Annotated in this window: 111 protein-coding genes and 1 pseudogene (1 of these 112 only partly in view); 48 read left to right on the plus strand and 64 right to left on the minus strand. The window is 62.5% G+C overall.

Annotated elements, in window-relative coordinates:
* Positions 1–203: 203 nt before the first annotated feature.
* The 3 genes from BMY84_RS30560 to hemE form a co-directional block, all read right to left on the minus strand.
* A complete protein-coding gene (locus tag BMY84_RS30560; RefSeq protein ID WP_256215353.1) occupies positions 204–332 on the minus strand; it encodes a hypothetical protein in 129 nt (42 codons plus the stop codon).
* A 236-nt stretch (positions 333–568) separates the two neighbouring features.
* Positions 569–1009, minus strand: a complete 441-nt coding sequence (locus tag BMY84_RS21720; protein WP_093086535.1) for a CopD family protein — start codon at positions 1007–1009, stop codon at positions 569–571.
* Positions 1009–2079 (minus strand): uroporphyrinogen decarboxylase, encoded by a 1071-nt coding sequence (gene hemE, locus BMY84_RS21725; RefSeq protein WP_093086537.1) that lies wholly within the window; start codon positions 2077–2079, stop codon positions 1009–1011. Before hemE ends, BMY84_RS21720 begins: the two co-directional genes overlap by 1 nt.
* Before the next feature lie 290 nt (positions 2080–2369).
* On the opposite strand from hemE, the gene BMY84_RS21730 reads away from it, so the two are divergent.
* The 12 genes from BMY84_RS21730 (at position 2370) to BMY84_RS21785 (ending at position 9912) form a co-directional block, all read left to right on the plus strand.
* Positions 2370–3197: a pyruvate, water dikinase regulatory protein gene (locus BMY84_RS21730; protein WP_093017718.1), complete on the plus strand. Its 828-nt coding sequence runs from the start codon at positions 2370–2372 to the stop codon at positions 3195–3197.
* A complete protein-coding gene (locus tag BMY84_RS21735; RefSeq protein ID WP_093086538.1) occupies positions 3194–3799 on the plus strand; it encodes a Maf family protein in 606 nt (201 codons plus the stop codon). Before BMY84_RS21730 ends, BMY84_RS21735 begins: the two co-directional genes overlap by 4 nt.
* The gene (gene aroE, locus BMY84_RS21740) at positions 3796–4623 is read left to right on the plus strand and encodes a shikimate dehydrogenase (protein ID WP_093086540.1); all 828 of its coding nucleotides are present in this window, start codon (positions 3796–3798) and stop codon (positions 4621–4623) included. Before BMY84_RS21735 ends, aroE begins: the two co-directional genes overlap by 4 nt.
* Before the next feature lie 9 nt (positions 4624–4632).
* Positions 4633–5229, plus strand: coding sequence for a dephospho-CoA kinase (coaE, locus tag BMY84_RS21745; protein ID WP_093086541.1), 597 nt, complete (start codon positions 4633–4635; stop codon positions 5227–5229).
* 32 nt (positions 5230–5261) lie between these two features.
* Positions 5262–5954, plus strand: coding sequence for a DNA polymerase III subunit epsilon (dnaQ, locus tag BMY84_RS21750; protein ID WP_093086543.1), 693 nt, complete (start codon positions 5262–5264; stop codon positions 5952–5954).
* A 75-nt stretch (positions 5955–6029) separates the two neighbouring features.
* On the plus strand, positions 6030–6626 hold the full coding sequence (gene hpf / locus BMY84_RS21755) for a ribosome hibernation-promoting factor, HPF/YfiA family (protein ID WP_093086544.1): 597 nt from the start codon (positions 6030–6032) through the stop codon (positions 6624–6626).
* 159 nt (positions 6627–6785) lie between these two features.
* Entirely contained in the window at positions 6786–7253 is a 468-nt protein-coding gene (locus BMY84_RS21760; protein WP_093086673.1) for a PTS sugar transporter subunit IIA, read from the plus strand.
* A complete protein-coding gene (locus BMY84_RS21765; RefSeq protein ID WP_093086546.1) occupies positions 7213–7734 on the plus strand; it encodes a PaaI family thioesterase in 522 nt (173 codons plus the stop codon). The genes BMY84_RS21760 and BMY84_RS21765 overlap by 41 nt, the downstream gene beginning before the upstream one ends.
* A 19-nt stretch (positions 7735–7753) precedes the next feature.
* Complete coding sequence (locus BMY84_RS21770; protein ID WP_371262437.1) at positions 7754–8065, plus strand: DUF1491 family protein; 312 nt, start codon at positions 7754–7756, stop codon at positions 8063–8065.
* A gap of 178 nt (positions 8066–8243) precedes the next feature.
* On the plus strand, positions 8244–8909 hold the full coding sequence (locus tag BMY84_RS21775; protein ID WP_093086549.1) for a cell wall hydrolase: 666 nt from the start codon (positions 8244–8246) through the stop codon (positions 8907–8909).
* Between the two features lie 101 nt (positions 8910–9010).
* Positions 9011–9505 (plus strand): MmcB family DNA repair protein, encoded by a 495-nt coding sequence (locus BMY84_RS21780; protein ID WP_093086551.1) that lies wholly within the window; start codon positions 9011–9013, stop codon positions 9503–9505.
* Positions 9502–9912: a hypothetical protein gene (locus tag BMY84_RS21785; protein WP_143075128.1), complete on the plus strand. Its 411-nt coding sequence runs from the start codon at positions 9502–9504 to the stop codon at positions 9910–9912. The genes BMY84_RS21780 and BMY84_RS21785 overlap by 4 nt, the downstream gene beginning before the upstream one ends.
* A gap of 85 nt (positions 9913–9997) precedes the next feature.
* Here BMY84_RS21785 and BMY84_RS21790 read toward each other — a convergent pair whose 3' ends face one another.
* Positions 9998–10609, minus strand: a complete 612-nt coding sequence (locus BMY84_RS21790; RefSeq protein ID WP_256215354.1) for an ankyrin repeat domain-containing protein — start codon at positions 10607–10609, stop codon at positions 9998–10000.
* 41 nt (positions 10610–10650) lie between these two features.
* Here BMY84_RS21790 and BMY84_RS21795 point away from each other — a divergent pair, with 41 nt between their 5' ends.
* The 4 genes from BMY84_RS21795 to BMY84_RS21810 are packed head-to-tail and all read left to right on the plus strand — an operon-like array spanning position 10651 to position 12703.
* The gene (locus BMY84_RS21795) at positions 10651–11319 is read left to right on the plus strand and encodes an SCO family protein (protein ID WP_177204119.1); all 669 of its coding nucleotides are present in this window, start codon (positions 10651–10653) and stop codon (positions 11317–11319) included.
* Positions 11307–11744 (plus strand): YcgN family cysteine cluster protein, encoded by a 438-nt coding sequence (locus BMY84_RS21800; RefSeq protein WP_093017746.1) that lies wholly within the window; start codon positions 11307–11309, stop codon positions 11742–11744. Before BMY84_RS21795 ends, BMY84_RS21800 begins: the two co-directional genes overlap by 13 nt.
* On the plus strand, positions 11701–12435 hold the full coding sequence (locus BMY84_RS21805; protein WP_177204120.1) for a M48 family metallopeptidase: 735 nt from the start codon (positions 11701–11703) through the stop codon (positions 12433–12435). The genes BMY84_RS21800 and BMY84_RS21805 overlap by 44 nt, the downstream gene beginning before the upstream one ends.
* A 4-nt stretch (positions 12436–12439) precedes the next feature.
* Positions 12440–12703, plus strand: a complete 264-nt coding sequence (locus tag BMY84_RS21810) for a hypothetical protein (protein ID WP_093086676.1) — start codon at positions 12440–12442, stop codon at positions 12701–12703.
* Between the two features lie 56 nt (positions 12704–12759).
* On the opposite strand, the gene BMY84_RS21815 is transcribed toward BMY84_RS21810, so the two are convergent.
* Complete coding sequence (locus BMY84_RS21815; RefSeq protein ID WP_256215355.1) at positions 12760–13023, minus strand: helix-turn-helix domain-containing protein; 264 nt, start codon at positions 13021–13023, stop codon at positions 12760–12762.
* 55 nt (positions 13024–13078) lie between these two features.
* Entirely contained in the window at positions 13079–13903 is an 825-nt protein-coding gene (locus BMY84_RS21820; RefSeq protein WP_093086556.1) for an oxygen-dependent tRNA uridine(34) hydroxylase TrhO, read from the minus strand.
* Positions 13904–13968: 65 nt separating this feature from the next.
* Between BMY84_RS21820 and pdeM the strand changes: the two genes are divergently transcribed.
* On the plus strand, positions 13969–14628 hold the full coding sequence (gene pdeM / locus BMY84_RS21825; protein ID WP_093086558.1) for a ligase-associated DNA damage response endonuclease PdeM: 660 nt from the start codon (positions 13969–13971) through the stop codon (positions 14626–14628).
* A gap of 186 nt (positions 14629–14814) precedes the next feature.
* The gene (locus BMY84_RS21830) at positions 14815–17616 is read left to right on the plus strand and encodes a TonB-dependent receptor (RefSeq protein ID WP_093086559.1); all 2802 of its coding nucleotides are present in this window, start codon (positions 14815–14817) and stop codon (positions 17614–17616) included.
* Here the strand turns inward: BMY84_RS21830 and BMY84_RS21835 are convergent.
* Positions 17594–18328, minus strand: coding sequence for a YggS family pyridoxal phosphate-dependent enzyme (locus tag BMY84_RS21835; RefSeq protein WP_093086561.1), 735 nt, complete (start codon positions 18326–18328; stop codon positions 17594–17596). The two genes, BMY84_RS21830 and BMY84_RS21835, sit on opposite strands and share 23 nt — an antisense overlap.
* Before the next feature lie 23 nt (positions 18329–18351).
* Here BMY84_RS21835 and BMY84_RS21840 point away from each other — a divergent pair, with 23 nt between their 5' ends.
* Positions 18352–18900: a thiamine phosphate synthase gene (locus BMY84_RS21840; RefSeq protein WP_093086563.1), complete on the plus strand. Its 549-nt coding sequence runs from the start codon at positions 18352–18354 to the stop codon at positions 18898–18900.
* A gap of 46 nt (positions 18901–18946) precedes the next feature.
* Here the strand turns inward: BMY84_RS21840 and BMY84_RS21845 are convergent, their stop codons facing one another.
* Positions 18947–19621 (minus strand): HAD family hydrolase, encoded by a 675-nt coding sequence (locus tag BMY84_RS21845; protein ID WP_093086564.1) that lies wholly within the window; start codon positions 19619–19621, stop codon positions 18947–18949.
* 98 nt (positions 19622–19719) lie between these two features.
* On the opposite strand from BMY84_RS21845, the gene BMY84_RS21850 reads away from it, so the two are divergent.
* Genes BMY84_RS21850 through BMY84_RS21865 form a run of 4 tightly spaced genes read left to right on the plus strand, consistent with a single transcriptional unit; the run spans position 19720 to position 23296 of the window.
* Positions 19720–20829 carry an ABC transporter permease gene (locus BMY84_RS21850; RefSeq protein WP_093086566.1) on the plus strand — a complete coding sequence of 370 codons (1110 nt, stop codon included), beginning with the start codon at positions 19720–19722 and terminating at the stop codon, positions 20827–20829.
* The gene (locus BMY84_RS21855) at positions 20829–21701 is read left to right on the plus strand and encodes an ABC transporter ATP-binding protein (RefSeq protein ID WP_093086568.1); all 873 of its coding nucleotides are present in this window, start codon (positions 20829–20831) and stop codon (positions 21699–21701) included. The genes BMY84_RS21850 and BMY84_RS21855 overlap by 1 nt, the downstream gene beginning before the upstream one ends.
* 3 nt (positions 21702–21704) lie before the next feature.
* Positions 21705–22667 (plus strand): MlaD family protein, encoded by a 963-nt coding sequence (locus BMY84_RS21860; protein WP_093086569.1) that lies wholly within the window; start codon positions 21705–21707, stop codon positions 22665–22667.
* Between the two features lie 17 nt (positions 22668–22684).
* A complete protein-coding gene (locus BMY84_RS21865; RefSeq protein WP_093086679.1) occupies positions 22685–23296 on the plus strand; it encodes an ABC-type transport auxiliary lipoprotein family protein in 612 nt (203 codons plus the stop codon).
* A 59-nt stretch (positions 23297–23355) separates the two neighbouring features.
* Here BMY84_RS21865 and pepN read toward each other — a convergent pair whose 3' ends face one another.
* The 7 genes from pepN to BMY84_RS21900 form a co-directional block, all read right to left on the minus strand.
* Positions 23356–25956 (minus strand): aminopeptidase N, encoded by a 2601-nt coding sequence (gene pepN / locus BMY84_RS21870; protein ID WP_093086571.1) that lies wholly within the window; start codon positions 25954–25956, stop codon positions 23356–23358.
* Positions 25957–26078: 122 nt separating this feature from the next.
* Positions 26079–27011: a ParB/RepB/Spo0J family partition protein gene (locus BMY84_RS21875; protein WP_093086573.1), complete on the minus strand. Its 933-nt coding sequence runs from the start codon at positions 27009–27011 to the stop codon at positions 26079–26081.
* A complete protein-coding gene (locus tag BMY84_RS21880; protein ID WP_093017772.1) occupies positions 27008–27790 on the minus strand; it encodes a ParA family protein in 783 nt (260 codons plus the stop codon). Before BMY84_RS21880 ends, BMY84_RS21875 begins: the two co-directional genes overlap by 4 nt.
* On the minus strand, positions 27787–28431 hold the full coding sequence (rsmG, locus tag BMY84_RS21885) for a 16S rRNA (guanine(527)-N(7))-methyltransferase RsmG (RefSeq protein WP_093086574.1): 645 nt from the start codon (positions 28429–28431) through the stop codon (positions 27787–27789). The genes BMY84_RS21880 and rsmG overlap by 4 nt, the downstream gene beginning before the upstream one ends.
* The gene (gene mnmG / locus BMY84_RS21890; protein WP_093086576.1) at positions 28428–30278 is read right to left on the minus strand and encodes a tRNA uridine-5-carboxymethylaminomethyl(34) synthesis enzyme MnmG; all 1851 of its coding nucleotides are present in this window, start codon (positions 30276–30278) and stop codon (positions 28428–28430) included. Before mnmG ends, rsmG begins: the two co-directional genes overlap by 4 nt.
* 58 nt (positions 30279–30336) lie before the next feature.
* A complete protein-coding gene (gene mnmE / locus BMY84_RS21895; protein WP_093086578.1) occupies positions 30337–31629 on the minus strand; it encodes a tRNA uridine-5-carboxymethylaminomethyl(34) synthesis GTPase MnmE in 1293 nt (430 codons plus the stop codon).
* A 5-nt stretch (positions 31630–31634) separates the two neighbouring features.
* The gene (locus BMY84_RS21900; protein WP_093086580.1) at positions 31635–31889 is read right to left on the minus strand and encodes a DUF6489 family protein; all 255 of its coding nucleotides are present in this window, start codon (positions 31887–31889) and stop codon (positions 31635–31637) included.
* A gap of 153 nt (positions 31890–32042) precedes the next feature.
* On the opposite strand from BMY84_RS21900, the gene BMY84_RS21905 reads away from it, so the two are divergent.
* The 3 genes from BMY84_RS21905 (at position 32043) to BMY84_RS21915 (ending at position 34798) form a co-directional block, all read left to right on the plus strand.
* Complete coding sequence (locus BMY84_RS21905; protein ID WP_093086581.1) at positions 32043–32744, plus strand: dienelactone hydrolase family protein; 702 nt, start codon at positions 32043–32045, stop codon at positions 32742–32744.
* A complete protein-coding gene (locus BMY84_RS21910) occupies positions 32744–33715 on the plus strand; it encodes a quinone oxidoreductase family protein (RefSeq protein ID WP_256215356.1) in 972 nt (323 codons plus the stop codon). The genes BMY84_RS21905 and BMY84_RS21910 overlap by 1 nt, the downstream gene beginning before the upstream one ends.
* 63 nt (positions 33716–33778) lie before the next feature.
* Positions 33779–34798, plus strand: a complete 1020-nt coding sequence (locus BMY84_RS21915) for a phytanoyl-CoA dioxygenase family protein (protein WP_093086583.1) — start codon at positions 33779–33781, stop codon at positions 34796–34798.
* 7 nt (positions 34799–34805) lie between these two features.
* On the opposite strand, the gene BMY84_RS21920 is transcribed toward BMY84_RS21915, so the two are convergent.
* Both BMY84_RS21920 and rho read right to left on the minus strand, forming a co-directional pair.
* Positions 34806–35528, minus strand: a complete 723-nt coding sequence (locus BMY84_RS21920; protein ID WP_093086584.1) for a YjbE family putative metal transport protein — start codon at positions 35526–35528, stop codon at positions 34806–34808.
* Positions 35529–35637: 109 nt separating this feature from the next.
* Entirely contained in the window at positions 35638–36894 is a 1257-nt protein-coding gene (gene rho, locus BMY84_RS21925) for a transcription termination factor Rho (RefSeq protein WP_093017786.1), read from the minus strand.
* A 267-nt stretch (positions 36895–37161) separates the two neighbouring features.
* On the opposite strand from rho, the gene BMY84_RS21930 reads away from it, so the two are divergent.
* Positions 37162–38139: an aspartyl protease family protein gene (locus tag BMY84_RS21930; protein WP_093086586.1), complete on the plus strand. Its 978-nt coding sequence runs from the start codon at positions 37162–37164 to the stop codon at positions 38137–38139.
* A gap of 42 nt (positions 38140–38181) precedes the next feature.
* On the opposite strand, the gene BMY84_RS21935 is transcribed toward BMY84_RS21930, so the two are convergent.
* The 6 genes from BMY84_RS21935 to BMY84_RS21960 form a co-directional block, all read right to left on the minus strand.
* Complete coding sequence (locus tag BMY84_RS21935; protein ID WP_093086587.1) at positions 38182–40275, minus strand: transglycosylase domain-containing protein; 2094 nt, start codon at positions 40273–40275, stop codon at positions 38182–38184.
* A gap of 181 nt (positions 40276–40456) precedes the next feature.
* Positions 40457–40861, minus strand: a complete 405-nt coding sequence (gene msrB / locus BMY84_RS21940) for a peptide-methionine (R)-S-oxide reductase MsrB (RefSeq protein ID WP_093086589.1) — start codon at positions 40859–40861, stop codon at positions 40457–40459.
* 31 nt (positions 40862–40892) lie between these two features.
* A complete protein-coding gene (gene holA / locus BMY84_RS21945; protein ID WP_093086590.1) occupies positions 40893–41921 on the minus strand; it encodes a DNA polymerase III subunit delta in 1029 nt (342 codons plus the stop codon).
* A complete protein-coding gene (lptE, locus tag BMY84_RS21950) occupies positions 41918–42418 on the minus strand; it encodes an LPS assembly lipoprotein LptE (RefSeq protein ID WP_093086592.1) in 501 nt (166 codons plus the stop codon). The genes holA and lptE overlap by 4 nt, the downstream gene beginning before the upstream one ends.
* An 82-nt stretch (positions 42419–42500) precedes the next feature.
* The gene (gene leuS / locus BMY84_RS21955; RefSeq protein ID WP_093086593.1) at positions 42501–45029 is read right to left on the minus strand and encodes a leucine--tRNA ligase; all 2529 of its coding nucleotides are present in this window, start codon (positions 45027–45029) and stop codon (positions 42501–42503) included.
* 100 nt (positions 45030–45129) lie between these two features.
* Positions 45130–45576: a DUF3576 domain-containing protein gene (locus BMY84_RS21960; protein ID WP_093017802.1), complete on the minus strand. Its 447-nt coding sequence runs from the start codon at positions 45574–45576 to the stop codon at positions 45130–45132.
* A 231-nt stretch (positions 45577–45807) separates the two neighbouring features.
* Between BMY84_RS21960 and BMY84_RS21965 the strand changes: the two genes are divergently transcribed.
* Positions 45808–46533, plus strand: a complete 726-nt coding sequence (locus BMY84_RS21965) for a hypothetical protein (protein WP_093086595.1) — start codon at positions 45808–45810, stop codon at positions 46531–46533.
* 60 nt (positions 46534–46593) lie between these two features.
* On the opposite strand, the gene BMY84_RS21970 is transcribed toward BMY84_RS21965, so the two are convergent.
* From BMY84_RS21970 to BMY84_RS21980, 3 genes are all read right to left on the minus strand, one after another.
* Positions 46594–47529, minus strand: coding sequence for a 2-hydroxyacid dehydrogenase (locus tag BMY84_RS21970; protein ID WP_093086596.1), 936 nt, complete (start codon positions 47527–47529; stop codon positions 46594–46596).
* Entirely contained in the window at positions 47526–48866 is a 1341-nt protein-coding gene (locus tag BMY84_RS21975) for a cystathionine gamma-synthase family protein (RefSeq protein ID WP_093086598.1), read from the minus strand. The genes BMY84_RS21970 and BMY84_RS21975 overlap by 4 nt, the downstream gene beginning before the upstream one ends.
* Positions 48867–49009: 143 nt before the next feature.
* On the minus strand, positions 49010–49222 hold the full coding sequence (locus tag BMY84_RS21980) for a hypothetical protein (protein ID WP_093086599.1): 213 nt from the start codon (positions 49220–49222) through the stop codon (positions 49010–49012).
* A 156-nt stretch (positions 49223–49378) separates the two neighbouring features.
* Here BMY84_RS21980 and BMY84_RS21985 point away from each other — a divergent pair, with 156 nt between their 5' ends.
* Complete coding sequence (locus BMY84_RS21985; protein WP_093086601.1) at positions 49379–51790, plus strand: ligase-associated DNA damage response DEXH box helicase; 2412 nt, start codon at positions 49379–49381, stop codon at positions 51788–51790.
* A gap of 3 nt (positions 51791–51793) precedes the next feature.
* Here the strand turns inward: BMY84_RS21985 and BMY84_RS21990 are convergent, their stop codons facing one another.
* From BMY84_RS21990 to BMY84_RS22055, 14 genes are all read right to left on the minus strand, one after another.
* Positions 51794–52528 (minus strand): DJ-1/PfpI family protein, encoded by a 735-nt coding sequence (locus BMY84_RS21990; protein WP_093086602.1) that lies wholly within the window; start codon positions 52526–52528, stop codon positions 51794–51796.
* A 41-nt stretch (positions 52529–52569) separates the two neighbouring features.
* Positions 52570–53076: a hypothetical protein gene (locus BMY84_RS21995; RefSeq protein ID WP_093086604.1), complete on the minus strand. Its 507-nt coding sequence runs from the start codon at positions 53074–53076 to the stop codon at positions 52570–52572.
* Complete coding sequence (locus BMY84_RS22000; RefSeq protein ID WP_093086683.1) at positions 53073–53636, minus strand: DNA-3-methyladenine glycosylase I; 564 nt, start codon at positions 53634–53636, stop codon at positions 53073–53075. Before BMY84_RS22000 ends, BMY84_RS21995 begins: the two co-directional genes overlap by 4 nt.
* 158 nt (positions 53637–53794) lie before the next feature.
* Positions 53795–54508: a YoaK family protein gene (locus BMY84_RS22005; RefSeq protein ID WP_093086605.1), complete on the minus strand. Its 714-nt coding sequence runs from the start codon at positions 54506–54508 to the stop codon at positions 53795–53797.
* Positions 54509–54525: 17 nt separating this feature from the next.
* Positions 54526–55902: an alginate export family protein gene (locus tag BMY84_RS22010; RefSeq protein ID WP_093086607.1), complete on the minus strand. Its 1377-nt coding sequence runs from the start codon at positions 55900–55902 to the stop codon at positions 54526–54528.
* The gene (locus BMY84_RS22015; protein ID WP_093086608.1) at positions 55895–56323 is read right to left on the minus strand and encodes a DoxX family protein; all 429 of its coding nucleotides are present in this window, start codon (positions 56321–56323) and stop codon (positions 55895–55897) included. Before BMY84_RS22015 ends, BMY84_RS22010 begins: the two co-directional genes overlap by 8 nt.
* A 1-nt stretch (position 56324) precedes the next feature.
* The gene (locus BMY84_RS22020) at positions 56325–57224 is read right to left on the minus strand and encodes a VOC family protein (protein WP_093086610.1); all 900 of its coding nucleotides are present in this window, start codon (positions 57222–57224) and stop codon (positions 56325–56327) included.
* A 146-nt stretch (positions 57225–57370) separates the two neighbouring features.
* Positions 57371–59215 (minus strand): amidohydrolase, encoded by a 1845-nt coding sequence (locus BMY84_RS22025; protein ID WP_093086684.1) that lies wholly within the window; start codon positions 59213–59215, stop codon positions 57371–57373.
* Between the two features lie 92 nt (positions 59216–59307).
* A complete protein-coding gene (locus BMY84_RS22030; RefSeq protein ID WP_093086611.1) occupies positions 59308–59556 on the minus strand; it encodes a XapX domain-containing protein in 249 nt (82 codons plus the stop codon).
* 36 nt (positions 59557–59592) lie between these two features.
* Entirely contained in the window at positions 59593–60429 is an 837-nt protein-coding gene (locus tag BMY84_RS22035) for an alpha/beta fold hydrolase (protein ID WP_093086613.1), read from the minus strand.
* An 80-nt stretch (positions 60430–60509) separates the two neighbouring features.
* Entirely contained in the window at positions 60510–61169 is a 660-nt protein-coding gene (locus BMY84_RS22040; RefSeq protein WP_093086614.1) for a hydrolase, read from the minus strand.
* 273 nt (positions 61170–61442) lie between these two features.
* Positions 61443–62159 carry a response regulator gene (locus BMY84_RS22045; RefSeq protein ID WP_371262438.1) on the minus strand — a complete coding sequence of 239 codons (717 nt, stop codon included), beginning with the start codon at positions 62157–62159 and terminating at the stop codon, positions 61443–61445.
* 6 nt (positions 62160–62165) lie between these two features.
* Positions 62166–62756 (minus strand): M17 family peptidase N-terminal domain-containing protein, encoded by a 591-nt coding sequence (locus tag BMY84_RS22050; RefSeq protein WP_256215357.1) that lies wholly within the window; start codon positions 62754–62756, stop codon positions 62166–62168.
* A 150-nt stretch (positions 62757–62906) separates the two neighbouring features.
* Complete coding sequence (locus tag BMY84_RS22055) at positions 62907–63836, minus strand: LysR family transcriptional regulator (protein WP_093086616.1); 930 nt, start codon at positions 63834–63836, stop codon at positions 62907–62909.
* A gap of 122 nt (positions 63837–63958) precedes the next feature.
* Between BMY84_RS22055 and BMY84_RS22060 the strand changes: the two genes are divergently transcribed.
* The 3 genes from BMY84_RS22060 to BMY84_RS30570 all read left to right on the plus strand — a co-directional run bounded on the left by BMY84_RS22060 (position 63959) and on the right by BMY84_RS30570 (position 67023).
* Positions 63959–64657, plus strand: a complete 699-nt coding sequence (locus BMY84_RS22060; protein WP_093086689.1) for a pirin family protein — start codon at positions 63959–63961, stop codon at positions 64655–64657.
* Positions 64658–65077: 420 nt separating this feature from the next.
* Entirely contained in the window at positions 65078–66004 is a 927-nt protein-coding gene (locus BMY84_RS30565) for a TonB-dependent siderophore receptor (RefSeq protein WP_256215358.1), read from the plus strand.
* Positions 65902–67023 (plus strand): TonB-dependent siderophore receptor, encoded by a 1122-nt coding sequence (locus BMY84_RS30570; protein WP_256215365.1) that lies wholly within the window; start codon positions 65902–65904, stop codon positions 67021–67023. The genes BMY84_RS30565 and BMY84_RS30570 overlap by 103 nt, the downstream gene beginning before the upstream one ends.
* A gap of 635 nt (positions 67024–67658) precedes the next feature.
* On the opposite strand, the gene BMY84_RS22070 is transcribed toward BMY84_RS30570, so the two are convergent.
* The 5 genes from BMY84_RS22070 to BMY84_RS22090 all read right to left on the minus strand — a co-directional run bounded on the left by BMY84_RS22070 (position 67659) and on the right by BMY84_RS22090 (position 75334).
* Positions 67659–68966 carry a GGDEF domain-containing protein gene (locus tag BMY84_RS22070; protein WP_177204121.1) on the minus strand — a complete coding sequence of 436 codons (1308 nt, stop codon included), beginning with the start codon at positions 68964–68966 and terminating at the stop codon, positions 67659–67661.
* Between the two features lie 369 nt (positions 68967–69335).
* Positions 69336–72518, minus strand: coding sequence for an efflux RND transporter permease subunit (locus tag BMY84_RS22075; RefSeq protein ID WP_093086619.1), 3183 nt, complete (start codon positions 72516–72518; stop codon positions 69336–69338).
* 3 nt (positions 72519–72521) lie between these two features.
* The gene (locus BMY84_RS22080; protein ID WP_093086620.1) at positions 72522–73658 is read right to left on the minus strand and encodes an efflux RND transporter periplasmic adaptor subunit; all 1137 of its coding nucleotides are present in this window, start codon (positions 73656–73658) and stop codon (positions 72522–72524) included.
* Positions 73659–73671: 13 nt separating this feature from the next.
* Entirely contained in the window at positions 73672–74946 is a 1275-nt protein-coding gene (locus tag BMY84_RS22085; RefSeq protein WP_093086622.1) for a TolC family protein, read from the minus strand.
* A 58-nt stretch (positions 74947–75004) separates the two neighbouring features.
* Positions 75005–75334: a hypothetical protein gene (locus BMY84_RS22090; RefSeq protein WP_093086623.1), complete on the minus strand. Its 330-nt coding sequence runs from the start codon at positions 75332–75334 to the stop codon at positions 75005–75007.
* A gap of 360 nt (positions 75335–75694) precedes the next feature.
* Here BMY84_RS22090 and BMY84_RS22095 point away from each other — a divergent pair, with 360 nt between their 5' ends.
* Positions 75695–77425 (plus strand): SLC13 family permease, encoded by a 1731-nt coding sequence (locus BMY84_RS22095; protein ID WP_093086625.1) that lies wholly within the window; start codon positions 75695–75697, stop codon positions 77423–77425.
* 534 nt (positions 77426–77959) lie between these two features.
* Here BMY84_RS22095 and BMY84_RS22100 read toward each other — a convergent pair.
* The 7 genes from BMY84_RS22100 to hmgA form a co-directional block, all read right to left on the minus strand.
* A complete protein-coding gene (locus BMY84_RS22100) occupies positions 77960–78958 on the minus strand; it encodes an acrylyl-CoA reductase (NADPH) (RefSeq protein ID WP_093086626.1) in 999 nt (332 codons plus the stop codon).
* A gap of 7 nt (positions 78959–78965) precedes the next feature.
* On the minus strand, positions 78966–79604 hold the full coding sequence (locus BMY84_RS22105) for an acrylate utilization transcriptional regulator AcuR (RefSeq protein ID WP_256215359.1): 639 nt from the start codon (positions 79602–79604) through the stop codon (positions 78966–78968).
* A 162-nt stretch (positions 79605–79766) separates the two neighbouring features.
* Entirely contained in the window at positions 79767–80075 is a 309-nt protein-coding gene (locus BMY84_RS22110; RefSeq protein WP_093086629.1) for a nuclear transport factor 2 family protein, read from the minus strand.
* A gap of 32 nt (positions 80076–80107) precedes the next feature.
* On the minus strand, positions 80108–81484 hold the full coding sequence (locus BMY84_RS22115) for a carbohydrate porin (protein ID WP_093086631.1): 1377 nt from the start codon (positions 81482–81484) through the stop codon (positions 80108–80110).
* 116 nt (positions 81485–81600) lie between these two features.
* On the minus strand, positions 81601–82233 hold the full coding sequence (gene maiA / locus BMY84_RS22120) for a maleylacetoacetate isomerase (protein WP_093086690.1): 633 nt from the start codon (positions 82231–82233) through the stop codon (positions 81601–81603).
* Positions 82233–83549, minus strand: a complete 1317-nt coding sequence (gene fahA, locus BMY84_RS22125) for a fumarylacetoacetase (RefSeq protein ID WP_093086633.1) — start codon at positions 83547–83549, stop codon at positions 82233–82235. The genes maiA and fahA overlap by 1 nt, the downstream gene beginning before the upstream one ends.
* Positions 83546–84832 carry a homogentisate 1,2-dioxygenase gene (gene hmgA / locus BMY84_RS22130; RefSeq protein WP_256215360.1) on the minus strand — a complete coding sequence of 429 codons (1287 nt, stop codon included), beginning with the start codon at positions 84830–84832 and terminating at the stop codon, positions 83546–83548. The genes fahA and hmgA overlap by 4 nt, the downstream gene beginning before the upstream one ends.
* 339 nt (positions 84833–85171) lie before the next feature.
* Between hmgA and BMY84_RS22135 the strand changes: the two genes are divergently transcribed.
* The 3 genes from BMY84_RS22135 (at position 85172) to BMY84_RS22145 (ending at position 89634) form a co-directional block, all read left to right on the plus strand.
* Positions 85172–86158: an EthD domain-containing protein gene (locus BMY84_RS22135; RefSeq protein ID WP_093086694.1), complete on the plus strand. Its 987-nt coding sequence runs from the start codon at positions 85172–85174 to the stop codon at positions 86156–86158.
* 41 nt (positions 86159–86199) lie between these two features.
* Positions 86200–87924, plus strand: coding sequence for a ubiquinone-dependent pyruvate dehydrogenase (gene poxB, locus BMY84_RS22140; protein ID WP_093086634.1), 1725 nt, complete (start codon positions 86200–86202; stop codon positions 87922–87924).
* Between the two features lie 81 nt (positions 87925–88005).
* Entirely contained in the window at positions 88006–89634 is a 1629-nt protein-coding gene (locus BMY84_RS22145; RefSeq protein WP_093086636.1) for an NAD-dependent malic enzyme, read from the plus strand.
* A 53-nt stretch (positions 89635–89687) separates the two neighbouring features.
* Here the strand turns inward: BMY84_RS22145 and BMY84_RS22150 are convergent, their stop codons facing one another.
* Positions 89688–90542 carry a LysR family transcriptional regulator gene (locus BMY84_RS22150; RefSeq protein WP_093086638.1) on the minus strand — a complete coding sequence of 285 codons (855 nt, stop codon included), beginning with the start codon at positions 90540–90542 and terminating at the stop codon, positions 89688–89690.
* A gap of 92 nt (positions 90543–90634) precedes the next feature.
* Between BMY84_RS22150 and BMY84_RS22155 the strand changes: the two genes are divergently transcribed.
* From BMY84_RS22155 to BMY84_RS22175, 5 genes are all read left to right on the plus strand, one after another.
* On the plus strand, positions 90635–91729 hold the full coding sequence (locus tag BMY84_RS22155; RefSeq protein WP_256215361.1) for an aldo/keto reductase: 1095 nt from the start codon (positions 90635–90637) through the stop codon (positions 91727–91729).
* Between the two features lie 411 nt (positions 91730–92140).
* Positions 92141–93235, plus strand: a complete 1095-nt coding sequence (locus BMY84_RS22160; protein WP_218147003.1) for a TIGR03571 family LLM class oxidoreductase — start codon at positions 92141–92143, stop codon at positions 93233–93235.
* A gap of 17 nt (positions 93236–93252) precedes the next feature.
* On the plus strand, positions 93253–94212 hold the full coding sequence (locus tag BMY84_RS22165) for an MBL fold metallo-hydrolase (RefSeq protein WP_093086640.1): 960 nt from the start codon (positions 93253–93255) through the stop codon (positions 94210–94212).
* Between the two features lie 148 nt (positions 94213–94360).
* Positions 94361–95647: a spinster family MFS transporter gene (locus BMY84_RS22170; RefSeq protein ID WP_093086641.1), complete on the plus strand. Its 1287-nt coding sequence runs from the start codon at positions 94361–94363 to the stop codon at positions 95645–95647.
* Between the two features lie 51 nt (positions 95648–95698).
* Positions 95699–96682, plus strand: coding sequence for a LysR family transcriptional regulator (locus BMY84_RS22175; protein ID WP_218147004.1), 984 nt, complete (start codon positions 95699–95701; stop codon positions 96680–96682).
* Positions 96683–96791: 109 nt separating this feature from the next.
* Here the strand turns inward: BMY84_RS22175 and BMY84_RS22180 are convergent, their stop codons facing one another.
* Positions 96792–97724: a LysR family transcriptional regulator gene (locus BMY84_RS22180; RefSeq protein ID WP_093086644.1), complete on the minus strand. Its 933-nt coding sequence runs from the start codon at positions 97722–97724 to the stop codon at positions 96792–96794.
* A gap of 124 nt (positions 97725–97848) precedes the next feature.
* Between BMY84_RS22180 and BMY84_RS22185 the strand changes: the two genes are divergently transcribed.
* The 4 genes from BMY84_RS22185 to BMY84_RS22200 all read left to right on the plus strand — a co-directional run bounded on the left by BMY84_RS22185 (position 97849) and on the right by BMY84_RS22200 (position 101411).
* Positions 97849–99048, plus strand: coding sequence for an MFS transporter (locus BMY84_RS22185; protein WP_093086646.1), 1200 nt, complete (start codon positions 97849–97851; stop codon positions 99046–99048).
* 48 nt (positions 99049–99096) lie between these two features.
* The gene (locus BMY84_RS22190) at positions 99097–99495 is read left to right on the plus strand and encodes a DoxX family protein (RefSeq protein ID WP_218147005.1); all 399 of its coding nucleotides are present in this window, start codon (positions 99097–99099) and stop codon (positions 99493–99495) included.
* A gap of 99 nt (positions 99496–99594) precedes the next feature.
* Positions 99595–100725, plus strand: coding sequence for an alkene reductase (locus BMY84_RS22195; RefSeq protein WP_093086649.1), 1131 nt, complete (start codon positions 99595–99597; stop codon positions 100723–100725).
* A gap of 218 nt (positions 100726–100943) precedes the next feature.
* Positions 100944–101411, plus strand: coding sequence for a nuclear transport factor 2 family protein (locus BMY84_RS22200; protein WP_093086651.1), 468 nt, complete (start codon positions 100944–100946; stop codon positions 101409–101411).
* Here the strand turns inward: BMY84_RS22200 and BMY84_RS22205 are convergent.
* A pseudogene (locus BMY84_RS22205) lies at positions 101366–101557 on the minus strand (transposase); the annotation flags it as partial. The gene BMY84_RS22200 and the pseudogene BMY84_RS22205 sit on opposite strands and share 46 nt — an antisense overlap.
* 108 nt (positions 101558–101665) lie before the next feature.
* The gene (locus BMY84_RS22210) at positions 101666–102376 is read right to left on the minus strand and encodes a TetR/AcrR family transcriptional regulator (protein WP_256215362.1); all 711 of its coding nucleotides are present in this window, start codon (positions 102374–102376) and stop codon (positions 101666–101668) included.
* A 317-nt stretch (positions 102377–102693) separates the two neighbouring features.
* On the opposite strand from BMY84_RS22210, the gene BMY84_RS22215 reads away from it, so the two are divergent.
* Entirely contained in the window at positions 102694–103833 is a 1140-nt protein-coding gene (locus tag BMY84_RS22215) for an LLM class flavin-dependent oxidoreductase (RefSeq protein ID WP_093086652.1), read from the plus strand.
* Between the two features lie 48 nt (positions 103834–103881).
* Here the strand turns inward: BMY84_RS22215 and BMY84_RS22220 are convergent, their stop codons facing one another.
* From BMY84_RS22220 to BMY84_RS22235, 4 genes are read right to left on the minus strand one after another with little or no spacing between them, the layout of a single operon-like run.
* Entirely contained in the window at positions 103882–104475 is a 594-nt protein-coding gene (locus BMY84_RS22220) for a TetR/AcrR family transcriptional regulator (RefSeq protein WP_093086654.1), read from the minus strand.
* Positions 104476–104531: 56 nt separating this feature from the next.
* On the minus strand, positions 104532–105467 hold the full coding sequence (locus BMY84_RS22225; RefSeq protein WP_093086655.1) for an SMP-30/gluconolactonase/LRE family protein: 936 nt from the start codon (positions 105465–105467) through the stop codon (positions 104532–104534).
* Between the two features lie 19 nt (positions 105468–105486).
* A complete protein-coding gene (locus tag BMY84_RS22230) occupies positions 105487–106344 on the minus strand; it encodes a crotonase/enoyl-CoA hydratase family protein (RefSeq protein WP_256215363.1) in 858 nt (285 codons plus the stop codon).
* A gap of 52 nt (positions 106345–106396) precedes the next feature.
* Positions 106397–107509, minus strand: coding sequence for an LLM class flavin-dependent oxidoreductase (locus BMY84_RS22235; protein ID WP_093086657.1), 1113 nt, complete (start codon positions 107507–107509; stop codon positions 106397–106399).
* A gap of 291 nt (positions 107510–107800) precedes the next feature.
* Between BMY84_RS22235 and BMY84_RS22240 the strand changes: the two genes are divergently transcribed.
* Together BMY84_RS22240 and ribB are read left to right on the plus strand one after the other, a co-directional pair.
* Complete coding sequence (locus BMY84_RS22240; protein ID WP_093086658.1) at positions 107801–109486, plus strand: class I adenylate-forming enzyme family protein; 1686 nt, start codon at positions 107801–107803, stop codon at positions 109484–109486.
* 31 nt (positions 109487–109517) lie between these two features.
* Positions 109518–110654 (plus strand): 3,4-dihydroxy-2-butanone-4-phosphate synthase, encoded by a 1137-nt coding sequence (gene ribB / locus BMY84_RS22245; protein WP_093086660.1) that lies wholly within the window; start codon positions 109518–109520, stop codon positions 110652–110654.
* 55 nt (positions 110655–110709) lie between these two features.
* Here ribB and BMY84_RS22250 read toward each other — a convergent pair whose 3' ends face one another.
* The 4 genes in view from BMY84_RS22250 to BMY84_RS22265 are tightly spaced (at most 35 nt apart) and all read right to left on the minus strand, a layout consistent with a single transcriptional unit that may run on beyond the window.
* On the minus strand, positions 110710–111027 hold the full coding sequence (locus tag BMY84_RS22250) for a 2Fe-2S iron-sulfur cluster-binding protein (RefSeq protein ID WP_093086661.1): 318 nt from the start codon (positions 111025–111027) through the stop codon (positions 110710–110712).
* A 35-nt stretch (positions 111028–111062) separates the two neighbouring features.
* Positions 111063–111554 carry a flavin reductase family protein gene (locus BMY84_RS22255; RefSeq protein ID WP_093086663.1) on the minus strand — a complete coding sequence of 164 codons (492 nt, stop codon included), beginning with the start codon at positions 111552–111554 and terminating at the stop codon, positions 111063–111065.
* A gap of 7 nt (positions 111555–111561) precedes the next feature.
* On the minus strand, positions 111562–112815 hold the full coding sequence (locus tag BMY84_RS22260) for a cytochrome P450 (RefSeq protein WP_093086664.1): 1254 nt from the start codon (positions 112813–112815) through the stop codon (positions 111562–111564).
* Between the two features lie 12 nt (positions 112816–112827).
* Positions 112828–113493: the 3' portion of a zinc-binding dehydrogenase gene (locus tag BMY84_RS22265; protein ID WP_093086703.1), read on the minus strand. It continues 417 nt past the right edge of the window; the window shows 666 of its 1083 coding nt (coding positions 418–1083); its start codon lies beyond the right edge, outside the window; it ends in the stop codon at positions 112828–112830.

The following is a 113493-nucleotide window of genomic DNA, read 5'->3' on the forward strand; positions in this document are numbered from 1 at the left end:
CCATCGGCAATATCTGCGACCTCTACACCCCAGACGAATGCCGAAACTTCCTCAAAGCCGCTGGATATGCGTCCGATTAAAGGCTCGATGCTCTAAGTAAATCATATATCGAAGGAGCCATGCTTCGATACGGGGCTTCGACTTCGCTCAGCCCCTACTCAGCACGAACGGTTCATGTTCGATTTGAGTCAGGTCAGACTGAGTCAGGTAAATCGCTTTGCGATAATGCAGCTGGCGACGACTAGGCCGGTGATCGCCCAGCCCTCCCAGGTGCGGGGGCTGTAGCCCCAGCCGATACGCTTTGGACCGAACCAGAGACGGGGAGGATTCATGAGACGATGCTCCGGGGCTGACGCTTAACTTCGCATATTTCCCGCAGATTTTGACATTTTATTGCGCGGCACTGATCCTATTCGCGCCTCTGCGGGATGATCACCGATATAGCATGAAGGGCCGGGAATAGGATAGGAATCTCCCTTGGCCATAAACCTGTCGTCATTGCGAGCGGAGCGAAGCAATCCAAGGGCACACCGTGGATTGCTTCGCTCCGCTCGCAATGACGATGAGCTTAAAAAGGCTTCACGATCACGGCGATGACGATCACCGCCGCGGCGACACCGGGAATCTCGTTCAGCATCCGCAACTGCCGGTCACCCAGCGGACGCTCTCCACGCGCCAGCTTCTTCGCATAACTGGCTATCCAGCCATGATAGCCTGACAGGCCCAGCACGAAGAGCAGTTTCAGGTGGAACCAGCCGAAATGCCAGGCGCCGATTTCCACCATCAGCATCAGGCCGAAGACCCAGACGAGGATCAGCGAGGGGTTGAGGATGATCTTGAGCAGCCGCCCTTCCCGCTCGATCCAGCGCTTGTCCTCCGGCGATCCGGGCACGGTCTCCTGATGATAGACGAAGAAGCGCGGCATCATGAACAGCCCCGCCATCAGGAAGATGACGAAGATGACATGGGCGGCCTTCACCCAGAGATAGGCGGCACCAAGATAGGCCATCAGGCGAGCACTCCTTCCTTTCGGACATAGCTAATGAGTGCTTCGACATGTGCAATGGGTGTGTCGGGCAATATGCCATGACCAAGATTGAAGATATGCGGGCGATCGGCAAAGGCGGCGCGGATGTTGTCGACCGCCTCCTCCACCGCACGGCCGCCAGCGATGAGGGCCAGCGGATCGAGATTGCCCTGCACCGGCATACCAGCGGGCAGCGCCTGATTGGCCCAGTGCGGATCGATCGTTTCATCGACACCGACGGCATCGACGCCGGTCTGCGCCGCATAATCGGCCAGCTTCGCGCCTGCGCCCTTGGGGAAGCCGATGATAGGGATGGTTGGGTGCAGCACCTTCAGCCGGGCGACGATGCGCTTGTTGGGCTCGATCACCCAGCGCTGGAACTGGAGCGGCGACAGGCTGCCCGCCCAGCTGTCGAACAATTGCACGGCCTCGACGCCGGCCTCGATCTGGCCGCTGAGGTAAATGACGGTTGCTTCGACGATGGCGTCGATCAGGACGGCGAAGCGTTCCGGCTCGTTATAGGCCATGCGACGAGCCAGCCCATGATCCTTGCTGCCCTGCCCCGCCACCATATAGGTCGAAATGGTCCAGGGGCTGCCTGCAAAGCCCAGGAAGGTGACGTCGGGGCCTAGGGCCGCCTTCACCTGCCGCACCGTCTCGTAGACCGCATCGAAGCGGCTGAAATCGGGTGTCAGCGCCGACAGGTCGGTTTCGCTGAGGATGGGAGCGAGACGCGGGCCTTCGCCAGCCTCGAACCAGAGATCCTGCCCCATGGCGTAGGGGACGATAAGAATGTCGGAAAAGAGGATCGCGCCGTCGAAGCCGAAGCGCCGGATCGGTTGGAGAGTCACTTCTGCCGCGGCTGGACTGTCATAGACGAGTTCGAGAAAGCCGCCCTTTTCCGCCCGCAGCGCCCGATATTCGGGGAGATAGCGGCCGGCCTGGCGCATCAACCAGATTGGCGGTGAGTGGGGCGGCACGGCGGGACGATCCCCTTTCAGAACGGCGAGGAGCGGTTTCTCGATCGGACTCGCCGGGGCGTCTTCGCGCATCACATTCTCTCTTATTATTTAGATTCAAAGATAGGGGGAGATAGTAGGTCCGTTGGCAGCGGGGTTTATGCGCTGTGCCCGCTTTTGCCAACAACTTGACTCAGGAGAGTCACGGAGGGGCATGGCGAGTCATCGACTCTATCCCCGTTATCCACAGGCTGTTGATGGAATTCCGGGCCTGTTGGGGGCTTGTGGATAAGATTCCGGTCAGTGGGGACGGGAGAAAGGCGGGATTCTATCCCCAGATTCATCCCTTGATTTATCCACAGGCACCCCACAGAGATATGTCCATGGCGCGCATCCACCTTCATCTCCTGTCGGACTCCACCGGTGAAACGCTGGAGAATATCGCCAAGGCGGCGATCGGCCTGTTCGAAAATGTCGAGGCGATCCGCCATTTCTGGCCAATGGTGCGGTCCGACGTGCATCTGGACCGGATCATGGAGGAGATCAGCGCCAATCCGGGGCTGGTGCTGTTCACTCTGACCAATCATGTGCTGCGCCGGCGGCTGGAGACGCGCTGTCGCGCGCTGGGCCTGCCGCATGTCGCGGCGCTGGATAGCGTGGCGGACGCGCTGTCGAATATATTGGGGCAGGAGACGCGGACCCGGCCGGGGCGCAAGCATATCCTGGACGAGGCCTATTTCGCCCGGATCGAGGCGATCCAGTTCACCATCGCCCATGATGATGGCGTGGGGCATGAAAATTGGGAGGAGGCCGACATCGTGCTGGCGGGTGTGTCGCGTGCGTCCAAGACGCCGACGTCGATCTATCTCGCCAATCGCGGCTACAAGACCGCCAACATCCCGCTGGTGCCGGAATCGCCGCCGCCGCGCAGCCTTTATGGGCTGAAGCATCCGATGGTCGTGGGCCTGACGGTCAGCCCCGAACGGCTGATCCAGATCCGCCGCAACCGGTTGCTGTCGTTGAATCAGGCGCCAGAGACAGCCTATGTCGACAATGACAAGGTGCAGGAGGAACTGGCCTTTGCCCGGCGCATGTTCGCCGACAATGGCTGGCCGGTGATCGATATGACGCGCCGGTCGATCGAGGAGGCCGCCGCCGCCATCATCAACCTGTTCAATGACCGCGAACTGGCCGAAGGGGCGCCGCTATGATCGTTCTGGCTTCGCAGAGCGCGAGCCGCCGGGCCTTGCTGGCCGCCGCGCAGGTGCCGTTCGAGGCGCTGTCGCCCGGCGTGGACGAGGAGGCGGCCAAGGAGGCGCTGCGCGCCGACGGGCTGGATGCGCGGGCGCTGGCCGATGCGCTGGCGGAATTGAAGGCGCTCAAGGTGTCGCGCCGGGTGCCGGGCGGGCTGGTGTTGGGATGCGACCAGACTCTGAGTATCGGGGATGGCGAAGAACGGGGCGAGATGATCGACAAGGCGGTCGATCGGGCGGATGCGGAACGCATCCTGCGTCTGCTGTCGGGCCGGGTGCATCATCTGCACAGCGCGGCGGTCGTGGCGCTGAATGGTGAGGCGATCTGGCGCCATGTCGAGCGGGTGCGGATGACGGTGCGGCCGCTGTCCGACGCCTTCATCGCCTCCTATCTCGACGCCGACTGGGAGGAATTGCGCTGGTGCGTGGGTTGCTACCGGATCGAGGGACCAGGGGTACAGATTTTCAGCAAGGTCGAGGGCAGCCAGTTCGCGATTCAAGGCCTGCCGCTGCTGCCTTTGCTTGACTTTCTGCGCGTGCGGGGCGTTTTGGCGGCATGACCGACAAGCTGCCCTATGCCGAAGTGATCGGCGACCCTATTGCGCACAGCAAATCGCCGCTGATCCATAATTTCTGGCTGAACGCGCTGGATATCGAGGCGGAATATAAGAAGACCCATGTGACGCCGCAGGGGCTGGCCGCCTATTTCCTGATGCGGCGGGCCGATCCCGACTGGTTGGGCTGCAATGTCACCATTCCGCACAAGATAGCGGTGATGGACTATGTCGACGATCCGGGAGGGGTGCGCGAACGGATCGGCGCGGTGAACACCATCGCCAGCGAGACGGGCGGGCCTCTGATCGGCACGAATACCGATGCGGGCGGGTTCCTCCAGCCGCTGTTGCGCGACAAGTGGAAGGGACAGAGCGCCGTCATCGTCGGGGCCGGTGGCGCGGCGCGGGCGATATTGTTCGCGCTGACCAGCCTGGGCGTGCCGAATATCACGGTCATGGCGCGCGATCCGGCCAAGGGGCAGGCGCTGCTCGACCGGGCTGGGGTCAAGGGGCAGGCGATCGGCATAAGCGACGCGCTGCCGAAGGCGGACCTGCTGGTCAATGCGACGTCGCTCGGCATGGTGGGCCAGCCGCTGCTGGAACTGGATCTGGCGCCGCTGGCCGATTGCGCGACGGTCTATGACATCGTCTATGCGCCGCTGGAGACGGGATTGCTCAAGGCGGCGAGCGCGCGGGGTCTCAAGACGCTGGATGGCCTCGAAATGCTGATCGGGCAGGCGGCGCTGGCGTTCGATATCTTCTTCGACGCGGAAGCGCCGCGCGACCTGGACGAGGAATTGCGCGCGTTGCTGCTCGCTGCGGACTACTGAGGGCGGCTGATGAAGGTCTACGGCCTGACAGGGTCGATCGGCATGGGCAAGTCGGCGGTGGCGGCGATGTTCCGCAAGGCCGGCGTGCCGCTGTTCGACGCGGACGCCGAGGTGCATCGGCTGCAGGGGCCGGGCGGCGCTTTGCTCCCGGCGATCGAGGCGCGCTTTCCCGGCACGACGGGCCCCAAGGGTGTCGATCGGGCGAAGCTGGGCGCGGCGGTGTTTGGTCATCCGGGCGAGCGCAGGGCGCTGGAGGCGATCGTCCATCCGGCGGTGCGGGAGTCGCGCAGGCGATTCCTGCAACGTCATCGGTCCCGGCCGTTCGTGATTTTGGACATTCCCCTGCTGTTTGAGGGGAAGGGGCAGAGACGCGGGCTGGCGGGCATCATCGTGGTCAGCGCGCCGGCGTGGAAACAGCGCCGCCGAGTCCTGGCGCGGCCGGGAATGAGCGCCAAAAAATTCCGCCAGATTGTCCATCTGCAAACAGCCGATGCTGAAAAACGCGCGCGGGCCGACTATATCATCCAGACGGGTACGACATTTGCCGCAACCCGCGCACAGGTCAGGCGTCTGGTCGCTTGCCTTGGACGCAAGACAGGCAGATAAGGGTTGGCCCATAGAGTCGAATGAAGAGGGCGATGCGAGAAGTCATTTTCGATACCGAAACGACAGGATTCGATCCTGTATCGGGCGACCGGCTGGTCGAGATCGGCTGCATCGAACTCGTCAATCGCGTACCCAGCGGCCGGACCTTCCACGCTTATTATAATCCGCAGCGCGACATGCCGACGGCCGCCTTCAATGTGCATGGCCTGTCGGAGGAGTTTCTGCGCGACAAGCCGCTCTTTTCGAGCGGCGCGGCAGAGCTGCTCGCATTTCTGGAGGACAGCCCGCTGGTCGCGCATAATGCGCGCTTCGACTTCGGCTTCCTCAATCACGAACTCAAATTGTGTGGCCTGCCCGACGTGTCGATGGATCGGATGATCGACACCGTCGCCATCGCCCGCACGCTGCATCCCGGCGCCAAACATAGTCTGGACGCGCTCTGCACCCGCTACGGCATCGACCGCAGTCATCGCGTCAAGCATGGCGCACTGCTCGACGCTGAATTGCTGGCGCAACTCTATATCGAACTGACCGGTGGCCGTCAGATCGGCCTGGGTCTGGCACAGGAGGAAGCAAAAGAGATCGTCAGGGTGGAACTGACGGAAAATCCCGTGGTTCGCCCTGTTCGTCCCGCGCGCGTCTTTACGGCGAGCGCGGCGGAACTGGAACGGCATGCAGCGTTCGTCGCGACGCTGAAAGAGCCGCTCTGGTTGCAGGAGGCATAGACCGCAACTGGCCTATGCCCTCCACGCCCACCGGGCCGCTTTCCTGGCGGCCTGGCAAGAATAAGGAGAAGGCATATGGATATTCGTGTTTCCGGGCATCAGGTCGAAACGGGCGAAGCGCTCAAGCAGCATGTCTACGACCGTTTGGAGGCTGTGGCCGAGAAATATTTCTCTCGCACGATTTCCGCCCAGGTGACCTTTCGCAAGGCACCGCATGGAGCCTTTCATTGCGACATCGTCTGTCATGTGATGACGGGACTGATCCTGAAGGGCGCGGGCGAGGCGCAGGAAGCGCATCCCGCCTTCGATCAGGCATCCGACCGCATCGAAAAGCAGCTTCGCCGCTATATGCGCCGGTTGAAGGATCGCAGCGTCCAGGCCGCCGCTGCCGAGGCGCAGCGCGCCAATGGCTATAGTGTCGATGATATAGATGGCGCGGGCTACACCATTTTTGCCGCAAATGCCGATGAAGAGGAAGAACCGGCCGACGCGCCCCTGATCGTTGCGGAAACCCGGGTCGACATTCCGCAGGCGAGCGTATCCGACGCGGTAATGATGCTGGACCTGCGCAATACCAACGCGCTGTTGTTCATGAATGCCGGTACGTCCGCCTATAATATGGTCTATCGTCGACATGACGGGACCATTGGTTGGGTAGAACCGCGCGCCTGATGCGTTGAATTGTGGAGGGGCTGTCCTGTAGGGCACCCCTTGCTGGCCCGGCCCCTTGCCTTGACCTGTGGTTGCAGGCGGCTTATGGGGCCGGGCTTTCATTGTCCGAGCACAAGCGCGATGACTTGGCCTGCGCGGCTCGGCCGTTTCGGATACACCATGGTTAATCTCAACGACATCGTTTCGCCCGACGCTCTGGCGACGGGGCTAGCGGCGAACGGCAAGAAGGCGCTGTTCCAGAAGATCGCTGCCCTCGCCGCCTGCGCCTATGATCTGGAAGCCGACGAAGTGGGCGACGCGCTGTTCGAGCGCGAGCGACTGGGATCGACCGGTTTCGGCGGCGGTGTCGCCATTCCCCATGCGAAGATTCCGGGTCTGGACAAGATGTGCGGTGTCGTCGTGCTGCTCGATCCAGCGGTGCCGTTCGATGCGGTGGACGAGGCGCCGGTCGATATCGTCTTTGCCCTGCTGTCGCCGGTCGACAGCGGCGCCGAGCATCTGAAGACTCTGGCGCGCGTGTCCCGCTATCTGCGTGACGACAATAATGTGGCGCGGTTGCGTGGTGCGAAGTCGACCGAGGCGCTGCATGCGCTGCTGGCTGGCGGCGGGGCGCGTGACGCAGCCTGACGGCCCCGGTGGCCCCGATAGCCGTGGCCCGGACAGCCCCAGTGGCGAAGCCGCGCATTTCCGCGCGCTCGAACAGCTTTATCGTTCCGCGCCGATCAACCGGTTGTTCCGGTCGGATCTGACGATCCCGGAAGCGGGACGATCAATCATCGATTTCGATGTCGATGAGAATCAGTTTCACGCCGCCGGGGCGGTGCATGGCACCGTCTATTTCAAGATGCTGGATGATGCGGCCTTCTATGCCGCCAACAGCCTGGTCAGCGATCGTTTCCTGCTGACGACCGCCTTCAACCTGCTCTTCACCCGGCCGATCGGGCCGGGGCGTATTCGTGCCGAAGGCCGCTGGATCAGCGGCAAGCGCCGCGTCTTCGTGGCGGAGGCGAGCCTTATCGATTCCGATGGTGAGGAAGTCGGGCGCGGGACCGGTACTTTCATGCGGTCGCAATTCGCGCTGTCTTCGCTGCCCGGCTATGGCGGCTGACGCCCGGCTGACCAGTGCGATGCTGGTCGGTGCCCTGCGGCGGCGGGTCGCGGCTGCCGGTGGATTTGCCACGATCCTGATCAAAGGGGACGAGATCAGCGGCGTAATATTGGTTCAGACGATGGACCGGGGCGTGGAATCGGGACTTTTTGAAAGGGTGGCGAACCTTCAGGGCGGTTATGCGTTGATGCGCTGTGGACCCACCCCAGAGGAGGGTTCTGAGGCGCTAGATCACTATATAGCGCGTCGCCGCAGGTCGGACCCCGACCTGTGGATAATCGAACTCGACATCCCGGAAGCGGAACGGTTCGCCGCTGAAACGATCTGCTGATCGTTGACTCATCGTTTCGACCCGGGCAAAGGCGCCCAACGCCAACGCGCAGGTTGCCACATTCGCCCAAGGGGGCGGGCGCGGTAAACACGCAGACGGGGGGCGGCCGGTCGTCGCGGTGAATATGGGTTAAAAAGAGACGACGCCCCGGCCAAGAACCGCATGTTTTTGAGCTATAATGAGTTTTCGTCTGAAAGCTGCGATCGCCGCAGCCTTTGCCTTGTCAGCCGCAGCAGCGATGACGGCTTCCGACATGTCGATCGCAAGTGAAGCGATCTCGTCGGCTTCTACCCTTCCTGCCGCGCTTTCCGTAGCGCCGATGGCTGGCTCTCAGGCCGCTGTCATCTATGCCACGCCGCGCGAAGTTTCGCAGCCGCTGGCCTCCGCCCCCAAGGGCGATACCGTGATTTCTCCCGATTCCGATGTGCAGGCAACCAGCCTCGCTGCTCTGGTCGACGCCCAAGGCGCGCCCGAGGAGCTGGACGGCGACATGAAGTGCCTGGCCGGAGCGGTCTATTTCGAATCCAAGGGCGAAAGCCTGGAAGGCCAGCTGGCCGTTGCCCGTGTGATCATCAACCGCGCCAAGTCCGGCCGTTTCGCCGACAGCCTGTGTGGCGTCGTCTATCAGCCGAGCCAGTTCAGCTTCGTGCGCGGCCATGCCATGCCCCCCATTCGTGAGGAAAGCCGCAGCTGGCGTGAAGCGGTTGCGATCGCCCAGATCGCCACCGACGACAGCTGGGACAGCCTGGCCGAAGGCGCGCTGTTCTTCCACGCTCGCCGCGTCGCGCCGGGCTGGGGTAAGGCCAAGCTGGCGTCGATCGACAATCATATTTTCTATCGCTGATTTGGTCCCGCGCGCTGCGCGCCTGGCGTGAATCATGAAGGCCGGTTCGGATGTCCGAATCGGCCTTTTCTTTTGTTCCTGACTTGTTCTAATGTCGGCGTATGAACGACATGTCTGCCCAAAGCTGTACGCCCCTGACGGACGGGACAGCGCTTGCCGTGGCGCGGGGCACGCTGCGCCTTTTCTTCCGCCATGACATGAGCGGCATATTGGAAGTGCCGCTGCCCAATGGCCGGCGGGCCGATATCATGGCGATCGACAGCGCCGGGCGGCTGACCATCGTCGAGATCAAATGCAGCAAGGCCGATTTGCTGGGCGACATGAAATGGCCCGATTATTTCGACTATTGCGACCGCTATTTCTGGGCGGTGCCGGCCGGGTTCGACATCAGCCTGTTCGACAGCGAGGCGCTGTGGCCGACCCGCACTGGCCTGATCGTGGCGGACCAATATGATGCCGAACTGGTCCGCCCTGCCCCGGTCGAGCCGCTGGCGGCGGCGCGGCGCAAGGCGGAGACGCTGCGCTTCGCCCGGCGTGCGGCCCGGCGATTGACGGCGCTGAGCGATCCGGACCATGCTGCGGAGCTGGGCTGGTGACGGGTAGAGGCGCGATGCGGTCGCATCTGGAATTTCGATCGGGCGCGTTGCGCGACGGGCCGAAGGTGCAGCCCGGCGGTGAGATGCTGGCGCGATTGCTGGCGGCGGGGCTACCTTCGCACGGCTATCGGATTAAGAAGACCGTTGCGGAGGATTGGGGCTGGTGCGTGATGATTGCGCATGACCGCTTTCCGCTCTGGATCGGCTGTGGCGCCTATCTCGAATATCCCGACGGGCATCTCTGTTTCATTGAGCCATCGAAACCGCGACTCTGGCGCTGGTTTCGTCCGGTTGACACCAGCGAGACGGTGGAGCGGCTGGCTGGTGCGCTGGAGGCCTGTGTCCGGCAGAGCGGCGTGGCGCATCATCTGCGCTGGTGGAGTGAGGAGGAAGTGCGGGCGGGGTGATCGAGCCCGCAGACGTGGCGCGTTTACCCCTCCACCACTCGCTTCGCGAGCGGTCCCCCTCCCCTTTCAGGGGCGGATTTATTCTTTAAAATACCGGTCCCTGAACCGGGCCGTTGGGTTTGGTCGCGGGCTTTGCGGCGTCCAGCGCCTCGACCAGGCCGGGGGTGCGGCCGTCGCGTTCGGCATAATCCTTGGCGGACATGCCGGCGATGGTGTCGCGCTTGTCGGGATTGGCGCCCTGCGCCACCAGCAGGCGGACGAGGCCGACGTCGCGCAACTGTACCGCGCGGATCAGCGGGGTTTCGCCGCTGCCATTCACCTTGTCCACCTGCGCATTATAGGTGAGCAGCGTGCGCGCGCCTTCCTCGAACCGGCCCTGTACGGCATCCATCAGCGGCGTGTTGCCATCATTGTCGGTCAGATTGGGGTTGGCGCCCTTTGACAGCAGGAAGGCCAGCCAGCTTGCATCGCGGCGCGCGACGATGATGTGCAGCGCATTTTCGCCGGTGGACAGGTCGCGGCTGTTGATGACGGTGGAGCCGGGTTTCTGGAGCAGATCGGTGACTTTCTGCCCGTCCTTGTCCTTCACCGCCTTCAGGAAATTATAATTATCCGAGAATTGCGCCTGCGCAGCGGACGGCACGAGCAGCGCGAGCGCCATGGAGCCGAGGATCGTGGAAAGGAACTTGGTCTTCATCTGGGCGCCCCGTTGCATTGCAAAACATGTCCTAGCAGGGCATGGCTGGCCATGCCATGAACAAAGACGCCGTCGCCTCCGCTCTGCCTTATCTGGTCCTGCCTCTTCTGGCCCTGCTGGCTGCCTGCAATATGGGGTCTGGAGGCAATGCATCAAGCGGGGATAGCGAACCGGGCGAACTGGTCGGCGCGCGGATCGGTGCGCCCTTCACCCTGACCAATCAGGATGGCAAGCCGACGAAATGGGACGATTATAAGGGCCAGTATCGCCTCGTCTATTTCGGCTATACCTATTGCCCGGATGTGTGCCCGGTCGACCTGCAACGGATCATGCAGGCATTTTCCAAATTCGAGAAGGAAAAGCCCGCCCTCGCCGCGAAGGTGCAGCCGATGCTGATCAGCGTCGACCCGGAACGCGATACGCCCGCCGTGCTGAAAACCTATGTCGCGGCCTTCCATCCGCGCCTGATCGGGCTGACCGGTACGAAGGCGCAGATCGCGAAGGTCGCCAAGGATTTCGTGGTGATCTATAATCCCGAGCAATCGGCGGGTTCGACCGACTATCTGGTCAGCCATAGCCGGACGCCCTATCTGTTCGACCGGGACGGTAAGCCGGTGGCGCTGGTGCCGGTGGATGATCCCGGTACGCCGGATGTGGATGAGGGCGCGCCGGACAAGGTGCTGGCTTTCTTTGAAAAATGGATCAAGTGACGCATTTCTGGGAAAAACCCCTCGACAAGCTCGATCGTGCCGAGTGGGAAGCACTGTGCGACGGGTGCGGCAAATGCTGTCTGCACAAGGCCGAGGATGAGGATACGGGGCGTATCTATCCTACCAATGTCGCCTGCCGCCTGCTCGACCGGCAGAGCGGGCAATGCTGCAATTACAAGGACCGGCGCAAATTCGTGCCCGATTGCGTGCGGCTGACGCCGGCCAAGGTGAAGCAGATAAGCTGGCTGCCGCGCACCTGCGCCTATCGCCTGCGCGAGGAAGGGCTGCCGCTGCCGGCATGGCATTATCTGGTCTGCGGCGACCGGGAAGCGGTACATCGCGCCGGGGAGTCGGTGCGTGGCTGGACCGTGGCGGAAGCGGATGCGGGCGACTGGGAAAATCATCTTGTCGACCGGGAACTGTGACGCAGCGATCCTGATCGACGGCGTGGCGATGCCGGTGCGGGTGCGCCGGTCGGCACGGGCGCGGGCCTATCGGCTGACGATCGACAGTGTACGGGGCGAATTGCGCCTGTCGCTGCCGATGCGGGCGAATCTGAAGAAGGCGCTGGGCTGGGCGCAGGACCATGAAGGCTGGGTGCGGGCGCAGATGGCCAAGCAGCCGACCATAACTCCACTGGAGCATGGCGCGTTGTTTCCGCTGGAGGGGCGTGAGGTGACGATCCATTGGGTCGAGGGCGCGACGCGCACGATAAGGCTGGAGGGAGACCGGCTGATGCTGGGCGGTGCCGCGGAATCGGTGGGCGCGCGGGTGCAGCGCTGGCTGATCAGTCGGGCACGCGCGGTGCTGGAGACGGAGAGTCACGAACTGGCGCGTGAACATGGGCTGATCGTCGCGTCGGTGGGCGTGGGCGACACGCGCAGCCGCTGGGGCAGTTGCGCTTCGTCCGGGGCGATCCGCTACAGCTGGCGCCTGATCCTGGCCCCGCCGGAGGTGCGCAGGGCGACGGTGGCGCATGAACTGGCCCATCTGCTGCATATGGACCATAGCCCTGCCTTTCACGCCGCGCATCGCCGCATCCATGGCGCCGACCCCCGCCCCGCGCGCGAATGGCTGCGCGTTCATGGCGCGGGCCTGCACCGCTACCGGGGATAAGGCGATGGCGCGCGGCAGGAAACGCTATCTGGTGGCCACCATGCCCGATGGCTATGTGAAGCGGATCGGCCCGACGGCGGACCCGCTGACCCATTATTGGCGGATCGTCGCCGTGCTGGAAAATGGCAAGACCGAGGTCTTCTGGGGCCATACGCGGTCGCTGGCCGAAGCGAAGAAGCTGAAGGGGCCAGCCGTGGATGGCGCGAAGATGCGGGGGTGGAAAAGCTATCAGTTCGAGATTGCGGAACTGGTGGAAGAGCCGGTTTGAGCCGTTCGCTTAGCTGTCCTCCAGTCCCGGCGGTCCGCCATCGTCACTGACCGCCCTTATGATGGATCGGTCGGTGACCCTTGCAAAATGGCCGCAATCTGTTCCTCAGCCTTGGTCGCTTCGGCGATGAGCAGGCGCAATGCCTTGGCGGTATCTTCCAGCAGCCCGTCGCCAATAGGACGCTCGCCATTGATGAAGCGGCGGATGGCCCGTTCGTCTATGCCGAGGCGTCGCGAGAAAGTCGTGGTCCCGCCAAAGAGCTGAACATAATAGGCAAAATGCTCATGGCGCTCGTCAGTTGAAATTGGCCGGGTCATCATTTTCTCTTTTCTGTTCGCTGTCAGTGGTCATGAACTATCGCGCGCTTACGGCGTATTAGCCCCGATGCGGCCAGGCGCCGCTTTCGTCGCCGGGACAGTCATGGTCGGCGCCTTGCGGATGGGGCAGGCCGCAGGTGCGGCAGGTGATATAGTCGCCGGGCTTGAGGCCGTGGCCCACCGTCACCCGCTCGTCAAAGACATAGCATTCGCCCTGCCAGCGGCTGTCGGCTTCCGGCATTTCCTCCAGATAGCGCAATATGCCGCCCTTGAGATGATAGACATCGTCAAAGCCGCGCGCCTTCACCAGTGCGGTGGACTTTTCACAGCGTATGCCGCCGGTGCAGAACATCGCGATCTTCGGGCTGCGGCCCTGCGTCTTGAGGTCGGCGGCGAAGGCGTCGAACCAGTCGGGGAAATCGCGGAAGGCGCGGGTCGCGGGATCGATCGCATTTTCGAAGGTGCCGCAGGCGACTTCATAGGCGTTGCGCGTGTCGATCAGGATCGTGTCGGGATCGGCGATCAGCGCGTTCCATTCCGCCGGGTCGAGATGGGTGCCCGCCTGATTGGCCGGGTCGAGATCGCCCGCGCCCAGAGTCACGATTTCGGCCTTCACCTTCACCTTCATCCGGGCGAAGGGCGCTTGCGTAGCCTGCGCATATTTGACGTCCGTGTCCGCGCAGCCGGGCAGCGCGCGGATATGGGCGATCAGGGCCGTAATGGCATCCGCATCGCCCGCGACCGTGCCGTTTATCCCCTCCCCCGCGATGATCAGCGTGCCGCAGGTGCCAAAATTGGCGCAGACGGTCTTAAGATCGGCGGCGATCGCCTGCGGATCGGCGAAACGGGTGAAATGATAAAGGGCGGCTACGGTGTAGGACATGGCGGCCCCTATAGGCGCTGCGCGCGCCTCTTGAAAGCCGGGGCGTAGAGGCGCATAGCCGGGCCATGGTTCCCCTTTCGTTCGCAGGTCATGCGTTTCTGGCGCTGCCGGAGGCCGCGCTTTTCTGGCCCGATCAGCATGCGCTGCTGGTGGCGGACCTGCATTTCGAGAAAGCGAGCTGGTATGCCCGGTTCGGCCAGTTCCTGCCCCCGCATGATAGTCAGGCGACGCTGGACGTGATCGAGGCGCTGGTGGCGCGCACCGGGGCGCGGGCGGTCTGGTCGCTGGGGGATAGTTTCCATGATGCCGATGGCGCCGCGCGGCTGGACCCGAAGGCCCGCGACCGGCTGACTGCCCTTACGGAAAGGCTGGACTGGACCTGGATTACCGGCAATCATGACGTCGGGGTTGCGGCCATGCCCGGTGGACGGCGCGTGGCGGAGGCGGAACTGGGGGGCATCTGGTTGCGGCATGAAGCCGATCCGGAGGACAAGCGGCCGGAGATTTCGGGCCATTTCCATCCCAAGCTGCGCCTGTCGCTGCGCGGACGGCATGTGTCGCGGCGTTGCTTTGTGGGATCGGCGACCAAGCTGATCTTGCCGGCGCTGGGCGCGCTGACGGGGGGACTGGATGCGGGTCATGGGGAGATTCGCCGCGCGGTGGGGCCGGGTGCGGCTGCGTTGGTGCCGGTCGCGGACCGGTTGCTGCGCTTTCCCTTATCGTAAAGGGACGCTACGGAAATCAGACGCGCATTTGTTGCTATATAGCAACATAGGGCGAATGCGCGCTTCCGCACCTGCGGAAAAATCCCCCGAAATCTGCCGAGTCTTGCCAACATCGCGCTGTGGCAGCATAATCACCCTCATCCCGACGCGGCGGAAAGTCGTGCGGGCCAGGAGAGGATTGCCATCATGACAGCCAAGAGTCCCTTGCTGACGTCCGTAGGCGCGTTGGCGCTGTGCCTGTTTGCCCCCGCCGCCCTGGCGCAGGAGGATGCTGCACCGCAGGCCGCCGCCGATCAGGGTGACGCCCAGATTATCGTCACCGCCACCCGGCGTGCCAGCCCCCTGTCCGACGTGCCGATCGCGGTGTCGGCGGTGGGTGCGCAGGCGATGCTCAATAGCGGCGCGAGCGACATCCGCACGCTGAACCAGCTTGCCCCGTCCCTGCTCGTGTCCTCCACCGGGTCCGAAGCCAATGCCTCCGCCCGTATCCGGGGCATCGGCACGGTGGGCGACAATCCGGGTCTGGAAAGCTCCGTCGCGGTATTCATCGACGGCGTCTATCGATCGCGCACCGGCGCGGGACTCAACGAACTGGGCGAGATCGAACGGGTGGAGGTGCTGCGCGGGCCGCAGGGCACTTTGTTCGGCCGCAATGCCTCCGCCGGTCTGATCAACATCATCAGCAAGGCGCCAGAGAACACGTTCAATGCCAAGGGTGAGATCAGCTATGGCAATTATGATTATTGGCGGCTGTCTGGCCGTGTCACCGGGCCGGTGGCGGATGGCATCGCCCTGTCGCTGGACGGGGTGTGGAGCAAGCGCGACGGATTCTACAAGCTGGTCGACGGCAGCGGTGCGAAAGTAGGCGATACCAACGACCGCAACCGCTATTTCCTGCGCGGACAGGCGCTGATCGAGCCGAATGACGCGCTGTCGATCCGGCTGATCGGCGATTATACCAATCGCGACGAAAGCTGCTGCGGCGCGGCCTATATCGAGACGCGCGAACGGCTGCCGGTTGCGGGCGGCGGTTATGGCACGGCACCGTTCAACCGGATCGCCGCGATCCTGGCGGGGCAAGGCAGCGTCATCGCCGCCAATCCCTATGACCGGGAACTCAGCATCACGCCGGGCCGGGACTATGTCAGCAAGCTGCGCGACTGGGGCCTGTCGGGCGAGATCAATTATGATTTCGGGGGCGCCAAGCTGACCAGCATCACTGCCTATCGCGACTATAAATCCCGCGACTATGGCGATTATGACTATAATGCCGCCGACCTTCTCTATCGCGACCCCAACACCTATCGCCAGTTCAAGACCTTCACGCAGGAATTGCGGTTGCAGGGATCGGCCTTCGCCGACAAGCTCGACTGGCTGGTGGGCGGCTATTACGCCAATGAACGGCTGACCTTGCAGGATAATATCCGCTTCGGCGCCGATTATGGCCGGTTCGCCGCCTGTCGCCTGATGGCGGGCGCGGGTGCCACCAGCAACTTCACGGCGGCGCAACTGGCGGCCTGTGGCAGTGGCCTTGCCACGTCTGCGCTGATCAACGGAACGCAGGCGCAATTGAATGCCGGGTTGACCGCCGCGCTGATCGCGCGCGGCTTGCCGGCGGCGACCGCAGCGGCGCAGGCCGGGGCGATTTCCACCGGCCTTGGCAACGGGCTGCGCGCACTGGCGGCGATTCCGTCAGGCACGGGTGACGTGGCGTCGCTCTATCGGCAGAAGAGCGAGAATTGGGCGATCTTCACCCATAATATCGTCCATATCACCAACCGGCTCGATCTGACTCTGGGCCTGCGCTACACCCATGAAAGCAAGCGCTTCTCGTCCGACTTCAACAATAATAACGCGACCTGCGCGGCGTTGCAGTCGTCGGCCCTGCCATCGCTGGCGACCAATGCGGCGCTGGGCAGCGCGGCGGCGCTGGCGGGCGGCATCCTGACGCTGGGATGTCTGGGCAATGGATCGACCAGTCTGAATGCGCTGAACCTGAACGACAAGATCAGCGACGGGGAATTTTCGGGGACGGCGGTGCTGTCCTGGAAGCCGATCGACGACCTGCTGCTCTATGGCAGCTATAGCAAGGGCTATAAGGCGGGCGGCTATAATCTGGATCGCTTCCAGCTGGGATCGACCGGGCTGAATGCCATCCCTGCCGTGTTCGCGCCGCGCACCAATGCCGATGTCACCAGCCTGCGCTTCGCTGCGGAAAAGGTGGATTCGTTCGAGGTGGGCCTGAAATATGCCCAGCCCAAATGGAGCGCGAACATCGCGGCCTTCCGGCAGGAGTTCAAGAATTTCCAGCTGAACACCTTCAACGGCACCAGCTTCGTCGTGCAGAATATCAATGGCTGCGACAGCGCGCTGAGCGCCACGCGGACCTGCGACAGCGGCGATGTGGGACCGGGCCTGATCAGCCAGGGCGTGGAACTGGAACTGACGGCGACCCCCGTGCGCGATTTCCGTGTGTCGGGTGGCCTGACCTATGCCCGCGCGAAATTCGCCAACCGGCTGGTGGGTAGCGGCGATGGCAGCGTGCCGCTGGACTCGGCGCTGTTCCTGTTGCCGGGATCGATCAATTCCAACGCGCCGCAGCTCGTCACCACCGCCAGCCTCGCCTGGACCCCGGCGATCGGATCATCGGGCCTGTCCGCCCTTTTCTATGTCGATGGCCGCCTGACCAGCGACTATAATACCGGGTCGGACCTGTTCCCCGAAAAGCGGCAGGATGGCTATGCGATTGTCAATGCCCGCATCGGCCTGCGCGGGAAGGACCAGCGCTGGGCGATCGAGCTGTGGGGGCAGAATATCTTCAACCAGGATTATACCCAGGTTGCCTTCTCCAGCCCGCTCCAGTCCAGCAGCCCGGCGACGTCGACCACCGGCCAGTTCGCAACGGGTGCGCCGATGGCGAACCAGTTGATCTCCGCCTATCTGGCAGAACCGCGCACTTACGGCATCACTTTGCGCGGGAGTTTCTGAGCATCCCCCTCCCGCTTGCCGGTACGGGGCGGGCGGGAGAGGGCCTTTCCCCGAACAGGGCGGTGCCGACGCGAATGTCGGTCGCGCCCAGCATGATCGCGGTTTCATAATCGCCCGACATGCCCATGGACAGGCGCGCGAGGCCTTCCTCGCGCGCCATTTTTGCGAGCAGGGCGAAGAAGGGCGCGGCCTCTATATCCGCCGGCGGCACGCACATCAGGCCCAGCAGCGGAATGTCGGCATCGCGCGCGGCGGCGATCAGCGCCGACGTGTCGGCAATGGCGCAGCCCCCTTTTTGTTCTTCCCCACCGATATTGACCTGAAGGAAACAGGGGATGCGCTTACCCGCGGCATCCATCGCCTTGGTGAGGGCGGTCAGCAGCGAGGGCCGGTCGAGGCCGTGGATCACATCGAACAGGGCCACCGCTTCGGCTGCCTTGTTGGATTGGAGCTGGCCGACCAGATGCAGTTCGATATCGGCATATTCCTCCCGCAGGGCAGGCCATTTTTCCTGGCTTTCCTGCACGCGATTTTCGCCGAAGACGCGCTGGCCGACCGCGATCAGCGGGCGGATGGCGTCGGCGCCATGGGTCTTGGACACGGCGATCAGGTTGATGTCGTCAGCGGTGCGGCGAGTCAGGCGGGCGGCGCGATCGATGGAGTCGCGCAGATCGGCCAGGCGCTGGGCCGCTTCTTGGGTGTCGGTGGTCATGGGCGCTGCTATAGGCGAAGGCTATGCAGCGCCGCCACCGCAAAAAACTGCCCGCCCTGTGGCTGATGACGGACGAGCGGGTGGCCGATGCGGCACTGCTGGTGGCGGCGGCGCGACTGCCCAAGGGGGCGGCGGGGATCGTCTTTCGCCATTATGGCACGGGGCCGGTGGAGCGGCGGGCGCTGTTCGAGGCGCTGCGGCAGATTGCGCGGCGGCGGCGGCTGGTGTTGCTGCTGGCAGGGAACGTGAAGGACGCGGCGGCATGGCGGGCGAATGGGGTGCATGGTCGCGACCGGCGGCGGATGATGAGTCCTCTGCTGCGCAGTTGCCCGGTGCATGATGTGCGGGAGGCTGTCGCGGCGGGCGGCGCGGATCTGTGCTTTGTCTCCCCCCTGTTCCCGACCCGATCGCATCCGGGCGCGAAGACGCTGGGGCGGGTGCGCTTTGCGGCGCTGGCGCGACAGGTCGAGGCGCCGGTCATGGCGCTGGGCGGGGTGCAGGCAGCGCGTCGCCGGATGTTGGCGGGAATCGGCGCGGATGGATGGGCGGCGATCGATGGACTGACCCAATAGATGGCGGAATTGGACTCCTGCTTTCGCAGGAGCACGTTGCATTGGATCAGGCCCAGTCGACCCGCGTCCAGCCGCGTTCCGCTGCCAGTTTGGCCAGCGGCTTGTGCGGGTTGGAGGCGAAGGGGATGTCGGCATATTCGAGCATCGGCGCGTCCGACACATGGTCGGAATAAGCACGGATATGCGCCTGGCTGCGGTCGATCGCCTGCGCGGCCATCCATGCCTTGATCATCCGCAGCTTGCCGGTGTCGTAGCAATTTTCGCCGGCAATTTTCGCCCGGACATAGCGCAAATCCTGGCTGAGATGATCGGTGGCGATCACCGCGTCGAAACCCAGCCGCCGCGCGATCGGTTCGACATAGAGGCGGTAGGAGGCGGTGGCGAGCACCAGCATATAGCCGTCGGCCCGATCCTGCGCGATCTGCGTCACCGCACCGGCGCGCAGGTTGGTCGCCACGACCCGGTCCGCATAGCTTTCGATATGCGGCATCAGTTTCGCGCGTTCGACATTAGAACCGATCATCAGCGCCTGATTCAGTTCCTTCAGCCGCTGGCGGCTGATCAGCTTGAGCACATAGGCCAACATCAGCAGCACCACGCAGGGCAGCAGCAGTAGCCGCCAGGGCGCCATTCGCCGCGCCACATGGATCAGGAATCCCGTATAGGTGCCGCTGAAGGTCACCGTGCGGTCCATGTCGTAGATCGCCAGCCTGTGCTTCATACCGTGTCCGAAACTTTTGCCCTTGCCCTTCGTTATGGCTTGCGGATGGGCCGTTTCGGCTTGCCGTGCAACCGATAATGGACCACTAATCCCGTCGCATGAACAAAGCCGCTGATCTTGCCGAAGACAGACATGACGGCAGCAGCGTAATCCGGCTTTCCGGATCGCTGGCCATCGCCTGCCTTGCTGACCTGCCCGACCGGCTGGAGGCTGTGCAAGGCCCCGTCGCCGCTATCGACCTGAGCGATGTCGATCATATGGATACGATCGGCGCCTGGACGGTGCATCGCACCGCCAAACGTCTCGATTGCCAGATTACTGGCGGAACGGACGATGCGCGCCGCCTGATCGATGCGGTCGGCAATCTGGACGAGCCGGTGCCGATTCGTCCGGACTATGTGCATCCCGTGTCACGAGTGGTGGGCCAGATTGGTGAGGCGGTCACGGCCGCCGGATCGACTTTGGTCGGCCTGCTTGGTTTCTTTGGCGGCACGCTGGTCGCCAGTTGGAATATCATTCGCCATCCCAGTCGTTTCCGGCTGAATGCGGTGGTGCAGCGGTTCGAGGTGGTGGGCGTTTCCGCGCTGGGCATCATCGGGCTGATGAGTTTCCTGATCGGCATCGTCATCGCCCAGCAGGGATCGGTGCAGTTGCGCCAGTTCGGTATGGAGATGCTGACGATCAATCTGGTCGGCCGCCTCACCTTCCGCGAACTGGGCGTGCTGATGACTGCGATCATGGTTGCGGGCCGGTCTGGCTCCGCTTTCGCTGCCCAGCTTGGCACGATGAAGCTGACCGAGGAGGTCGACGCCATGCGCACCATCGGCGTGTCGCCGATGGAGGCGCTGGTGCTGCCGCGCACGCTGGCGGTGGTCGTCATGATGCCGTTGCTCGGTTTCTATGCATCGATCATGTCGGTGATTGGTGGCGGATTCCTGTGCGCGGTTGCGCTGGAAATCCCGCCCATCACCTTCATCCAGCGGCTGCGCGAAGTGGTGCCGATCACCGATCTGTGGGTCGGCCTGATCAAGGCGCCGGTCTTCGGCATCATCATCGGCCTGTCGGGCTGTTTTCAGGGGATGCAGGTCAAGGCGAACGCAGAGGAAGTCGGGTTGCGCACCACCGCTGCGGTGGTGCAGGCGATCTTCCTGGTCATCGTGATCGACGCCTTCTTCGCCGTCTTCTTCACCTGGGTCGGGTGGAATTGATGAGCGAGGAAGATATCCAGCGAGCCGAGGAGCAGCGGGTCGACGCGGCGGTCGCATCCAGCGACATCGCGATCAAGGTATGCGGGCTGAAGAATAGTTTCGGCGATCAGGTCGTGCATGAAGGGCTGGACCTGGACGTCTATCGTGGCGAGATCATCGGCGTGGTCGGCGGATCGGGCACCGGCAAGTCGGTGCTGATGCGCTCCATCATCGGCCTCCAGACGCCGGACGAGGGCGAAATCCACGTCTTCGGCGAGAATATGGTCGGCCGCCTGGATGACGAAGCCCTGGCGATCCGCAAGCGCTGGGGCGTGTTGTTTCAGGGCGGTGCGCTCTTCTCTACGCTGACGGTGGCCGAGAATGTCGAAGTGCCGCTGCGCGAATATTATCCTAATATTGGCGGAACGTTGCGGGATGAGATCGCCGCCTACAAGATCAGGATGACGGGACTGCCGACCGAGGCTGGCCCCAAATATCCGTCCGAACTGTCGGGCGGGATGAAGAAGCGAGCGGGCCTGGCCCGGGCGCTGGCGCTGGACCCCGACCTGCTGTTCCTGGACGAGCCGACAGCGGGTCTGGACCCGATCGGCGCCGCCGCCTTTGACGAGATGACGCGCAAGTTGCAGCAGACGCTGGGCCTGACCGTCTTCCTCATCACGCATGATCTCGATACGCTCTATTCGATCTGTGACCGGGTGGCGGTGCTGGCGGACAAGAAGGTGACGGCGGTCGGCACGATTCCCGAATTGCTGGCCACGGACCATCCGTGGATACAGGAATATTTCAACGGTCCGCGCGGCCGGGCCGCCACGGCGGCGGTCGAGCGTGAGAAGAACAGGGCGGCAGAGAGTCCGCCGGACGGAAGGCGATAGGATATGGAAACCCGCTCCAACCATGTGCTGGTGGGCACGGTCACGCTGTTGCTGCTGGCCGCGATCATGGCTGCCGCCTTCTGGTTTTCGCGCATCTCCGATGGCGAGAACAAGGAGTTCGACATCTTCTTCAAACAGTCGGTCAACGGTCTGGCGAAGGGATCGTCGGTCAATTATTCCGGCGTGCCGTCGGGCAAGGTCGAGAAGATCGAACTGTGGAAGCGTGATCCCAGCTTCGTGAAGGTGCGCATTTCCGTGAAGGAAGGGACGCCCGTGCTGCAAGGCACGACGGCGACCATTTCCGGCGTGGGTTTTACCGGCGTCAGCGAAATCGTGCTGGACGGCGCGGTCAAGGGCGCGCCGCCGATCGAATGCCCGGCAGAAAATACGCTGGCTGTGTGTCCCGATGGCGTGGCGGTGATCCCGACCAAGCCGGGCGCACTGGGCGAATTGCTGAACAATGCGCCGCAACTGCTGGAGCGGCTGTCGACCCTGACCGAGCGGCTGACCGAGTTGCTGAACGACAAGAATCAGCAGTCGATCGCCGGCATCCTGGCCAATGTCGAGCGGGTATCGGGCGCTTTGGCTGACCGCAGCCCCGAAATTGCCGGCACGCTGGCCGAAGCGCGGATCGCGGTGCAGCGGACCGGCGTGGCGGTCGAGCAGATCGGCAAGCTGGCCGCGACCACCGATGCGCTGCTGAACGATGAGGGCAAGCCGCTGATGGCGGACCTGCGCAAAACCGTGCAGTCGGCGACGCGCAGCATCGATACCCTCGACAAGACGATCGGTGAGGCACAGCCGGGCGTAAAGACGTTCAGCACCCAGACCATGCCGGAAGTGAACCAGCTGGTTCGCGACCTGCGTGAAATGTCGCGGTCCTTCCGCGGGGTTGCCGAAAAGCTCGACCAGCAGGGTGCCGGATCACTGGTCGGATCGCCCAAGCTGCCGGATTACAAGCCATGATGAGAGAGATGCGGACGATGTTTCCCATGAAGACCCGTGGCGCGATGAGCGCGCTCCTAGCCGCCACCTTGCTATCGGGTTGCGTGTCGATCGGCGCCAAACCGCCGATGCAGTTGTTGACGCTGGATGCGGCGCAGAAGGTGCCGGCCGGGGCTGCGCGGGTGGCGGGTGACGGGCGCACGCTGATCGTCGCCGATCCCGAGGCGCCGCGCATGCTCGATACGGTACGGGTGCCGGTGCAGACGTCGCCCACCGCCGTCGCCTATGTGACCAAGATCCAGTGGGCCGATACGCCGCGCCATCTGTTCCGCCGCCTGCTGGCGGAGACGATTTCCGCCACGACCGATCGGGTGGTGCTGGATGCCGGGCAGTTTTCGGGGGACGGTGGCCAGCGCCTGTCGGGCGAACTCGTCGCCTTCACCGTGGACGCGGCCAGCCATAGCGCGATCGTGACCTATGATGCGGTGCTGACGACGCCGGCTGGCGTAGCGCTGGCCCGCCAGCGTTTTACCGCCAGCGCGCCGATCGGCGGCAAGATCGATTCCTCGACCGTTGGCGCGCCGCTGAATGCCGCGGCAAACAAGGTGGCGGCTGATGTCGCTGCATGGGTGGCGGCGGTCAAGGACTGACCCCCTGCCCTGTTCGGGCCCTGTTCCGGGCGCTGACGGCAGCGCCCGGATTATCTCACTTATTCCAGACTCTTGCTGGCCTGTTCGGTCACATCCTTCGACAGGCCGGGTTCCGCCAATATGCGTTGCAGTTCGGCGCGCATCAGGGTGGCGCGCGCTTCGTCGAAACGCTTCCAGCGGCCGAGCGGCGGCACCAGTCTCGCCGCCGTCTGTGGGTTCAGCTTGTCGAGCGCGATGATGCAGTCTGCGACCAGCCGATAGCCCTTGCCCGACTTGTGGTGGAAGGCCCACTGATTGCCCGCAAAGGCGCCGTAGAGCGACCTGACCCGGTTGGGATTTGCGAGAGTGAAGTCCTTGTGCCGTCCCAGTTCCTCAACCTGTTCCACCGCGTCCGGATGCAGGGCGAAGGCCTGCGTCTGGAACCATTTGTCGAGCGTCAGCGCGTCGGCCGAATAGCGGTTGTAGAAGATGTCGAGCGCGGCTTCGCGTTCGGGGCTGCTGCCATTGGCCAGCGAGCCCAGCGCGGCTTGTCGCTCGGTCATATTGTCGGCCTCGCTAAACTGGGCGAAGGCGATGGCGGGGCCATCCTGTGCGCCTGCCGCCACCAGATAATGCAGCGCGGCGTTGCGTAGCTTGCGGGCGCCCTTGGCGGCCGGGGAAATGGAGAAGGCATTGGCCTTCGTCTTTGCATGAACGTCGCGCCAGAGCGTCTCCAGTTCGGTGCCGATCTTCGTCTGGATCGCGTCACGCGCGGCGTGGATCGCATCCGGGTCCACCTGCTTCATCTGGTCGCCCAGATAGGCTTCGCTCGGCAGGCGGATTGTTTCGGCGATGAAGGCCGGATCGAGCATCGGATCGGTCAGCGTGTTGCGGATGGCGTCGATCACCGCGCCATCATCCACTGCCTGCCCGGCGATGCGGCCGATCAGCACATTGACCATCAGTTGCTGCATCGCCTCATAACGGGCGAAGGGATCGTCATCATGCGCCGACAGGAAGGCGAGATCGGCCTGGCTGCGGTTGGTTTCCACGATCACCGGGGCGGAGAAGCCGCGATTGATCGACAGGATCGGCGCGCTGGCGAAGCCGGGGAAGGTGAAGCTCTGCTGTGGCTGGGTGAGCATCAGCAGTTCGTGGCCATGATGCTGGCCGGTGGCGGAATCGAACAGGGCGGTGCGCAGCGGAATGGCCATGGGCTGCTTGTCGGGCTGACCGGGCGTGGGCGGGACCGTCTGTTCCAGCGTGAGCGTCACGGTCTGGCTCGCGGCATCATGGGCCATCTGGGCGCGGACATGGGGGGTGCCGGCCTGCTCATACCAGCGGCGGAACTGGCCAAGGTCGATCTGGCCGCCCTCCTCCATCGCCAGCACGAAATCCTCGCAGGTGGCAGCTTGGCCGTCATGCCGTTCGAAATAGAGATCGCTGCCCGCCCGGAAGCGCTCGGCGCCCAGCATCAGGGCCATCATACGGATGACCTCCGCGCCCTTATTATAGATGGTGGAGGTATAGAAGTTGCTGATTTCCATATAGGATTCAGGGCGGATCGGGTGAGCGAGCGGGCCGCTATCCTCCTGGAACTGCGCCGCGCGCAGGATGCGGACATCCTCGATCCGCTTGACCGCATGGCTACCCATGTCGGCGGAGAAATTCTGGTCGCGAAAGACGGTGAAGCCTTCCTTCAGCGAGAGCTGGAACCAGTCGCGACAGGTGACGCGATTGCCCGACCAGTTATGGAAATATTCATGGGCAACGACCCCCTCCACCCCGTCATAATCGATGTCGGTGGCGGTTTCCGGGTCCGCCAATATGTAGCGGCTGTTGAAGATGTTGAGGCCCTTATTCTCCATCGCGCCAAAATTGAAATCGGCGACAGCGACGATGTTGAACACGTCCAGATCATATTCGCGGCCATAGATACGCTCATCCCAGGCCATGCTGTCCTTGAGCGCCTTCATCGCATGGGCGGTGCGGGGCAGGTCAGCTTCCTTGACCCAGATGCCAAGTTGCACTGCGCGACCGCTCATGGTGGTGAAGCTGTCGGCATTGCAGGCGAGGTCGGCGGCGACCAGCGCGAAGAGATAGCAGGGCTTGGGGAAGGGATCGTTCCAGAGCGCCCAATGGCGGCCATCGGCGGCGTCGCCCTGATCGATCGGATCGCCATTGGCCAGCAGGATCGGGAAGCGTGCTTTGTCGGCGATCATGCGCACGCTGTAGCGGGACAATATGTCGGGCCGGTCGGGGAAGAAGGTGATGCGGCGGAAGCCCTCCGCCTCGCACTGGGTGCAGAGCAGGCCGCCGCTGGCGTAGAGGCCCATCAGCTTGCTGTTCCGTTCCGGCGCCAGTTCGACCAGCGTTTCGACGCTATGCGCTTCGCCGGTCAGCGGGATGATGAGGGCGCCGGCCTCCAGATGCCATTCTGTTTGTTCGAGCGGGCGGCCGTCGACGGTGACTTCGAGTGGCACCAAGCCATCGCCATCCAGACGCAGCGGGCGATCATGTGCGCCGTTTCGGGTGACGGACAGGGTCGCGCGGACCTTCGTCAATGCCGGATCGAGATCGAAGTCGAGCGCGATATCGGGGATCAGCCAGTCGGGCACCTGATAGTCGGTGCGGCGAATGACAGCAGGAGCGGCGGTGGTGGTGGAGAGCATGTCGGCCATGACCCCAACCTAGGCAGCGGATGGGGAAAAGGCCAGTGGGCTTGGATGTGCCAGCGCACAAGATTGCGCAAACTGCGTCCGGTTCGGGCCGCTTTTGAGAGGCCCAAGCCGGACGGAAAGGTCTAGATTCGTTCGCCAGACAGGCGCTGACAGAGCATGTCGAGCTGATCGAGATTGGAATAGCGCATCGACAGGATGCCGCCGGTCGACGGACCATCATGCGCGATTTCGACCTTCAGACCCAATATGTCGGCCAGATGCTGTTCCAGCGCGGCGATATCGGGGTCCTTGTCCTTGCTATCCTTGCTCATGGTGCGGGCGGCAGGCGCTTCCGATCCGGTCTTGACCCGGCGGACAAGCTGTTCCGTATCGCGAACGGAAAGGCCTTTTTCTTCAACCTGTTGGGCCAATTTTTCGCAATTGGGCACGCCGATCAGGGCACGGGCATGGCCCATGCTGATCTTGCTATGCATCACCTGCTGCTGCACCACCTGGGGCAGTTCCAGCAGGCGCATCAGATTAGCGACATGGCTGCGCGACTTCCCGACGATCCGGCCCAGCGCTTCCTGGCTATGGTGAAATTCGGCGATCAGCTTGCGATAGGCCTCCGCCTCCTCGATCGGGTTGAGATCCTCGCGCTGGATATTTTCGATGAGCGCGATTTCCAGCGTTTCCTGCTCGTCGAAATCGCGGACGATCGCCGGGATGCGATGCATCTGGGCACGCTGGGCGGCGCGCCAGCGGCGTTCGCCAGCGATGATCTGGAAGCCGCCGCCATGGGGACGGACGATAATCGGCTGGATGATGCCACGCTTGGCGATGCTGTCGGCCAGTTCCTGCAACGCGCCCTCGTCGAAATGGCGACGCGGCTGTTCGGGATGCGGATGAATCAACGCAACCTCGATGCTCTGCACCGCTTTGCCGTTCGCGGCTGGCGCGGCACTGGCGTTGACCGGTTCTTCGCGGGAGACATCGCCCAACAGGGCGGAAAGGCCCCGGCCCAGACCCTGGGGACGCTTGGCAATCTTGGGCTTGTCGGTCGTTTCGTCGCTCAAGCGGCAACCTCCTGTCGGGGCAGGCGCGCGATCAGTTCGCGCGCGAGACGCATATAGGCTTCCGATCCCGAGCAGCGGAAGTCGTAGATGAGGGCGGGCACGCCATGGCTGGGTGCTTCGGAGAGGCGCACATTGCGCGGAATGACGGTGGTGAAGACCAGGTCGCCCAGACAAGCGCGGACATCGTCGGCCACCTGATCGGTCAGGCGGTTGCGGCGATCATACATGGTCAGCGCCACGCCCATGATCGACAGGCCGGGATTGAAGCGACCGCGAATCCGCTCGACCGTCTGGAGTAGTTGCGACAGGCCTTCCAATGCGAAAAATTCGCACTGGAGCGGCACCAGCAGATATTGCGCGCCGACCATGGCGTTGATCGTCAGCAGGCCAAGAGAGGGTGGGCAGTCGATCAGGCAGATGTCCCAGCGGCCGGGTTGCGCTTCGGCCAGCACGCGCTCCAGCCGATGGGTGCGCTGTTCATAGTCGATCAGCTCGATTTCCGCGCCGGACAGATCCTGCGTTGCGGGGACGAGGTCGAGCTTGGGCACGCGGGTCGTGACGATAGTATCGTCCAGTGCGCAATTGCCGACCAGCAGGTCATAGCTGGACTGGGCACGTTCCGCCTGACCGACGCCAAGGCCGGTCGACGCATTGCCCTGCGGATCGAGATCGACCAGCAGCACCCGAAGGCCGGTGGCGGCAAGACCGGTCGCGAGATTGATCGCGGTCGTGGTCTTGCCCACCCCACCCTTCTGGTTCGCGATGGCGATGCGGATCATGGGCGCCCTTTCTTCTTGCCAGCAGGTGTGACGGAACGCGCGACGATGATGGCGCTATCTGCGTCCGTTACGCTCGGTTCCACGTGAAACACACCTTGCCATGTAGGACGCACGGCCTCCAGTTCATTTTGCGCATTTCGTCCCTTGGGCAGCACCCAGACGGTCTTTTTATCGGACAGGTGCAGCGCGGACTCGAGCAATTTTGGCAGCGGTGCATAGGCGCGGGCGCTGATGATCGCGGCCTTGGTCGGCGGGACGCTTTCGACCCGACCGCCGAACACGCGGGCATTGCCAAGGCCGAGATCGGCGATGACGTCGTTCAGGAAATCGATCCGCTTGCGACGGGATTCGACCATCATCAGCGGGCGATCGACCAAGCAGGCGATGACGATGCCGGGCAAGCCTGCACCCGATCCCAGGTCGATCCAGTCGCGGCCATCATCGTTGCCGGCATGGGTCAGGAGCTGGGCGGAATCGACGATATGGCGCACCCAGATATGCGGGCGGGTCGATTCTGCGATCAGATTCTGCTCGTCCATCGCCGACAGGAGAATGGCGACATAGCGCTCCAACTGATCCCATGTTTCACGTGAAACATCGAATTGCGCCTGGAGCCAGGCGCGGGCTTCATCTTCGGTCACGCGGCCTCCCGCCGGACATGGACAAGAATGGCGGCAAGGGCCGCCGGTGTGATTCCCCGGATGCGTCCGGCAGCAGCGAGGGTGTCGGGACGAGCGGCATCTAGCCGCTCGATCATCTCGGTCGAAAGGCCGCCGATCGCGCGGTAATCGAAATCGGCCGGGATATGGACGCGCTCATTGCGGCGCAGTTCGGCGATCTCGCTATCCTGTCGCTGGAGATAGGGCGCGTAATGCGCATCCTCCAAAATCTCGGCGCGCAGGTCGGCGGGGGCGTTGCGCAGGCTCGGCGTGAGATCGAGCAGCAACGCCTTATCTACTTCGGGGAAGCGGGCCCAGTCGAACAGGCTGCGACGCGCGCCGTCCTGTCGGACCGAAGCGCCGGCCTTTGCCATTTCGCTGGCGGTCATGGGACGGGCCAATTCAGCTTCGATCGTTGTGCGCAGGGTTGCCCGTTCTGCCAATCGTGCTGCGCGAGTCTCGCCGATGATCCCATGGGCCAGACCGATCGGACCCAGCCGAGTTTCGGCATTGTCGGCGCGCAGGCGCAGGCGATATTCGGCGCGGGCGGTGAGCATGCGATAGGGTTCGGTCACGCCCTGCAAGACGAGGTCGTCGATCATCACGCCGATATAGGAGCTGGCGCGGTCGAGGATCATCGGCGCTTCGCCGCGGGCGCGAGCAGCAGCGTTGACGCCGGCGATCAGGCCTTGAGCGGCCGCTTCCTCATAGCCGGTCGTGCCGTTAATCTGTCCGGCGCAGAATAGGCCGGGCACGGTGCGCACTTCCAGCGAGGCGTCTAGCGCGCGCGGATCGACATGATCATATTCGACAGCATAGCCCGGCACGGCAATCTCGACCTTCTCCAGACCGGGCATCGAGCGGACCATGTCGATCTGCACGTCAGTCGGGAGCGAGGTGCTGATGCCGTTGGGATAGACCAGCGCGTCTTCAAGACCCTCGGGTTCGAGGAAAATCTGATGTCCGTCGCGATCGCCGAAACGCAGCACCTTATCCTCGATCGAGGGGCAGTAGCGCGGCCCCCTCCCTTCGATCGCGCCGCTGAACAGAGGCGAGCGGCCGAGGCCGTCCCGGATGATCTGATGGGTGCGATCATTGGTGCGGGTGATGGCGCAATCCAGCTGCGGCAGGATGCGCCGGTCGGAGAGCGGCGACATGGTCCAGCCCTCCCCGTCCGATGGCTGGGTTTCCAGCGCGGCCCAATCGATGGTGCGACCGTCGAGACGCGGCGGCGTGCCGGTCTTGAGGCGCGCGATTGGCAGGCCGAGGTCGCGGAGTTGGAGGCCCAGCGTGGTGGCCGCGCGTTCGCCGACGCGCCCGCCGGTTTCGCGCTCGTCTCCACGGAAGAGTTTACCGCCCAGGAAGGTGCCGGTCGCGAGGACGATAGAAGGCGCGCTCAGGCTGCGGCCATCGGCGAGGGCGATCCCGGCAATGGTGTTGCCGTCCAATATCAGTGCGCTGGCTTCGCCTTCGACAATGTCGAGATTGGGCTGGGCGTCCAGCATCGTATGAATGGCGGCGCGATAGCGTTTGCGGTCGGCCTGGATGCGCGGGCCTTGGACAGCGGCGCCCTTGCTGCTGTTGAGCATGCGATAATGAATCGCGGCGGCATCGGCTGCGCGGGCGATCAGTCCGTCGAGCGCGTCGACTTCGCGGACGAGGTGCCCCTTGCCCAGCCCGCCGATCGCGGGGTTGCAGGACATGGCGCCGACCGTCGCCTTTTCGAAAGTGAGCAGCGCCACGGCCGCGCCCTTGCGCGCCGCCGCTGCAGCCGCCTCGCAGCCGGCATGGCCGCCGCCGACCACGATCACATCATAGCTTGTTCGCATGGGCTGCCCTTATCAGATATGGGCAGGGTCGGTCAAAAGCGTTCCACGTGAAACATCATCATTTGCCGATGCAGAATCCCGAAAAGAGCCGGTCGAGCATATCCTCGGTCCCGGCCTGTCCGGTCAGGGCGTCAATAGCAGCGCGGGCCAGGCGCAGTTCCTCTGCCGCGACCAGCAAATCAGGCGTGCTTCGGGCGGCATCGAGATGGTCGTGCAACTGTCTCACTCGCTGTCTCTGGCGGGTGTGCAGGGCATAGTCGCCCTCCCCCGGCAGCAGCGCTGCGGCGCGTTCCAGCAAGGTGGCGATCAGCTTTGTCATCCCTTCGCCTGTCCGCGCGGAGAGCGAGAGGCCGGGGCGATCCGTCTCCGCGCAGTCGCTTTGCGCCGCGATCAGGATCGCATCGTCGCGGGGCAGTTCGTTTGCCTCGCCAAGCCAGAGAATGATGTCCGCGGCCTTCAGCGCGGCGCGGGCGCGATCGATGCCGATCGCCTCGATCGCATCCGCCGTCTCGCCGCGCAGACCGGCCGTATCGGTAAAGAGGAAGGCAGTGCCGCCGATCGCGGCGGGCACCTCGATCCGGTCGCGCGTGGTGCCGGCGATATCGGACACGATCGCCGCCTCGCGCCCGACCAGAGCATTGAGCAGGGTCGACTTGCCGGCATTGGGTGGACCGGCCAGAACAACGCGCACGCCGTCGCGAAGACGTTCGGCAGAGGGTGCGGCAAGGATGGTGGCGACGTCCTGCGCCAGTATGGCAATCCCCTCCCCTATCCGCGCTTCGATCGCGGCATCGGGTACGTCATCTTCGTCGGAGAAATCGAGCGCGGCTTCGGCCATGGCGGACAGGTCCAGCAGGGTCCGGCGCCAGCCGTCGATGCGGCGGGAAAAATGTCCTTCTGCCATCAGCAAGGCAGCGCGGCGCTGGCCCTGGGTTTCGGCGGCGAGCAGATCGGACAAGCCCTCCACCGCGTTGAGGTCCATGCGTCCATGGGCGAAGGCGCGGCGGGTGAATTCGCCTGCTTCGGCGCGACGCAGGCCGGGCATGACACCCAGCGCATCCTCGACCGCCGCGACGACGGCGCGACCGCCATGGCAATGGAGTTCGACCATATCCTCGCCCGTGACCGTCGCCGGGCCGGGCAGCCATAGCAACAGCGCCTGATCGAGCAGGCCGCCGTCGCGCGGGTCTTTCAACAAGGCGAGGCTGGCAGTGCGGGGGTGCGGCACGCGCCGGGCCAGAGCCTCCAGCGCGGTGTGGGCCTGATCGCCGCTGATGCGGATGACCGCGATGCCTGCCGGTGGCGCCCCGCTCGACAGGGCAAAGATGGTGTCGTCCTGAGCTTGGGGCACGCTGCTTATTTCTTGTCGTCCTTGCCGCCTGTCATGCCCGACAGACCGACATTCATCATCTGCTGAAACAGGCGCATGCCCGCGTCGCCGAGCGGCGAGAAGCTCTTGAACAGCGTTTCCATCTGTTCGACGCTGCCCACGCCATCGAAACTGTCGAGCATCGTCTTGATATATTTGTCGTGAATGGGCGTCACGTCAGGCAGGCCCAGAAAGGCGCGGGCCTCGGCAGGCGTGCAATCCACGTCGACGGTTACCTTCATGTCGCTGCTCTTCCCTGATGGCGCTGTAATTGCGTTGCGCCGTCATGCCGCAAGTCGGCGTATCAACGCAAATTTTTAAAAGCGGCAGGTGGTTGCGCGCCCGTCCGGAACGGCCAATATGCGCTTCAAATCTTGCGGATGAAGGAGAATCTCATGGGCGACTTTACCCCGATCACTACGCTGGAAGGCGATGCGCAATTCGACGCTTATGTCGCTAGCCCCGAAGGCGAAGCGACCGCGGCGATCATCGTCATCCAGGAAATTTTCGGGGTGAATGAAGGCATTCGCCGCAAGTGCGACAGTTGGGCGAAGGCGGGCTATCTGACCTATGCCCCGGACCTGTTCTGGCGGATCGAGCCGCATATCGAACTGGATGCGGACGTGCCCGAAGAGATGCAGCAGGCGCTGGCCTATATTCCCAAATATAATCAGGATCAGGGCATTCGCGATATTGAGGCGACGATCAAAGCGGCCCGCGCGGCGCTGGGCGGCACCGGCAAGGTGGGCGTCGTGGGCTACTGCCTGGGCGGGCGGGTCGCCTTCATGTCGGCCTGCCGTACCGATGGCGATGCCTTTGTCGGCTATTATGGCGTGGGGATCGACGGCCTGCTCGGCGAACAGCATGGCATCGGCAAGCCGACCATGCTGCATATCCCGACCAAGGATGGCTTCGTCCCGCCGGAAACGCAGCAGGCTATGCATGACGGGTTGAAGGATAATCGTCACGTGACGCTGCATGACTATGAAGGGCTGGACCATGGCTTTGCCGCCGAAATGGGCAATCGCCGGGTCGAGGATGCCGCACAACTGGCTGACAAGCGTACCGCCGATTTCTTTGCCGAAAGCCTCGCCTGATGTCGGCGGCATGGCGCATGGTGGCCAGTGCGCATGGCGGGCCGGAGGTGATTGCGAAGGAAGCGTTTGATCCGGGCGCGCCGGGCGAAGGCGAACTGTTGATCGAACAGGAAGCGGTCGGCCTCAACTTCATCGACACCTATTATCGCACGGGGCTTTACCCTGCCCCCCTCCCCACCCCGCTGGGGTCGGAAGGCGCGGGCAAGGTGGTTGCGGTGGGGGCCGGCGTTACCGGCTTTGCCGTGGGCGATCGGGTGGGTTGCGCCAGTGGTCTGGGCGCCTATGCCACGCATCGCATCATACCGGCGGACCGGGCGGTGCGCATTCCCGATGGCGTATCGAGTGAAGATGCTGCCGCGATGATGCTGAAGGGCATGACCGCCTGCTATCTGGCGGAGGATAGTATCGCGCTGAAAGCCGGACAGGTGGCGCTGGTCCATGCGGCGGCGGGCGGGGTCGGATCGATCCTGGTCCCCTGGTTGCGGGACAAGGGCGTGATCGTCATCGCCCATTGCGGGTCGGCGGCCAAGGCGGCGCTCGTCGATGCCGATCATAGCCTGCACGGCCCTTTTGACGATCTGGCCGCGACAGTACGCGAACTGACCGGCGGTAAGGGCGTCGATGTCGTCTATGACGGGGTCGGCAAGGATAGCTGGAGGGCTTCGCTCGCCAGCCTCAAGCGGCGCGGCCTGCTGGTCAGCTATGGCAATGCGTCCGGGGCGGTGCCGCCGGTCAGCCTGCTGGACCTGAGCCGGGGCGGATCGCTCTATGTCACCCGCCCGACCTTGTTCGACTATATCGCCACGGCAGAGGAACTGGCCCATACGGCCGACCGGTTGTTCGACCGGATGCAGCGCGGCGTGATCAAGGCGCAGATCGGGCAGCGCTTCGCGCTGGCGGACGCGGCCGACGCGCACCGTGCGCTGGAGGCGCGGCAGACGATCGGTGCGACCATATTGGTGACGAACTAAATCTTTGCTAAATAAGGGAAAATATTCATTTTCAATGGAGTCAGGCATGGGATGCGGGGAGGCATGAGGCTCTTCGCGCCCTTGCTAACACCGGTCTGGGCGGCACAATTGTTGACGGGAGCGAAATCCTTCGTCGACAATCCGTTGATCGGATCGGCGCGTCTCAATGCCATGGGGCTGCACGTCGCGCGTGTGCGTCTGGCCCATGCCATGACGGCGCGGCGGCGGGCTGCTCTGGCGGGGATGGTGCATCCGGAGGATCGTGTGCGGTTCGATCGCGACGGCGTGGTCGAGATTCGCGATTTCCTGCCCGCGTCGCTGTTCGCCGACTTGCGGCAGCAGATTGCGGACTATCGGAACGAGGCGCGCGAAGCGGTGCAGGGTGATACGATTACCCGGCGCCTCGCGCTCGATCCCACGGCGCGGCGGGCCATCCCGGCCTTTGCCGCCTTTCACAACAATGCGCGGTGGCGGGCCCTCACCCGCTATGTTGCCAGCTTCGACATTGAGCCGTTGCTCTATATCCAGTCGATCCTGCCCAACCGTCATGTCGCGCCGCCCGACCCCCAGATCCAGTTCCATGCCGACACTTTCTATCCGGCGATGAAGGCCTGGCTGTTTCTGGAGGATGTGCCGGTCGAAAACGGACCCTTTACCTATGTGAAGGGATCGCATCGCCTGACGCCCGAGCGGATCGCCTGGGAACGGCAGAAGAGCCTGACCGTGCGCGACGGTGATTGTCGGCTGTCGGCGCGCGGTTCCTTCCGCATCATGCCGGAGGAACTGGCAGGGCTTGGTCTGCCTGCGCCGACCCGCTTTGCCGTGCCCGCCAATACATTGGTGGTGGCGGACACGTTCGGATTCCATGCTCGCACGCAGGCCAGCGTATCGGCCACCCGGATCGAGCTATGGGCTTATGGCAGGCGCAATCCCTTCCGACCGATCAAGGGGCTGGATATCTGGAGTCTGCCGGGCATAGCGGAGCGACGGATCGGGCTGCGCTGGTGGCTGGCGGATCGGGCAGCGGGGCTGGTGTCGCATCCGTGGAAGGCGGTCGGGATCAAGGGAGCGGCCGACGAATGACGCCGGGTCAGGTGAACAGCGTCAGGATGCCGACATGCCGGTCGACAAAGCCTTCATAGACCATTTCGACCGCGACATAGACGATCACGGCAAGGCCGACATAGGCAATCCAGCGGAAGCGATCGATATAATAAGCGATGATATTGGCGGCAGCGCCCATCAGTGCCACGGACAGAAGCAGGCCCAGGATCAGGATGCCCGGATGTTCGCGGGCGGCGCCGGCGACGCCCAGCACATTGTCCAGGCTCATCGATATATCGGCGACGGCCACGGCGCCTGCGGCACGGGCGAAGCTCTTGGCCGGGCGTAGGCCGGACTGATCGTCATCGCTGCGATCGTCTGGCGTATTTGCGCCGTGAGGCGGATGCAGTTCCCGCCACATTTTCCAACTGACCCACAGCAGCAGCAAGCCGCCGGCCAGTATCAGCCCGACAATTTGCAGCAACTGGCTGACGATCAGGGCAAAGAGGATGCGCAGCAACAGCGCGGCGGCGATGCCGATCAGGATGACCTTGCGCCGTTGTGCGGCGGGCAGGCCGGCGGCCAGCGCGCCGACGACGATGGCATTGTCGCCCGCCAGTAGCAGATCAATCATCAGCACCTTGGCAAAGGTCGCCATGGCATCGGCCGAGCCGATCATGCTGAAATCATGAAGGATGTGCCGCCAGATATCGGCGAAGGAGCCTATCGCGGGGACGGCGGATGCAGCGGCGGCGGTGAAGAGGAACATGATGCCTCAACGCCGCCGGGCTGGATCGGATGCAGGCTGATCCCGATAACAGGCCAGCGATCGCGAGAGAGAAAGACAGGGGCCAGTCGACGAAGGACCGGCCACGCCTTTACTGGTTCATCGTCGCGAAGAAATCTTCGTTGGTCTTGGAATCCTTCATCTTGTCGAGCAGGAATTCCATCGCATCGACCGTGCCCATCTGCATGAGGATGCGGCGCAGCACCCACATCTTGCTGAGGATCGGCTTTTCGACCAGCAATTCTTCCTTGCGGGTGCCCGACTTGCCGACGTCCAGTGCCGGGAAGATGCGCTTGTCCGCAACCTTGCGGTCCAGCACGATTTCCGAGTTGCCGGTGCCCTTGAACTCTTCGAAGATGACTTCGTCCATGCGGCTGCCGGTGTCGATCAGCGCGGTGGCGATGATGGAAAGCGAACCGCCTTCCTCGATGTTACGCGCGGCGCCGAAGAAGCGCTTGGGGCGCTGGAGTGCGTTCGCATCGACACCACCGGTCAGCACCTTGCCCGACGAGGGGACGACAGTGTTGTAGGCGCGGCCAAGGCGGGTGATCGAGTCGAGCAGGATCACCACATCCTTCTTGTGCTCCACCAGACGCTTGGCCTTTTCGATCACCATTTCGGCCACCTGGACGTGGCGGGTGGCGGGCTCGTCGAAGGTGGAGGAGACGACCTCACCCTTCACGCTGCGCTGCATGTCGGTAACTTCTTCCGGGCGCTCGTCGATCAACAGGACGATCAGGAAGACTTCGGGATGATTGTCGGTGATCGCCTTGGCGATGTTCTGGAGCATCACCGTCTTGCCGACACGGGGCGGCGCGACGATCAGCGTGCGCTGGCCCTTGCCCTGCGGGCTGACGATGTCGATGACGCGGGCCGACTTGTCCTTGACCGTGGGGTCCAGCGTGTCGAGGCGCAGCTTCTGTTCGGGATAGAGCGGCGTCAGATTATCGAAATTGACGCGGTGACGGACGACATCGGGATCGTCGAAATTGACCGAGAGCAGCTTGGTCAGCGCGAAATAGCGTTCGCCATCCTTGGGCGCGCGGATTTCGCCTTCCACCGTATCGCCGGTGCGCAGGCCGAATTTGCGGACCTGATTGGGCGAGACATAGATATCGTCGGGACCGGCCAGGAAATTCGCTTCGGGGCTGCGCAGGAAGCCGAAGCCGTCCGGCAGCACCTCGATCGTGCCCTCGCCCATGATCTGCTCGCCATTTTCCGCCTCGGCCTTGAGGATCGCGAACATCAGGTCCTGCTTGCGCAGCGTGGATGCGCTTTCCACGCCCAGTTCCTCAGCCATGGTGACGAGGTCTGCGGGAACGGTCTTCTTGAGGTCCTTGAGATGCATTTGCGAGTCGGTCCGATGCGGTGGATGAGAAATGGGCCGGAAAGGAAGGAGATAGCCGGACAGGAAGGCCGGAAACCCTCGCTCCGGACGGGCGAGGATGGATATATTGGCGTTTAGCGATCCGTCGCCGGTTTCGTCAAGGCAGGATAGATGCTGATCGCCAAGGAAAATCGCGCTTTCAGGCGGAGCGGCGGCGAATGGTGGCGCTGGCGCGATGACCGGCCTTCATGATATAAGAAGCGAATAAGATAATGGAAGGACGAGGATATGGGACGGCTCCCAGTCTCGACGAAGGCCCTGCTCGGTATCGCGCTGGCGATCGGTGGGCCGCCATTGGCCGCGCAGGATGGGCCGGCCCTTGATCCAGATGCGCCGCCATCCTTGGTGCGGACGGTGGACGACAGCGACCAGCGGGTCACTATCCCGATCTCGATCGACGGCAAAGGGCCGTGGAACTTCATCATCGATACCGGATCGCAGCGCACGGTGATCGCACGCGATCTGGCGCAGCAACTGGCGCTGCCCCCGCGCGCCAATGTGACGATCCTGAGCATGACCGGCCGGGCGGAAACCCATACGGTGGCGCTGCCGCGTCTGGGCTTTGGCGGCAACCGGGTCGACGATATCGAGGCGCCGGTGCTGGATGGCGCCAATCTGGGCGCGCCGGGCCTGCTGGGGTTGGACAGCCTGCATGCCAAGCGGGTGACTCTGAATTTCCGGACGGGGCGGATGGAGATTGCCAGCAGTGGTGCGCGCCGACCGTTGCGGGGCGATCCCGATACCATCGTGGTGGAGGCGAAGCGCAAGCGCGGCCAGCTGATCCTGCTCGATTCCGACGTCAACGGGATGCGGGTCGATATCATGCTCGACACCGGCACCAATTTCAGCATCGGCAATCTGGCCCTGCGCGACCGGCTGATCGCGAAGAAACGCGCGCCCGCAATGCTGGAGGCGAGTCTGGTCAGTGTGACGGGCGGCTTGCTGACCGGGCAGGTCGGGCGGATCAAGTCGGTGCGCATGGGGCGCGTCAACATGATCGAGGTGCCGGTGCTGTTCGCCGATGCCAGCCCGTTCAAGGAACTGGGGATGGAGGACAAGCCGGCCCTGCTGCTGGGCATCAGCGCGTTGCGCATCTTCGATCGGGTGGCGATCGATTTCGGTCGGGGGAAGGTGGACTTCCTGATGCCGGACGCCAGTGCGATCGACAGGACGCGCTTTGCGGCGAACGATCAGGGCAAGGGGTGATATAGAAAATCGGGCCCCTGCTTTCGCAGGAGCCCGTGGCATTTACTGTCCCGGCGTTGGCCGTGTTGTCAGTGGCTGTTGCTGGCGCTGGCGATCGCGGCCCAGCACATTGTCGATCCATTGCTGGTCCAGCTTGGGCGGCTGCGGCCGGTCTTGCGGATCGACCTCCATCTGCTGCTGGTCCGAATCATCCTGCGCATCCGACGGCTCCGAACGCGGGCGCTCGACCGGCAGACCGTTTTCGTCGACCATCATGCCGTTGTCCGGGCTGCCATAATAGGCTTCCTCATCGGGTTCGAGCTGCCATTCGGGCAGGGTGACTTCGGTGTCGAAGGGTTCGACCGGCCGCTTGGCGACGGCGACCTTCATATAGTCGGCAAAGGCGCGGGCGGGCGCGCGGCCGCCCTGCAATCCGCCGACCGTCTTGGCATCGTCGCGGCCCATCCAGACGCCAGTCGTGATGCCGCTGGAAAAGCCGAGGAAATAGCCATCCTTGTTGCTCGTCGTGGTGCCGGTCTTGCCCGCCACCGGGCGACCGATCTGCGCCGCCTTGCCAGTGCCGGTGCTGACCGCCGTCTGCATCAGGTCGGTCATGCCCGCCGCCACCCAGGGGGCGACCAGCACGCGGCTGGTATCGTCCTGATGCTGGTAGAGCAGGCGACCGTCCGCCGTCGTGACCTTGGTGATGCCATAGGGGGTCACGGCAATGCCCTTGCGCGCGATCGAGGCTGCGGCGCGGGTCATGTCGATCAGGCGAACGTCGGAGGTACCCAGCACCATGGAGGGATGGGTATTGACCGGCGTGGTGATGCCAAAGCGGCGCGCCATGTCGGCAACGGTCGGGAAGCCGACTTCCACGCCCAGTTTTGCCGCGATCGTGTTGATCGAATAGGCAAAGGCGGTGCGCACGTCGATATCGCCGGCAAAGCGGCCATTGGCGTTGCGCGGGCTCCAGCCGTTGATCGTCACCGGTTCGTCGGTGACGGCCGTGTCGGGGGTGTAGCCCGCCTCCAGCGCCGCCATATAGACGAAGAGCTTCCAGGCGGACCCCGGCTGACGGGTGGCGGTGGTGGCGCGATTATAGTTGGACGTCACATAATCGAGGCCGCCAACCATCGCCCGCACCGCGCCGTCACGGTCCAGACTGACCATCGCGCCCTGCGTGCCGGCCGGGACATTGGCCTTGATCGCGGCCGTCGCGGCATTCTGCATGCCCAAATCGATGGTGGTGTAGACTTCCAGCGGTTCGTTCGGTTCGTCGATCAGCAGGTCGAGTTGCGGCAGCGCCCAGTCGGTGAAATAGCGCACGCTATTCTGCGGCGGCTCGGGCGCCATGCGGACGCCGGCCAGATTGGCATTGGCATGATCGCTGGCCGAAATCGCGCCATTTTCCTGCATCAGGTCCAGCACCACGCCCGCACGGCCAACGGCGGCTTCTGCATCGGCAGTGGGAGAGTAGCTGGACGGCGCCTTGACCAGACCGGCGATGATCGCCGCTTCGGGCAGATCCAGACCGGTGGCGGGATGGCCGAAGAATTTGCGGCTGGCCGCATCGATGCCATAGGCGCCGCCGCCGAAATAGACCTTGTTCAGGTAAAGTTCGAGGATCTGTCGCTTGGAGAATTTGCGCTCCAGCGCCAGCGCCAGCACCATTTCGCGGATCTTGCGGCCGAAACTATAGCTGTTGTTGAGGAAGATGTTGCGCGTCACCTGCTGGGTGATGGTCGATGCGCCCTGCCAGCGGCGGCCGGTGCCGCGCCGTTCCACCGCGACCCATGCCGCGCGGGCCATGCCGATCGGATCGACGCCGGGATGCAGGTAGAAACGCTTGTCCTCGGTCGAGACCATCGCATCGACCATGACCTGCGGAATCTGGTCATAGCTCAGCCACTGGCCAAAGCTCGGCCCGAGTGAGACGATGACGCTGCCGTCGGCCGCATGGACGCGGATCATCTGGCCGTTGGGGGAGGATTTTAGGCTGTTATAGTCGGGCAGCGACTGCATCGCGATGACCACCGCGATGACCACTGCCAACAACCCAGCCACTGCCGCCGCGATGCCGATCTTCAGCCCGCGCAGCATCCATGTCTTCGCGCGGCCACGTGGCGCGCCCTTGCTCTTGCTTGATCCTGCCATTTGTGCCGCCCCGGATACGCGCTAATCCCGGTCCCGGCCAGCGCAAATCCTGCAACCGGCGCGGAAAAAGACCGTCGCGCCGTCCATGGCGAACGGCGCTTTACCGGGGATGAACGGCCGATGTGCAGTTATCGTCAAGGTGCAGTGGAATCGACGTTGAACGGTCGACGGAAGTGGCTTTCTATTCCGCCTCGTCGCGCGGTTTGAAGGCCAGACCGGCGCTGTTCATGCAATAGCGCAGGCCATTGACGCCCGGTCCATCGGGGAAGACATGGCCCAGATGGCCTTCGCATTTGGCGCAGCGGACTTCGGTGCGGATCATGCCATGGCTGGCGTCGCGAATTTCCTCGACCGCGTCGATGTCCACCGGTGCGGTGAAGCTGGGCCAGCCCGATCCGCTGTCATATTTTTCGTCGGCATCGAACAGCTCTGCGCCGCAACCGGCGCAATAATAGACGCCTTCGGCCTTGTTGCTATTATATTTGCCGGTGAAGGCCCGTTCGGTTCCGGCCTCCCGCAGCACATGATATTGTTCGGGGGAAAGGCGGGCGCGCCATTCGGCGTCGGTCAGGTTCAGCTTCTCCATGGGCACAATATGGCCCCGCGCCCCTGTTCGATCAAGCCCGCTCGCGCGCGGCCTGTCGTGCAATCGCCAGCAGTTCGTGGCGCACCATCAGGTCGCCCAGCCCCCTGCCCCCGCGGCTCGATCGCTCGGCCTCCAGCAGGCGCTGGATCACGCGGGCGATGCCGGGCGCGTTCCAGGTCTGCACCTGTCGCGACACCAGCCCCTTCTCCTTCCAGAAGACCGCTTTGCCCGCCGATTCGACCGCCGATTCCAGTCGACCGCTGCTGTCGAAGGCGGTGCGGATATTGGCGACCAGCATGGCGCGGCTCAACAAGGGGCGTATCACCGATGCCATGGCCGTGCCGGTTTCGGCCAGACTGGCCAGTTCGCGATGCATGGCCTTCAGGTCGCCGCCCAGCACGGCATTGACCAAAGGCGCGACTTCCGTGTCGGGATTGTCGGCGGACAAAGCATCGAGCGCTTCGGCCGTGGCCTCACGCGGATGCTCCGGCGCGGCGTCGAGATAGAGGATGAGCTTTTCCACCTCCCCCGCCATCAGCGCTCGGTCGCCATTGGCCAGCGCCACGATCCGGCGTGCGAGGTCGGATGACAGGCGCAGCCCGCTTTCGCGCGCGATGCCGATGGCGATCTGCTCCGCCTCCCGCGCGTCGGGCTGGTAAGAGATAAAGGCCAGCGCGCCCTTATGGTCCAGCGCCAGCTTGAGCAGCTTCGATGTGGGTTTCAGCGCGCCGGCCATCGCGATCACCGGATTGCCGGCCGCCTCCCCTTCCAGCAGGGCCGTCAGCGCGGGCAGCGATTCATCGCCCATGCTGCTGACACGAATCCAGCGCCGGTCGCCGAACATGGAGAAGGAAGCTGCCTCGTCGGACAGACGAGCCGGATCATCCTTGAGCGTCGAACCGTCCAGATCGATCCGTTCGGCCTGTGGCCCCATGGCGCGCTCCAGCCGGCGGGCCAGCGCCTGGCTGCCCGCTTCATCGGGACCATAGAGCAGGAAGAAACGAATATCCTGTGGTGGCGCATCCAACGCCTTTTCGATCTGGCCCCGATTGGCCTTCAAGGCGTGGCCGCCTTGCGCGAGAAGAGCGCCAGCCGGGTCACGATCTGGTCGGCCACCGTCTGCGACAAGCGTTCGAGCGCCGTGTCTTCGGCCGCGATCGTGGCATATTCGCTGGAGGTGACGTCGATACCGGCATCGGAACCGGCGGTATCGTCCAATATCTGCGCGCCGGTGGCCTGATCGACCAGTTGATAGCGCGCGCGCAGGGTGCGGCGTTCGCGGGTGACGGCGGCGTCGGCACGCAGACCGAAGCCGCTGATATTATCGTCCAGCTTGACCACCAGCTTATAATGGGGGCCATCGCCACCGCGCATCGCCGACAGCCGGTCGTTGAGCGCATTGCGCACCAGCCAGCCGCCCTTGCCCTCGATCGGTTCGACTTCGACATTGCCGAGCGTCTGTGCGACCACGCCATGCCCACCCCCACCATAGACGGGGCGCAGCCCGCAGCCGGTGAGGAGCAAGGGAAGGGCGAGGAGGGGGAGAATGCGCTTCATGGACATTCCTTAGCATTGTCCGCGGCAAATTGAACCGTGCTCCTGCGGCCGCCCTTCGGGTCGCAGGAGCAAATTATTCGGATCAGACGACCAGATTGACCAGACGATCGGGCACCACGATCACCTTCTTGGGTGTCGCGCCGTCCAGCGTGCGGATGACGTTGGGTGCGGCCAGAGCCAGCTTTTCCAGTTCGTCCTTCGGCGTCCCCTTGGGCACGGTGATGGTGTCGCGCAGCTTGCCCATCACCTGACAGGCGATGGTGACTTCATCGTCCACCAGCAGCGCCGGATCTACCGTCGGCCATGCGGCGTCGGCGATCAGGCCTTCGCCCTTCATCTCCGCCCAGCCCTCTTCGGCCAGATGCGGCGTCATGGGAGCAACGAGCAGGGCGAGGCCACGGATCGCGGCGGTGCGAGATGCCGATGGCTTGGCCTTCTCGATGGCGTTGGTGAGTTCGTAAATCTTGGCAACCGCCTTGTTGAAGCCCAGCGCCTCGATATCCTTGGCGATGCCGTCGATGGTCTGGTGCAGCTTGCGATCCAGCGCCTTGTCCTGACCTTCGGCCGACGCGTCGGCTTCACCGAACAGGCGCCAGACGCGGTTGACGAAGCGCCACGATCCTTCGATCCCGGCTTCGGTCCAGGGCAGATCGCGTTCCGGCGGGCTGTCCGACAGCATGAACCAGCGCACCGCGTCCGCGCCATATTGGGCGATGATATCGTCGGGATCGACGACATTTTTCTTGGACTTGGACATTTTGATGACCCGGCCGACCTCGACCGGTGCATTGTCCGCGACCAGCGTGGCGCCATCGGCCGTGCGGCTGATTTCGCCGGGCGCGAAATAGACGGGGGGCAGCCCCTCGCCCTGTTCGCGGCTGTAAGTTTCATGCGTCACCATACCCTGTGTGAACAGGCCGGTGAAGGGTTCGGCAAAGCCCAGCTGCCCCATATGCTGAAGCGCGCGGGTCCAGAAACGGGCGTAGAGCAGGTGCAGGATCGCATGTTCCACGCCGCCAATATATTGGCCGACCGGTAGCCATTGCTCGACCGTGGCGCGATCGAACGGCTTGTCCTTGGGCTGGCTGGCGAAGCGGATGAAATACCAGCTTGAGTCGGCGAAGGTGTCGAGCGTATCGGTTTCGCGCACCGCCGGCTTGCCGCAGGACGGGCAGTCGACATGCTTCCAGGTCGCATGGCGATCCAGCGGATTACCGGGAATGTCGAAGCTGACATCTTCGGGCAGCACGACCGGCAACTGCGCCTTGGGCACCGGCACTACGCCACAGCCCTCGCAATGGATAACCGGGATCGGCGTGCCCCAGTAACGCTGGCGCGAGACGCCCCAGTCGCGCAGGCGGAACACGGTCTTGCCCGCGCCCCAGCCTTCCGACTCGGCGCGCGCGATGACGGCGGCCTTGGCCTCTTCCACGGCCATGCCGTCCAGGAAGCGCGAGTTTACCAGTGCGCCGGGGCCGGTATAGGCCTCGTTATGGATCGGCTTGTCGGCCTCACCTTCCAGCGCAACGACACGTTCCACGGGGAGCATGTACTTGCGCGCGAAGTCGAGGTCGCGCTGGTCATGCGCGGGCACGCCCATGACGGCGCCGGTGCCATAGTCCATCAGCACGAAATTGGCGATGAAGACCGGCAGATGCCAGTCGGGATCGAACGGGTGTGCGACGGTCAGGCCGGTGTCGAAGCCCAGCTTCTCCGCCGTTTCCAACTCGGCTGCGGTGGTGCCGCCTTCCTTGCACTTTTCGATGAAGGCAACGGCATCCGGATTGTTCGCAGCGACAGCCTGCGCGACCGGATGGTCCGCCGCGATCGCGACGAAGCTGGCGCCGAAGATGGTGTCCGGACGGGTCGAATAGACTTCGATTTCCGTGTCGAAGGGCGCAAGCGGCTTGAAGCTGAATTGCAAACCGACCGACTTGCCGATCCAGTTTTCCTGCATGGTCCGAACCTTGTCGGGCCATTGGTCGAGCGTCTTCAGCCCCTCCAGCAGGTCGTCGGCGAACTGGGTGATCTTCAGGAACCACTGGGACAGCTTGCGCTTTTCGACCAGCGCGCCCGAACGCCAGCCGCGTCCATCGATCACCTGCTCGTTCGCCAGCACGGTCATGTCGACCGGATCCCAGTTTACCGCTGATTCCTTGCGATAGACCAGCCCGGCTTCCAGCATGTCCAGAAACAGCGCCTGTTCCTGACCATAATAGTCCGGCTCGCAGGTCGCGAGTTCGCGACTCCAGTCGATTGCGAAGCCCAGCTTCTTCAGCTGCGCGCGCATGTTGGCGATATTGTCGCGGGTCCAGCTGCCGGGATGGACCTTCTTTTCCATCGCCGCATTTTCGGCCGGCATGCCAAAGGCGTCCCAGCCCATCGGATGCAGCACTTCATGGCCGGTCATCCGGCGGAAGCGCGCCAGCACGTCGCCCATGGAGTAATTGCGGACATGACCGATATGGATGCGCCCCGACGGATAGGGGAACATCTCCAGCACATAGCTACGCGGCTTGGTCGAGGCGTCGTCCGCCTTGAAACTCTGCTGTTCGTCCCAGGTCGCCTGCCAGCGGGCGTCGGCCTCCATCGGGTTGAAGCGCCTTTGCATGTCATGTCCTTACAAATGCAAGCGGGCTGGGCTCGTATAAAAGCCCAGCCCAGATAGTGTGAAAACAGGGCGTTATATCAGCGCCCATCCAAGCCTTGGGTCAGCCGATCGCCGTGCGGCGCAGGTCGCGCGCTTTGGTGAGGATGATTTCTTCCAGCTTCTGCACGGTCGCGGCGGCGACGGGGGCATCGACCCACTGGCCATTCTGGTTCACCTGACGGCTGGCGGCGACACGCACCGCGTCGGCGCGCAGATCCTGATCCAGAATCGACACGGTCAGCTTCATCCGCTCATTGGGCGTGTTCGGATTGGCATACCAGTCGGTGACGATCACGCCGCCGTTCGAATCGGTCTGCACCATCGGCATGAAGGACAGCGTGTCGAGCGTCGCGCGCCACAGATAGGCGTTGACGCCGATCGTCGTAACCTTCGACGCGGCGAGGTCCGCCTTGGGACGCTCCTTCGAGCCGCCACCGCAAGCCGCGAGCGGCAGGAGGGCGGCCAGCAGCAGGCCGGAGGAAAGAGAGGCGGGAAGGCGCACCATCAGGGCATGTCCTAGCTAGGAAAACGAGAAACTGCCCGCTTCTATAGTGGCCGTGCAGCGCGGGGCAAGGGGGCGCTATGGAGCCGGCACATTGGACAGACGGCGCCGGACACCTTCCACCCTGTGTATTCGATGCAACAGCTCAGACAAAAAGCGGCCCGGCCCCTAGCCAGTGGCGGCTTTATCGGTGTAATGCGTTATCACATATCAGTCGGCGGGGACGGACACAGGATCATGCGTGTGAACAGGGGATATTTGGCATTGGCGGGCTCGGCGGTTGCCGTAGCTGGCTTCATGCTGTCTCCCGCGATCGGCGCAGCGACCGCCCTTGTTCAGCTCCGTGCGGAAGCGCCGGTATCGCTGGGCGCACTGGGCAGCATTTCTTCCTTCACGCCGACGATCAAGGATCCGCGACTTGCCGCTGCCTATGCGCGAATCGCGGCCAAGGCAAACAGTCAGGGCTTCCGTTTCACGCCGACCAGCGGGTCGCTGAGCGGGCAGCGTTCGGTCACCGTGATGGTCCGCGCAGCCGACGATCAGGGCACGATCAATCGCACCCTGGCGCCGATCGACATCAAGCCGGTCGCCTTCAGCCTGAACGGTGCGCATAACTGGCGCAAGTTTGCCCTGCCCGACTCGGTCGGCCGCAAGGCGCTGGACCCGGTTCCGGTCGAAACCATGGTCGACACCAAGAATTTCTCGCTGGAAGACGGCAAGAAGAATCGTTTCAGCACCAAGGTACTGATCGAAACGCATCGCGATGCGAGCGCGACTGTGCGCAATCCCTCGGCGGACAAGGATTATACGCTGGATCTGGCCAGCTCCTATTCGCTGACGCGCAACCTGAACGTCACGGCTGGGGTGCGCTATAATAATAGCGTTGCGGGTCGCCTGACGCCGATGACCGACGAGCGGCAGGACAGCCAGGCCGTCTATCTGGGCACCGTCTTCAAATTCTGATCGCCTGATGATGTGATGGCCGGGTGTTTCACGTGAAGCATCGACGGGCGTTCTATTTCTTCAGCTAGATACCGGTGAAAGCAGGGCCTCTCCGCTGAAATAGGCGCGCAGATTGGCGCGCAGCATTTGGGCCATATGCGCCACCGCCGCGTCGGTGGCGCCGCCGGTATGCGGGGTCAATATGCAGTTCGGCACATCGCTCCAGCGCGCAGCATCGGTCGGTTCCTGCGCGAACACGTCCAGCGCTGCGCCGCCCAGCCGCCCATCGCGCAAGGCGGCGATCAGCGCACCCTCATCCACTAACTGGCCGCGCGCGACATTGACCAGCAATCCGCCCGGTCCCAGCGCGTCGATGATCGCCGTGTCGATCATCCGGCGATTCGTCTCATCCGCTCTGGCCGCCACCAGCAGGATGTCGCTCCGTTGTGCGAGCGCCATCAGGCTGTCGTCGCGGGGCCAGGGCAGGTCGGGCTTGGCCCGCGGTCCCCACCAGCCGACCCGCATGCGCATCACTTCCGCCCGCCGGGCCGTGGCGATGCCGATCGCGCCCATGCCGACGATGCCCAGCCGCGCCTCCGCGAGCGACCGGGTGATGGTCTTGGCGCCCGCCACCCATTGGCCAGCCCGCAATTGCCGGTCGCCCGTCACGATCTGGCGGTGATGCGCCAGGATGAGGCCGATTCCATGATCGGCCACATCCTCTGCATTGGCATCTCCCGCATGGGTGACGGCAATGCCGCGCGCGCGCGCCCAGTCCAGATCGACCCCGTCATAGCCGACGGTGAAGCAGGCAATCAGGCCCAGTTTCGGCATGGTCTCCAGCAAGGCCGGATTGAGTCGAAACTCGCCGGCCGTCACCAAGGCCTGCGCCTCGCCGATGTGGGCGCGCCCGGCCTCCTCCCAGAGCGGCTGGACGTTATAATCCGCCGCCAGCAGCCCCAGCAGAGGCGCCAGATGTGGCTGGGCAATCAGGATGACCGGGCGCGCCGCACTCATCCGATGTGCCGCAGGGCTTGGGCGAAGTCGGCGATCAGATCATCGGCATCCTCGCAGCCGATCGAGATGCGCACCATATTGTCGCCGATCGCCAGCGCCTTCTTGCGCTCTGCCGGGACCGACAGATGCGTCATGGCGGCGGGATGGCTGGCCAGAGTCTCGGTGCCGCCGAGGCTCACCGCCAGCTTGGCGATCTTGAGCGCGTCGAGGAAAGCGAAGGCTTCCGCTTCCCCGCCTTTCAGATAGAGCGAGAAGGTCGATCCCGCGCCGGTGCAATGGCGTTGGTAGATATCGGCCTGCCGCTCCGTCTCCGGAAAGCCCAGATAGACGACCTTCTCCACCTGCGACTGATCCTTCAGCCAGGCGCAGATCTTCGCGGCGCTCTCCCCGGCCCGGCTCATCCGCAGTTCCAGCGTCTCCAGCGACCGTAGCAGCATCCAGGCGCTGTGCGGGTCGAGGATCGTGCCGATCGTGTTGCGCATCAGGCGGATGCTGTTGATCAGCGCATTGCTGCCCAGCACGCCGCCTGCGACCAGATCGCTATGCCCGCCGGCATATTTGGTGAGGCTGTAGATGACGAGATCCGCGCCATGGGCGATGGGCTTGTGCCACAGTGGCCCCAGGAAGGTGTTGTCGATCGCGATCGGCGGCACATGCGCTTCGCCCGCAAACAGCGAGTCGCGCCGCGCGACAACCGCCTCCAGATCGACCAGCACATTGGTCGGGTTGGCCGGGCTTTCCAGATAGAGCAGAGCGACGCGGCCCAGTCCCTTCGCCTTCTCGATCACCGCGCCGATTTCCTCCTCGGTCGCGCCGGCGGGGAAATCCAGCCATTGCACGCCGAATTTGCCGAGGATGCGGCCGATCAGCGATTCGGTCGCGGCATAGAGCGGCGCCGAATGGACGATGACGTCGCCCGGTTGGACGAGGGCCAGCAAGGTGGTGGCAATCGCCGACATGCCGCTGGAAAAGAGCAGGGCATCCTCCGCCTCCTCCCAGACAGACAGACGATCTTCGCAAATCTCCTGATTGGGGCCGTTGAAGCGCGAATAGACGAGGCCTTCCGCACCGCCAGGGCGAATGCCGGTCACGCCCTCGAAATGGCGTTTGCCTGCGGCCGCGCTTTCGAAGGCGAAGGTAGAGGTGAGGAAGATGGGGGGCTTGAGCGAGCCTTCCGACAGGGTCGGATCATAGCCATGGCCCATCATCAATGTGGCGGGCTTCAGCTTGCGGCCGTCAATCTCCATGATCGGGGCCTTGGGGCGGCGGCGGTTGCCGGTTGGTTCGACGCCGGTCAGCTCGGCTTCGGTGAAGGGGGGCGGGGTTTCGCCGGTCATGTCATTCTCCTGCTCGGGGGCGGCGTCTGGTGCGCCGCTCTCATGCGAGGGAATGTAGTGCAGGGCACCGGCAAAGAGCCAGAGGGGGCGTAAGATTATTTCTTACGGCTATATTATTATTCCGAAAGGGATGGCCGACCCGCTCAGGCGACCAGCCCTTCCTCATTCTCGATATGCGCCGGTATCGCCTCTTCGCCGGTGTCGCTCGCAGGATGCGGATGCTGCTGCGCGACATGCAGCGCTTCCTCGCACAGGCTGAACCAGTTGGCCCAGAAAGTGACCGGCATCAGCCAGGCGTCGAACAGGGTGGTCGGCACGGTGCCGAACATGAAGGGGCTATGGTCTTGATCGGTCATGCGCCCATTTCCTCTCTCGATAGTGCGCGCCCTGTGGCATCGGCGCGAAGCGGGCGCCACTATAGCATGCTATCTGCCCCGCCTCCATCGGCAGCGACCGTGGAGGTAGAACAGGTGGACCGTGACAGAGGGGATGGGCGCCCCTACATCCATGCCATGTCCGCCGACCTTCCCGTCCCTGTCGAAAGCTGGTTTGCCGCGCGCGGATGGCGGCCGCGACGGCATCAGATGGAAATGCTGGCGGCGGCGCGGCACGGCGAACATGCCCTGCTGGTGGCGCCGACCGGGGCGGGCAAGACGCTGGCGGGCTTCCTGCCGACGTTGGTCGAGCTGATCGATGATCCGGTCGATGGGCTGCATACCCTCTATGTCTCGCCATTGAAGGCGCTGGCGGTGGATGTGCGGCGCAACCTGCTGACCCCGATCGAGGAAATGGGCCTGCCGATCCGGGTGGAGACGCGCACCGGCGACACGCCGTCCGACCGCAAGGTACGCCAGCGCGCCCGGCCGCCGCAAATCCTGCTGACCACGCCCGAATCGCTGTCGCTGTTGCTCAGCTATCCCGACGCGGCGCTAATGTTCGCGGATTTGCGCACCGTGATCGTGGATGAAGTCCACGCCTTCGCGACGCAGAAGCGCGGCGACCTGCTCAACCTGTCGATGGCGCGCTTGCAGACGATCAACCCCGCCCTGCGCCGCATCGCCCTGTCTGCCACCGTCGCTGACGTAGACGCCTATCGCGCCTGGCTGGCGCCCGATGGCGATATCGACGCCGTGACGCCAGTTTTGGGAGAAGCGGGAGCGGAGCCGAATGTCGCCATCCTGATTCCCGAAGGGCGGGTGCCCTGGTCCGGCCATTCGGGCAAATATGCGGCCAGTCAGGTGATGGCCGAGATCGAGTCGCGCCAGACGACTTTGGTCTTCTGTAACACACGCGGGCTTGCAGAACTGATCTTTCAGGAACTCTGGTCGGCCAATGACGCCAATCTGCCGATCGCCATCCATCATGGCAGCCTGTCGATCGAGGCGCGGCGCAAGGTGGAATCGGCGATGGCGGCGGGCAAATTGCGGGCGCTGGTGGCGACTGCTTCGCTGGATCTGGGTGTCGACTGGGGCAATGTCGATTGCGTGATTCAGATGGGGGCGCCCAAGGGATCGTCGCGTCTGTTGCAGCGGATCGGCCGGGCCAATCATCGGCTCGACATGGCGTCGGAAGCGATTCTGATTCCCGGCAATCGCTTCGAATATCTGGAGGCGCGCGCGGCGCTGGATGCGGTGGAAGCGGGCGAGCGCGACGCCGATGATTTCCGGCCCGGCAGTTTGGACGTGCTGGCCCAGCATATCATGGGACTCGCCTGTGCCGGGCCGTTTCGCGCGGAGGAATTGCTGGAAGAGGTGCGGTCGGCAACGCCCTATAGCGCGCTGACGGCCGAGGCGTTCGAGAATGTCCTCCATTTCATCGAGGGCGGCGGCTATGCCCTGCGCGCCTATGACCGGTTCAAGCGGCTGACGCAGGAGGCGGACGGTAGTTGGCGGGTATCTCACCCCCGTTTCATCCAGCAGCATCGGTTGAATGCCGGTATCATCGTCGATCAGCCCGCGCTGGCCGTTCGCTTCGCCAATGGCCGGAAGCTGGGGACGGTGGAGGAAGGTTTCGCCGCCACGCTGCGGCCGGGTGACAGTTTCTTCTTTTCCGGCATGGCGCTGGAGGTGGTGCGGATGGACACCAGCGATCTGGTCGTGCGTGCGACGTCCAAACAGGCGCGCATTCCCAGTTGGGGCGGCACGCGCATGGCGATGTCCACCCGGCTGGCCGACCGGGTCCGCCACTTTCTCGCCGAGCCGGAGGAATGGCATCGCTTCCCGCCCGATGTGCGCGAATGGCTGGAAATGCAGAAGCTTCGCTCCGCCCTGCCCCAACCCGGCCAACTCCTGATCGAAACTTTCCCGCATGAGGGGCGCCATTATCTGGTCTGCTACAGTTTCGAAGGCTGGAATGCGCATCAGTCGCTGGGCATGCTGCTGACCCGGCGGATGGAGAGTCAGGGCCTGATGCCGCTGGGCTTCGTCTCCAATGATTATGCGCTGGCTGTTTATGGCATGAAGCCCGTCACCGATCCGGCCAGCCTCTTTTCCGCCGACATATTGGACCATGAATTTGTCGACTGGGTCGAACAGTCGAGCCTTTTGAAGCGCGCATTCCGTGACGTGGCGGTGATTTCCGGGCTGATCGAGCGGCAGCATCCGGGCAAGCGCAAGACCGGGCGGCAGGTCACTTTCTCGACCGACCTCATTTATGACGTGCTGCGCAAATATCAGCCCGATCATCTGCTGCTGAAGGCCGCTTGGGCCGATGCGCGCGCCCGCATGACCGATGTCGGCCGTCTGGGCGACCTGATCGACCGGGCGAGTCAGACCATGCTGCATGTGACGCTCGACCGGGTCAGCCCCCTCGCCGTACCGGTGCTGATCCTGATCGGCCGCGAACATGTCGCGCAAAGCGCGGCCGAAGATGCTCTGCTGATGGAAGCGGAAGCGCTGGTGGCAGAGGCGATGCGGGCGGACTGAGCCCTATTTCGTCAGCCCGTTCATTGCGGCAAAGGGATCGTCGGCGGCATCCTCGTTCCAGCGATATTCGGTGCGATGGGCGACCCAATGGGCCATGTCCTTGCCATAGAGTTTCGCGATCAGGCCCAGCGCCATGTCCGTCCCCGCCGAAATGCCGGAGGAGGAGATATATTTGCCATCCTCCACCCAGCGCGCCTGCGGCACCCAGGCCACCTTTGCGCCCTGCGCCGTCGCCCATTTCCAGGCCATCTTGTTGCTGGTCGCCTTTACCCCGTCGATCAGGCCTGTCTTCGCCAGCAGGCCCGATCCGGTGCAGATGGTCGCCACCCGCGGCGTGGCATCGGCGATGGAGCGGATGGAGTCCATGAAGACCGCATTGCCGACCTCCCGCCTCGTGCCGATCCCGCCGGGGATCATGACGATGTCCAGTTTGGGCGCGTCGGCGAAACCATAGTCGGCGATGGTCTGCGGCCCTGCGCCGCTCCTGACCGGCCCGGCCTTGTCCGCGATCATCACTATGTCGACCCGGTCCTTCAGCATCCCGAACATTTCGAGGGGACCGAACACGTCGAGCAGTTCGAACCCGTCGAACAGGACCATGCCCAGCTTTTTCTTCGGCCCGCTGGGCGGCACGGGTGGCTGGATGCTGACTTGCGCAGCGGCTTCGCTGGACAAGGCCAGCGTCGACAGGGCAGCAGCGGCGATCAGCAGGTCACGGCGAGAGGCATCGGCGGTCATGGCATCTTCCTCCGAATCAAAAGGTTCAACCGGCTTAACGATCAGGGGCCGTCTTCCCGCATGCCACCGCAACCCTTGAGCGTGCCGTCCGCGAAGGCGATCTGCACCCGGTCGGACCAGATGGCTTCGCTCATGCCGTCGCTGCACGGCCCTTCGGTCGCGGTCAGGGTGAAGCCGTCGCCGACAAGGCGGATGGCGCGATCGTCGCTCTGGTCATGGACGGAAAAGCGCAGTGGCGGGTGATCGGGCCGTTCCAGCAGGACCGTCGATCCGCGCAGCGTCACGCCCCAAAAGGGTTCGGTGCCGATGGCGCGATAGTCTGGCGGGGAGGGAAGCGTCTTCGATGTTTCACGTGAAACCAAAGGCTTGGCTTTGGCCACCGGCTGGGGCGCGGGTGGAGCATCGTCGGCTGCGTTGGCCGGAATGCTGCTATTGATCGGCGCGATGACATTGGCCACTGCCTTGGGCTTGGCTTGATTAGTGGCCGGATCGCCCTTCCCGCACCCGCCCAGCAGCGTTGCGAGCAGGAGGGCGGCAATCGCCCTCATGGCCGCAGGGGCTCGCGGCGGAAGCAATCGACGGCATGGTCATTCACCATGCCGATCGCCTGCATCCAGGCATAGACGATAGTCGGGCCGACGAATTTGAAGCCGCGTTTCTTCAAATCCTGGGAAATGACCTCGGATAGATCCGTCTTGGCTGGAAAATGGACGCCGTCATTCTGAATCGGCGTGCCGTCCACAAAGGCCCAGACATAGGCCGCGAAATCCTCGCCCCGGTCCCGCATGTCGCAGAAAATCTGCGCGCCCCGGATCGTCGCCTCGATCTTCGCCCGTGCCCGCACAATGCCAGGATCACCCATCAGCCGCTCGATATCATCAGGGCCGAAGGCGGCCACCCGGTCCGGATCGAAGCCGGCAAAGGCCGCACGAAACCCTTCGCGCTTGCGCAATATGGTGATCCAGGACAGCCCCGCCTGAAACCCCTCCAGCATCAGCATTTCCCAGAGCATCCGCGAATCGCGCTCCGGGACGCCCCATTCAGCGTCATGATAGGCGCAATACAGCGCGTCGGCGGCGCTGACCCAGCTGCAGCGTGGCAGTGCCATATCTTGGCGGGCTTCGCTCAGGGTGGGAAATGTCATCGTTGAACTGCCAGGATATTTGTCATGAACCAGCCTTCCGGTGGACCCTCGTTGCAAGGCAGATGATAGCGAAAATGCTTTCGCTCTGCATCATGAGGCTGTCCGGACAAGGTCCGGGTTATTCAGGCGCCGTGTGGCAGGGCGGCTGCCGGATGACGCACGCAGATGAGCGTCCCCAGCAGGACGACGCCGCCAGCGACCAGCAGGGGCAGAGCAAGGCCCATATGCGTGACCATCAGCGCGCCAGCTGCCGCGCCAGCGAAGATCGCGACGATAGCGCCGATACGGCGGCCGAGATTGGGATTGTTGCCTCCGGCCAGGCTTGAGTCAGCGGCGATTCCTGTGACTGTCAGGGTCAGGACGGTCGTCGTGAGATCAGGCACTTTCAACTGACGGATGGTGGCATTGCGGAAACCCATCGCGATGGCGGTCAGGGTGATTATCGCAAAGAGCGCGATGGTGGGCTTGAGCGAGGGGATGTCGAAGCCGAGCGCGACGATGGCCGCAATCCACAGAAGCGCTGTTTCGATCAGAGCGGCGACCGTGAGCCAGTGGCGCAGGGGACGCTTGCCAAAGCCCTGCCCGACCCGGCCTGCGATCAGGGCACCGAGGAAGAAGGTGGCCAGCGCCACCAGATAGGGCGCTACCTTGAAGCCGGGCGTCCCGGCGGCGGCGAAGCCCAGGAACACCACATTGCCGGTCATGTTGGCGGTGAACACCTTGCCAAGACCAAGCACGCTGACCGCGTCGACCAGGCCGGTCGTAACCGAGAGCAGCAGAAGCAGTCCGGGTAGCGGAGAAGATTTTGATGCTGGCGTTGAAGGTGCTTGGGGCATGAGGATACTCCTGAAATCTAGAATCGGAAATTGGCTTCGAAGCCGGTCATGGCGATGGTCCTGGCCGGGCCGGTCTCGCGGATGAAGGCGCCCGGCGCGAAGAGAGACAGGGATGTGGACAGTTCCAGTTCCGGCGTCGCCTGCCAGGCCAGCGTCGCTTCGGCTTCCTTGCCGATGAAGCGGGCGCGGCTGTCGCCGGGGCCACGGATCAGATTGCCCGGTATGTCGTAAATGCCGTCCTTGCGGGCGTAGCGCCAATAGGCCATCGCAGCGAGACTGGCGGAAAAGCCGTTGCCCAACGGGGCGCTGAGGCGGGGATTGAGGCTGACGATATTGGTCGGGCCGACGGGTGAGAGTTCGCCGAAATATTTGCCCTTTGGGAACAGCGCGTTGAACGTGCCCAACCTGTCATCTTCGCTGTTACGATCGCCGCTGACGATGTTGAAGCGCAGGGTGGCATCGGGGGACAGCGGCAGGCTGCGCAGCGTACGGCCGACTTCGGTGCCGATCGTCCAGGCGGAAATGCGCTGCCCTTCATAATGGCCAAACTGATAGACGCCCTCGACATTCCAGTGCCAGTCGTCTCGCGCGCCATGGAAGCGCGCGCCGACGCTGTGACGCAACTCCCGCCCGGTCAGCCCGCCGAAGCGCGCGGCGCGGTTGCGATAGCCTAGATAATAGAGGTCGAGTTCGGGCAGGGTTGCGTAGGCACCCCACAGCTTGCGCGTGTCGGAGGTGCGATCGTCGAAGCTGGCGGGACCGGGCTGCACCGGGTTCAGCAGGAACAGGTCGAGCTTGCGTCCTTCGCCCAGCAATACGCTGCCGCGCACGCCGTCGAAGGCCAGCGGCGTATTGGGGCCATAGCGGGTGCCGACCAGCCTTTCGGTGCCGAGCGAGAGCATCTGCCGCCCGCCACGCAGGGTGACGGGGCCGACGCCGATTTCCGCGAAGCTCTGGAGCATATCCACGCGGCTCTGGTCGATCGGGCTGCCGGCAGGGGCGACGCCGATGGCATAGCTGATGATGGGCTGGACAAAGGCACGGGCATGGAGTGCGTCGGGCGCGCCGACATGCAGGTCGGCATAGGGCATGGCCCGCGCCCAGAGATAGGAGTCGTCGGGGGCGTCGGCCCCGCCCCACAGGTTGTTGCGGTAATTCTCGTTGCGCACCCGCAGTTCCACGCCGGTCGACAGCCACGTCGCATCATCGATCGGGATATATTTGAACTGCCCCGTCCAGTGATGGGCGCGCTTTTCCACGTCGGCCAGGTCGGACCAATCCTCGTCGTAGCGGGTGATCGACAGGGTCGGCGCCTGCCAAGCCTCGGTCGTCTGCGCGGCCAGCGGCTGGCAAGCGCAGAGCGAGAGGGTGAGGCAGGCGGTTTTCTTAAGCACGGCGCTGCGCCTGTTCGGCGACGAGGGCCGCAAGGATGAAGCCGCCGATCAGGCCGAGATGCTCGAAGAAGGCATTGGTGGCCATGAAACGGTCCTGTCCTATCGGCATCGTCCAGAAGGCGTTGGCGGTAAAGGCGGCGAGCAGGGTGAAGACCCCCAGCATGCCCGCGCCCAGCCAGATCAGCCGGCCGGAAAGGATCAGCAGCGGGCCGATCAGTTCGAGCGCGATGGTGAGCGCCGCCCAGAGCGCGGGCGGGCTCATGCCGAAATGCGCCTGTTCCGCGACCGCCGCCGACCAGTCGGACAGCTTGACGATGCCCCCCAGCAGATAGGCGCCGACCAGCAGCAGCCGGGCGATGAACCATGTCGGCTTCCAGTCGAGGATCGCGTCAACGAAGCGCGGGTCGCGGTCGGGCCGCATCTTATTTTGCCACCGGAGCATGAACTTCGGCGATGTAGCCGCCGGGGAAGCGCAGGATCGCGCTCTGGCGACCCGCGACCGTCTGTGGCGCGACCAGCGTTTCGACGCCAGCCGCCGACGCCTTGGCCAAGGTGGCGTCAAGGTCGGCGATTGCATAGCCGGTCATGTCGCGGCCATAGGGCCAGGGCAGTTGGCCGTCCGACACGAAGACGGTCATCTTGCCATAGCCGCTGTCGATGGCGACGCGGCGGATGGTCTTGCCGGGCTGGCCGATTTCCTCGCCTTTTGCGGCGCTGTCGTCGGAGACGATCTTGCCATGGGCAAAGCCGGTCCAGTCCTTGATGAACCTGTCGGCGACGTCAGCGGTCAGGTAGATGCGATTTTCCGGAACGGTGGTGAGCGCGGGATAGTTGGGTTTTGCGGTGTGCCAGTAGAGTTGCATGTTCACGCCGCCGGCCCATTGCACCACCACGTCGCGGCCGATGGGATCGGGGAAGGTGGTGATGCGGCGCACCGCACCATGCTTCACCGCAGAGGCGACGGCGGCGTCCATGTCGCTGACCAGATAGCCGGTGCGTTCGTCGCCGAAGGGATAAGGGATCGGCGTCTTGAAGCCGAAGACGGAGACGGTGCCGGCCGGGGTCAGTGCCAGCTGCGATTTGGTCAGGCTGGGGGTGGGCGTCACCTGAAATTCGCCCTGCTTCGACGTAGTGCCGCCGAAGGTCGCGACGAAGCTGGCGACGAAGGCGTCGAACTGGCCTTCGGGCACATAGACATGGGTGGTGTCATATTGAGCGCCGACGGAATAATCGGCGGTGACGGCCGGTTTTGCCATCACAGGGGCGGCGACCGGGGTGGTGGCGACCATCAGGGTCGCGAGGATCATGGTGAAGCGGGTCATGTCTGTGGCTCCGGTTGGTCGGGGGACAAGACGGGTTTTAGGCAGCAAAGATCAATCGATCGATCCGAATAAAATCGACCGTCATGTTCTAAATATTGGAATAGACGCAGGCCAGCCCCTTCGGTGAGGAAGGGGCCGGAACCCGATCAGACAGCCCAGCAGCCGCAGCCGAGCGAACCCCAGAAACTCTGGACGTCGGCGGCCGGGACGTCGGCGCCCAGCGCAGCGGCATGGTCATGGCCATGGACGCCGCAAGCACTGGCACATCCACAGGCCGACGCCAGTTGCGCGCGGGCTTCGCGGGTCTTGTGATAGCCGCCGAAGGTGGCGACCGGCGACCAGTCGGGCATGGGCTTGGGCAAATCGGGTGCGAGCGGGGCATAATCCCCCTCGCCATGGACCACCTTGCCGCCCAGCAGGGTCAGGACAGAGCGGATATGAACGATCTGGTCCTCCGGCACCGAAAAATAGTCGGCCGACAGCAGGGCAAGATCGGCCAACTGGCCTTCCTTGATCTGGCCCTTCTTGCCGATCTCGTTCGAGAACCAGGTATTCTCATGCGTCCACATCGCCAGCGCTTTCTCGCGGCTGACGCGATTGTCGCCGCGATAGAGGGCGAAGCCGCCAACGGTGCGGCCGGTGACGAGCCAACTGAGCGACACCCAGGGATTATAGCTGGCGACGCGGGTCGCGTCGGTGCCTGCTCCCACCGGAATGCCCGCCGCGATCATGCGGGAAATGGGCGGGGTACGCTCCGCTGCCTTGGCGCCATAGCGTCCGACGAAATATTCGCCCTGATAGGCCATGCGATGCTGCACCGCGATGCCGCCGCCCAGCGCGGCGATCCGGTCGATATTGCGATCGCTGATCGTTTCGGCATGGTCGAAGAACCAGTTGATGCCCTGCAAGGGGATGTCCCGGTTCACCTTTTCATAAACGTCGAGCGCGCGGCCGATCGTCTCGTCATAGGTGGCGTGCAGGCGCCAGGGCCAGCGATGCTCGGCGAGCAGGCGGATGACCGGTTCCAGATCGCCCTCCATGCTGGGCGCCATGTCGGGCCGGGGCTGGCGGAAGTCCTCGAAATCCGCCGCCGAATAGACCAGCATTTCGCCTGCGCCATTGTGGCGATAGGTGTCGTCGCCCTGCCCCGGCGAAACCTGCTTCACCCAGCCGGAGAAATCGGCCAGCTCTTCCTTGGGCTTCTGGGTGAAGAGATTATAGCTGATGCGGACGGTCAGCTGATCGTCCTGATGCAGTTTCTCGATAATCTCATAATCGTCGGGATAATTCTGGAAGCCGCCGCCCGCGTCGATCACGCCGGTCACGCCCAGCGCATTGACGTCGCGCATGAAGTGGCGGGTGGAATTGAGCTGATAGTCCTGCGGCAGCTTCGGCCCCTTGGCCAGCGTCGAATAGAGGATCGTCGCATTGGGCTGGGCCAGCAGCAGGCCGGTCGGGTTGCCGGCGGCGTCGCGGACGATCTCACCACCCGGCGGGTTGGGCGTGTCCTTGGTATAGCCCACGACGCGCAGCGCAGCGGCGTTCAGCAGCGCGCGGTCATAAAGGTGCAGGATGAAGACCGGCGTGTCGGGCGCGACGGCGTTCAGTTCGGCGATGGTCGGCAGGCGCTTCTCGGCGAACTGATGTTCGGTGAAGCCGCCGACAACACGAACCCATTGCGGGGCGGGCGTGTTGTCGACCTGGCGCTTCAGCATGTCCATCGCCTCGGCGAGTGTCGGCACGCCGTCCCAGCGCAGCTCCATGTTGAAGTTCAGGCCGCCGCGGATGATGTGCATGTGGCTGTCGATCAGGCCGGGGATCAGGCGATGCCCCTTGGCGTCGATGATGGTCGCGCCGGGGGCGGCAGCGCGGACTTCGGCTTCGCTGCCGACGGCAAGGAACTTGCCGTTCCGGATGGCGACGGCCTCAGCCTGGGGATTGGAGCGGTCGAGAGTCGTGACCTTGGCGTTGACGATGATCGTGTCTGTCATAGGGGTATCCTTGGCAATGGCCCGAACGCTGGCGAAAAGCGGGGGCACGAGAGCAGAGGCGGCAACGCCTGCCAGGGCGTGACGCCGGGTGATCATGCGTCACCCTTTCGATTGTCTGGGAGCGGGCCGAGGACATGATCGCGGCACTCGTTACGCACGAAGCGCGCGAGTTCATGCGAGTCAGCCCAGCGCTTGGCCACCGGTATGATCTGTTCGCCCACCAATATGCCGAGCAAGCCGATCAGAGCGATCGCCGGGGGAGCAGGTGAACGCACACCGAGCAGCGAATAGACGACGCCGACCAGCAGACCGGCACCGAGAGAGAGAAGGTAGACTTTCATCGCCGGTCTCCTGTTCAATGCGTGGATTGTGGGCGATTAGGCCCGGGCGAAGGCGAGGATGTCGGCGTTCAGCACGTCCGCATTCACGGTCAGCATGCCGTGCGAATAGTCCTCGTAAATTTTGAGCGTGGCGTTTGGCAGGAGCTGCGCCTGCAACACGCCGGCATTCTTGTAGGGGACGACCTGATCGTCATCGCCATGTAGAACCAGCGTAGGCACCGTGATGGCGGCGAGGTCGTCGGTCTGGTCGGTTTCGGAGAAAGCCTTGATGCCGTCATAATGGGCCTTCGCGCTGCCCATCATGCCCTGACGCCACCAATTGTCGATGACGGCCGACTTCACATCTGCGCCTTCCCGGTTGAAACCATAGAAGGGACCGGCGGCCACATCGCGGAAGAATTGCGAGCGGTTGGCGGCAAGCCCCGCGCGCAGGCCGTCGAACACATTCATCGGCAGGCCGCCAGGGTAGCGCTCGGTCGCCAGCATGATCGGCGGCACGGCGCTGACCAATACGACCTTGGCGACGCGGCCCTCGGGCAGACCGAAGCGGGCGACATAGGCGGCGACTTCGCCACCGCCGGTCGAATGGCCGATATGAATGGCGTTCTTCAGATCAAGGTGGCGGGCGACCGCAGCGGCGTCGGCGGCATAATGGGCCATGTCATGCCCGTCGCTGACCTGAGCCGACCGGCCATGGCCGCGACGGTCATGGGCGATGACGCGATAGCCCTTGGAAAGGAAAAACAGCATCTGCGCGTCCCAGTCGTCGGACGAGAGCGGCCAGCCATGGTGGAACATGATGGGCTGGGCGTCTTTCGAACCCCAGTCCTTGAAGAAGATATCGACGCCGTCGTCGGTGGTCACGAAGCTCATGGTGGCGGCCCTCGGGTTCAGAGTGGAAAGGAAAATGGGCCGGCGGCGGTGGGGAGGGGGTTGCCGCCGGCCCGGCGGCGTCAGTGGCCGCCTTCGGAGGCGCCGAACATGGTCTTGGCGTACTTGATGCCCAGGCCATAAGCGCCGCCCCAGACCTTCGCGATGCCGGTGGTCGAGTCGTAAGTTTCGGTGCGCGCCCAGTCGCGCTGCAGTTCGAGCATATACTGGAGCGAGGTCATCGGCTTGGCGCCCAGCTGGATCATGCGCTGCACGGCGCGTTCATGGGCTTCTTCGCTGATGTCGCCACAGGCATCCGCGATGAAATAGGCGTCGAAACCCTGATCGATGGCGGAGGCGACCGGGCCGACGATGCAGACGCTGGTCCACAGGCCCGCAAAGACGATCCTTTCCTTGCCGATCCGGTTGACTTCTTCGATCACGGCAGCATCTTCCCAGGTGTTCATCGACGTACGGTCGAGCAGCGGCTGGCCGGGGAATGCGTCGGTGATCTCGTCGAACATCGGGCCGGAGAAGCTCTTTTCCGCGACGGTCGTCAGGATGGTCGATACGCCGAACGACTTGGCGGCACGGCTGATGAGGGCGGCGTTGTTACGCAGCAATTCGGGGGCGATCGACTTGGTCGCAAAGCTCATCTGCGACTGGAAATCGATCAGGATGAGGGTGTGGTCGGTCGGCGAGATCAGGGACTTGCCAGGGGTCGGGGTGGCGGTGATCGTCATGGGTCGGCTCCTTGGGTGAGGCAGCATCTCGCTGCGGCAAGCATTGGATAGCTCGCAAGTTTGATTTGAAATACTCGGATAAAATTATCCGATATGTTACAATTATTAGAAATGTTGGATGGAGTGACAATCCGGCGATACATGTCTCGTCGCCGTCCCGCCTCCCGATATCCAACGCGCGCGATGATGGCTCCGGTGATGCCGAATGGTATTGGATCAAGCTGCGGCGATAGAGAGGATTACGACAAAAACGGTGTCGGAATGCGTCACGGTTCAGACCTCGAGGAGGCCCCGTTGGATCGCGATCGTGACGGCATGGGTGCGATCGCGGGCACCCAGTTTGGAGAAGATCGACTTCATGTGCCCCTTCACCGTCTCTTCGGTGATATCGAGCTGTGATCCCGCCAGCTTGTTCGAATGCCCCGATGCGGCAAGCGACAGGATCGCGATCTCTCGATCGGTCAGCGGATCTTCCAGCACATGCAGGGCGATAGCGGTCGCGACCGTCGCATCCAGATGCTTGCCGCCCAGATGCACGGATCGAATGGCGTCGAGAAGCTGTTTCCGCAGGCTGGCTTTGAGCAGATACCCCATCGCGCCAGACCTCAACGCTCTCAATGCCCGCCCGTCGCCCGAATAGGTCGTCAGCACGATGATGCGTGCATCCGGATGACTGGCCCGAATAGCCTGGATGGCCTCAAGACCGGAACCGTCCGCCATCTGAAGGTCCATAAGGACGATGTCGGGAAGCAGCCTTTCATAGGCTTCGACGGCTCGGAGACCATTGTCCGCCTCACCTACGATCTGCATGTCGGACTGGGTCGACAGCATTGCGCGAACGCCTTCCCTCAGCAGGGCATGGTCGTCCACTACCAGAATCGAAATCGGCGACGCTGGGAGACGCATATCCAGACTGAGACTCGGATGCGGCTGCATAGCGCTAAATATGATGCCCGTGGCGAATATGTCCACGCACCTGTCTGCCGCCATGGTGACCTATAGGTGCCATTGACCCAGCACCATTTTGAGTTCGTCGGCGACGACGTCAATGTGGGGTGTGCGGAGATCGAAGACCAAGTCCATGTGCTCAGGCTTCGTCTGATTTCCATACTCGTCGATGGCTTCCAAAGCCCCAGCCATCATTGCCGATGCCGCGTTCCCAACATCGTCGGGGGTCGTATCGGCAGTGAGGAGGTTTAAGAGGCACGCTGCAGAGCGGGTGTCGAGTTGAATTGCCGCCCGCATTGCAATGGCGACCAGACGGCCGAGCTTCGGGGCGTCGACATGATCGGCGTCCCCCATCCCAACGATCAGAAGGGCGCTTGATCGGACTGGCGATGGCGGGCTGGAGAGAATCAATGTCTCACCGAAACGCCCATCGAACACACTGCCGGCACGCAAATGGGACAGGGTGCCGGACAGGGCTGCGTCGAGTTCGCAAGCGATGCCCCCGATCTGTGCCGCGCGAGATATTTCCGGCATGCCGACAATGAGCAGGTCAAACCGGTCACCGACCGGATCGACTGCGCCAGTTTGGAAATGCACGGAGCGATAGTTGCCCAGATTCTGTGCCGCGATGCCAGCCAATGCCTCAAGTTCTCCTATGTGCCGCATACGGCCGCTGGTCAGCCTATGGGCGGAGCAGCGTTCCGTCGCGGCCAGGACAAACAGCTTTTGTAGATTACTGCTGGATTCAACTGGCCGAGGATCACTGGCCCAGCCTTCCGAGTGCGAAACTCATATGTCGCTCATTCCGTCTGGCTCGCGATCGTTCGTACCGAGCGCGACAAACTGATCGAGCAGCCAGGATGCGGCGGGGCCAGGTGGGGTGTCGCGACGCCAGATGCCGCTGAACCGATAGGTACCGCCCGGATGATCCGGAATGGCAAGCTGGACCAAAGTGCCCGCCACCAGATCGGCTTCGATCATCGGCAACGGCATGTTGCCCCATCCGATTCCCTCCCGCAGCAGGGAATGCTTGGCGCCAAGATCGGCCAGACGCCAAGTTTTTGGGCTGCTCACCGAAAAGTCACGTCCCTCTGTGAAGCGCGACCGGTCGGTTAGGACTAGCTGGATGTGCTCGCGCGATGCTCCCGGCGCGATGGTGTCCATCCGGCCGAGCGGATGGTCGGGAGCAGCAACAGGCACCATCGAGACAAGCCCCGCCGCCCTGCTTTCAATTCCCAAGACACCAGCAGAAAGCGGGCCGGAGATGCCTATAACCGCAACTCGGTCCAGAACCATGGCGGTGACCGCGCCCAAGGCTTCTGCATGCAGGCGCAACTGCACGGTCGGAAACTCTCGCGAGAAGGCGCGCAGCACCTTCCCCAGCCGTTCGGCGGGCAGCATCACGTCGACGGCAAGGTTGACCTCGGCCTCCAGGCCATCGAGTAGGCCCTTTGCCTTGGCACGTAAGCTATCGATGCCATCTGAGATCCCCCGAATTTCCGCCAGCATTGCGCGGCCGGCGACGGTCAGTTGCGGCTTCTTTGTCCCTTCGCGGTCAAAGAGCATCAGCCCCAACTGGGCCTCCAAGTTGGCAATGCCGTAGCTGATGACCGACACTGCCCTGTTGAGCTTGCGACCCGCTGAGGCGAAGCTGCCTGTTTCGACGATCGTGAGAAAGATTTGTAACTGGTCAAATGTCGGCGTGCCGGGATTATTCATTGTTCGACTTTCTGGAACGTTGCCATTCATTTTATCCCGCTGAATAGGAAAGTGTGCAAGCGCTAAACGGATTTCCAACAGGGCGGTCCCATGGTGGACACACCGCCCGAAGGAGACACATGATGATCGAACTTCGTCCCTTTGACGGCCTTGGTGGCGCCAATCATGGCTGGCTCGATGCCAAGCATCATTTCTCGTTTGCGGGCTATCACGATCCTGCCCGCGTGCACTGGGGCAATTTGCGGGTCTGGAACGATGATACCATCGCGCCGGGCACCGGCTTCCCGCCGCATCCGCACCGCGACATGGAAATCATCACCTATGTTCGCGAGGGTGCGATCACCCATCAGGACAATCTGGGCAATCAGGGTCGCACCGAAGCGGGTGATGTGCAGGTCATGTCTGCGGGCACGGGCGTCAAGCATTCGGAATATAACCGCGAAGACGTGACGACGAAGATCTTCCAGATCTGGATTATCCCGACCCGCGACGGTGAAGCGCCAAGCTGGGGTGCCCGTCCCTTCCCCAAGGGCGACCGTGCCGGCCATTTCGTGACGCTGGCGTCGGGTTATGAGAATGACAACGACGCACTGCCGATCCGGACCGACGCCCGCGTGGTTGCCGCGACACTCAAGGCTGGTGAGAGCGCCGAGTATCCGATCGGAAAGGATCGCAAGGGCTATCTGGTGCCGGCAACCGGGGCGATCCAGATCGACGACGTTCGTGCCAATGCCCGTGACGGCGTGGCGATCCAGGATCTCGATGTGATCCGGGTGACCGCGATCGAGGATAGCGAGATTGTTCTGGTCGACGCTGCCTGAATCAGTCTGGGGCGCGGCACTGCTGCGCCCCATTCTCTTCGTTGCTCCGGTGTCGCCAGAGATTTTCTGACTGGTCTCGGGTAACTGGGAAAGGCGGAGTTCGCTCCTGCCGACTGGCTCACTCAGACATCACGCCCCGTCAGCAACAATTAATAACGCTTTATGCCTGTATTTTGCGACGAGCTCGCAATAACGATCCGCGAAACGGGTCAGCCCCGAATTTGAGGAGCGGGGCAATAGCTTGATTTCGTGACGATCCGTTCCGCTTCTCGGTATTCCCGTGCAGGGAGTTATCAGATGAAGCTGTTCATTCCGTCGCTTGTCGTTTCTCGCATTTTCGCTGGGCAAGTTCATGCATAGGCGGAAAGTGATGCAGGCAGCGATATCGTCGTAACCGCCCGAGCCCAGAAACTATATCGGGTGACGGATACCGAGATCGGGCGGGTCGATGCGGATCCGATGAATGTCCCGCAGTCATTCCAGGTCATCACCGCCGATTTGATCCAGGATCAAGGCGCGCGGGACATTACCGACCTCTATCGCAATGTCGCCGGTGTCAGTGAAAACCAATATGCCACCGTCACCTATCGCGGCTTCCGACAGGACGGCATTTTCTACGATGGCCTGCGGGGTGACCCGTTCCAGAGCTTTTCCGTGCCGAGCCTGTTCGGCGTCGAGCGCGTGGAGTTTCTGAAAGGACCGATCGGCATGCTCTATGGCGCGAGCGCCCCGGGCGGCATGATCAACTATGTAACGAAGAAGCCATCGAACCAGTTTCAGGCATCCTTCCGCGCGATCGCGGGCAATTACGACAGGCTCGGCGCATCGGGAGAGATTACCGGCCCGCTTGACCGCAAAGGCGTAATCGCCGCGCGCGTGGGGGGCTTTTACGAGACATACGACACGATCCAGCGCTTCACGAAGAAGGAGGCGACGATGCTGGACGGCGGCATCACGCTGCACCTCGCACCCGATGCCAAGCTGGTCACGCAGGTCACGCACTTCCGCCAGAACCTGCCGGGCAACCGCCTGCGCGGCATTCCGACGACCTCCAGCGGCGAATTCCTCGCACCGCGCGACTGGAACCACAATGAAGCGACCGACTTCACCAAACTCAATGGCACGGTCGTCCAGTCGCGCTTTGACGGCAAGCTGAGCGAAGCGGTTTCGTTATGCGGAGGGTCAGGATTTCCACGACCCCGGTCGGCCGGATCGACACGAATGCCGATGGCGTGGCGGACACGGTGTCGCGCGAGTTCCGCCGCCAGCATCGCGATATCAAGGGGCTCACTTTCTCGGGCAATGCGACAGCCCGTTTTTCGACCGGTGCGATCGAGCACCGCGTGACCGCCGGCGGTGACTGGTATCGCCAGACTTTGTGGTCGTTGGGGCAGCGCACCCGCGTGGGTGTGGCGCCGGTATCATTCCTGAACCCGGTCTATGGCGTCAATCCGGTGTCCAGCTATGATCTGAGTGCTGGCCGCCGCGATCTCGCCGACACGACGGCACATCGCTATGGTATGTTCGTGCAGGAGCAGGCGACGCTGGGGCGCTTCATTCTGGTGGGCGGCCTTCGGCAGGACTGGTTCGACGATCGTGACGAGGGCGACCCCAAGACCTCCGGCAATCGCCTGAGCTGGCGCGTCGGCGGCATCGTAAAACCGATTGATCCCGTGTCGCTTTACGTCAATTATTCGCAAAGCTTCGAGCCGCAGGATCCCGGCTCTCAAAGTGCGAGCGTCGGCGACCCCTTCGCGCCCATCGCCAACTGCCAGATCGAAGTCGGCGCAAAAGGCTCGCTGCTCGGCGGCCGGTTGCAGCCGACCGTTGCGCTCTACCGCATCGTGCAGAACAACATTCTCCAGGAAGACCCCAATATTCCGCCGGTCGGCGGCTTCGACCAGCTTCGCCCGCTTGGCGAAGTGACGAGCAAGGGCGTCGAGTTCACGCTGGCTGCCGACGTGACGCCGGACTGGGTCGTTACCGCGAACTATGCCTATAACGACGCGCAAATCACGCAGGGCGTCCCCGGCGTCGTCATCGACAGTTCGTTCGGCACGCGCTTCCCCAACGCCCCGCAACATCAGGCCGGGCTGTGGTCGCGCTATCAGTTTCCGCGCTGGGATTTGGGCCTGGCGCTTGGGGGGCATTATGTCTCGAAGCAGTCCGATCGTCGCGGCAATCAGATCCCCGGCTACACCATTTTCGACGGCAGCATCACCAAGGGGCTGGGCTTCATGGACGTGATGCTGCGCGTTGAGAATATCTTCGACAAGACATACGCCCTGTCCGCGCTGGACGAGATTCGCGGTTCGTTCCTGGGAAGGCCGCGCAGCGTGTTCGTCGAACTGCGCAAGACGATCTGATTGAAAGGTCGTGACTGGGTGATCTAAAATGCCTTGCTCCGACACTAGCAGGGAAGCTGACATGGTTCTGCAGTCGTACTACAAGCGTGGTGCCGAGACCGCCTTGTGCCGTTGAGGGATTAAAGGCTGGCCCCCGCTCGGATAGGCGATGACTTGTCATGGGACGTTCTTGCCGTTCAAAAGCGATGAGCCGAACGGCAGCTCTTGCCTGGAGCCGACATTCGGCGTCCACCTGAGCTGCATCGCAGAAAGAGGCTGGCCGTAAGGAGAGTGTCGGCTCCGAGCGGCTGGCACAGGGTAGCCGATATTCTCGGCCACATGCTGGTGTTTCCTCACGCCCCTTCCAAGGCTTTCAGTGCGAAATTTCGACTGACAGGAGCGGACGTTCGTACATCATATCGCTCCGACGCTGCCCACTCCAAGCAGGCCGGTCGCCAGAGGGATATTGGCTTTTTATCGCAGTGAATGAGTGTCCTGTCCCTATTCGACAAGGCAATCCCCGCGACCCGCTTGCAAACCAGCTTTTTATACCGGCGAATGCTCCGGCCCATCATATTGTTGGTGCGGTTAGGTCCGGCATAAACGGAACTGCCTGAGCGCTCATTGGAGAAGCATCACGACGGGAAATAGCCGCCTCATTGATGCACTGCAAAACCCCTATGCTGAGATGGAGCAGGTGCCTGGGTCCATATCTCGAAGCGATCCCGGCCGATATTCTTCGCCCGGTACAACGCCTCGTCCGCATACATCAGCGGCTTTTCGAGGGTGCTATCCATGTGCTCAACGTAAATGCCGATACTCACCGTCACCTGGACGGCTTCTCCATTCTCCAGCGTTGCGACCGTCGAACGCAACGTTCGATTGATCCGTTCGGCCACGCTGGCGGCATTGATCGAACAGCAATCCGGCAAGACGACCGCAAACTCCTCACCGCCAATGCGGCCGACAACGTCTTTGGACCGGACAGCACCCTGCAAGATGGACGCAAAGACAGTAAGCACCTGATCTCCTCCCTTGTGCCCATAACGATCATTGACGGATTTGAAATGATCGATGTCCAGCATCATGACGGCCGTTGGCTCACCCCTGCGCGCCGCCTTCCGGAGGGCGTCAGTGCCGGCTTCAATAAATGCGCGGCGACTATACAGGCCCGTCATGGCATCCCGATCCGCGAGCATGCGCAGCCTTTGGAGCAGTTCGTCCCGCGCCGCCGCCATGCTGCCCAAGACGATCGGGGTGAAGGCGACAAGGCTCACGCCCAGGCGTATGGAGATGAGATCCGCGCGCGAGGCAAAGTCAGCGCCTGACCACAATATACCCATGCGGCCCGCGAAGATTGTCCAGATCGCGAAGATGAAGCTGATACAGGCCGTAGAGAAGAGATTATAGGCAAGTCCACACCAGAGCAGGGCTGGCAAGGGAAACAGGCCTGCGCCTGGCCCGCCTATCGCTATGCTTGCAGCGACAGAAGCAACAAGAGCGATCAACGGCAGCGCGCTGCCAGCGCTGAATTGGTCAAGACGGTCGCGCATGGCTGAGAAAGTCCATGCCCTTGCCTCCGGCAATGTCAGCAGCAGGGGCAGGAAGGTGACATAATTGACCAGCTCCGTGACGGTCCAGAAAAGAAACCCCTCGCCACTCGTGCCACCGAACAGCAGCGGGTTGGCGACGATGCCGAACAGGCCCGCGACAAAGCTGCCCGCGAGGATGGCCTTTAGAATATGGAAGGTTGAGTTCTGCCCCTTCAATCTGCGATCCCGCTGTGAAACCGCACGCAGGAGCCTGTGCGCAGCTCCGATCGCCGCAAGATTTCCGCCATTGAGCGCCATGTTACGCGCGAGACTGGCGCCGGTTATCAAGTCCGCCATGACGAAGCCGATGGCGCATAGGATCCAGGCCGAAGACGTGTTGAGTCTGGGAAAGCGCACAAGCATGCCCAGCATATAGGCGTTTGCGGGCCAGAAGGACGCCAGGCCAAGATGAGGCTGTGCCTTGATACCGATCAGGCAGACGGCAAACAGGCTGATGGCAAAGGCGGTGTCGATCCGTACATGTTCATAGGCACCATCGGCGTGGCGTGCAGCGCTCGCCAATTCTTCTCTCCCGTCATGTTTTCTCGATCCGATCATAATGAATGTCCGTTAACGAAATGGTTCCTGCTGGAGCGATTTTGGCGCTGTGGCCCAGAGAAAGGGTTTGGGGGGCAGACAGCAATGTCCGCCCCCCGACACGATCAAGCCCTGTCGCCTCCATCGCGGCAAAGGCTGAAGTGGCGCGGCCCCTCAGGCGGTTTCCGGCGTGGTCATCTCCGGCTAACGTTGTCCGACCGGGCGCTGCCCGAACCGGGCATAAAGTGTCGGCAGCACGAACAATGTCAGCAGCGTGGCGGAAATCAGTCCGCCGATGACGACCGTCGCCAACGGCTTTTGCACTTCCGCGCCCGCGCCGCTTGCAAAGGCCATCGGCACGAAGCCGAGGCTGGCCACCAGCGCCGTCATCGCCACCGGGCGCAGGCGTTGCATCGCGCCCGTCCGCGCCGCGTCCGCCCTGGCCATGCCGGATCGGACCAGGTCCTGAATGGAACTGACCATGACCAGCCCATTGAGCACCGCGATACCCGACAGCGCGATGAAGCCGACCGCCGCCGACACAGAAAAATCCATGCCGCGTACAAACAGCAGCAACACGCCGCCGACCAGCGCGAACGGGACACCGGTGAAGACGATCGCCGCATCGCGCATATTGCCCAGCGCACCATGGAGCAGCAGCAGGATGAGCAGGAAGCAGGCCGGCACGACCAGCTTCAACCTCTCGCTCGCGGAACGCAGATTTTCGAACTGCCCGCCCCATTCCAGATAGCTGCCGGCCGGCAGGCGCACCTGCTGCCCGATGGCCGATTGTGCATCCGCGACGACACTGCCGACATCGCGGCCGCGCACATTGGCCTGGACGACGACGCGCCTTTTGCCATTTTCCCGACTGATCTGGTTGGGCCCGTCCACAATGCGAATGTCGGCGACGCTGGACAAGGGTACATAGGCACCGCCCGTCACCGGCACCTGCGTCCGGCCGATCAGGCTCAGGTCCGATCGCTGCGTATCCGACAGACGGATGACCACCGGAAAGCGGCGATCCCCTTCGAAGATCATGCCCGATGGACGCCCGCCGATGGTGGCGGTGACAACATCCTGCACATCCTGCGCCGTGACGCCCAGACGCGCCATGGCATCGCGATTGGGCCGTATGTCGAGCATGGGCAGGCCGCTCGTCTGCTCGACCTTCACATCGGTTGCACCCTCCGTCCGGCGCAACGCGCCGGCAATCTGCTCGGCGGTGCGGTTCATGGCATCGAAATCGTCGCCGAACACCTTGACCGCGATATCGCCGCGCACGCCCGCTATCAGTTCATTGAACCGCATCTGGATGGGTTGGGTGATTTCATAGGCATTGCCGGGGAAGCGCCCCAATTCCTTCTCAAGTCGTTCGACCAGTTCGTCCTTGGGCAAGCTCGGATTCGGCCAGTCCTTGCGGGGTTTCAGGATCACGAACATATCGGTGGCGTTGGGCGGCATCGGATCGGACGCCAATTCGGCGGTGCCGGTCTTGGAAAAGACGAACTTCACCTCCGGCTGTTTCGACACCATCTGTTCGATCGGTCCCTGCATCGCCTGGCTTTGTTGCACCGATGTTGCAGGAATGCGGAGCGCCTGGATCAACAGGTCTCCCTCGTCCAGTTGCGGCAGGAACACCTGCCCCAGCGACAGGAACGCCAGCGCGGCAACGACCAAACTGCCAAGGGCAGCGCCGATCGTCAGCGTGGGACGCCGCATCGCCTTGTCGAGGCCCGGCTCATAGCGCTGCTTGAGCCAGCGGACGATGCGGCCATCCTCTTCCTCGATCCGCTTAGAGAGCAGCAGCGCGATCATCGCGGGCACGAAGGTGATCGACAGGATGAAGGCGAAGGCGAGCGCGATGATGACCGTCAGCGCCATCGGCACAAAGGTCTTGCCCTCCACCCCGGTCAGGGTGAGCAACGGCACATAGACGAGGATGATGATGGCCTGTCCATAGACTGAGGGGCGGATCATTTCCCGCGCGGCGGCCGCCACCGTGGCCAGCCGTTCCGGCAGGGTGAGCAGCCGCCCTTCACGATGCTGCTGCGTGGCTAGGCGGCTCAGCGCATTTTCGACGATGATGACCGCGCCGTCGACGATGAGGCCGAAGTCCAGCGCGCCAAGGCTCATCAGGTTCGCCGACACCCCCATGCGCAGCATGCCGAAGCCGGTCAGCATCATGGAAATCGGGATCACCAGCGCCGCGATCAGCGCCGCCCGGAAATTGCCGAGCAGCAGGAACAGCACGACGATGACAAGCAGCGCGCCTTCGCCCAGATTCTTCGCCACCGTCTTCACGGTCGCATTCACCAGCGCCGTGCGGTCCAGCACCGGCTGCACCACCACGTCCGGCGGCAGCGAAGCATTGATCGTTTTCAGCCGATCGGCCACCGCCGTCGCGACCGTCCGGCTATTCTCGCCGATCCGCATGATTGCGGTGCCGACCACGACCTCCGTGCCGTTTTCCGATGCCGATCCCATGCGCACCGCCTGGCCTGTGCGCACGCTCGCCACCTGATCGAGCGTGATCGGCACGCCCTCTCGCGTCGCGACGACCGTGCGTGCCAGTTCCGCAGCGTTGCGGATCAATGCGTCGGAGCGGACGGCCAGGCCTTCGCCATTGCGCTCCACAAAGCCGCCGCCGACACTGCTGTTGTTGCGTTCCAGCGCGGTGCCCAGATCGGTCAGCGTCAGGCCGATCGCGGCCATTTTCTGGACGTCGGGCACGACCAGATATTGCTTGGCATAGCCGCCGATCGAATCCACGCCGGCAAGTCCCGGGGTATTCTTCAGCAGCGGAGTCACGATCCAGTCCTGCGCGGTGCGAAGATAGGTTGCCTTGTCCGCCGGGCTGGTCAGCCGGTCGCCTTCGGGCGTGATATAGCTGCCATCGGGCTGCTCGCCCGGCTCGCCGGGACGATGGGCGTCGTCATCGCGATGCTGGAGGCGTACCGTCCACATATAGACTTCGCCAAGACCCGTGGCGATCGGCCCCATTTCCGGGCTCACGCCGCTGGGCAGATTCTCGGACACGCCCGCAAGTCGTTCGCCAACCTGCTGCCGCGCGAAATAGATGTCGGTCTTGTCGGAAAATACCGCCGTGACCTGCGCAAAGCCGTTGCGGCTGAGCGAGCGGGTATATTCAAGACCCGGTATGCCGGCGAGCGCGGTTTCGATCGGAAAGGAAACCTGCTTTTCGACCAGTTCGGGCGACAGGGCGGAGGCGCGAATATTGATCTGCACCTGATTGTTGGTGATGTCCGGCACGGCGTCGATCGGCAGGCGGGACAGCGAAAAGGCACCGATAACGGCGGCGATGGCGGTGAGCAGCAGGACGAGCCAGCGCTTCTCGACCGCCCATGTAACGATGGTTGCGATCATGGCTCAGTCCTCATGGCTCGCTTCGCCCTTGCCGAGTTCGGCCTTGAGCGTGAAGCTGTTGACGGTGGCGATCTGTTCGTTGCCCTTCAGGCCCGACCGGATCATGACGCTGTCGCCGGATGTGTCGCCGATCGCGACCGGCATGGCCCGGAACCCGGTTGCGCTGCGCACGAACAGGACGGACTTGCCCTCATAGGTCTGCACCGCCGTCAGCGGCACGCGGATCGCGCCGTTCCCGCCATCACCGGACAGGCTGACCGACGCCGTCACCGCTTCCCCCACGCGCCATTGTCCATCGCGGTTTTCCAGCGTGGCGATCGCCGGCACCAGCCGCGTGTTGGCATCGAGCGCGGGTGACACGAAGCTGATCCGCGCGCTGCCCCTGCGTCCCGGCGCTTCCACCGTCACGTTCGCACCGGGCCTTACGCGCCCCGCATCCTGTGGTTGCAGGTTGAGCGAGAGCGATATGGTCGAAAGGTCGGCGACACGAAACAGCTCGGCATCGGCTGCCACGGTCTGACCCAGCACGATGCTGCGCCCGATGACCTGCCCCGACAGCGGCGCCGTGACCGACACGCGATTGAAGCTGCCACCGCCGCGGCCTGCCGCCGTCATCTGGCCCTGCGCGAGCCTCAGGGCGATGCGCGCCTCCGCCGCAGCGGTTCGCGCCGCGATCAGATCCTGTTCGGGCGAGACGCGCTGTGCGAACAGGCGTTGTTCGCGGGCGAGAGTGCTGTTCGCCAGCCCCAGCCGCGCCTGCGCCGCCTCGATTTCCGCGTTCAGCGATGCGGCCTCACGGCTTTCGATCACGGCCAGCGTCTGGCCACGCCCCACCGACTGGCCCAGATTGCGCGTCAGCGACACCACGCGCCCGCCGATCGCGGCCGACACGACCTGCGTACCCTGTGGATCGCCGTCGATGGTCGCGGGCAGTTCGATCGTGCCGGCCCCGCCGATGAGCGGGCGGCCAATCTGGATGCCGGCGGACCGGATCTGATCCTCGGTCATGACGATCTCGCCGCTATCGGCGTGGATTTCCGCCTTGGCAGCAGCCGGTTGCGCTTCGTTCGTCGGGCTATCGCCACAGGCGGCGAGCGCAAGGACGAGCGGCAGAGAAAGGGCGATAGTGTTGAATTGCATGTTTCTCATGGAATCAATTTCCCCTCTGGGGTGCAGGCGCGGTCAGCCGTTCCAGCTGCGCGCGGGCATTGTGATAGGCGGCCAGCGCATCGATCGCGGCGATACGGGTATCGGCAAGCGTGCGTTCGGCATCGAGCAGGTCGATCTGGCCGAACTTGCCCTCCCGATAGCCGATCCGGGCGATCCGGGCGGCTTCCTGCGCCGCAGCAAGCGCCGGGCCGGATGCCATGCGTGCCGTGATCGCAGCATTTTCGGCTTCGGCCTGCGCATCGGTGATCGCCTGCTCGACGTCGAGCGCCGTCATCTTGCGCTGCGCCTCCGCCTGGGTCCGCTGCGCCCGCGCCTGCGCGACGGCCGCGCGGCCGTTGTTAAACAGCGGTATGGGCAGCGAAACGGTGAAGACCGCGGCCACGTCGTTGGTCGCCGACAGGCGGCGCAAGGATGGCCCCACATCGAGATTGGGTATGCGATTGGCTTGCGCGACGCGTATCCCCGCATCGGTGATCGCCAGATCGGCATCGGCGGCGGCCATGGCCAATGTTCCATCAATCATGGCGGGCCTTTGTGGCCCGTAGCTCGCCATGGCCGGCAGGCGATCGAGCATCGTCCGGTCAAGCATAGCATCGTTAGGGCCGCCTACACGGCGGCTCAGATTGGAGCGTGCGGCCAGCGCCAGACGCTCTTGTCGCTCGACATTGGCCAACGCCGCGACCTTCGCCACCTCCGCCCGCTGCTGTTCGAGCGGGGAGGCCCGGCCCGCCTGCAACCGCACATTGGCGGCGCGCAGGCCTTCCTGGGCAAGGCGCGCCTGATCGCGCGCAGTCTCTACTTTTCGATCGGCTGCGACCGCTGCGATATACAGGACCGTCACCTGCCACCGCACGTCGGCGGCGGTGATGGCGGCCTGCAATTGCGCGCGTAATAACTGCGCATCGGCCACGCCGATACGCGCTTGTCGCTTGCCGCCCAGTTCCAGCGTCTGCGTGAAACCCACCGTCGTCTCGGCGCTTTCTACACCGCGATATGGACCGGTGCCGGCGATATTCTCGACCTGGGCCTGCGCTACGGGGTTGGGACGCAGGCCTGCGACGATGCGATTAGCATCCGCTGCGTCGATCCCGGATCGGACCACATCCAGAGCCGGCGCGGCGCCGCCAGCGGCGGCTATGGCATCTTCAAGGGAGCGCGCGGGAGCAGCCGGACTTTCGGCCTCCATACGCCCCTGTTGCGCCTGCGCCACGGAGGCGCAGGACGCTGCGGCGAGGAACGCCGCAAGCAATTTCTGCATGTGTAATCATCCTGACAAAAAGTCTCGGGCCGGTGCGAACACCGGTCGGCGGGACAGGTCAGGCCTGGGGAGGTCGAAGGGCGACGTTCTCGTCGGCAGCCAGAAGCGCACGGCTTTGAGAGCCTGTGTGCAGGGTCAGCACGCTGGCGTGCAGTTGTGCGTCCGCCGGAACGATGGACGCGCCAAGGTCGTGCCCGTGACAACTGACATGATGGTGGGGCACGCCGCTATCATTGTCGGCAGGCCTCTCATCGCCATCGCCCGGCGCATGAAGGACCAAATCTACGTCCGCCAGCTTTCCGCCATGCTCCTCTACGACGTGCGCCATGGCAGACCAGCCCGTGAGGACGAGCATGATCAGGGCAAAGAGGGGCAGCAACCTGCGCATGACTGGCCCTTATCACCCCACTGGCCAATTTGTCACCCCCGGTGGACTTACCATTCTGGTCCCTTAAACAAAAGACGGGACGTGCGTTGCTCCTTGGCAATGTAAAAACAAAAAAATTGGCACCATCGGACTTGATAAGCTTCTGAGAAACGGTGAATTCTGGCTGCGTTGCGTGAAAGTGATAAGAGAGGATTAAAGTATCTTGATCATGCAAACGCGCTTGGCGCGCGCAAAGATCGCATCGGGCCAACATGACGCTATCGTCCGATCGCTCCGTCGGGAATGCATCGCTGCCGTGCAACGAGCAGCCAAGGTACAGATATTCCTCCCGCCCCCCGCAAAAAAGGAAACCGCTTCGTGATGGCTGGACTACCGGCACTCAGCCCGGCAATGCTCAGCACGGCTATTCTGCTGGCAACTCTGGTTCTGTTCGCGTCGGAACGGGTTCGACACGATCTTGTCGCCCTGATTGCCCTGTTCGCGAGCATTGTTGCGGGCCTAGTAAAGCCGGGCGAGGCTTTTGCGGGATTTTCCGATCCAGCAGTGCTGGCCGTGGCCGGCGTGCTGGTCGTGGGCCGGGCAGTAGAGCTGTCGGGTGCGGCTTCATGGATCGCCAAGGTGGCGATTCCCGCGAAGGTCAGCTTTCCCTTCAGACTCGCCGGCCTGCTGGTCATAGCGGCCCTTCTGTCCGCCTTCATGAACAACATCGCGGCCTTGGTGGTGACCATGCCGATCGCGACCGAAATAGCGCGCGATGCCCGGCGCCCGGCTGCTACCACTCTCATGCCGCTGGCCTTCGCGACGATCTTGGGCGGCATGACGACGCTGATCGGAACACCTGCGAACCTCATCCTGTCATCGGTGCGAGAGCAGGAGCTTGGCGAGCCGTTCGGGTTCTTCACCATGACGCCGGTTGGCGTAGCGGTCACACTGGCGGGACTTATCTACCTTGGGATGGTCGGGTGGCGCCTGCTGCCTATCCGGGGCCGAGCGGCTCGGCAAACACGGCCACCCTGGCGCGTATTCGAGATGGCGGTTCCGGCCGATGGCGACATGCCAGCGGCTGCCACCCTGCGTGCCGCCGGCGCGCGCGTCCTCGCCGCCTTCAGGTCGACGGAGCGGATTGCAGTCGATCAGGCACAACATTCTGGCGATCGCCTGCTCGTCCTGTCGCGCTCCAGCCCATGGGACGTTGCGCAGGCCGTGAATCTGGAAGCCGTCGCGCAACGTAACGAAACAGACGATGCTGTGACCGCCCGTGTCGCCGTCGCGCACGGATCACCCCTGATCGGTGCCGGATATGACGAGGTTCGCACGCGCAGTCAGGAACAGCTTGAAGTGGTGGCGGTGGGGCCACGGGTCGCGCGCGAACGCAAACCCCTGATCCGCATACGAATAAGGGCTGGAGACCAGCTCTATCTGCGTGGCCGCAAGGACGCGATTGCGCATTTCATTGCCGGCGCACGCCTGCTGGAGATCGACCGCCTTGACCCCATGCCCGTCAACCGCAGGCGCGCTGCGGCCATCGTCGCTGTCTTTGCCGTCGCGATCATTGGTATAGTCGCATTCCGCCTATCTCCTGCCCTCGCTTTCGTGGGTGCGGCTGCCGTGCTTGCGGGTGCGCGCCTCATACCGCCTGACGATATCTACCGCTCGATCGACTGGTCCGTCATCATCCTTCTGGGCGCCATGATCCCCGTGGGGCAAAGCTTTGAGCATAGCGGCGCTGCCGGTCTTGCGGCCCTGTGGTTAAGCGGGGTCCTGGCGGCGCAACCATTTTTTCTGGTCCTGGTTGCACTTTGTTGCGTGACATTGCTGCTGTCGATCTTCCTCAACAATGTTGCGACAGCCATCATCATGGGGCCCATGGCGATTGCGGTGGCGCGACTGCTCGGCGTTGATCCCGACGCTGCGCTTCTGGCTGTCCTAATCGGTGCGTCATCGGATTTTCTGACGCCGATCGGGCATCAGAACAATCTGCTGGTCATGGGGCCGGGGGGATATCGGTTCACCGACTATGCGCGCATGGGAGCGCCGCTGGTTGTCATCGTGGTTGTGATCGCAGCAGCCGTCCTGGCATTTTCTGGATAACAGGCGATCAGTCAGGACTGTCGGCTTTGCCTTTAGTGTCGCTCTTACTTGGCTCTTTATCCTTTGCTCGCCCGCGTAGATGCATGTTCAGCATGGGATGAATATGGTCCCGGTTGGATAAGGCCCGCAACCCATGTCCGGTTGCTGCAATGTCCATGCTGGACGCGGATTGACTGGAAGGTCGCCGAGCCAGTCTTTAGGCGCGCCATATTCAGAAATCCGAGAATAGCAGTTTTTTGAGTACGACCTTTGAACGGCAGAACAACCGGGAGTGGACGCGTTGCCGGCCCGCCGCCGCCCAGCTTGATTGGCAGCTTTCGGCTTGAGCTGACATACCGGGCGCTGGGTTGGAACGACGTATTTTGGCCGATAGGCGACCGTCCGGTTCGGAGCTGGGTTGCGACGATAGCTGACGCTTATGCGGCATCGGCTGCCGACCAATGCAAGTCATTCCTCGATAAGCGCCCAAACTCGTCTCCTGGCAGAACCTGGCGTTCGCTCGCCGACTACGATGGCTATACATGTTGTTGCGGGTCAGCGATGCTCACCACAGGGTGCAATCGGCACAACGATCCGACCACGGACCGAACCAGCCAAGAAGCTGGAGGCCGTCTCAATCACATCCTCGAATGCCACCTCGACCGTCAGGGTATCGAGCGTTTGAAGATCCAGTTCCTTTGCCAACTGCTGCCACGCCTCAAGACGCTCCTCCCGCGGGCACATCACGCTGTCGATGCCGACCAGCGTCACGCCGCGCAGGATGAACGGCGCTACTGACGCGGGAAGGTCCATGCCGGCAGCCAGCCCACAAGCCGCGACGACACCGCGATAGCGTATCGACGCGAGGAGGTTAGCCAGCACCGTTCCGCCCGCCACGTCGATGGCTCCCGCCCAACGCTCCTTGGCGAGCGGTCGCACCTTGCCGGTCAGTTCGGCGCGATCGACGATCGTCCTGGCACCCAGGCTTTTCAGATAGTCCGCCTCGCCGGCGCGCCCGGTGATCGCCGTGACATCGTAACCCCGTCCGGCCAGCAACGTCGTCGCCACGCTGCCGACGCCCCCTGCGGCACCAGTGATTGCGACCTCGCCCTTGTCGGGCGTGATGCCGTTCCGTTCAAGCGCCAGCACGCACAGCATCGCCGTATAGCCAGCGGTGCCGATCGCCATCGCGCGTCTCATGTCGATCGCGTCGGGAAGAGGGATCAGCCAATCGCCGCTGACGCGCGCGCGTCGCGCCAGGCCACCCCAATGCTTCTCGCCGACACCCCAGCCGTTCAGCACAACGCGATCACCCGGTTTAAAGTCGGGGTGCGCGCTTTCGGCAACCACACCAGCAAAGTCTATGCCCGGCACCATCGGAAAGCTGCGCACCACCGGACCCGCGCCCGTGATTGCCAGAGCGTCCTTGTAGTTGAGCGTCGAGTAAGCAACATCGACCAGCACATCGCCTTCGGGGATCTCACCGTCCGCCACATGGCGCAAGGATACGATCTGCTGGTCGTCGCTCTTGTCGATCACGATTGCGTCAAACATTCGGGGGTTACTCCGTCACCGTTTCGATCAATTCGAAGAAATGTGTCGCGAACAGGGCCAGCGGCCCGGCATTTCGCTCCAGCTTGGCGCGCAAGACAGCGCCTTCCCAGCCGATCCAGAAGAATACCGCTAGCGCGTCTGGATCATGATGAGTGGCCATGGCCCCGGTTGCCTGTGCCGCGCGCAGCACCTTGGCCGTGCGGCGCTGCCATCCCTGCAGGACAGAGGTGAGGCGGACCCGGAATGGCTCGGGTAATGCGCCCATCTCCTGGCCCAGATTGCCCACGAGACATCCGCGCCGGAAGTCATGCCGCGCCATTCCAGCCTCGGCCTCCCGCGTGAAGTGCCGCAATCGATCGATCGGCGCCAAAGCGCTGTCTTCGAATGATCGCGACAACAATCCCACGAAAAAGGCGTCATAGGCGTCGATCAGCGCGAGACCGAAGTCGGCCTTGTCACGGAAATAATGATAGAAACTGCCCTTGGGCACGTCCGCTGCGGACAGGATCGAGTCGACACTTGCCGATGAATATCCGCGCTCGGTCAAATGCTCGATCCCAACCCGCAAAAGTCGCTGGCGCGCCTGGGCGTCTTGCGGTGCCTTCGGTGGTCGGCCGCGACGCGGAAGGGAAGGATTCGATGTCACAGCGATTTATTAGACCATTACGTCTAATAAATCTACCCTCCTGCATCTCGCCCAGGTCCAGGCTTGTCAAAGCCCTTGGCCGTTTCGAGTAATGATGATTGTTACCAGATCAATCATCGCCCCTTCCAGGTGGGTTACGGATCGCTGAAAAATGGACGTCGGTCAGAACTTACCGTTGCCATTCTTCCATTCAGTCTGTGGTGGGATCGTCTGAAGCACGTCCCAATGTTCGACGATGCGTCCGTCGGAAAGACGGGACAGATCATAATAAACGGTGGGCACATCTGCTACCAAACCCTCGCTGGCGACCAGGATGAAGTTCCCTTCGTCCAGCAGTATAGGGGTGCACAGATAGCGGTGCGGTGTGCCTGCCGCGTCGAGCTTGCGGAAGGCAGCCACCATCGCGGCCGACCCGTCGCCTATGCGCGGGTTATGCTGGATGTATGTGACGGGGTCGTTGTAGCGCGACACGCGGTCCAGCCCGCGCCTATCTCACGAAGAAATCACAGGAAAACACTGAGGTTCAAATATGCGTTGAAGCTCGTGCCGAACCTCGGACTGTAGACCGGATGAACCACTGCACCAACGCCGGGTTGGGCATACAGGCCAGGCGCCAATCGGTAGGCATATCCCGCAATCACGGAGAAAGTTGCTTTATAATTGTCAGCTGTAGCAGGGGTTCTGGCGAGCAGTCCGTCCCCACTGTAGACGTTGCTGTTGACGATGACCGAAGCAAGATCGAAGGGCCGCGACGGCAGAAGGCCCACGCCATAGACCCGCGCTTCATAGTATTGCGTGATGAAATTCTGCGCCGGCGGCGCATAGTTGACCGTCCCGCCCACGTAGAGACCGCGCCCAGGTTGGGTTGCGCTGATCTGCGTCAGCTGCCTGTCCACCGCGAGGTAACCGGCCCAATTGGACTTGCTGACTCCACCATCGAATTTTGGGAAGTCCGTCGTATTGAACATGCCGCCGGCCCTGATCCACATGGCTTTGGTCCCCGCAGAAGCGGGGCGATCCATGCCAACCTCGTCGATCAGCAGCGCGCCAGTACCCGGAACGGAAAAACGCAGGCCGTCATGATTATAGCGCGCCTCTGCAGGAGCGGCACCTGGTGGAAAGCTGCGCTGGATTCCGACCTTGGTGTAAACGTGATTGGCGAAGTTCACGCGCACATTCGCCGATGGCGAAGCAAAGCCCATGTAGGACATACCCACCTGATTGGGGATGCTGGCCTGCGGCCCTAGTGCGCCGCCGGCAAAGCTGCCGCCGACTTGCGTGCCCATGAACTCGAAGCCGTTATCGAAAATGCCAATCTTGAACTGAACCTTCTTGTCGAAGAGCGATTGAAAATAGGCCAGCCGCGCGACGCGCGTGGAATTTGGCCCATTCACTCGATTAAAGCCGTTCGACATGTTGATGCCGGAAAAAATGAGCTGACCACCATCAAGGCCGACCTTTCCCAGGTCGTAGGTCACGAACAGAGTCTGGCTCGTATTCGTCCGAGTGAACTTTTGCGCATTGTAGATTTGAGGGCCGCTATAGCCACGGGTGCCGTCCGCCAGATGCGTCTGGAACCCCGCTGTCAGCAAACCCTGCACACCGATGCCGGCATCGGCCAGCGTATCGCGAACGCCGAACCGATCGCCCAGAACGGTGTCGGCAGTGCTGGGAAGCGGCCGCTCCCAACCTTTCATCGCCAGTGCATCGTAGCGCTTGTAGGGCGCCGACAGCGGCTGAACGACTTTCGCAGGGGGAGTAGGGCTTGGCTGATTTGCCTCATCTCCCTCGATAGTCTTGCCGTCGGGTTGCGTCTGTGCCCACGCCGGAAGCGCCATGGCGGCAGTCAGAACGGTCGCGCAAAACACTGCAATCTTCATACTAATCCTCTCCCATAGCCTGGCTCCTCCGTTTCAGACGAAGCTCCAGCTGTTCAGTTTTCCCGAGTTGGCGGGTGATTTTCATTTGCGCGCACTTCCCTTGCGCGTTTCGGGTTTCAGTCGGCGTCGGGCTGGCGTGACGGGTGCGCCTTCTCAAAGGCAGGGAGCCTCGATGCGGCCTCGGTCGCGGCGAGAATCCGCGGATATGCCGATACGTCGACTTCGAACCGTTCGGCCGAATAGAGCTGCGGCACGAGACAGCAGTCGGCCATGGTGGGCATGTCCCCGAAGGCGTAAGTTCCGCCGTGCTTCTCGATCAGGGCCTCGATCGCCGTGAATCCGGATTGGATCCAATGAGAGATCCAGGCCGACGTCTGGGTGGCATTCGCGCCCAGATCATTCTTGATGGCATTCAGTACACGCACGTTGTTCAGTGGATGGATGTCGCAGGCGACAATATCGGACATGGCTCGGACCGCCGCCCGGTCGTGCGGCGCTTCGGGCAGCAGCCGAGGTTCTGGATACTGCTCTTCCAGCCATTCGATGATCGCGATGCTCTGCGTCAGCAACACATCTCCGGTGTCGAGGGTCGGCACCAGACGCTGGGGGTTGAGCGCCACGTAGTCAGGAGCGGCCTGTTCGCCGGTACGCAGATCATGTGTGACCTGGTCGTATTCGATGCCCTTGAGATTGAGGGCGATACGAACGCGATAGGACGACGTTGATCGCCAATATCCATGGAGCACCATCATGCCGACGGCCTCTCCTCGACCGTGCCCACGCACGACCCAAATCCGATCGACGCATAACCCTCTGCGCTCGCAGTCGCCCGGATGGTGATACGGTCGCCAGCCTCCAGGAATGTGCGCGTCTCGCCGGTCTCGAGCGTGAACGCATGCTTTCCTGCCTGGGAGATTTCCATAAGGCTTCCGAAGCTGGCATTGTCGGGACCGGAGATCGTCCCGGTCCCCAGCAGGTCGCCCGGTCGCATGTTGCAGCCGTTGCTCGTGTGGTGCGCGACCATCTGCGCCACGGTCCAGTACATGCTGGTCGCAGGGCCGCTGCTCAGCTTGTGCGGGGCGATGCCCTTTTCGCGCATCTGGGCCGTCTCAATGAAGACCTCCAGCGTCAGCGCGAAAGCTCCATGCGCCTGATCGGCTTCGTCCCAGAGATAATCGAGGGGCTTGGGGTCGCCTTCGGGACGCGGCGGCTGCGCGACACGATAAGGAGCCAGCGCTTCTGCCGTCACAATCCAGGGCGTCACCGTGCTGATGAAGCTCTTCGAGAGGAACGGCCCGAGCGGCTGATACTCCCACGCCTGGAGATCGCGTGCGGACCAGTCGTTGAAGATCGAAAGGCCCGCGACGTGCTTGCCCGCCCGCCCGATCGGAATCGGCTCGCCGAGAGCATTACCCTCACCAACCCAGACGCCAAGTTCGAGCTCATAATCGAGCCGGCGGCTTGGCCCGACACTCGGCTCCGCGTCGTCCGGTCCCTTGCGCTGCCCCGTAGGACGGATAACCCGCGCACCCGAAGGGCAAACCGAGGAGGCACGGCCGTGATAGCCGATGGGCACATATTTGTAGTTGGGCGCCAGCGGATTATCCGGACGCAGCAACTTACCGATATTGGTCGCGTGATTGATGCCGACGTAGAAGTCCGTGTAGTCGCCGATCGTGACCGGTAGGTGCATCGTGGCGTCAGCCTGAGCGACAAGCACTGGCTCGACCGAGGCGCGCTGGTCCGCGTCGGAGAGAAGCGCCGACAAAGCGAACCGCAAGGCAGCCCGTGGTTCAGGACCCATGGCCAGGAGCGCATTCAGCGTGCCTGTCGATGCGGTGACAGCAGCCTCCTGCGCGAGACCTTCGAGAACGCCAAGCGCGGACAGCGCCGCCAGGTCTACGATCTGGTCGCCGATCGCCACGCCGCCGCGCGGCTGGTCGCCGCCGACCGAAAAGACCCCGAGCGGAAGGTTCTGGATCGGGAAGTCCGCATGACCCTGAGCGCTGTCCACCCAGCTCGTACGGGCGGCATCGTGCGTTTCGTTGATGTCGGAAATAGTCATTTCGGGAGAACTGCCTTTTCAAAACCGGACCAGACATGGTCGTAATCGTGCTGGCACGACGGCGCCTCGAGCGCCCAAGCCGTTGGACGAATCACGCTGCGGCTCTCGAACATGAAGGCCATCGTGTTCTCGTACTTGTGCGGTGCGAGGTCGGCCGCGATGGCCTTTTCGTAGGTGGCCTGATCGGGTCCATGCCCGTTCATCGTGTTGTGGAGCGAAATGCCGCCAGGCGCGAAGCCGCCGAGCTTGGCGTCGTAGACGCCGTTGATGAGCCCCATGAACTCGCCCATCACGTTGCGGTGGAACCAGGGCGGGCGGAAGGTATGCTCGGCCACCAGCCAGCGCGGCGGAAAGATTACGAAGTCGACATTCGCCGTGCCCGCGCGATCGCTCGGCGAGGTCAGGACCGTGAAGATCGACGGATCAGGATGGTCGTAGCTGACCGTGTTGATCGCGTTGAAGCGGCGTAAATCGTAGCGATAAGGCGCAAGGTTGCCGTGCCACGCGACCACGTCCAGCGGCGAATGATCGAGTTCCGTGGACCAGAAATGTCCTTGGAATTTCTGGATCAGCTCGAACTTTTCATCGATGTCCTCGTACCAGGCGACTGGCGTTTCGAAGTCGCGGTCGTTCGCAAGGCCGTTTGATCCGATGGGACCAAGATCCGGCAGGCGCAACAGCGCACCATAATTTTCGCAGACATAACCCGAGGCATGACCATCTGGCAGGATGACTCGGAAACGGACGCCGCGCGGCACGACCGCGATCTGCTCAGGCTCGATCTCTATGACACCGAGTTCGGTCTCGATACGCATCCGACCCAGATACGGTACGATCAGCAGCTCTCCGTCGGCTGAGAAGAGCACTCGGCGCTCCATCGAAGCCGTCGTCGCAAAAAGGTGAATGCCGATGCCAACACCGGCGCCAGGATCGCCGTTGCCGGCAATCGTCACCAGGCTATCGACGAAATCAACCTTACCGCTCGGAAGCTCGAGCGCGTTCCAGCGCAGGCGATTCGGCGTGCAGGGATCGGCAAAGGATCCGGCAGTTACGCGTTCGTTGCCGACATAGCGATGAAAGGCCCCATGATTGGCGGCGGGTCGAATACGATACAGCCAGGACCGCTTGTTCTCCGCGCGCGGTGCCGTGAAAGCGGTGCCGGAAAGCTGCTCGGCGTAAAGGCCAAACGGCACTTTCTGGGGCGAGTTCTGGCCGATAGGCAGAGCACCAGGAACGGCCTCCGTCGCTACGTGATTGCCAAAACCAGGTACATAGTCAGCCACGATCGTCTCCCGATATCCGAAGCGTCGCCACTCCGATTGGAGGGGGCGCCTTTTCCAAGTCCAGTCGAGCTGCGCTGTCCGGGCCTGTCGTCGAGACAGATTAGTTTTGACCGTTACGATGATAATCGCTGCAAAAGCGGGACACTCCGTCGCACGGGGATGCAATCGGCTGTGACGATGCCTGATGGTCCGTTTTCATGGGATTTGCTGCCAGTATCAGCCCCGTAAGCCGCATTGGCGACAGAATGTATACTCTGTTTCCAGATTGGCGGCATTGAACGCAGCAAATTCGTCGATAACTCAACGAGAGCGACAGCCCTTTTCGTTGAGTTTCACTGTATGTCCAACGTAGCACCACCAACTATCGAAGCCAGTGACCGGCCATCAACGGTCATTTTTTCCTTTCTGTCGCGAGCGGACTCTGTGCCGCTTTCAGAGCGCCGCCGCGGCGAGGGGCACATTCTGGATGAAGGGGGGAGGCCCGTAGACGATCCGACCGCGCAGCCTGAAGCGAATATCTTCGGGCGCGATCCAAACACGTCGTTCGAACAGTGGGCCGAATACTGGCGCAAGGTACATGGGGTTCGCTTTACTCATGCCGAGGATCCCGAGGACAACAGTCTCGACCATTTGCTGCGCTATGACCAAATTCATCGCATGGCGGCCGGTCCCTCGAGCCAGTTTCCTCAGCCATACTCCCCGCCTCTTGATGAGAATGGGCAGCTCTTTCCTACCGTTGTCGGCCATATCCCACGGCACGTCCGCCCACGCTGGGACGGTGTGGCCTATCTCACCTTCGATACGGTTGACTCGATTGCGCAGGTCTTCGGCTCGCCGCGAGTCCAGAAGAAGATTTTGCCGGAAGATATGGCCATGTTTCGCGACATCGCGCCAATCTTGGCGCGCCAGCACGTCCGGATTCCGGCACAGGGCGTCGGCGCAATTTCGCTTGTCCGTCTCCATGTTCGTGACAAGGCGCTCGACCGTGCAGAATTCCAGAAGCGCTGGCTGACCGATCACGCCGATGTCGTGCTCGAGCACGAGGAGACTGCCTGGCTCGTCCATCGCTACGTCCAGTTGGAGAATGCTGGTGGGACGAGCGAAGGTGAACCTTTCTATCACCCCGAAACGAGCCTGATCGACGGGGTTACCCTCATGTCGTTCGCGTCGATGAACGACGTCGAGGCTTATCTGCAATCGCCGGCCTGGCAGGTCATCCTCCAACACGAGGCGACCTTCTCGGATGTCACTGCGGCCGAATATTGGACGGCGGTGAACTTCGGGATCGTGAACCGCGTCGTCGGCGAGCGTGTTACCCTACGCTGAGCGATAGCTGCATCGATTCCCATAGCTGGAAGGAATAGCCCATGCCGACAGTAGCCGATCAAATGGTCAACACCCTCAAGGCCGCAGGGGTGAAGCGGATCTACGGCATTGTCGGCGACAGTCTGAACGGTTTCACCGATTCAATCCGGCGTAAGGGCGGGATCGATTGGCTCCATGTTCGCCACGAAGAGGTGGCTGCCTTCGCGGCCGCCGGTGAAGCACATGCCACCGGCGAACTCGCGGTATGTGCCGGCAGTTGCGGCCCGGGCAATCTGCATCTCATCAACGGCCTCTTCGACGCGCATCGCTCGCGGGTGCCGGTGGTCGCTATCGCGGCGCATATTCCTTCGGCCGAGATCGGCTCCGGCTATTTCCAGGAAACCCACCCGGAAGAACTGTTCCGCGAATGCTCGTCCTACTGTGAACTCGTATCCAGCTCCGCCCAGATGCCGCGGGCGATGGAGATCGCGATCCGGCGTGCCGTGACCGAGCGGTGTGTGTCGGTCATTATTATTCCTGGGGACGTTGCTCTCAAGGAAATCGTCGGTCCGGCATCGTCGCCCCCAGGATCGCTTCTCCCTGCGGCGCCGATCGTTGTTCCGCCGCCCAAGGCAGTCGCACAACTCGCGGAAATCCTGAACGCGTCCAACCGCGTGACGCTGCTCTGTGGCGGCGGGGTTGAGGGCGCGCATGACGAGGTCGTGGCGCTTGCAGGCGCTTTGAAGGCGCCAATCGTCCATGCTCTGCGCGGTAAGGAGCATATCGAATGGGACAATCCCTTCGATGTCGGAATGACCGGGCTGATCGGCTTCTCATCCGGCTATCACGCCATGGGTTCGTGCGACACGCTGCTGATGCTGGGCACCGACTTCCCCTATCGCCAATTCTATCCAACCGAGGCGCGCGTTGCGCAGATCGACATCCGGCCGGAAGCGATCGGGCGAAGGACCTCTGTAGAACTCGGCCTCATCGGCGATGTGAAGCACACGCTTGAGGCGTTGATGCCGCAGCTCGTCGAAAAGCAGGACGACAAGCATCTTCGCTCGGCGCTTTCCCATTACAAGGACGCGCGCGCCTCCCTCGACAAGCTGGCGCAGGGCCGAGCAGGTGGCCGGCTTCATCCCCAGCATGTCGTTCGGGTCATCAGCGAGCACGCGGCAGACGACGCCGTGTTTACCGCAGATGTCGGCCTTCCCACGGTCTGGAGCGCCCGCTACCTCGGCATGAACGGAAAGCGTCGCCTGATCGGATCCTTCTGGCACGGCTCCATGGCGAACGCGATGCCACAGGCGATCGGCATCCAGGCGGCGTATCCTGGGCGGCAGGTCGTCTCGCTCTCGGGGGATGGCGGGTTCACGATGTTGATGGGCGATCTGCTTTCGCTTCGTCAGCTCAAGCTGCCGGTCAAGATCGTCGTGTTCAACAACGGCTCGCTCGGCTTCATCGAGCTTGAGCAGAAGTCATCTGGCTTCGTCGATTTTGGCACCGAGTTCGACAATCCCGACTTCGCCGCGCTTGCCGAGGCGGTCGGCATCAAAGGCATACGGATCGAGGATCCGGCCGACCTAGAGCGCGGCATAGCGGAAGCATTTGCCCATGACGGCCCGGTGTTGATCGACGCTGTCGTCGAGCGAATGGAAATGGCGATGCCGCCCAAGATCACAACCGAGATGGCCAAGGGCTTCACGCTCTACATGCTCAAGGCCGTGCTCAATGGGCGCGGTGATGAAGTGGTGGAACTGGCAAAAGCCAATCTGCTCCGCTGATCCGCGCCCTTCCGACCGACAAGACCGAATCTCCCGCCGTCGGGGCCTCCCGCCGGAAGCGACCACTCACGCGAGGTGCATATGAACGCCCCCAAGACCGCTGACGGCTATGCCATCCTACGCAATCCGCGCACGAACAAAGGCACGGCCTTCACCCTCGAAGAGCGTCGTGCGCTCGGGGTGGAGGGACTGTTGCCGCCAATGCCCAGTTCGCTCGAACATCAGGTGGCGCGAATCCTGGGCGAGCTCGATCAGGTCGAGGGCGATCTCAACAAATATCTCATCCTCTCAGACTTGCAGGCGCGCAACGAGCGGCTCTTCTACGCCGTCATCATGTCCGATCCGGCGACCTACATGCCGATCGTCTATACGCCCACCGTGGGCGAAGCCTGCCAGAAGTTCGACCACATTTTCCGCGCCGCGCGGGGCATTTACCTGCCGATCACCGCCAAGGGACGGGTAAAGGAGCTGCTGTCCAACTGGCCGGTCGAGGATGTGCGCTTCATCGTAGTGACCGACGGCGAGCGCATATTGGGTCTGGGCGATCTTGGCGTCGGAGGCATGGGAATCCCGATCGGCAAGTTGGCGCTTTACACCGCTTGCGCGGGCGTGCCGCCTGAGGTCTGCCTTCCAGTCACCATCGATGTCGGCACTGAAAACGAGGAGTTGCTCGACGACCCCCTCTACCTTGGCCTTCGCCAGCGCCGTGTTCGGGATGAGGAATATCACGCCTTCATCGACGAGTTCGTCCGAGCGGCGCAGGACCTATTTCCGCGTTCCTGCATCCAATGGGAGGACTTTGCCAACCGCAACGCGGTGCCGATCCTGGAACGGTACCGCGACGCGATCTGCACTTACAATGACGATATTCAAGGCACCGCAGCGATCGCTCTTGCCGGCATGTATGGCGCACTCAGGATCACCGGGGGCAAGCTCGTCGACCAGCGTTTCCTTTTCCTCGGCGCCGGCTCGGCCGCGACCGGCATTGCCGAGCTGATCGCCCAAGCGATGGTGCTGGAGGGACTGGACATCGATGAAGCTCGGCAGCGCACGATCCTCTTCGATGTTAATGGACTTGTGACCGCCAATCGTGACGATATCGCGCCGTTTCAGCGGCCGTTCGCCATCCAACATGAACCGATTGGAACCTTCGTCGAGGCGATCAGGTCGCTACGACCGACCGGCATCATCGGCGTGTCGACCGTACCTAAGCTGTTCGACCAGACAGTTATCGAAACGATGTCTGAGCTCAACGAGCGACCGATCATCTTCCCTTACTCCAATCCGACCTCGCGCTCTGAATGCACGGCCGAGGAGGTTTATCGCTGGTCGAAGGGTAAAGCCGTCTTCGCGAGCGGCAGCCCCTTCGGTCCGGTCGAGATCGAGGGCGAACGCTTCGTCCCCGGCCAAGGGAACAACGTCTACATCTTCCCCGCGATGGGCATGGCGATCTACGCAACGGAAGCCCGGCGCGTGACGCAGGAGATGTTCATCGTGGCGGCGCAGGCAGTCGCCGAGCAAGTTCGCGAGGACCATCTCGCCGAAGGGCTGATCTATCCTCCGCAAAGCGAAATCCTCGATGCGTCGCTGCATGTCGCCCGTCGCGTAGCCGAACGGATTTATGACGATGGGCTCGCCAGCGTGCCCCGACCAGACGACATCGCCACGCAAATCAAAGCGAAAGCCTATCAACCCTCATATCAGCGCTGATCGAGTGCGTTCTGGATCGGCCACCGCGGGCGGTCGTTGACCGGGACAGGCCATCAAACCGTCATTGCCGATTCCATCAGCAGTTTGGCATTACGTGAGAGATGGCCGTCCCGCCAGACGAAGTGGATCTCGGTGCGGCCATGCTCACCGAGGGAATGCGCCTTCACCTGATGATGGCCCGGCAATGTCTTGAGAATGGAGCGCAGCATCCAAGCGGCGCCCATTCCTGCGCTGACGCAGGCCAGCATGGTGTGGTAGGATTCGATCTCGATGACCGGCATGTCCAGGCGATCGCCGGCCGACAGCCAGCGATCCATGCGGAACCGGAACGAGCAGTCGTGGCGGAAGCCGTATAGTTCGCCGCATTCGAGATCGGCCGGCTGATGCACATCCCTGTGGCTCAGCTCGGTCACCAGCAGCATCTCGTCGACGAAGGCGACCTTGCTCCTGAGCGCCTTGGAACTGATTGGCCCCTCGGTCAGCGCAATGTCCAGGCTGCCATCGGCGACATGTGCGACCAAATCCTCTGAAGCCTGATGGCGCACGGTGAGATTGATACCGCGATGGCGCTGCCGCATCATGCCGATCAGATGCGGCATATAGTCGACGAGGACGACGTCGAGCGCGCCGACCAGCAGTGGCCCGCTGGTCTCCTCGTCACGCATCAGGGCGCGTGTCCCGTCGGTGAGGTCGAGGATCTGTTGGGCATGATCCAGCAACTGCCGTCCGGCCGGTGACAGCGACATGCGTTTGTTCTCTCGCAGAAAGAGTTCCCGGCCGAGATCTTCTTCGAGCTGGCGGATGCGCACGGTGATGCTCGAGGGCACCTTGTTGAGCACGCGCGCAGCCGTGGTGATCGAACCGGTTTGCGCGACGGCACAAAAGGCGCGGAGTTGAGATATCTGCATCGATCATTCTGCTTTTGAGAAAACCAAGTTTAATTCTTTTCATTTTCTCGAATGAATGACCAGCGTTAGATCGACACTAACGCGGCCGTTGCATGACGCCGCCCCTCGCGGAGATCATGATGGATTATCGCCTTCTCGGCCGCTCCGGCCTTAAGCTTTCGACGCTCACACTCGGGACGATGACCTTCGGCGGATCGGGCGCCTTCGCCAAGACGGGCAATACCGACGTCGCAGGCGCGCAGCGGCAGATCGACATGTGTATCGATGCCGGCGTCAACAGCATCGACACGGCCGATATCTATTCGTCCGGCATGTCCGAGGAGATCATCGGCGAGGCGCTGACCGGCGGTCGTCGCGAGAAGCTGATCCTCGGCACCAAGGTCCGCTTCCCGACTGGGACCAAGGGGCCCAATGAGCGCGGCCTCTCGCGCCATCACATCGTGCGCGCCTGCGAGGACAGCCTGCGGCGTCTGCGCACCGATCACATCGATATCTACTGGTGCCACGAATGGGATGGCATGACCCCGGTGGAAGAGATGCTCTCCGCGTTCGACATGCTGACCCGCGCGGGCAAGATCGGCTATCTTGGCGTGTCCAACTTCTCCGGCTGGCACATCATGAAGATGGTCGCAGCGGCGGAGCGTGCGGGGCTGATCCGTCCCGTCGCCCAGCAGATCCACTACACGCTGCAGGCGCGCGAAGCGGAATATGAGTTGCTGCCGATCGGTGTCGATCAGGGCGTCGGCGGCGTCATCTGGTCGCCGCTGGCCGGCGGTCTCCTCTCCGGCAAATATCGGCGCGGCAAGCCCGAGCCGGAGGGTACGCGCAAGGCGGCGAACTGGAACGAACCCCCGGTGCGAGATGTCGAGGCGCTCTACGACATTGTCGAAGTGCTGGTCGATGTGGCGGAGGCCCGTGGCGGCGATGTGACGCCGGCGCAGGTCGCGCTGGCCTGGCTGCTCGCGCGGCCGAGCGTGACGAGCCTCGTCATCGGCGCACGAACCGATGCGCAACTGGCTGACAATCTCAAGGCGGCCGACCTGACACTCAGCGATGACGAGTTCGCGCGGCTGGAGGCGGTAAGCCGGCCGCCCTTGCTCTACCCTTACTGGCATCAGTTGGATTCAGCATCCGATCGGCTGTCGCCTGCCGATCTGGCGCTGATCGGACCTCATCGCGCGGTTTGATCGCGCAATACTCCCACAACCAACAACAGCTCGCTTGCGAAGTGGGCCGCCGTGGCGGCGCAGGAGCGATTGCCTGCCCGCTGTCGTTCGGCTGACAGCCAATACCGATTGGGGGCCAAAGTCTCCGAATCGACCGTGACTGCAACAAAGCAACCGCGATGAAGTCAGTGGGCATCGGCTAATGCGTTTTGAAGGCCTGGGAAGCGCGGGTCAGCGGGCTGTGCGGCCTGCTCTGGCCCTAAAAAGGGCCCTGCGCCCTCGCATCGGACCAAATCGGACTGCTTCGCAAGCATACTGCGTTTTCGCAGCCGGCCAATTGTGGCCGCCATTCTGGACGCCTGGGATGGAATGACCGTCTCGCTGGACGGGTTATCGCTGTGACGTGTCAGCCTAAATTCGATGGCGAGAGGCATGACCATGAACGCCAACAGCGAATCAATTCTGGATAGCGGGACGAGGTGCGTCGATGCGTCTCGGCATCCAGGCTTTATGCGGCTGTTTGCTCGTGACCAACTTACCATCGGCCTCATAATGCCGCTCGAGACCTATCCCGACGGTCCCGGTCCTACGATGAGACACCATCTCGACATGGCCATTGCCGCAGATGAGGCTGGCTTCGGCGCACTCTGGATGCGCGACATTCCTTTTTTCGACCCGAACTATGGCGACCTCGGTCAGGTCTTTGAGCCGCTGGTTTATATCGCCGCGCTCGCAACGGTTACGCGATCTATCACGATTGGCACTGCCGGTATCGTTCTGCCCCTTCGCGAACCGAAGCTTCTGGCGAAGCAGGTAACGTCGCTGGACCATCTCTCGGCGGGGCGCATGCTCTTGGGCCTGTCGTCAGGCGACCGACCATCCGAGTATCCGCTGTTCGATGTCGATTTCGACACACGGGGCGAACGGTTCCGCGACGCCTTCCAAGTGTATCGCACCGTCGCCGAGCAAAACTTCCCAACCTTCGAGTCTTCAAGTTTCGGACGCAGTTTGGGCGGTTTGGATATGCTGCCCAAACCACTCTTCGGACACGTGCCGGTCTTGGGCATCGGCCGTGCGCAGCAATCTCCGCAATGGGTCGCGTCAAACATGGACGGCATGATCGGATCTACGCCGCCGCTCGACAAAATCCCCGATCGAGTGGCGGACTGGCGCCGCACCGTCGACGAGGTCGGCCTTGGCGATACGTTCAGGCCGTTCGGTATCGCGGGTTATCTAGACCTGACCAAGGATCGCGACCACCCCTTCGAAAGGCTAGCTTCCGGGATCCGTAGCGGCAGTCGGTCACTGGCAAGGTTTCTTGAATCGGCGCGCAGCGCTGGCGTGAATCATGCAGCACTCAATCCGAAGATCACCAGACGTCCATACTCGGAAATCCTGGCAGATCTCCAAGAAGACGTGCTGCCCCTTTTCCCGTCGATAGGCTGTCAGGCGAGCTCGCCCGCCCGCGCGAATGACACACTTTCCCCCACCCAAAACCAAAGACCAGCGGCTTCTACCGCCGCCTGACGTGAAAGGACCTGTACATGGCTAAACCATTCGCATCCGCCGGCGATCTCGCCGAGAAAAAAGAGACTCTCGAGATTCTGGCCGATGGCGTCTACGCGCTCACGGCCGAAGGCGATCCGAACGTCGGCGCGATCGAAGGTGAGGACTTCCTCGTTTGTTTCGAGGCGCGAGCCACACCTGCCGCCGCCCGCGACTGGTTGACGAAACTGCGCGAGCACACCGACAAGCCCATCAAATATCTCGTCCTCACCCATTATCACGCGGTTCGCGTGCTGGGCGCCAGCGCCTTCGAGGCGGAGCATATCATCACGAGCGACACGACCCGCAAGCTCATCGAGGAGCGCGGGAAGCAGGACTGGGACAGCGAGTTCGGCCGCATGCCCCGCCTGTTCAAGAAGCCCGAGGAAATCCCCGGCCTGACGTGGCCAACCGAAACCTTCGCCGACGAATACACGATCGAGCTCGGCGGCGATCGAGGCACGGTAGAGCTGAAGTTCTGCGGCCGTGGTCACACCGCTGGCGACATCGTGGCATGGCACGAGAAGAGTAAGACGTTGTTCGCTGGTGACCTCGTCGAGGCAGAGGCCGCGCTTTATACCGGCGATGCATTTCACTTCGACTGGTCGTCCACGACCCTGGATACGGTCAAGGCTTACCGCTCCGAGAACCTGATCGGCGGTCGTGGCGCGGTGGCAAAGGGCGTCGAGGCAACCGACGCAGCGATCGAACAGACCCGTCACTTCCTCAAGGTCATGATCGAAGAGGTCGGCAAGGTTCACAAGGCGGGCGGTAGTTTGAAGGAAGCCTTCGAAGGCACGCATGCCGCGCTCAGCCCGCAGTTCGGCAAGTGGCCGATCTTCGAGCATTGCCTGCCCTTCGATGTGCAGCGCGTCTGGGACGAATTCGATAACATCGATTGGCCGCGCATCTGGACGATGGAGCGCGACAAGGAGGTCTGGGACCTTCTGCAGGGCTAAGCCTAACAACCGGAACGGCAGGCCTTCAGGCGCCTGCCGTTTCGCCATGTCCGGCTTAAGAGCCGGAGCCTGACAATAAAGCCGGCGCACATAGTCGCCGAGGCGGCCAATTGTTGGCCGCCGGTCGAGAAATGTCTTGGGAGAGTATATGCAACAAGCCGCCGGCACAAACAGGCCAAGAGCCGCCCTGATTTTGATGACGCTCATCTACGGCGCGAATTTCATGGACCGGCAGGTCCTCTCGGTGCTCGCAGAACCGATCAAGCATGATCTTTTGCTGAGTGACACGCAGATAGGCCTGCTGGGCGGCTTTGTTTTCGCGCTCTTTTACAGCGTTTTCGGGGTGCCTGTGGCCTATCTGGCCGACCGGGCTTCGCGCGTCCGCATTCTGACTGCTGCATGCACGGTCTGGAGTGTCTGCTGTGCTGCCTGTGGCCTCGCCACGAACTTCGCTCATCTCGCGATGGCCCGTATCGGGGTCGGACTCGGAGAAGCGGGCGGCGTGCCGCCATCCTATTCACTTATCTCCGACATGTTTCCCGCCGAGCGCCGAACCCGGGCGCTCGCGATATTCTCGCTCGGCATTCCGATCGGATTGGGTCTCGGGTCGGCCCTGGCGGGATGGAGTTCTTCAATCCTAGGCTGGCGCGCAAGCATGCTGATCGTCGGTCTACCCGGCCTAGTGCTCGCGGCAGCGTTCTTTCTCCTCGTGAAGGAACCGGTTCGTGGCGGGTTCGACACCGGCAGAGCGGCCGATAGGCCATCCTTATGGTCGTGCGTAAAGACCTTCTACGGTACGCCACGCATCGCAGTGCCAGCATTGGCCTGCGCGTTCGGCGCGTTCGCCAATCTCTCGATCATGGGCTGGTTCTCAGCCTATCTCATCCGAGTCCTCGGCATGCGTCTAGATCAGATCGGCACCTATCTTAGCATTACGATCGTCATCGGTATGGGCCTTGGTAATCTGGCGAGTGGTTGGCTGATCGACCGCTTGGCCAAACGCGATCCTCGCGCCTACGTCCTTGTCCCGGCTGGAGCCTTTGCACTGGCGATTCCCTTCTTTATCGCAGGATTGGAAGCACAGCACTGGCAGACGGCGCTGCCGCTGATCGGCATCGCACTTGGGATTTCTCAGGGCTATCTCGCCGCGGCAGCTGCGCTGGTTCAAAATGAACTCCCGTCGACGCAGCGGAGCACGGGAGGCGCGCTCCTTCTCCTAGTTGTCAACCTGATCGGCCTGGGAGGTGGACCCGTCTTTGTCGGTATGATCAGTGACTGGGCAGCGCCAGTCTATGGAACGGGAGCCCTCCGCATCGGGCTTTATGGACTCGTTCCATTCATGGTTCTTGCCGTCGTCTTCAATTTGATTTCGGCCCGTCTTATTCGTCGTTCGAAGTCTCGCTCAAGAACCGAAGCTGTCGCGGTCGCATCGTAAGTGGCACAATCTCAATGATGGGCACATTCTGGCGTAATCAGACATAATTTCTTGAAACGGAGTGACATTGCATCGTATGATTTTGCAATGTCACTCCCTTCATCGCGCTTTCAGGGTCTCGCCGAGTTTGTAGAGACTGCCCGATCAGGTAGCTTTACCGCAGCGGCGGCAACGCTCGGTATGACTGGATCGGCGGCGGGTAAAAGCGTTACAAAGTTGGAGGAGCGGCTCGGCATAAAGCTGCTTCACCGGACCACCCGTAAGCTGACATTGACTGCGGATGGCGAAGCATATCTCGCAACTTGTCTGACGATCCTGGAGCAACTCGACGGTGCTGAGAGCGGTCTGGCTTCTGGATTGGCAGTTCCTGTCGGAAGATTAAGGCTCGACCTGCCCGCAGCCTTTGGTCGGCGGCACATCATGCCAGTCCTGACCGAGCTTTCCACTCGACATAGCCAACTCGATTTTTCGGTTATGTTCACTGAACGCACGTCGGATATCATCGGCGAAGGGATCGACCTGGCGGTCAGGATTGGAAAGCTGAATGACGAAACCGACCTCGTCGCGCGACGCCTGGGCACCCAGCGCGTAGTCGTCTGCGCCTCTCCTGATTACGTTGCTCGCGAAGGCCTGCCCACCTCTGCTGAAGAGCTTGGCACGCGCGACGGCATCATTGGCTGGCGTCGAGTGTCTCGACCGGCTTGGTTGATGCGAAGCGCGGACGGGCAGTCGCGAACCCAAGAGATTCGCGTCCGTCACGAACTGAGCGACGGCGAATCCATGCTGCAAGCGGTCCTGGCGGGGTGCGGCCTATGCCAGCTACCAACTTGGCTGATCGCCGAGCACCTGCGTGCAGGACGGCTCGTGACCGTGCTTGATGAGATCATGGGCGGTGAGATGCCCATCCACGCGGTATGGCCGCGCTCAAAATATATGCAGCCCAAGTTACGCGTCCTCATTGACGCGCTGTCCCGGGCTGCATTGCTCGATCGACTGGGATTTCATTCGGATGAAGTTGAAATCTCGGCCAGTTAGTCGTCGAGCACCTAGCCATATAGCAAGTCAGCAGAGTGCGATTATCGGGTGGTAAGGCCCTCATTACGGCGCTTCGCTCCAGAATCGCCCCGCGCCGTTTGGCTAGCCATTACACAGAGACTCGCCCCGCACTGCTCCACGGTGGTGCCGGCTGAAATCGCCCAACAAGCTCATCGACGACAGCGCGAACTCTCGGAGACACCTGTCTGGTCTGTGGCCAGATGGCGTGGATAGAAAACCCGCGAGACTCGATATTGGGAAGCACTCGGACCAGTCGGCCAGTTCGAAGATCGTCAGCGATCAGCCAGGTTGCCAGGAGACCCAATCCATGACCGGCCCGCACCGCCTCGTGAATGGCGGCATGGTCATTGAAGGAGAGCCGGCCTCTTATCGGCTTCGACACCCAGGCTCCGTCGATGAGGAAGTCCCAGGGAACAGACCGACCATGCCGCCCGAACGCGATACATGCGTGATCGCCGAGATCATCGAGGGTACGGGGAGCGCCGCGCTCCGCGACATAGTCAGGACTCGCGCAGACGACCGAGTCCTGGATGCCGAGCTTGCGGCCCATCAGCGTGGCGCTGTCGTCGAGCTCACCGATCCGCACCATGAGGTCGATGCCCTCTTCGATGGGATCAACAAAGCGATCGGAGAGTGTGATTTCGAGTTCCAGCAGCGGATGCCGAGCGCTGAGATCGAGGAGGACAGGAACGACCCAGCGTCGACCAAAAACGACAGGTATATCGATCCGCATGCGACCGCGTGGCGAGATACTGTCCGAATTGAGAGCCGCCTCCGCGCTCTCAAGCTCCGCCAATGCCCGGACACAGCTCTCATAGAAGCGTTGGCCTTCCGGAGTGAGCGCAAAGCTTCTCGTCGTTCGATTGACCAGGCGGACGCCCAATCGCTCTTCAAGACGGGACACATTTTTGGCCACGCCTGACTTTGAGGCGTTCAGCCTGACGGCGGCAAGCGTGAAGCTGCCGGCTTCGGCAGCCTGGACGAACGCGGTCAGCCCCTTGAGGTGATCAGCGGAAATCATGATGGTTGATTTGCGACATTTGGTCCACTCTGTTTCGAAATATCACCATATTGTGCAGACATTTTTCGTCAATTAAATTGAGGCATCATTCAGGCTGAACTGTTCGCCTGATCGGAGTTCTCACATGACCACGACCTCAAACGCATTGGCTGCGCGTAAGGCCGCGCCAGCGCAACGTCTCGATGGCGTCGTATTCCTCCTCGCGCTCGCCTCGGGCGCGGGCGTCGCCAATGTCTATTACGTCCAACCGATCCTGCCGCTCGTGCAGGATGCGTTCGGTGCCACGTCCTATCAAGCGGGCCTGGCACCGACGCTCACGCAGGTCGGCTATGCGCTAGGAATGCTTTTCCTCGCGCCCTTGGGAGACCTCGTCGAGCGCAAGCGTCTCATTCTCGTGAAATCGGCACTCATGGTGCTGGCGCTGGTGCTGGCGGCGATCACGCCGACTCTCTCGCTTCTGATCGTCGCTGGCGTTGCAATCGGTGTCTTGGGCAGCCTTGGGCAGGACTTCATACCGGTAGCGGCTCATATCGCACCTGAAGCCAGCCGGGGAAAGGTCGTGGGCATCGTCACCACCGGCCTGCTCACCGGCATATTGCTGTCCCGCACGCTGAGCGGCTTCGTCGGTGAAGCCTTCGGCTGGCGCGCAGTGTACTGGATGGCGGCGGGCCTTGTGGCAGCAACAGCAGTAGCGCTCTGGCGGGTTCTGCCGACCTACGCACCCGCCGCGAAGGGCAGTTATGTGTCGCTGATCCGCAGTCTGGGCACCCTCATGCTGGAGCATCCCCGTCTGCGTAAGGCAGCCCTCACGCAAGCGCTTCTCGCGTTGCCGCTCGGCGCCTTCTGGTCAACGCTCGCCTTCCTTCTCGCCGCACCGCCGTTCAACATGGGCGCCGCCGCTGCCGGCGCTTTCGGTTTCGTCGGCGCAGCTGGCGCAATGGGCGCCTCAGTTTTCGGTCATCTGGCTGACAAGCGGAACCCGGACGTCTTCGTTCGTGTGGCGGCCGTGTTGGTACTGGTGGCATTCGTTGGGATGCTAATTCTCCCAGTGACCATTCCCGTCCTTATCGTCGGTGCGCTGGTGTTCGATCTCGGCGTCATGGCGGGGCTGGTGTCGCACCAAGCCATCATCGCAAACCTCGATCACAGCGCACGCAGCCGCCTCAACGGATTGCTGATGACCTCAGCAATGATTGGCGTCGCCGTGGGCGCTGCGGTCGGGAACTGGGCTTGGGGAACATATGGATGGGTTGGCGTCTGCGGCGTCGGCGTAATTTCCGCCGTGCTCGCGCTGCTGCGTTCGACAGTCCGCTCGCCTGAATAATAGCTGCCGGAAGCAGAGCGCTCAAACGGCTGTAAAATGGAGTTCTCTATGTCCGCCTGGGCACCCCGTATCCTCAGCGCTCTGCGCATCATCTCCGCTCTGCTCTTCATGGAGCATGGTCTGATGAAGCTCTTCCATTTTCCCGTGCCACAGCCCGGCCTCGAGGGATCGCTTCCTCCACTGCTTTTCGTCGCCGCCCTTATTGAGGTGCTCGGAGGGGCCCTGCTTACGCTCGGATTATTCACCCGTGTCGCAGCATTCATCTGCTCAGGCCAGATGGCGATCGGCTATTTCATCAGCCACGCCTCCAAAGGATTTTGGCCAGGAGCAAATGGTGGAAGCGAGGCGATCCTCTACTGCTTCGTGTTCCTCTACCTCGTATTCGCCGGTGCCGGATCATTCAGCGTCGACGCGGTGCGATCGCGATTGCGGAGCCTGCGGACGTAAACCTCGTCCTCGGCGCGACTTATACAGCGCGCACCTGCGCTTACTTAAAGGCGCAAACCAACATGGCCGAAATGCCCCGCTGACAATCAAGGACAGACGTTGAGCGCACTTTTCGAATCCTACAACCTTGCCGGCACCACCCTCTCCAACCGCGTCGTGATGGCACCGATGACCCGCTCGCGCGCGCCGGACGATATCGCTGACGTCTCGACGGCACTATATTATGCGCAACGGGCGACGGCGGGCCTGATCGTCACAGAAGGCACGCCCATCTCGCGCGAAGGCCAAGGATACCTCTTCAATCCTGGCATCTTCTCTGGGGAACAGATCGCCGGCTGGCGGCTAACTACTCAGTCGGTTCACGCCGTTGGCGGACGCATTTTCGCCCAGCTTTGGCATGTCGGCCGGGTCTCCCATCCATCCATTCAGGCCGATGGCCGTGATCCGGTCAGCGCCAGCTCGAAGATTGCCGAGGGCGCGACCGCTTACGGCTATGACGAGGACGGTAAGGCCGGTCCCATCGCCACGACCGCGCCGCGTCAACTGACAACCGAGGAAGTCGCTCGCGTCGTCGAGGATTTTGCACAGGCAGCGCGCAATGCTGTCGAAGCGGGTTTTGACGGCGTCGAAATTCACGGCGCGAACGGCTATTTGCTGGAGCAGTTTCTAAATCCCGGTGTGAACGATCGCAAAGATCGCTACGCCGCTGACACGCTGGAAAACCGGCTCCGCTTCGTTCTAGAAGTAGTCGATGCTGTCACCAACGCTATCGGTCGCAAGCGCACGGGCATTCGCATTTCACCCTTTGGGCAGCTATTCGACATGCCCCTCTATGACGACATCGCCGAGACCTATGGTGCCCTATTGGCAGCGCTCGGCGAACGGCGGATCGCCTATGTTCATGTGATGGACCAGTCGGGCTTTTCCGACATTCGTGGCGACACAAAAGTCACGACCTCGGATAAGATCCACTCGCTTCTCCGCACCGCGAAACCGGACCTGAAAGACACTGCGGTGATCCTCGCCGGCGGCCTCAATCGCCAACGTGCCGAGAGCCTGATCGCCGATGGGACCATCGACCTTGCCGGTTTTGGGAAGCCGTTCATCTCCAATCCCGACCTCGTCGCGCGCATGCGCCGCGACTGGCCACTCGCGTCGGCAGATGCGGACACTTTCTACGGTGGGACCATGGTCGGATATATCGACTATCCCGCCTATGACGCGCGTTAGAGGTACTCGTAAGTGCCCTCAGGATGGCCACAGCCGACGCGTTGCTTACCTCGACTTTTTGCAAAGTTCGGTACGCTAACGCAGCGTAGCGGTGATGCCAGCGGGAGCCTTATGTCCTTTCAAAGCCGACCAAGTGAAAAGAGCTATGCCGATTATCCGATTTGGTCCGAAACCACCGCGACCGAGGCCGTAGCGTGAACGGCGTTGCAAAGGGAGACATGAACGCGCGTTTAGCCACGCTGCTCGATGTGGAAGAAATCCGCCAACTGCGCGTCCATTACTCGCACTGCCTCGACAGCGGTGACTTCGAGGCTTTCGACAGCGTCTTCGCCGCTGATGCGCGGGTCATCGTCACGGTCGGGGAGATGCGAGGGCTCGACGCGATCAAGGCTGGATTGGCCGACGCCTATCGGCAGTTCGATCGCGACGGTCGCGGATACTATCCCTTCATGCACGTCGTCGCCAATCACCAAATCGAGCTGACCGGTGAAGATATCGCTGAAGGGCGCTGCTATCTGATTGATTTCGAAACGGCCTCTAAGCCCGATCCTAACCCGCTCCTGCTTCTCGGCCTCTATCGTGATCACTATCGCCGGATCGATGGCGCGTGGCGGATCGTTGAGACACGGCTAGAGGTGTTGTGGACTGGCAACATGCGCCAACCACAGCCCGAGCGTACAAGATAGCGCACGGCGTTGATCACCTCGCGAAAGTCGATCTCACGCGGGCGCCCTCGACGCCCAGGCTTGGGCATCAACGGCGCCAGGCGATCCCACTCCTCGTCGGTCAGATCGCTCGGATAGCGCTTCGTTTTTCTGGCAATCTGGGCCATTCGCTCTCGGCTTTGCTGCGTTCACATGCAAAGCCTGAATCAGCCGCATGCCAGTTGCGCAACCCCCTCAGCTGATTTTCCAAACAGCTCTAAGGCAGTAAATGCAGACTATCCCCACGCTCTGGAAATGTCTCGCGGACCACCTATCTCAAACCCATGTTTCAATAATCGAAGCGGCATGCACATGCTGCTGACGATCTGCTCCATCGTATCCTCCAGCGCATCCGGGAAGGACTCGCCGAACGCGGCCTCATCGGTTCCATGATGGCGCATCAGGATGTTGAGGAACATGAGACTGATGCTGATCAGCCGCCGTTGCGCAACATACGGGGGAAGATAATCGACGCGTTCTCGCATCAATCTTAGCGCCTCGGTTAGATGCGGCGGTTCTGATCCGCTAAAATCGCCGAACTCCGGCGAGCGGCTTTGCAGAAGATATTGGCTCAGGAAGCTCGCATAGGAATGGTTGCCGTCGGCGTCATGAAGGTCGAGCTGAGGTAGCAGGATGATGTCCAAGATAGTTCTTGCATCCTTCAGACGATCCATCGCCCGGGCGCGCTCCAGCATGGCGCCACGCTCCGCTTCCATCTGCTCCATGCGATAGTCGAAAATGGCACGAACCAGGCCTTCACGAGAACCGAAATGATATTGCACGGCAGCATGATTTCCCTGGCCGGCTTTCGTCGCAATCTCCCGCATGGATGCGCCGTTGATGCCATTTTCCGCAAAGAGCTGCTCCCCCGCCAGAATCAGGCGTGTTTTTCCGTCGGTAGGTTCGGTCGCCGGCAGCGCCTCCAGATCGATTTCAATGCTCGCCACCGCAACATCCTAAAACAAGTGTAATATTTCTACTGCGTAATACGCAGTCGAGTTGCAATCGCAACGCACCAAAAATTGCCGACTGCTATGGCCAGCTTGCCTTATCCATCAGGAAATTTCAAGTTTTCACGTATTCTTGATCGATATTGGCGGCCATTGCGATGCCACCTCGCCCCTGACGGCTCCCTCTCGGATTTACACTTGACTTAAAGTCTGTGGAAAGATTATTCCCTAATCGTCATTAGACAGCGCCGAGCTGACACCGCACCAAGACGGTGAAACGGCGCGATGCAGCAGACGCTTAAGGAGAGACTTTCATGGCGATGGAAACCGGCCTTATCTTTCACCCCTATATGCGTCCCGGACGCACAGCGAGGCAGACTTTCGAGTGGGGTGTCCAGAATAGCGTTGCCTGCGACAAGGCAGGCTTCACCTCTATGATGATCTCCGAACATGCATCGCAGATCTGGGAAAACATTCCCAATCCCGAACTGATCATGGCCGCCGCGGCATTGCAGACGAGCCAGATCAAGTTCGCACCAATGGCGCATATTCTACCGCACCAGCATCCAGCGAAGCTGGCCATCATGGTCGGCTGGCTCTCGCAGATTCTGGAGGGCCGCTACTTTCTGGGCATTGGCGCGGGCGCTTATCCACAAGCATCCTATATCCATGGCATCAAGGATGCCGAACCGCAGATGCTGAACGATATGGTTCGCGAGTCGCTGAGCATCATGGAGAAGATCTGGAAGCGCGAGCCCTTCTTCTTCGAAGGCAAATATTGGGACGCCGGATATCCAGAAGAGGCCCCTGCGGAGACCGAGGACGATGAGCAGCACATGCTCGCGAATTTCGCACCCTATGACGGCGCGTTTCCGGAAATCGCCGTCACCGGGTTCAGCGCCAACTCCCCATCGATGAAACTTGCCGGCGAGAAGAACTTCAAGCCGGTCTCCATCTATTCCGGCCTCGATGCGCTCAAGCGCCATTGGGAGATTTACGCGGAGGCCAACATCAAGGCAGGCTTCACTCCCATCCGCCAGCGCCATGCAGTATCGCAGACCGTATTCTGCGCCGATACCGACGCAGAAGCCAAGCGCCTCGTGATGGAAGGGCCGATCGGCTATTGCTTCAACAAATATCTGATCCCGATCTGGCATCGTTTTGGCATGATGGACGGCTTTGCCAAAGACGCCGGCATCAATCCGGCGGATGCCGATCTGGAATTCCTGGTCGATAACGTCTTTGTCGTCGGATCGCCCGATACGGTCGTCGACAAGCTCAGCACGCTGTTCGAAGCGACCGGCGGCTGGGGCACGCTACAGGTGGAATCGCATGACTATTATGATGATCCCACACCCTGGTGGAACTCGTTGGAATTGATCGCCAAGGAAGTAGCTCCGCGGGTCAAGCTGCCCGGTGCAAAAGCCGCCGCCGCAGAAACGGTCGCCGCCTGACAAGCAGAATATGGAAGGGGGCACTCATCCCCCTTCCATGCACTTGTCCTAGACCGGGCTGCTGGCAAATCCATGCAGCAACAAATCCGCCGCCTGCTCTGCGATCTGCGCTGGTCCCAACTTTCCCGGTCGATACCAGGATGAACTGGAATCGAGCATGGCGATCAAAAATTTCCTGACCACGGTCGGGTCCAGCGCGGCACTGGCACTGCCGTCCGCCTGCGCGGCGACGATGAGGTCGCGCCAATAATTGTCGAAGCTGGAGTAGGCGGCCAGAACCCGCCGCCGCATCTCATCCGGCAGATCGTCGAACACCCGCGCCACGGCGGACGAATAATCGTCGCCCGACAACAGGAAGTCGATATGGGCCACGATCGCGGCGCGCAGGCGCACCAACGGTGCCGCGCCTGGCCCCAATACCTCGACGCGTGCCACGATATGGCGACTGTTGCGATAAATGCCTTCCATCATCACATCTTCGACCAGATGATCCTTGGACGGAAAATGATGATAGATGCTGGGCGCCAGCATGCCGGCGCCCTTGGCGATCTCACTGAGTTTCGCGCCTGCCAGCCCCTTTTGGCGAAGGACTGTCGCGGCCGAGTCTAAAATGCGCGTTCGGCCATTATCTGCGTGTGCCATGCCGTCCCTTAGCAAAACTATAAAGGAAAGACAGCCTCATCGGGAGCGGTTTCTGACTACCCGGCATAAAGGGAATTAGGGACCCCCGGCGCGGGTGGATCGAGTATTTCGAACAGCCCGCCGGCGAGCGGCTGTTCGGAAAATGTCGCGGCTGAAAAGCCTTGCGATCCGGTGATGAGGAAGAGGCGCTTATGGTCGCTTCCTCCAAAAGCGGGACGAAGCCCGCGCCGCACCGGCAAGCGTCGTTCTTCGAGCAAGGTCGCGTCCGGCGCAAACCGACGCAACATCCAGCTTTCGTAGAACGCCATCCAGATGCAGCCATCGACATCGACCGCCATGCCGTCAGGATATCCATCTTCCGGCTTGAAGTTCAGAAAGTCACGACGGTTCGACAATGTGCCATCGTCCGATACGTCATAGACCCAACTAACCAGCGGCATGGAGTCGTTCACATAGGCGGTCCGACCGTCCGGGCTGAATGCTGGCCCATTGGCGGTCACGATATTGCGTTCCTGCGTGCTCACGCCGCCATTGGCATCCAGGCGATAGAGTTCGCCGGTGTTGCGCACATCCAAATTGCCGAGCGTGCTTTCCTTGTCGTCCGCGGTCGTGCTTTCGTCCCACTGGCTGGAATCGCACGAACCGGACCAGTAACGTCCTTTGCGATCGGTCACGCCATCGTTGAGCCGCGCGATTTTGGGATTGGCTATCGGGTGGATGATCGGCGCGTAGATTTGCCGGTGGGGATCGACATGGGCAAAGCCATCGGCGCACGAAGCGATGAAGCCGCCGCTGGCGCGCGGTGCGATCGCACTGATCCACGCTGGCGCGTCCCAGCGCCCCGTCCGGCCGCTATCGAGATGATACCAGTTGATACTGGGCGCTTCGATATCGACCCAGTAAATGCAGCCATCCCGCGCATCCCACACCGTGCTTTCGCCCAATATGGCTTTGGCGTCCCAGAGACACCGCCAGCCTTCGCCTTCCATCATTGCCTCATCCTATCTGCTGTTATAGTTTGATCACCGGGTCGCCAAAGGGTTCGTCGCGCTGACGCACTGCCTCCTTCAATCCTTCGGTGCGCACGGTTTCGTTGAACCGCGTGCGACTGGCGGCCAAATGACCACGTGCGTCCATTTCTGCAGCCATCCGCTGCATAGTGCGCGCGCCCATCAGTTCCAGGCCGAGGTTCACGATCCGCTTGTTGGCGCTCAGCAGATCCGCGTCGATTAGGGCAAAACGCGCGGCGAGCGCCGCGACCTCCGCATCAAGCTGGTCGGCAGGCACCGCCTTGAGCGCCAGCCCGATCTGCGCAGCATCGTCGCCACGGATGGAATCGCCCGTCAGCAGCAACCGCTTGGCCCATTGCGGACCCACCAGATAAAGCCACATATGACTGGGAAGCGAGCCTTGCGATCGCGCCGGCGGAAAACCGAACAGCGCGTCTTCGGCGCAGATCACCATGTCACACAGCAGCGCCAGATCGGTTCCGCCCGCCAGGCACCGGCCATGGACCTGGGCGATGACCGGCTTGTGCATGTCGAAGAGCGCCATGCGCAGCCGCTGCGCCTTTTCCTGGTGCCAACTGTCGTCGTCGAACTTTGCCCGACCGCGTTTGTGATCGACCTGCCCCGGGATGGGCTGATCGTATTTCTGCAGGTCGTAGCCAGAGCAGAAATCCGGCCCGGCCGCCTTGAGGACGACCGCGTGAACGCGATTATCTTCGTCTGCTTCCCATAACAGCGCGCTTAGCTGCTCCTGCAACGGCTCGCTTAGCGCATTGCGCTTTTCGGGACGATTGAGGGTTATCCACGCCGTCCCGTCCCGGATTTCGTACAGCACCGGTTGCGCAGCATCTGTCATGTTCATCCTCTCCTCCCCCCGCTGCGACGTCTTGCGCGCCGCAGTGAAGGATAACAGTTCAGGCTATGGATTGCAGCGAACTGACAACTGACGCAGCCGGGGTGGAAACGTCAATGTCCTTGAGATGCGGCAGAACCTTGCGGGCAAAAAGCTCGTAATTGTCGCGGCCGACCTCGAAGGGCATGTCACCAAACTGAGTATAGATGATGAAGCTGCCGACATCGAAGCGATCGACCATCGCTTTCAGCTTTTCCACGACCTCTTCCGGACGGCCCCAGATCTGGAGGTCGGCGAGGAAGTTGTTGAATTTTTCGATGCCATGCTTCTCGACACTGCTGGCCAGGGCGCCATAATATTCATAGCCCTCAATCTTCTCGAATTCCTTGTTCCCGAACTGGTAGAAGGATGATGTGGACCGGGCATATTCGACCAGATATTTGTCGCGCATCTCCTGCGCTTTGGCGGCATCTTCGTTCACTGCGACGAAAGCGACCACCACGGGCTTTGGCGCGGGGCGCCCCTGCATAGCAAAGAAGCGGTCGCGATAGCTTGTCACATCTTCGGCAACCCGGTCCCAGGGTTTCTGGGCGATGATCATCAGGCCGACATCGAGGTTGGCCATCAGCTTGACCGATTCCGGCGAGACCGCCGATGCAAATACCCGACCGCGATAGCTTGCATAGGGGCGCGGGCGCAGTTCGACGCGCGGTTGCTGAAGATATTTACCGTCATATTCCATGACGCCCGTTTCCAGGGCGCTAAGCAACGCTTCTGCATATTCGCGGAACCGGTGGCGCGCTTCGCCCATCGGCACCTGAAAGCCGTCGAACTCGCCCTTGCCCAGGCCCCGCCCGATGCCCAGGATCGCGCGCCCCTCCGACAATTGGTCGAGCAGGAGGAAGCTCTCGGCGATGCGGACCGGGTTCTGCCACGGCAGCACGGTGACGGTGGTACCCAACTTGATCTTCTTTGTCTTGGCCGCGACCCAGGACAGGAACTGGGGGACATTGGGCGTCATCATGTAACCGGTGAAATGATGCTCCGGGGTCCATACGGAGTCGAAGCCGCGATCTTCGGCCTCGGCTGCGAAGGCCAGTTCGTGCCGAAAAACATCGATATCGCTGACCTGGTCCTTCAGATTCTGGAACGTCAGCCCCAAACCTACATCCATATGTGCCTCCAAAATATCCCGTTGAAAGTAAACTAATCAAAATTAGGCTGCTTTGGCAAGCCCAAGATCGGACCTTTGCGGTCGCCCCATGGCATCGTCGTTGTAAAATGCGCGGCTTGAAGGGACGGAGACTTGTTTAAAATCGAATATAATCAAAGATAAACGTCAGCCTATGCTCGCTGACAAAGCGCTTGGCGGTTGGCCCGCCTACCTTGCCATGCAGGACAGCGCTTGACGCAAATTACCAATGGAGGCATATTAATTTCTATTAGGTAGAGGAGGAGAGCCGCGTTGATCGAGGCCATAGAGGAGCGGCGGCAAGCGATATCGGACCGACACCCTGTCTGGGAGGAAATGACGCTGGATGCCTATCTGGCGCGCGCGCAGCGTCATTTTGCGGCAAGGCCGCTGGTCATCACGGACGCCGAAACGCTCGATTATGCTGCGGTCCACGCGCAATCGGAGCGCTTCGCCGCGGCGCTTTCAGGGCTTGGCATCGCGCGGGGTGACCGCGTCGGGCTGCTGCTGGCCAACTACCCGATCACGGTGTCTTTGATGTTTGCTATCTGGCGTGTCGGCGGCGTCGCTGTAGCGATCAACACCCTCTATGCCCCAAAGGATCTGGAATATGTGATCCGGGAGGCGGGCTGCAATTTTCTGATCGGCATGGCTCGCTTCGGTTCGCGCCGCTATGATCTGGAGCTTGACGCCCAAGCGGCTGGATGGCGGACCGGCACCTGCGCCGCCCTGCCGGAACTGCGCGGCGGTCTGGTCTATGACGCGGAGGCGCCGGACGACTTTCTCGCTTCCCTCCCGGACGGCGCTTTGCCGGCCCAGAGCGCAGGGCCGCATGATCCCGCGGTCATCATGTTCACGTCGGGTACGACCGGATCGCCAAAAGGGGTCGTGCTGACCCATGATAATCTGTTGCGGGCCGCTTATGCGGGGGCTTATCATCAGGCGTTCGATGAAGGGCGACGCGCGGTATTCTCGCTCCCGCTCTATCATGGCTTCGGTCTGGTCGTGGGCTTGCTGTCGGGCATGATCGTGGGCGGGTCGATCGTCCCCCTGCTCCGGTTCGATGCCGATGCGCTGCTCACCGCGACCGAACGACATCGCGCCACTTATCTGATGGGCGTGCCCACAATGACGATCGCAATGATGGAGCGGGCGAAGGTCAAAACCTATGACCTGCGTTCGCTCACGGCGGTCCATAGCGCTGCGGCGCCCACGCCCAGTTGGGTCTGGCGCGGCATTCAGGAGACGCTGGGATGCAGCGAGATTTTTACCAGCTACGGCCAGACCGAAGCGACCGCGACGATCATCTGCACCCAGCCGGGTGATCCGATCGACATCGTCGCGGAGACGCAGGGCTGCATCGTGCAGGCGGGCGTGGCCGGCATCGCAGGGCAGGACGGCCGGATCTGCGAATTCAAGACGATCGATCCCGTGACCGGAGCTGATCTTCCGGCAGGCGCTGCCGGCGAACTCTGCACACGCGGGCCGATGAACAGCCTGGGCTATTTTCGCCGACCGAAGGAAACGGAAAAGCTGTTTCTGGCGGACGGGTGGCTGCGGACGGGCGATCTGGGGCAATTCCGGCCTGACGGAAACCTGTTCCTGACGGGGCGGTCGAAGGAGTTATATAAGAGCCGGGGCGAACTGGTGTCGCCAAAAGAGTTGGAGCAACTCGTCACCACGCATCCGGCAATCGGCCAAGCCTTCTTCATCGGGATGCCCGACGATCGCTGGGGCGAATGCGGCTGCGCATGGATCGTGCGCACCGATGGGCATATCCTGTCCGGCGACGACATCCTGGCCTGGTTGAAGCCGCAAGTGGCCGGATACAAGCTGCCGCGCGACATCTGGTTCATCGCGGAAGCAGACCTGCCGAAGACCGGCACGGGCAAGGTCCAGAAAAACATATTGAAAGAGATGGCGCTGGCCCACCTCGCCGCACAACGCGGCGCGGCCTGAACGAGACGCCAGTATATGGAAAGACGGATCGATGAGTAGCGAAGGCATTTCGTCCATAGAGGACATCATTCACGACGCGATAAACGGGCTGCCCTATATTCTGGTCGATGCCGACGATCGCGAAAATGAAGGCGACGTCATCATACCCGCCCAGTTCGCGACGCCGGGCCAGATCAACTTCATGGCCAAACATGCGCGCGGATTGATTTGCCTCGCAATGACCAAGGCGCGCGCCGAACAGCTCAAGTTACCGCCCATGGCAGCCAACAACCAGTCCGGTCACGGCACCGCCTTCACCATATCGATCGAAGCGCGCGAAGGTGTCACGACCGGGATTTCGGCGCAGGATCGTGCGCATACCATTGCCGTGGCGGTCGATCCGACCAAGACATCGTCGGACATCGTGTCGCCAGGACATGTGTTTCCGCTGACGGCGCGCGACGGCGGCGTTCTGGTTCGGGCCGGGCATACCGAGGCGGCCGTGGATATCTCCCGCCTTGCCGGCCTGACGCCCGCCGGCGTCATCTGCGAAGTCATGAACGATGATGGCAGCATGGCGCGTCTGCCCGAACTGCTGGTCTTTGCCAAGGAGCATGGGTTGAAGGTCGGCACGATCGCCGACCTCATCGCCTATCGGCGGCGTTTCGAAAAGCTGGTCGAGCGGGTCGCGAGCGCGCCTTTCCACAGTTTCTATGGCGGCGATCTGACCATCCATGTCTATCGCAACCTGGTCGACGGCGGTGAGCATGTCGCCCTGATCAAAGGCGAAATCCGCCCGGATCGCGACACGCTGGTCCGCGTGCATCAGGTCGACATTGCGACCGACATGCTCGGCTGGTCGCAAGCGCATCCCGACTATGTGCCGCAGGCGCTCAAGGCAATCGCCGCGCATGAGGGGCAGGCCGTAGCGGTGTTCGTGCGCGATCCCAGCCCGGACTCAATCTCCAAGCGGATCGAAGGTGGGCGCAAAACCTATCATGATACAAACGCGACCCGTGACTATGGCATAGGCGCCCAGATATTGCTGGACCTTGGCGTGCGGCAGATGACCCTGCTGACATCAAGCAAGGCGAAGCTGGCTGCGCTCGAAGGATTTGGCCTCACGGTGATCAATCGGTTGCCGATGCGCGATGCCGTAGCCAATGCAGAGCCGATCCTGACCGAGTAGAACCAGAAAAGGGCGGCGTCGTGACGACACCGCCCTCAACCATGCACAGACCGCTTCAGTCTTCCGGTGCTATGGCCAGTCTGATGGAGCCTGCTTTACCATCCATAACCAATTGGCATGACAGACGGCTGGTCGTCTTCCGATGATCGGAGCTGTCCAGCAGGTCGTTCTCATCGTCGGTCATGGGGCCAAATCGATGCTCATCGCCCGGTTCGACATAGACATGGCACGTCGCGCACGAACAGCAGCCACCGCAAAGCGCCAGCAATTCGTCCAGGCCATTGTCGCGAATGGCCTCCATCACCGACAGGCCTTCGGTGGCCGATAGGCTATGTTCCTGTCCTGAACGATCGATGACGATCAGATTGCCCATTGGACGGCCTTCTCCAAATGCTGATGGTTATTGCTTCAAAGAAGCGGGACGACCTTGCCGTAGCGTCCCTTATGGAACAGCAAGGGCGCGCCGGGATGATGGATGTCGAGGGCATGCACCTCACCGATGGCGATATAATGGTCGCCTGCCTCATGAATGGCATGGAAGGAACAGTCGATCCACGCCAGCGCGCCGTCCAATATCGGTGCGCCACGCGCCGACAGATGGTGCGGCACCCCGTCGAACTTGGCTGGATCCTTGGACGCCAGCGTGCGGCACAGGCCTTCCTGATCGTCCGCCAGTATATTGACGCAGAATCCGTCGCAGGCTTCGATCTTGGGCCAGCTTGATGAGGCCTTGTCCGGGAAGAAGGCGACCAGCGGGGGATCGAGCGACACGGAGGTGAAAGACCCCACGATCATGGCGACAGGCGCACCGTCCTTCTGCATGCCGGTAATGGCGCAAACGCCGGTCGGATAATGACCCAATATCTGCCGGAAGGCGGCGGAATCAGCGACTATGGACATGCTTTCTTCAAGCCTTCCAGACCAGGGGAATATCCTCGACGGCAGACACGATGCCGGCGTGATAGATGGGTGCTGCGCCTTCCTTCAGGGCAAAGCGGGGAATGCGGGCGATCCATTCCTGCAAGGTGACGAGCACTTCCATGCGCGCCAGATGCATCCCGGCGCAACGATGCGGCCCTTGTGCAAAGGTCGAGTGGGCGACGTTCCGACGCGACAGATCGACCTTCATGGGGTCGGCATGCTGTGTGTTGTCCAGGCCATGCAATGCCGTCGGCAGCAGAATAAGATCGCCCGCCTTGAGCTGCGTGCCGTAATATTCCATGTCCGCCACCACATAGCGCGCGTCGGACACGACGGCGAAGCGACGGAACATCTCCTCGACGCCGCGTTGCAGCTTCATCGGGTCGGCCGCCATCTCCTCCACCGTCTCTGGATGGCGCGCGAGATAGATCATCATAAAGCTCAGGAAATTGACTACGGTGTCAAGGCCGCCCAGCAGCAGGAGCGAGACAAGGCCCAGCATCTTGTCATCGGGCATCGGCGCGCCGTTGATTTCGCTGTTCACCATCTGTGTGATGAGGTCGGTGCCGCTGCCCCCGCGCCTCTCCGCGATGATGGGCGCGACATAGGCGAAGAAGCCTGCGTTCGCCTCTCTTAAAGATCGGCCCTGTTCCTCAGGCGTGTGGCCTGACGGACGGGTCATTTCCTTGGCCAGCGCATTGAGCTCCGCCGCATCTTCCATCGGCAAGCCCGCAAGCGCCAGAAAGACCTTGACCGGAAAGATGTTCGCGAAATCCCTGGCAAAGTCGCAATGGCCCTGCCCTGCAAAACCTTCGATCAGGTCGATCGCAACCGCCCGCACATCGCTTTCGACCTTGCGAATCTGGGCGAGGTTGAGACCCTTGTCGATAACCTTACGGTAGGGCGTATGTTCGGGTGGGTCCATCTTGGTGGGCACCATTTCATAGGCCTCACCGGCTTCACGCGGCACCCATATCACCCGGCTCGAAAAGCGATCGGGGTTACGATAAATCTCATCGATCAGAGCGCCACGCGTCGCGATCCAGTGTCCGCCGGTAAAGGGCGTCCAGACCAGGGGCGGCGTGTCGGGCTGCTGCACCTTTTTCCACGCCTCATGCACGCCTTCCTCAATCCCATCGAGATCGTAAATATCGATTTCCCGCACCAGGTTGGCTGGCACATAATCCGGAATCGGCATGCGGTGTTTGGCAGATGACGGAGCGATCGTATCGACGTTCATACCTGCATCCTCTCAGTTCATGGTGGGATCGATGACGGCCTTGGTGGCGACGCCGTTCTTGGTGACGGTCAGCGCCTCGGCCGCCTGGCTGATACTGAACCGATGACTGACCAGCGCGGCGAGTGGCACCTGGTTCTGCACCCGCGCCGCAAACTGCATCCCTTGATAATAGTTTTTGGGGGCCGGGAAGGACGCGCCGCCAATCGTCAGGTTCTTCAGTGTCAGGTCGCGCGGTGAAATCGGCTGGGTACCGATCGCGCCCCACAGGCCCAATATGATGTAGCGGCTATGGATGCCGCTGATATCCACGCCCTCGGGAAAGGCGGGCAGAGCGCCCGCCGCCTCGATGACGATATCCGGCCCCTGCTTGCCGATCAGATCGTAGATCATGCGCTTGCGTTCTTCGGGTGGCAGGCTGAGCGACACGGTCGCTGTCGCGCCCAATGTCATGGCGGCGTCCAGCCGCGCCTGCGCACCATCGATGACGATAATCTCCCGCGCGCCAGCCTGCGCCGCGACCAGGATGGCGGACAAGCCTACTGGTCCAGCGCCCTGCACAACCACGCAATCGCCAAAACGAACCGGGCCGCAGCGGTCGAAGCCGCGCAGGACGGTCGGCAGGGCGCAGCCGAGCGCCGCGATCGCTTCAGGCTGCGCACCGTCAGGCAGACGATAGAA

Origin of the sequence: Sphingobium sp. AP50, from assembly GCF_900109095.1 — a bacterium.
GTDB lineage: Bacteria > Pseudomonadota > Alphaproteobacteria > Sphingomonadales > Sphingomonadaceae > Sphingobium.

Coding starts and splice junctions, on each gene's coding strand:
- BMY84_RS30560 (WP_256215353.1), bottom strand. CDS start 332: ATGAATCCTCCCCGTCTCTGGTTCGGTCCAAAGCGTATCGGCTGGGGC.
- BMY84_RS21720 (WP_093086535.1), bottom strand. CDS start 1,009: ATGGCCTATCTTGGTGCCGCCTATCTCTGGGTGAAGGCCGCCCATGTC.
- hemE (WP_093086537.1), bottom strand. CDS start 2,079: ATGCGCGAAGACGCCCCGGCGAGTCCGATCGAGAAACCGCTCCTCGCC.
- BMY84_RS21730 (WP_093017718.1), top strand. CDS start 2,370: ATGGCGCGCATCCACCTTCATCTCCTGTCGGACTCCACCGGTGAAACG.
- BMY84_RS21735 (WP_093086538.1), top strand. CDS start 3,194: ATGATCGTTCTGGCTTCGCAGAGCGCGAGCCGCCGGGCCTTGCTGGCC.
- aroE (WP_093086540.1), top strand. CDS start 3,796: ATGACCGACAAGCTGCCCTATGCCGAAGTGATCGGCGACCCTATTGCG.
- coaE (WP_093086541.1), top strand. CDS start 4,633: ATGAAGGTCTACGGCCTGACAGGGTCGATCGGCATGGGCAAGTCGGCG.
- dnaQ (WP_093086543.1), top strand. CDS start 5,262: ATGCGAGAAGTCATTTTCGATACCGAAACGACAGGATTCGATCCTGTA.
- hpf (WP_093086544.1), top strand. CDS start 6,030: ATGGATATTCGTGTTTCCGGGCATCAGGTCGAAACGGGCGAAGCGCTC.
- BMY84_RS21760 (WP_093086673.1), top strand. CDS start 6,786: ATGGTTAATCTCAACGACATCGTTTCGCCCGACGCTCTGGCGACGGGG.
- BMY84_RS21765 (WP_093086546.1), top strand. CDS start 7,213: ATGCGCTGCTGGCTGGCGGCGGGGCGCGTGACGCAGCCTGACGGCCCC.
- BMY84_RS21770 (WP_371262437.1), top strand. CDS start 7,754: ATGCTGGTCGGTGCCCTGCGGCGGCGGGTCGCGGCTGCCGGTGGATTT.
- BMY84_RS21775 (WP_093086549.1), top strand. CDS start 8,244: ATGAGTTTTCGTCTGAAAGCTGCGATCGCCGCAGCCTTTGCCTTGTCA.
- BMY84_RS21780 (WP_093086551.1), top strand. CDS start 9,011: ATGAACGACATGTCTGCCCAAAGCTGTACGCCCCTGACGGACGGGACA.
- BMY84_RS21790 (WP_256215354.1), bottom strand. CDS start 10,609: ATGAAGACCAAGTTCCTTTCCACGATCCTCGGCTCCATGGCGCTCGCG.
- BMY84_RS21795 (WP_177204119.1), top strand. CDS start 10,651: ATGGCTGGCCATGCCATGAACAAAGACGCCGTCGCCTCCGCTCTGCCT.
- BMY84_RS21800 (WP_093017746.1), top strand. CDS start 11,307: ATGGATCAAGTGACGCATTTCTGGGAAAAACCCCTCGACAAGCTCGAT.
- BMY84_RS21805 (WP_177204120.1), top strand. CDS start 11,701: ATGCGGGCGACTGGGAAAATCATCTTGTCGACCGGGAACTGTGACGCA.
- BMY84_RS21810 (WP_093086676.1), top strand. CDS start 12,440: ATGGCGCGCGGCAGGAAACGCTATCTGGTGGCCACCATGCCCGATGGC.
- BMY84_RS21815 (WP_256215355.1), bottom strand. CDS start 13,023: ATGATGACCCGGCCAATTTCAACTGACGAGCGCCATGAGCATTTTGCC.
- BMY84_RS21820 (WP_093086556.1), bottom strand. CDS start 13,903: ATGTCCTACACCGTAGCCGCCCTTTATCATTTCACCCGTTTCGCCGAT.
- pdeM (WP_093086558.1), top strand. CDS start 13,969: ATGGTTCCCCTTTCGTTCGCAGGTCATGCGTTTCTGGCGCTGCCGGAG.
- BMY84_RS21830 (WP_093086559.1), top strand. CDS start 14,815: ATGACAGCCAAGAGTCCCTTGCTGACGTCCGTAGGCGCGTTGGCGCTG.
- BMY84_RS21835 (WP_093086561.1), bottom strand. CDS start 18,328: ATGACCACCGACACCCAAGAAGCGGCCCAGCGCCTGGCCGATCTGCGC.
- BMY84_RS21840 (WP_093086563.1), top strand. CDS start 18,352: ATGCAGCGCCGCCACCGCAAAAAACTGCCCGCCCTGTGGCTGATGACG.
- BMY84_RS21845 (WP_093086564.1), bottom strand. CDS start 19,621: ATGAAGCACAGGCTGGCGATCTACGACATGGACCGCACGGTGACCTTC.
- BMY84_RS21850 (WP_093086566.1), top strand. CDS start 19,720: ATGAACAAAGCCGCTGATCTTGCCGAAGACAGACATGACGGCAGCAGC.
- BMY84_RS21855 (WP_093086568.1), top strand. CDS start 20,829: ATGAGCGAGGAAGATATCCAGCGAGCCGAGGAGCAGCGGGTCGACGCG.
- BMY84_RS21860 (WP_093086569.1), top strand. CDS start 21,705: ATGGAAACCCGCTCCAACCATGTGCTGGTGGGCACGGTCACGCTGTTG.
- BMY84_RS21865 (WP_093086679.1), top strand. CDS start 22,685: ATGTTTCCCATGAAGACCCGTGGCGCGATGAGCGCGCTCCTAGCCGCC.
- pepN (WP_093086571.1), bottom strand. CDS start 25,956: ATGGCCGACATGCTCTCCACCACCACCGCCGCTCCTGCTGTCATTCGC.
- BMY84_RS21880 (WP_093017772.1), bottom strand. CDS start 27,790: ATGATCCGCATCGCCATCGCGAACCAGAAGGGTGGGGTGGGCAAGACC.
- mnmG (WP_093086576.1), bottom strand. CDS start 30,278: ATGCGAACAAGCTATGATGTGATCGTGGTCGGCGGCGGCCATGCCGGC.
- BMY84_RS21900 (WP_093086580.1), bottom strand. CDS start 31,889: ATGAAGGTAACCGTCGACGTGGATTGCACGCCTGCCGAGGCCCGCGCC.
- BMY84_RS21905 (WP_093086581.1), top strand. CDS start 32,043: ATGGGCGACTTTACCCCGATCACTACGCTGGAAGGCGATGCGCAATTC.
- BMY84_RS21910 (WP_256215356.1), top strand. CDS start 32,744: ATGTCGGCGGCATGGCGCATGGTGGCCAGTGCGCATGGCGGGCCGGAG.
- BMY84_RS21915 (WP_093086583.1), top strand. CDS start 33,779: ATGAGGCTCTTCGCGCCCTTGCTAACACCGGTCTGGGCGGCACAATTG.
- BMY84_RS21920 (WP_093086584.1), bottom strand. CDS start 35,528: ATGTTCCTCTTCACCGCCGCCGCTGCATCCGCCGTCCCCGCGATAGGC.
- rho (WP_093017786.1), bottom strand. CDS start 36,894: ATGCATCTCAAGGACCTCAAGAAGACCGTTCCCGCAGACCTCGTCACC.
- BMY84_RS21930 (WP_093086586.1), top strand. CDS start 37,162: ATGGGACGGCTCCCAGTCTCGACGAAGGCCCTGCTCGGTATCGCGCTG.
- BMY84_RS21935 (WP_093086587.1), bottom strand. CDS start 40,275: ATGGCAGGATCAAGCAAGAGCAAGGGCGCGCCACGTGGCCGCGCGAAG.
- msrB (WP_093086589.1), bottom strand. CDS start 40,861: ATGGAGAAGCTGAACCTGACCGACGCCGAATGGCGCGCCCGCCTTTCC.
- lptE (WP_093086592.1), bottom strand. CDS start 42,418: ATGAAGCGCATTCTCCCCCTCCTCGCCCTTCCCTTGCTCCTCACCGGC.
- leuS (WP_093086593.1), bottom strand. CDS start 45,029: ATGCAAAGGCGCTTCAACCCGATGGAGGCCGACGCCCGCTGGCAGGCG.
- BMY84_RS21965 (WP_093086595.1), top strand. CDS start 45,808: ATGCGTGTGAACAGGGGATATTTGGCATTGGCGGGCTCGGCGGTTGCC.
- BMY84_RS21970 (WP_093086596.1), bottom strand. CDS start 47,529: ATGAGTGCGGCGCGCCCGGTCATCCTGATTGCCCAGCCACATCTGGCG.
- BMY84_RS21975 (WP_093086598.1), bottom strand. CDS start 48,866: ATGACCGGCGAAACCCCGCCCCCCTTCACCGAAGCCGAGCTGACCGGC.
- BMY84_RS21980 (WP_093086599.1), bottom strand. CDS start 49,222: ATGACCGATCAAGACCATAGCCCCTTCATGTTCGGCACCGTGCCGACC.
- BMY84_RS21985 (WP_093086601.1), top strand. CDS start 49,379: ATGTCCGCCGACCTTCCCGTCCCTGTCGAAAGCTGGTTTGCCGCGCGC.
- BMY84_RS21990 (WP_093086602.1), bottom strand. CDS start 52,528: ATGACCGCCGATGCCTCTCGCCGTGACCTGCTGATCGCCGCTGCTGCC.
- BMY84_RS21995 (WP_093086604.1), bottom strand. CDS start 53,076: ATGAGGGCGATTGCCGCCCTCCTGCTCGCAACGCTGCTGGGCGGGTGC.
- BMY84_RS22000 (WP_093086683.1), bottom strand. CDS start 53,636: ATGGCACTGCCACGCTGCAGCTGGGTCAGCGCCGCCGACGCGCTGTAT.
- BMY84_RS22005 (WP_093086605.1), bottom strand. CDS start 54,508: ATGCCCCAAGCACCTTCAACGCCAGCATCAAAATCTTCTCCGCTACCC.
- BMY84_RS22015 (WP_093086608.1), bottom strand. CDS start 56,323: ATGCGGCCCGACCGCGACCCGCGCTTCGTTGACGCGATCCTCGACTGG.
- BMY84_RS22020 (WP_093086610.1), bottom strand. CDS start 57,224: ATGACCCGCTTCACCATGATCCTCGCGACCCTGATGGTCGCCACCACC.
- BMY84_RS22025 (WP_093086684.1), bottom strand. CDS start 59,215: ATGACAGACACGATCATCGTCAACGCCAAGGTCACGACTCTCGACCGC.
- BMY84_RS22030 (WP_093086611.1), bottom strand. CDS start 59,556: ATGAAAGTCTACCTTCTCTCTCTCGGTGCCGGTCTGCTGGTCGGCGTC.
- BMY84_RS22035 (WP_093086613.1), bottom strand. CDS start 60,429: ATGAGCTTCGTGACCACCGACGACGGCGTCGATATCTTCTTCAAGGAC.
- BMY84_RS22040 (WP_093086614.1), bottom strand. CDS start 61,169: ATGACGATCACCGCCACCCCGACCCCTGGCAAGTCCCTGATCTCGCCG.
- BMY84_RS22045 (WP_371262438.1), bottom strand. CDS start 62,159: ATGGCGGCAGACAGGTGCGTGGACATATTCGCCACGGGCATCATATTT.
- BMY84_RS22055 (WP_093086616.1), bottom strand. CDS start 63,836: ATGAATAATCCCGGCACGCCGACATTTGACCAGTTACAAATCTTTCTC.
- BMY84_RS22060 (WP_093086689.1), top strand. CDS start 63,959: ATGATCGAACTTCGTCCCTTTGACGGCCTTGGTGGCGCCAATCATGGC.
- BMY84_RS22070 (WP_177204121.1), bottom strand. CDS start 68,966: ATGCTGGGCATGCTTGTGCGCTTTCCCAGACTCAACACGTCTTCGGCC.
- BMY84_RS22075 (WP_093086619.1), bottom strand. CDS start 72,518: ATGATCGCAACCATCGTTACATGGGCGGTCGAGAAGCGCTGGCTCGTC.
- BMY84_RS22080 (WP_093086620.1), bottom strand. CDS start 73,658: ATGCAATTCAACACTATCGCCCTTTCTCTGCCGCTCGTCCTTGCGCTC.
- BMY84_RS22085 (WP_093086622.1), bottom strand. CDS start 74,946: ATGCAGAAATTGCTTGCGGCGTTCCTCGCCGCAGCGTCCTGCGCCTCC.
- BMY84_RS22090 (WP_093086623.1), bottom strand. CDS start 75,334: ATGCGCAGGTTGCTGCCCCTCTTTGCCCTGATCATGCTCGTCCTCACG.
- BMY84_RS22095 (WP_093086625.1), top strand. CDS start 75,695: ATGGCTGGACTACCGGCACTCAGCCCGGCAATGCTCAGCACGGCTATT.
- BMY84_RS22100 (WP_093086626.1), bottom strand. CDS start 78,958: ATGTTTGACGCAATCGTGATCGACAAGAGCGACGACCAGCAGATCGTA.
- BMY84_RS22115 (WP_093086631.1), bottom strand. CDS start 81,484: ATGAAGATTGCAGTGTTTTGCGCGACCGTTCTGACTGCCGCCATGGCG.
- maiA (WP_093086690.1), bottom strand. CDS start 82,233: ATGGTGCTCCATGGATATTGGCGATCAACGTCGTCCTATCGCGTTCGT.
- fahA (WP_093086633.1), bottom strand. CDS start 83,549: ATGACTATTTCCGACATCAACGAAACGCACGATGCCGCCCGTACGAGC.
- BMY84_RS22135 (WP_093086694.1), top strand. CDS start 85,172: ATGTCCAACGTAGCACCACCAACTATCGAAGCCAGTGACCGGCCATCA.
- poxB (WP_093086634.1), top strand. CDS start 86,200: ATGCCGACAGTAGCCGATCAAATGGTCAACACCCTCAAGGCCGCAGGG.
- BMY84_RS22145 (WP_093086636.1), top strand. CDS start 88,006: ATGAACGCCCCCAAGACCGCTGACGGCTATGCCATCCTACGCAATCCG.
- BMY84_RS22150 (WP_093086638.1), bottom strand. CDS start 90,542: ATGCAGATATCTCAACTCCGCGCCTTTTGTGCCGTCGCGCAAACCGGT.
- BMY84_RS22155 (WP_256215361.1), top strand. CDS start 90,635: ATGACGCCGCCCCTCGCGGAGATCATGATGGATTATCGCCTTCTCGGC.
- BMY84_RS22160 (WP_218147003.1), top strand. CDS start 92,141: ATGACCATGAACGCCAACAGCGAATCAATTCTGGATAGCGGGACGAGG.
- BMY84_RS22165 (WP_093086640.1), top strand. CDS start 93,253: ATGGCTAAACCATTCGCATCCGCCGGCGATCTCGCCGAGAAAAAAGAG.
- BMY84_RS22170 (WP_093086641.1), top strand. CDS start 94,361: ATGCAACAAGCCGCCGGCACAAACAGGCCAAGAGCCGCCCTGATTTTG.
- BMY84_RS22180 (WP_093086644.1), bottom strand. CDS start 97,724: ATGATTTCCGCTGATCACCTCAAGGGGCTGACCGCGTTCGTCCAGGCT.
- BMY84_RS22185 (WP_093086646.1), top strand. CDS start 97,849: ATGACCACGACCTCAAACGCATTGGCTGCGCGTAAGGCCGCGCCAGCG.
- BMY84_RS22190 (WP_218147005.1), top strand. CDS start 99,097: ATGTCCGCCTGGGCACCCCGTATCCTCAGCGCTCTGCGCATCATCTCC.
- BMY84_RS22200 (WP_093086651.1), top strand. CDS start 100,944: ATGAACGCGCGTTTAGCCACGCTGCTCGATGTGGAAGAAATCCGCCAA.
- BMY84_RS22215 (WP_093086652.1), top strand. CDS start 102,694: ATGGCGATGGAAACCGGCCTTATCTTTCACCCCTATATGCGTCCCGGA.
- BMY84_RS22220 (WP_093086654.1), bottom strand. CDS start 104,475: ATGGCACACGCAGATAATGGCCGAACGCGCATTTTAGACTCGGCCGCG.
- BMY84_RS22225 (WP_093086655.1), bottom strand. CDS start 105,467: ATGATGGAAGGCGAAGGCTGGCGGTGTCTCTGGGACGCCAAAGCCATA.
- BMY84_RS22230 (WP_256215363.1), bottom strand. CDS start 106,344: ATGAACATGACAGATGCTGCGCAACCGGTGCTGTACGAAATCCGGGAC.
- BMY84_RS22235 (WP_093086657.1), bottom strand. CDS start 107,509: ATGGATGTAGGTTTGGGGCTGACGTTCCAGAATCTGAAGGACCAGGTC.
- ribB (WP_093086660.1), top strand. CDS start 109,518: ATGAGTAGCGAAGGCATTTCGTCCATAGAGGACATCATTCACGACGCG.
- BMY84_RS22250 (WP_093086661.1), bottom strand. CDS start 111,027: ATGGGCAATCTGATCGTCATCGATCGTTCAGGACAGGAACATAGCCTA.
- BMY84_RS22255 (WP_093086663.1), bottom strand. CDS start 111,554: ATGTCCATAGTCGCTGATTCCGCCGCCTTCCGGCAGATATTGGGTCAT.
- BMY84_RS22260 (WP_093086664.1), bottom strand. CDS start 112,815: ATGAACGTCGATACGATCGCTCCGTCATCTGCCAAACACCGCATGCCG.